Consider the following 115,343-nt stretch of genomic DNA (forward strand, 5'->3'; position numbering starts at 1 on the left):
GCGCGCGGTCTGCTCCGCAGACACGACGCGCCGCCGCTACGCGGCGGAAAGGAAATGCTTCGCATTTCCGAATTCCGGCTCCGCCGGAATTCCCAGCCAACTCCGTTGGCTGGTGCCCGAATTCGCTCCGCGATTCGGGCGGGAGGTGAATTCGCTCCGCGAATTCACCGGCTGGCTACGGGGCGGGGGTGCGCTTCGCAGGTAACCGCTGGTGCTTTTGAGTGACCGTCAGGAAGTAGGGATTTTTGACAGCCATTCGACTCGATCGGGCCTGAATTATAAGCAAGGTGTCAATTCGCTTCGTAAATCCCGAATTTCTGTCTCTTCGCTCTGCCGTCGAAAGCTGAGGCTGTCTCTCTCAGCCCGCTGCGCTGTTCCAGACGGGCCGTCAAGTCCTCCCGGAGCGTCAGGCCGCGAAGCCGATGTTGGTCACGTACTCGTACGCACCGTAGTCACTTCCCAGCTCGATGGCGATGTCGTCGAACCAAGCACGGTCAAGCGCATCATCATCGCCTTCCGACCACGCCCGGATCACGGCATCCCAGTGACGCACGTTCAGCGTCCGGTACGCGACCACCCGTTGATGAGGGCGGCTGACCTGCGACTGGTTGAGCGGATGAAACTCCACCCGCGTCCCGCGCCCCTCACGGTTGAGGCGACCAAGCAGATACCGAGCGACATTCTTCCGACGCACCGCCCGGTAAGCATCCTCGATCCGCACGAGGTTCCGCCGGCTGGGAGCACGCTTGCCATCGAGCCACGCCTTCAACGTACGATCCGTCACCGTCAACCCAGCCTCCCGCGCAGCAGCACGAGCATGATCCGAGCGAGTCAAATAGTGCAGACGGGCCATCAAACCACGACGCGCGGTAACAGGCGTAGCAATAAACCCGGCAAGCTTGTCCATCTGCCGCGCAACCGCCTCATGGCCTCTGATCCCCCGGGCACCGAACTTACCGAACTCAATATTCCTATCCGGCACCAGACACCCCTTCATCCCTCGATATCGCTCCCTACATACTACGTCAATGAGCGGACGGCATGCATTATGGCTCGAACATTCCGCACATCTCTTGGGGATTTCGTTCCACCGATGCCTAACACCGAAAGTCCCTTCCCTGAAGCGACCATGCTGCGAATGCGACCTCGGTAATCGGCAGCTCACGTCCGTAGCAGGACGGCGCGTAGCAACTCGGGCTCGGCGCGGTGTGGTGGGGATGGAGCGGGAGGCACGGCAGCACAAGGTCGAGCTGGGTGGCGCCGGCGATGCGTTACAGGCCGCGCTGCCAAGCGGGCGGGCTCGGGCCAGGCCGCGCGCTCCGCCCGTCACCGCCGACCGTCTGCGCAGCGCCGCTGGGTGGGCAACTCAGGGCCAGCAGCTGGTTGTAGGTCCGTATGGGCGGCGGTGGGCTTGGGAAGAGCAAACGGGGTTTGTGCGTCGGGAGGGGCTATGGCGTGGTCGTCATCGTGGGTCGATCGGTGCGGCGGACGTGGGGCATCAGAGCGTTAACTGGCCTTTGTTGATGGTTAGTTGATGTTGGTGAAGTAGTCGTTCACGCCTGTGGGAAGCTGTTGACGAGCGTCGGCTGCGTAGGGGAAATTTCGCTTTCTCTTCGCACCGGTAAAGGCCACCAAGGGGGCAGCATGGCCGGTGGTTTCACCTTTGACGACGGCGGGGGGCTCGTCCTCAGTCTGTATTTCACTGCGAAGGAAGGCCAGAAGGTCGCGGTCCTGATCTCGCAGGGCTTCACCGAGCTGGGGAAGAGGGTTCTCGTGGGGCTGGCCCAGGATGACCCGATCAATGACAACGTGATCGGCAGCGGTACTGCTCCCGGGGATTACGGCAGCATCGTGGGGTTCCAGGGATTCCGTTACGGGTCAGCGCTGGATCGATGTCGGCGCTGAGAACGCCTCCATGTCGGGCACTGTCACCTTCAGCACGGTCGACTCGTGAGGTTGGTGCCCGCGAGGGTGGTGGCCTGGTCCCGGCGTCGTCCGGAACATCTCTGCTCGGTGGGCTGATGCACATCAACAACGCAGCCGGGCAATCACGCTCTCGACCCGATCAGGAGGTGGGCTGACCGCCCGGTAGGTGGGCCGGCCGAAGGGAAATGCACGCTTGCTTGGGGCTTTCCTGGTGGAGGGCTGGTCAGCGTCCTTGGTAGTCCGTCGTGTGTTCCGGGCCGTCCGTCAGGAATGCGGTGACGGCGCGGCGGTGGTCGTTGGTGTCAGCCGTGTTCGCGGCGAGGGCGGGCAGGGCCGCGTCGGCTGCGGGGATGCCGCCGTCCAGGCAGCGGCGGACGATCTCTTTGGTGGCCCGGTGCGCCTGTGTGGGTCCGGTGGCGAGATGCATTGCGTAGGTGTGCGCGTCGGTGTCGAACGTCTGGGGTGGGAAGAGGGCATTGATCACGCCCCAGTCGGCCAGCGCGGACCCGCGGTACAGGTCGCCGGTCATGACGAGTTCGCGGGCCCGGGCCGGGCCGGCGCGCTCGGTCAGCCGCTGGGTGCCGCCCATGGCCGGGGTGAAGGCGATCTTTCGCTCGACCAGGCCGAACCGGGCTTGCGGGGTGGCGACCAGGAGGTCGCAGGCCAGGGCCAGTTCGAAGGCGGCGGTGAGGGTCAGTGAGTGTGCGGCGAACACGGTGGGGCAGGGCAGTGCCTCCAGGGCCTGGGTGATACCCAGTCGGGCCTGCCAGAACGCCTCGGTGTCCTTCGGGGCGAGCTCGGCGAAAACCCGCACATCGACACCGGCACTGACAACACGCCCCTCCGCCCGCACCAACAGAGCCCGCGGCGGGTGAGCGGTCAGCCAGGCCACCGCGTCCGTCCACGCGGCCCACATCGCCTTGTCGAAGAGGTTCATCGGCGGGCTGTGCAGGGTGAGGACGGCGAGCGGTCCGTCGAAGGTCAGCCGTAGTACGGCGCTCTCGTCCGTGAGGGACGAGGGGGGTGTCATGACACGCTCCGGAAGATGCTGATCGCGTTGTTACCGCCGAAGCCGAAGGCGTTGTTCTGGACGTGCCGCAGGTTCGGCATGGCCCGTGGGCCGCCGGTGACCAGGTTGAGGTCCAGTTCCACGTCGTCGGGGTCGACCGCGGTCGGCGGTACCAGGCGGTGGCGTAGTGCCAGGCAGGCGGCCACGGCGCCGGCTGCTCCGGCCGCGCCCATCAGATGTCCGATGGTGCTCTTGATCGCGGTGACCGCGGCGCGCGGGTACTGCTCGGCGAAGATGCCGCCCTCGATGGTGTCGTTGGCGCGGCTGCCGGTGCCGTGCGCGAAGATCACGTCGATGTCGTCGGCCTTGAGCCCCGCCTCCACGAGCGATCTACGGTGGCAGGCGGCAACGCCTTCACGGTCCGGCGCGGTGGGGTGGCTCGCGTCGTTGCTGACGGCGGTGGCCAGCACTTCGGCGTAGGGGGTGGTGTCCGGGCGGAGGGCGCGCTCGGTCTGCAGGACGAACATGCCTGCGCCCTCCGACGGTGTGACGTAGCGTCGGCTCGTGGTGAAGGGCTTGCAGGGTGTGGGGCCGATGGCCTGCAGGGTGTTGAACCCGATGATGTTCTTCTCCGAGTAGGGGTCGCAGCCGCCGACGACCGCGGTGTCGGCGACGCCTGCGCGCAGCATCTCCAGTGCGCAGGACAGCGCCACGTTCGCGGAGGCGCAGGTGCTCTGCAGCAGATAGGCGGGGCCTGCGGCGCCGACGGTGCGGGCCACGCCCTGGGGGATGGAGTAGCTGGAGAAGCCGCCGGTCTCGGCGATGCTCCGGCGCCCGGCGACCATGTCCTCCAGTGCCTCGGCCTGGCCGTCGCTGCTGCCGACGCAGACGACGGCGTTGCGCAGCGCCGGGTCTCCGGGGGCCAGTCCGGCGTCCTGCAGCGCCTCGAGCGCGGCGAACTCCGCGAACAGTGACGCGTCGCGCGGGCGTTCGCGGGTGACCGGGTCCACCTTCGCCAAGGCGGTCTCGCGGGCTTCCTGCGGGACCCGGCCGCCGAGGATGCCGGGCTTCATGCCGGCGTAGAGCGGGGGGAGTTCCACGAAGCGGCTGCGGCCTGCGCATACATCGTCCCAGAAGGGTGCTGCGCCCGCGCCGGCCGGTGAGATGATGCCGAGGCCGGTGATGAAGATCCGTGCCGCTTCCTGGTTCGCTCTTGCTGCTTTCTGACTCACCGGGACCCCCTGTCCGTGCTGTCCGTGCTGTTCGTGTGTCGCCGGGTCACCGTGACCGTGGCGTGACGGCCGTCCGGGGCGTGGCATTCGAGGACGGCCCGTTCGGCGGGTTCCAGGGTGTGGACGAGGTCCAGGAAGGCGCGGGTGGCGAAGGCGCTGTTGCGCTCCGCGAAGGCGACGGGCGTAGCGCCGCCGGTGTCGGTGCGGTGGGCGACGGCCTTGCAGACGGTGCGTGTCAGGCCCGGCCGCGGGGTGTCTGTGGCACCGAAGTCGAACGCGGCGGTGAGGTCGGTGCCGGTGTGCAGGAACGCGTGGGCGACCCCGTCCCGGCAGGGCGCGGTGGGCGTGTCGAGCTGGGCGTCTGCGACGGCCTCCGGCGCGTAGACGTCGCCGATGAGCAGTCGGCTGGTGTCGGAGCGTCCGCGCTCCAGTGCGGACAGCGCCTGCCACAGGGCGACGACCGGGGTGAGGGCGTCCGCGTTGATCGTCATGTTGCGGCCGGTCGCGCCGATGCGCAGGTTGACGAAGGCCGACGCCGAACTGGACGTGGCGTTGGGGAAGTACTGGGCGGACAGCAGCTTCCCCTTCTCCGCGGCGTGGCGCTGGAGCCGGGCCAGGGCAGCGGTGTTGCCGTACTCCGTGCCGATCACCACGGTGTCGTCGGTGCGCGTACCGCCGTCCGCGGGCGGCCGGGAGGCGTCCGCCGCGCTGAGGACGAGGTACAGGCAGGTCCGGGTGAACGCGTCGCGGAACTGGTCGCCGGCGGTGCCGACCACCTCGTGCCAGTCGGGCGGCAGGCCCTCGCGGTCGTCCGTGCCGTTCGTCGGGCCGGGTGCGCACAGCGCGACCAGGCCCAGGGAGAAATCAAACAACACAACTCTCCATGGCGATGCTTCGGGTGGGCGGGGACGCGCGGACGGTCAGCTGCCGACCTGCTCGCCCACGTGCCGCTGGAGGTCCCCCACCGTGACGAGGTCGCGGGAGAATTCGTCGCCGAGTTCGACATCCAGGACGGCCTCCACCTGGACGACGACATCAATCAGTTTGAGGGAGTCGATGTTCAGGTCGGCCTTGAGGTCCTGATCGGCCGTGATTTCGAAGGATTCCGGGAGTTCCGCGATCTGCTTGAGCACCTCGGAAATACGGCTGTTGACGCTGTCCGACATCTTTCCCCCATTTTTCCAAAAGAGACGCTTGACGGCTACGGAACATAACCAGGTGGCGAACGGCTTGTCAATGAACACAGAGCCAACTTTTCCCTCCTGTTTGCACTGCAAAGCGGAGTGCGTAATACCGCTCCTCTTTGCCCATCCTGCCGCACCGCAAAGCGAAGCGGGATTATCCACGGCAGTGGGCCGGAAATCAGCCGACCTCGCCTACCGGCGGCCACAGAAGTGCCTGTTCATGTCTTTGATTCTGCGGCTATTTTCAGCCACCGCCCACTTTTCGTGATCTGCGTCACTTGCCGAAGTGTGCCGCCCCGCACTAAATTCCGGTGCTCGTTGGTGACATTTGAAACGGGGGGAATTTCGCCATGTCTGTAAACCCTTCGACTCTTTCGCGCGACGGATGGGACAAGTGGCATCTCGGTGCGGAATTGGGAATCGATGAGGCGGACGGCAACTACCAGGCGCTCCGGGCCGCCTACGACGATCTCCCGGAAGACCCGTACGCGGTCGGCTCGGGCCGATACCGGCGCTACGCCCGCGGCGTCTTCCTGCCGTGGTCCAAGAAGTTCTTCTGGATGCCGGCCACGGAAAGCCAGGCCCGGGAGGGCATGAACGGCTACTACCAGGGTGACAACAACCCGGAATACGTGAACGTCACCCGGAACCTGCCGGCCATCGGTGAAGAGGTCTGCAACAACAAGCTCCTGCTGGACATCATCCAGTTCGACTTCTCCCAGACCCGCTGGAGCGAGGACGACGCGGTCTGGCCGCTCTACGTCGGCGTCCACCTGATCAAGCTGCACATCGAAGAGGACGGCGGGGAGGCCGTGTCCTCCCCGAACGAGCTGCACCAGGACGGCGAGCCGTACGTCTTCGCCCACCTGATCTACCGGGACAACGCCGAGGGCGGCGCCAACCTCATCGCCACCCCCGAGTACCGGGGCAAGCAGCCCGAGGACGTCCCGCCCGCGGACCGCCTCGGCGAGTTCCGGATGGAACAGCCCCTGGAGGCGTACGCCATCACCGACCACCTCGTCAGCCACTACGTCGGCCCCATCCGCAAGGGTGACGCCGACCGGCCCGGCGAGCGGGCCATCCTGCTGGCCGACTGGGTTCCCATGCGCCACCGCATCTGAGAGGGCATCCCATGAACGGCGTGCGTTACCGCCATGAGCGCCCGGTGAGCGCCGAGGCCGCCGGCGAACTGCACAAGGCCCTCGCCTTCCACTACCGCGGCGTCACCGTGGAGCTGCTGGACAAGGGCGTAGAGGTCGTCGCGACCGGTCCGAGCGCATCCGAACTCGGCGAGATGGTCCGCCACTTCCTGCGCGGCCACCGCGAGGTGCCGGTGACGGTCGTCGCCGAGCACCCCGGCCGCCCCGGACTGACGTGCACCGTGCCCGACGACCACCGTGTCGCCGTGGCCCGGGGCGCCTACCTCCAGGGCCCGGAATGGACCGCGGCGATGGACGAGGTGCGCCGGCTGTGCCGGGAGCGGCTCGCCGAGCCGTTCGGCGCACCGCTGCTGACCGGAGCGGCGCAGCTCTCCCGCGACGTGCTCGTCCGGGCCGGGTACTACCAGAAGTTCCCGAACCTGGTGAACGCGGTGGCCCGGATCCGTGACCACTACTGGGACGGCGTCACCGTCGCCCAGCTCCGGCCCGGTCAGAGCGAGGCACTGGACTCCTTCTACCGGCCGGCCGAGACCGTCCTCACCCCGGTCACCTGCTACCACGTCTACGCCAACGCGGCAGAACTGAAGGACCGCTACGGCACCGGGCTGTTCGCCATCGAGGGGCCGGTCTTCCGGCACGAGTCGCACAACCACAACGCGACCCGGTTGGGTGAGTTCCGGATGTTCGAGCTCGTCCGGATGGGCAGCACCGAGGAGGTCGCGGACGACTTCGCGTCCATGCTGAAGGCGTTCACGGAGTTCTTCGCCGAACTCGGCGTGCCGCACCGCATCGTCAGCGCCTCCGACGCGTTCTTCGGGGACGCACCGACCATGACCCGCGACGCCCAGCTGCTCAACAAGAGCAAGTTCGAGGTACGGGTCCCGCTCGGCACCGGCGAACTCTCCGTCGCCAGCGTCAACGCGCACGGCGAGGTGTTCGCCGACTCCTTCGCGCTGCGCAGCCTCGGGGCCGACGGGACCTGCTGCGCGGGAATCGGCCTTGACCGGCTCACCTACGCCCTGCTGTCCTACGGCCTACTCGGCACCCCGGCCTGACCGGCCGGCACACCGACACCGGATCCATCGAGGGAATGAATTCCATGGAAGACCTGAAGAAGGTCGTCGGCGACCTGTTGGAGCAGCTCGCCCAGGCACGGGACGTACCGGCCGACGCCGAACCCGCGCAGATCATCACCAGCTCGCTCGACCAGATGCGTTTCCTGGTCGGCCTGGAGGAGCGGCTCGACGTCATGCTCGACGTCGGCGATGTGCTGCCCTTCGACCTGTCCGACCGCGATGCGCTGCTCAAGAGCGTCCACGAGCTGCTCGAGGAATCCGGAGTGACCCTGTGACCGCTGCGTCTGTCGGCGGTGACAGGCGATGAGCACGACTCGCACGCGGCTGCTCGACCTGGGGGCGATGCGCGAGGTCGTTCGCGTCTCCGTGCCTCTGATGTTCGGCATGGTCGGCAATCTGATCCTCATGCTGGTCGACCGGATCTGCCTGGCCCGCTACTCGGAGGACGCCCTCAAGGCGTCCGGGCCCGCCGTCTTCACCGCGACCACGGTGATCATGGTGACCACGGGGGCGGTCGGCATCACCCGCTCCTACGTGGCACAGGCCCACGGCCGCGGTGACGAGCGCGGGACACTGGACGAGGGCGCCAACGGGTTCGTCCTCGGCCTGCTGCTCTGCGTGTTGCAGCTGGCCGCCACCCCGCTGCTGACCTGGGTGCCGCAGCTGAGCGGGCAGCCGGCGCACATCGAGGCGCTGGAGGCACAGTTCCTGGGCCTGTCGACCCTCTACGGCTCCGTCATGACCCTCAACATGGCGCTGTCGTCGTACTTCAACGGGATAGGCCGGACCCGGATCCCGATGACCGTCGGCCTCATCGGGCAGGGCGTCGGCATCGTGATGACCATCGGCCTGGTCTTCGGCCGCTTCGGGCTGCCGGAGCTGGGTATGCGGGGCTCCGCGCTCGGCACGCTGAGTGCCGTGACCGTCATGTGCCTCGGCTACGTCGTGTGCCTGCCCCGTGGCTATGCGGCGGGCTTCGGCCGGCTGCTGCGCCGGGGCGGCAGGCAGGTCGCCCAGGTGCTCTGGCTGCGGCTGCGGCGCGGTGCCCCCGCGGGCGGCTCGCTCAGCCTGGAGGAGCTGGGGCAGACCGCGTTCGTGTGGCTGGCCGGCGTCCTCGGATCGGTGGCGCTGGCCGCCAACAACGTCGCGCTGGCCCTGAACTACGCGGCCGTCATCCCCCTGATCGGCCTGGGCATGGGCTGCAACGTCCTGTGCGGCAAGGCCGTCGGCGCCGGACGGCACCGCGACATCCCGCACCTGATGCGGGTGACCCTGACGATCTCCGGCGTGTACGTGGCCGCGGTCGCGGTCCTCCAGATCGCCACCCCGACCCTGCTGCTGAGCCCGTTCGGTCTCGACGGAGCCGATCCCGCCGTGACCGCGCACGCCGTGGACACCTCGCGGGTGCTGTGGACGTACTCCGCCGCCTTCATGTTCTCCATGGTCGGCTCCGGCGTCCTGGAGTGCCTCGGGCTCGCCCGCTTCGGGTTCCTGGCTCGGATCGTCCTCATGTGGGGTCTGTGCGTCCCCACGATCACCGTGTTCGTGCTGCTCTCCCGGGACGACGCGGACATGTTGCCGATCATGTGGCTGATCTTCTCCGCCTTCGAGGCGGCGATGGCGGCGCTGTGCCTGTGGCGCATCCGGCGCGCCGTCGCCGGCGAGGAGAACAGGCTCCACACCGACGGTCCGGTCCAGCAGACCGCCTGATTCGTCCACCCGACAGAGAGTGTGGCCATTTCCGTGAACGTACTCCTTCTCGGTCGCGAGGAAGACTGCCGCGACTACCTCGACTATGCGGAGCAGCGGGGCTTCACCGTCCGCTTCTTCGACCCGCCGCAACTCGCCGCCGAGGACCGCGAGCACTGGCGGCGCACCGTCACCGACGCCGCGCGCGCCGCCGTCGACCTCGACGGCATCGACGACGTGATCTCCTTCCACGACAGCTACCAGATCCAGCTGGAGCTGCTCCGCGGCGAACTGGGCATGCCGGTACGGGACATCGACACCCTGCTGTGCCTCGCCGACAAGACCCGGTTCAAGGCGCACCCCGCGGTCCGGGACCACATCACCCGCCACATCGAGCTGGACCCGTCGGCGAAGGCGCCCCGGGCGCTCGCCGCCGTCACCGACGCCCTGTCCTTCCCCGTCGTGGTCAAGCCGTCGAACGGCTTCTACAGCGCGGGCGTGGTGAAAGCCGGGACGCCGGAGGAGTTCCCGAAGGCGTTCCTGCAGACCAAGCGCGTCTGCACGGTGCTGCGGGAGGGCAACGGCCGGTCCCGGATGCTGGCGGAGGAGTACCTCGACGGCAATGAGTACGCTGTCGACGGTGTGGTCAGCGACGGCCGGATCATCCCGCTCCAGGTCCATCGCAAGCTGCCGCCCCTGGTCGGCCCGCTCTTCCACGAAGTGGCCTATCTGACGGAGCCGTTCGACGCGGAGCTGGGCCGTGACTTCGCCGCCCTGCTGGCGGACGTGATCCCGGGTGTCGGCCTGGACAACTCCCCCTTCCACGCGGAGTTCCGGTTCGACGGACAGGGCCGGCTGCGCATCCTCGAACTCGCCCCCCGCCTGTGCGGCGGCGGCACCACCAGCTACCAACAGCTGCGCATCTGCACCGGGCTCGACGCCTACGACCTGCTGCACCGGCTGGGCCGCGAGGCCGTCGACCCGAAGCCGCTGCACCGCCGGGTGGCGCTGGAGTACGACGCCCCCATCGAGCGCAGCGGCTTCCTGAAGAACACCGCCCGCGCCGTTGAGGTGTGCCGCAAGAACGGTGTCACCACCGTGCACCTGCACCGCCAGGACGGCCAGTTCGTGCTCGCTCCGCCGCTCAACTTCGAGACGGTCCTGACCGCCTACTTCGCCCGGGACACCCGGGAAGAGGCCGAGGCACTGCTGGATGTCCTGATGACCGACTGCACGATCGAGACGGAAAAGGAAAAGTCGTCATGAGGCCGGAAATCAAGCGCGCCCTGCACACCATCCCGATCGGCGCCAGCTCGCCGCTGCGCGCCTGCCGCAACGTGGCGACCGAACCGCTGGTCGTCGCCGAGGCCCACGGGCAGTACCTCCACGACATCGACGGCACCCGGTACATCGACTTCATGTACGGATTCGGGCCGCTGATCCTCGGCCACGCGCCGCAGGCCGTCAGCTCCGCCATCGCCCGCCAGGCGGCGGACGGCACCTTGTTCGGCACGTACTGCGTGCAGGAGATCGAGCTGGCCGAGCGCATCACCGCGACCGCCGGCCATCTGGAGCAGCTGCGCTTCGTGTGCAGCGGCACCGAGGCCGTGATGTCCACGCTGCGGCTGGCCCGTGCCCACACCGGGCGCACCCGGGTGCTGCGCTTCAACGGCGGCTACCACGGCCACTTCGACCTGGCGCAGAACAAGGACGAGTCCCGCATGCGCGAGGCGGGCCTCGACCCGGTCGCGATGCGGTCCAACGTGTACGCGGAGTACAACGACACCGCGAGTGTCGAGCGGGCCTTCGCCGGGCACCCCGGCGAGATCGCGGCCGTCGTCGTGGAGCCCGTCGCCTGCAACATGTCCCTCGTCCTGCCGGAGGACGGTTTCCTCGCCGACCTGCGCCGCATCTGTGACCGCGAGGGCGCGGTGCTGATCTTCGACGAGGTCATCACCGGCTTCCGGCTCACCTACGGCCCGGCGTCCAACCTGCTCGGCGTCGCCCCCGACCTCACCGCCTTCGGCAAGATCATCGGCGGCGGCACGCCCGTCGGCGCGTTCGGCGGCCGCCGCGACATCATGCGGCTGCTGGACGAGGAGCGGGTCCTGCAGGGCGGCACCCTGTCCGGCAACCCGCTGACCATGGCGGCCGGCCTCGCCACGCTCGACGTGCTGGCGGAGCCCGGCTTCTACGAGGAGCTGGAGCGCAAGGGCACGCTGCTGGAGACCGCGGTGGAGCGCCACCGGGCCGAGCGGGGGCTCGACTTCCACTTCGTCCGTACCGGCAGCATCTTCGCGTTCATCTTCGTCCCGCGCGGCACCCCGGTGCGCCGCAAGGCGGATGTCGCGGCCCAGGCGCACTCGCCGTACACCACGCTGTACGCGGGCATCCGCAAGGACGGCTACCACCTGGCGCCGGACATCGAGGAGCCGATGTACCTCTCCGCCGTGACACCGGACGAGACCATCGAGGACTTCGCGGCCCGCGCCGTCGCACTCCTCGCCGACGACCCGAACACCCCGCGGGTCGCCCCCGCCTGAGGTCGTCGGAGCGGTCGGCCTGGGGCGACCCGGTCTTCCGGGGCCGGGCTCCGCACCGGCCTGCGTCCGCCCGGCATCGCGTCGGGCGGACGCCGCCGGACGCCGTGGTCGCACCGTCCGCACACACGCACCCTCGCGCCGCGGGCGCCACCGAGCCCCACGCGCCTCGCAGCATCCGCGCCGCCCGGACGTCGTCCGCGCCGCCCGGACGTCGGATCGCCCGCCCCCTGCCGACGGGACCAGAGATGAACACTGAGGTCAGGAACCTCCCCCTCCTCCCCACCCAAGAGAGCGTGCTGTTCGCCGAGGCGACGCACGGCCGGCCGGGCACCCACAACCTGGCCCTGGCACTGCGGCTCACCGGTCCGCTCGACCGCGCCGCCCTCGACGGCGCGCTGCGCGCGCTGACCGAGCGGCACGAGGCGCTGCGGGTGAGCATCACCGAGCACGGGGGCGAGCCGCGGCAGACGATCGCGGACGCGGTCACCGTGCCCCTGGAGGAGGTCGGCCTCGGCACCGCGGACCAGGACCCCGGCGGCGCCGTCCTCGACCGGTACTTCGCCGAGGCCCAGGACCGGCCGTTCCGGCTGGACCGGGCGCCGCTGCTGCGGGCCACCCTGTTCCGGCTCGGCGAGCAGCGGCACGTCCTCCTGCTCGTGGCCCACCACAGCATCGCCGACGGTGACTCCCTCGATGTCCTCGCCCGCGAGTTCCCGCAGCTGTACGCGGCCTGCGCCGAGGGACGTCCGAACCCGCTGCCCTCGCCCGCCCCCGGCTACGCCGACCACGTCGCCGCCCGGCTCTCCGGGGCCTTCGACCGGCGCCGGGCCCAGGCCCTGAAGCACTGGCGCGCCGAACTCGACGGCGCACCCGCCACCTTGGATCTGCCCATGGCCAGGCTCGGCGGCACGACGCTCCGGCGCGCGGCCACCCATCGCCGGGATCTGCCGGGGCCGGTGGCGGCCCGGTTGCGCGCGCTCGCCGCCGAACACCGCGCGAGCCTGTTCTCCGTACTCGCCGCGGGTGCCTTCGCGCTGTTCGGCCGCTACACAGGGGAGCGCGACCTCGTGCTCGGCGTGCCGCTGTCCACCCGGCTGGAGCCGGGCTCCGAAGGTCTGGTCGCCCTGACGGTCAACACCATGCCGCTGCGCGTCCGGTTCGACGCCGACCAGGACTTCCTGCCGCTGCTGCGCCAGGTGCAGGGGCGTTCCTTCCAGGCGCTGCGCCATCAGGGCCTGGCCTTCCACGAGTTGGTGCAGGCCGTCAACCCGCCCCGGTCAGCGGGCCGTCAGCCGGTCTTCCAGCTGGCCCTCAACCACGTCCGTACCGGTCCCGCGGCCGAGCCGGCCGCCGGGCTGCTCGCGGAGCCGCTGCCGATCGCCAACGCCACGGCCGCGTTCGAGCTGATGCTGACCTTCGCGGAGTCGGGGGACGACATCTGCTTCTACGCCGAGTACGACACCGAGCGCTTCACCGCCGACGCCGTCCGGTCCCTCGCCGATCACCTCGCCCACCTGCTCACCGGTGTCTGCGCCTCCCCCCGCGCGCCCCTCGCCGACCTCGACCTGATGGGCGAGGAGGAGCGGTGGCGCGTCCTGCACCGCTGGAACGACACCGCTGCTCCCCTGACCGACGACACCGTGCCGACGCTGTTCGCACGGCAGGTCGCCCGGCGCGGCGACGCGACCGCCGTCATCTGCGGCACGGACCGCCTCAGTTACCGTGATCTCGACCGGCGCTCCGCCCGGATGGCCCGGCTGCTCACCGAACGCGGCGTCCGCGAGGGCGACGCCGTGGGGCTGGCGACCCGCCGGTCCACGGCGACCGTCGTCGCCCTGCTGGCGGTGCTGCGCGCCGGCGCCGCCTATGTGCCGCTCGATCCGGTCTATCCGCAGGAGCGGCTGGCGTTCATGGTGCAGGACGCCGCCCCCGCCGTGGTGATCAGCGAGACCTCCGCCGTCGGCGGTCTGCCGGCCGGTCCCGGCGCGCCCCCGGTCCTGCTGCTGGACGATCCGCAGGTGACGGCCCGTCTCACGGCGCCCGGCGAGGACCGGTTCGTCTCCGCGGTGACCGCCGACCGCACCGCCTACGTCATCTACACCTCCGGCTCGACCGGTCGGCCGAAGGGTGTCGCGGTCACGCACCGCAACATAGCCAACCTCGTCGCCTGGGCGGCCGACGCCTTCGGCGACGGGCTGGGACGGGTGCTGGCCGCGACCTCCCTCAGCTTCGACGTCTCCGTGTTCGAGGTCCTCGGGCCGCTGCTCAACGGCGGCAGCATCGAAGTCGTCCGTGACCTGCTGGAGATCGGCGAACGCGGCGGCTGGCGGGGCACGCTCGTCAGCGGGGTCCCCTCCGTGCTGGACCGGCTGATCGCCGAGGGCGCCCCCGATCTGCGCGCCGACCACCTCGTCCTCGCGGGCGAGGCGCTGTCCCCGCAGGTCGCCGCCCGGCTACGGGCGGCCGTGCCGGGCGCCCAGCTGGTCAACGCGTACGGCCCCACCGAGGCAACGGTGTACGCCAGCGCGTCCGCCGCCGGGGACACCGGCGCGGACGGGGCCGCGCCGGAGGCACCGCCGATCGGCCGGCCGCTGCGCAACACCCGCCTGTACGTTCTCGACGACCGGATGCGGCCCCTGCCCGTGGGCGTGCCCGGCGAGCTGTACATCGCCGGCGCCGGCGTCACCAGCGGTTATCTGCACCGGCCCGACCTCACCGAGGCCCGCTTCGTCCCCGACCCCTTCGGGGAGCCCGGCGCGCGGATGTACCGCTCCGGCGACCTCGTGCTGCGCCGGCCCGACGGGCAGCTCCAGTACGTCGGGCGCGCCGACGACCAGGTCAAGCTCCGTGGTTTCCGGGTCGAGTTGAGCGAGGTGGAGGCGGTCCTCGCGGAACGGCCCGAGGTGGCCCAGGCCGTCGTCGTCGTGCGTGAGGACTCCCGGGGCGAACGGCGGCTGGTCGGTTACGTCACCCCGGCACCGGGCGCCGTACCGGACCCGGACCGGCTGCGCACCGCGTTGGCCCGGCTGCTGCCCGCGTACATGGTCCCGGCCGCCGTGGTACCGCTCGACGCGCTGCCACTGTCGCCCGCCGGCAAGCTGGACCGCGGTCGGCTGCCCGACCCGGGTTTCGGTGCCCGCACCGGCCGTCCGCCCCGTACCGAGGACGAGATCGCCCTCGCCGCGCTGTTCGCCGAGGCGCTCGGCCTGCCCGAGGTGTCGGCGACCGACAGCTTCTTCGACCTCGGTGGGCACTCGCTGCTGGCGGTCCGGCTGGTACGCCGCATCTGCGCGCGGCCGGGCACCGAGCTGACCGTGCGTGACCTCTTCGAGACGCCGACCGTGCAGGGTCTGGCCCAGCGGCTGCGCCCGGCCCCCGGCGCGTCCGCGGGCACGCCCGGTGCGAAGGCGGCCCCGGCCGACGACTTCGGGGTGCTGCTGCCGCTCCGCACCCGGGGCAGCAGACCCCCGCTGTTCTGCATCCACCCGGGGTTCGGGCTCAGCTGGAGCTACGCCACGCTGATGCGCAGGCTCGACTGCGAACAGCCGGTGTACGCCCTCCAGGCCCGCGGCATCACCCCCGCCGACGAGATGTCCGGAAGCTACCAGGAACTGCTCGACGACTATCTGAGCCGGATCCGCGCCGTCCGCCCGCGCGGCCCGTACCGGCTGCTCGGCTGGTCCTTCGGCGGCCTCGTCGCCCACTCGTTGGCCGCACGGCTGCAGGCCGAGGGCGAGCGGGTCGAGCTGGTCGCGATGCTGGACACGGTGATGGTCACCGGCGGCGAGCACACCCCGGCGGACCTGTGGGAGCTGATCGAGGCCGAGACGGCCGCGGTACGCCGGGTCGTGCCCGACGAGCAGCGGCTGCTGGCGGTCGTGGAGAACCTGATCCGGGTGCGCGACCAGTTCCGGCCCGAACGGTACCGCGGCGATGTGCTGTTCTTCGTCGCCGACGAGGAACCCGGCCGACCGCCGGCCTTCGGCGAACCGTGGCTGCCGTACGTCGAGGGCCGGCTGCTGGAGCACCGGATCGCCTGCACCCACTTGGAGATGATGAACGCCCGGCCCGCCCGGGAGATCGGCGACGTGGTGGCCAAGGCGCTGGACGCGCTCGACAACACCTGCCCGGAGCGGGACCGCTAACGGCCCCGTACGGCCGGACACGACACGGAGAAGGGCTCGCATCATGCCCCGTACTGCCCTCGTACTCGGCGGGAACCGCGGGATCGGCCTGGCCGTCGCCCGGCATCTCGCCGCCCGCGGCGACCGCGTGGCCGTCAGCCACCGCACCGGTGAACCGCCCGCCGGGCTGTTCGCCGTACGCTGCGACGTCACCGACGCCGAGGCGGTGACCGATGCCTGCGCTCGGGTCAAGGAGGAACTGGGCCCGGTGGAGGTGCTCGTCCACAACGCGGGCATCACCCGGGACCGGCCGCTCGCCGCCATGAGCGCCGAGGACTTCCAGGCGCCGCTGCACACCAATCTGCTCGGCGCGTTCCACGGAATCAAGCCGGTGCTCCGGGGCATGATGCGCGCCCGCTGGGGCCGCATCGTCCTGATGTCCTCCACCGTCGCGCTGTCCGGCGCGGTCGGGCAGACCAACTACGCCGCTTCCAAGGCCGGCCTGATCGGCTTCGCCCGGTCACTGGCGCTGGAGGCGGCCGGCCACGGCATCACCGTCAACGTCGTCGCTCCCGGCTACACGGACACCGACATGGTGGCAGCCATGCCCGAGGAAAAGCGCCAGAGCCTGCTGACGACCGTGCCGATGCGCCGTATGGCCACCCCCGCCGAGGTCGCCGGGGCGGTCGGCTACCTCACCGGTGAGGACGCGGGCTATGTCACCGGCACCGTGCTACGCGTCGACGGAGGGGTCGGCATGGGCCACTGATCCGCACCTCCGTACCCGTCTCCCCCGGCACCGCAGCACGGACGGCCGGACCGACCCATGTGAGGAGAACAGGCAGTGCCCACCCGGCTGCCGCGCCCCCTGGGCCCAGGCCCCACCACGCTCACCCCCCTCTCCCTGGTGCGCGCCACGGCGGACGTCCTCCCGCTGCTGGACACCGTCACACTCGCCCCCTACGAACGGGACCGCGCCGCCCGGCTGCCTGCGGGTGAGCGCCGCAAGGACTACCTGGCCGCGCATGTGCTGGTACGGCTGTGCGCGGCGCGCCTGCTCGGAGTGGACCCCGCCTCCTTGGCTCTCGGTCAGCGGTGTTCCGAGTGCGGCGGCGAGGACCACGGCCGGCCGTTCCTGCGCGACCGGCCCGACGTGGGCGTGAGCCTGTCCCACACGCGGGGCGCCGTCGCCGCCGCCGCCGGCCCGGGCCCGGTCGGCGTGGATGTGGAGGACGCCGCGGACGCGGTGTTCTCCCCGCAGGTGGCCGCCCGCGTACTGGCCCCCGCCGAGCTCGCTGCGGTCCGTGCCGGCCCCGCCCCCGCCCGGGCCTTCCTCCACCTGTGGGTGCGCAAGGAGGCCCTGGTGAAGGTGGGCGTGACGTCCCTCGGCGCACTGCGCGGAGCCGACCTCGTGGCCTCCGGCGCACCGGCCGGCGGGCCGTCCGCCGACGGATGGTCCGCCGACGGGCGCCACCTCGACTGGCGGTTCGCCGGCTGGAGCAGCCCGGACGGCCGCCTGATCGCCGCCGCCGTCGCGCACACCACCCCCGCCCTCGACGGCGGGAGCGACCTCAGTTCCTCTCGTTTCGCCTATCCAGGAGAACACCACACATGACTGCGACCCAGTCCGTGACAGGCAACCGGACCCGGACGGTGACCCCGCGCCGGCTCCTGATGTGTCCCCCGCGCCACTTCGACGTCACCTACTCCATCAATCCGTGGATGCACCCCGGCAAGCCCGTGGACGGCGGGCTGGCGCTGCGCCAGTGGGAGGGGCTGCGTGATCTGTACCGGGAACTCGGGCACACCGTGCTGGAGATCGAGCCGGTCCTCGGCCTGCCCGACATGGTCTTCGCAGCCAATGGCGCGACCGTGGTCGACGGCAAGGTGTTCGGCGCCCGCTTCCGGCACGTCGAGCGCACCGCGGAGGGCCCCCTGTACCTGGAGTGGTTCCGGCGGCAGGGCTTCGACGATCTGTACTGGCCGGAGCACATCAACGAGGGCGAGGGGGACTACCTTGCCGTCGGCCGCCGGTTGCTCGCCGGCACAGGCTTTCGCACCGATCAGCGATCGCACTTCGAGGCGCAGGAGTTCTTCGGGCTGCCCGTCACCGGCCTGCAGTTGGTGAACCCGTCGTACTACCACCTGGACACCGCGCTCGCGGTGCTGTCCGAGGACGAGGTGGCGTACTACCCGAAGGCGTTCAGCGAGGGCAGCCAGGCGGTGCTGCGCTCGATGTTCCCGGATGCCGTCCTCGCGACCGACGAGGACGCGGCGGTGTTCGGGCTGAACATGTTCTCCGACGGCAAGCACGTACTGCTGCCGAAGGCGGCCACCGGACTCGCCGACCGGCTCGCCGAACGCGGCTTCGAGCCGATCGGGGTGGACCTCACCGAAACCCTCAAGGCGGGTGGCAGCGTGAAGTGCTGCACCCTGGAACTGCGGGGCTGACCCCATGGACAGCCACATCATCGAGCGGTACGACGAGACCGCCGTCAACTGCCTCACCGGGAGCTACGCGGTCCTCGCCGGCCTCGCCGGCCGCCCCGTGGCGGAACAGACCGTCTTCGAGCGCGGGGACGGCTATCTGTTCCAGGCGGGCCTGGACGAGTCGGGATACCCCGAGTACATCTTCCCGGTCGAGGAAGCCGGGGCGCTGGGTATGAGCCGGTCGGGGTTCACGGTGCACAAGGAGCCCATCGGTTTCGACACGCCGGGCCCCCAGCTGGAGGCGCTGCTGGCCCGGCACCGGGCGGTGATCGTGTGGGTCAACACGGCCCACCTCAACTACGCCGACGTCTATCGGGACAACAGCCCGTACCTGCACGCGGTCGTGGTCCGGAACATCGCCGCCGACCACAGCCGCGTCGACGTGCACGACAGTCTCGTGGTGGGCCCGCAGCCGTTCAGCTGCCGGGCCGCGGTGGCCTTCGACGACCTCGTCCGGTCGGCGGCCGACCGGATCAAGAGCGACGCGCATGACGCGATGGGCTTCTTCTACGCCGTCTCCGACGACCTCCGCGCGGCCGGCTCCGCAGGCCCTGCCGCGGCCGGCGGCGGCGGGCGCCCGGACGGCGCGGAGCTGAGCGGTGCGCTGATCCGCCAGGCGGAGCGGTTCTTCGCCGAGGAGCGGTTCCGGGAGGCGATCCGCCGCTATCAGGCACTGTGTGAGGAGTGTTTCGCGGGCCCGCCCGAGCGTGCCGCCCACGGCGCCCGTCGGCTCTTCCACCACGCCTCGGTCCTCTACGCGGTGCCCAGCCTGAAGCTGATGGCCCGCTCCCTGCGGGTCGCCGGCGCCTCGGAGCACAGCCTGGCCCTGCACGAGGAGGCCATGCGGCACTGGGAAGCCATGGGCGTGCTCGCCCTGCGCTACGAGGCGACGGCCGCGCCGTCGGTACTGAAGAGGATCACCCGGCGGTTCGAGCAGCTGGACGAGGTGACCGAGAAGCTGTGGGCGTCCGTGGCGGCCGTCTCGGAGGTACACAACCGGTCGTCGTGAACCGTCCCCCGCCACGGGCCGCGGCAACGTGCGGCGGCCCGGGCACCGTCGCCGCGCGTTGCGCGTCGGCGGTGTCGGGCGGGTATGCGTCGGGAGAGGGCGAGCGGACGGACCAGCTCATCGACCGGCGGCGAGCGTCTCGAGGAACGGGGCGGGCGCGTCCATGAAGTCGTAGTGGCCGCCGTCGACGACGCGGATCTCGACCGAGTCGGCGTAGCGGTGCCAGCCCTGGAGATCTGCCAGGCTCACGTCGGTGTCCTGGCTCCAGTGCAGGACGGTGATCGGGCAGTCGATCCGGGCGGGTTCGGTGCGCCGGTAGGCGCCGGCGGCGGCGTGGTCGCGCAGCAGCACGGACATGCCCATGTCGATCATGTCGGGGCGGGGTTCGATGCCCCGGCTGCGCAGGAACGTGACGAGTTCGGCGCGCAGTTCGTCCTCGCCCAGGGTGAGCATCCGGTCGCGGGCGGCCTCGTGCGGGGCGGGCTGACCGGACACGAACAGCCGCCGGGGGGTGGGCAGGCCGGCGGCGGCCAGCCTCAGCACGCTCTCGTAGGCAGGCAGGGCACCCGCGCAGTGCCCGAAGAACGCGAACGGTGTGTCGAGCAGCGGGGTGAGGGCTTCCACGAGCTGGTCGGCGAGGTTCTCGTAGCTGGCGTAGTGGGGGTGGGCGAGGCGGTTCTCGCGGCCGGGGAACTGCACCGGGCAGATCTCGGCGTCGCCGACCGTGGCGGGCCAGGCGCTGAACGCGGAGGCGCCGGAGCCGGAGAAGGGGAAGCAGAACAGGCGGGCGGCGGGCGCGCCGGCGGGGGGCCGGACGAACCACGGCGAGGCGAGGGCGGGTCCGGACGTCATGGTGTGAGCCGTTTCTGGGCGGCGATGGGCAGGTGGGTCATGCCAGCGATGAAGTAGGAGCGCAGGTGCTCCGGTTCGCCGGCGAGGTCGAGGGAGTCGAACCGGTGAAGGAGTTCCTCGAAGAAGACGCGCAGGGTCAGACGGGTCAGCGGGGCGCCGATGCAGAAGTGCGGGCCGAATCCGAAGGCGACGTGCCGCTTGGCGTTGGGGCGGGTGATGTCGAAAATGTGCGGGTCGGCGAACTGGGCGGCGTCCCGGTTGGCCGAGCCGATCCACGCGACGACCGCGGCGCCGGCCGGGATCACGCCGCCCGCGACGGGGACATCGGTCACGGCGTGGCGCATGAAGTTGCAGGCGGCCGAGGTCCAGCGCAGCCCTTCCTCGACCAGGTTGGGGATCAGGGCCGGGTCGGCCCGGGCCTTGCCGAACTGTTCGGGCCGCTCGATGAGGGCCTGCACGGTGCCGGAGACGGTGTGCGGGGTCGTCACGTTGGCGCCCAGCAGGATGCTGTAGCCGTCGAGGGCGATCTCCTGGTCGCTCAGCGGCGCCCCGCCGGGGCGCACGCTCATCAGGTGGTGGAGCAGGCTGTCGTCCTCGGCTCCGGAGCCGCGGCGGTCCTTGACCCACTCGGTGACGTACCTGACGAGTTCGTGGTGGGAGATGGCCAGGGTGGCGGCTTCGCTGCCGAGCTGGAAGTGCGGGTCGGAGGGGGCCGTCACCATGGCGGTGAGCTGGACGAGTTCTTCCCAGTCCTTCTCGGGGATGCCCAGCAGCGGGCCGGTGACGATCGCCGGGAGGAGCAGGGCCTTCTCGGCCAGGTCGAACACCTCGCCGTCCAGGGCCGGCTCCAGGAAGCGGGTCACCGACCGGCGGATGGAGTCCTCCCAGGACGTGACCGCGCGGGCGGTGAGCTTGGAGCCCAGCGGCCTGCGGACCTCGGTGTGCCGGGGCGGGTCGGTGGAGGTGAGCAGCACGCCGGCGGCGACGTCGTCCTGGCCGAGGTGGGTGGGCACGGTGCCGCGTTCGGAGGTGAACTCGCGGTGGTCGCCCAGGACGCGGCACACGTCCTCGTAGCGGGTGACCGACCAGAACTCGCGTCCGTCGGGCAGGACCTGGTGGTGCAGGGGCGCCTTGGCGCGCATGACGTCCCAGACGGGGTGCGGGTCGCCCGTGCCGTAGAGGTCGAGGTCGAACAGGTCGACGGTGTCGAGGTCGATGTCGCGCGCGGGGCCCGGGGTCAGTCTCATGTGCCGGACCTCCCCTGCTCGATCAGCCCGGCGACGCGGGCCGGGGTCTGCGCCAGGTAGAAGTCGCGGACGGAGAGCTGGACGCCGTAGTCGAGCGCCACCCGTTCGATGATCTTGATTCCGGTCAGTGAGTTGCCGCCGAGGGCGAAGAAGTCATCTTCCGCCCCGATCTCGGGGCGGTTGAGGAGTTCCCCCCACAGCGCGGCGATTTCGTCCACCAGCGGCACCGGGCCGCCCGAGGGCGCATCATGGCGTTGCCCGGTCTCGTCCTGTCCCCCTCGCGGGTGGCTCACCTGCGGCGCCGATTCCATGCTGGTTTTCCGGACAGCTTCCCGTTTCACGATTTCTCCCAGAATTCAGATCGAGGAATACTTGAAAAGTCCCGTCCAGCGTTTTTCGGCCGTTCCCCTTCCGCTGTTCCAGGATGATGGGGCGCCCGTCCCGGAATCCACAGACGGAACCATTCACCAAGTTCCCTGGCACCAAAGCGGGGGGTGAACGAAAAACCCACGGGACCTCAACCAATGACAATGCGGACGGATATGGGTGTCCGGATCTCCGCTGCCGCCGAGCTCCAGCGGCGTGTGGGCTGAAGGCGCCCCTCGACGCGCCCGATGTGCAGAGTGACGCCTTCAGCCGTCGGCAGGTGCCGATCTCGACAGCCCGGACGGGGTACGTGTCAGCCTCGGCTCGCCGAAGGCTCCTGGAACATCTCCCGGAGTTTCGCCCGGTCGATCTTCCTGTTCGGCGTGGCGGGGAGCTCCTCCAGTTCAATGAAGTGTCTGGGGACCATGAACCGGGGCAGACGGGAGGCACACGCACGGATCAGGTCGTCCCGATCGACCTCCGCGCCGGTCGCGCGGGTGTAGTACGCCGCCAGCTGTGTGGACGCGGCAACCTTGACCCCGACGACCGCGGCTCGCCGGACACCGGCGACCCCAGCGATCACGGACTCCACCTCGCCCGGCTCGACCCGGTAGCCGTTCACCTTGAGCTGGTCGTCGAGCCTGGAGACGAAGTGGAAGTCGGTGCCGTCGAACGTGACCAGGTCTCCGCTGAAATAGCAGCGACGCATGCTGCCGTCCCGGTGTTCGACCTCCCGGAATCTCTTCGCGGTGAGCGCGTCGTCACCGGCGTACCCGATCCCGACGCAATTCCCGGCTATGACCAGCTCTCGGGTCTCGCCGGCCGTGAACGGGCGCAGCCGTCCGTCCACGTGGCACAGCAGCTCCGCATCGACGACAGCGGTGCCGATGGGCGGCCGGTCGGGCCAGCCGGTGACGTCGCCCGTCAGCCGGTACTGAGTGACCACATGCGTCTCGCTCGGCCCGTACTGGTTCACCAGCGTCAGGTCACCGTCGGCACAGAACTTCCGCACCTCCTCGTTGATCACCAACTGTTCACCCGCCACCGAGATCTCCCGCAGACTCGGTGTCCGCACGCCCGCGACACACGCGGCGGTGGCCAGTCCGTGCAGTCCGACCACCGGCTGGAAGAGCCGGGCGACATCGTGCTCGCGAATGATGTCGAGCAACGTGAAGGGGTCCAGCCTGTCTTGATCGTTCACCACGATCAGGGTCGCACCGGCCAGCCAGGTCGCCACCGTGTCCTCGTACACCATGTCGAACCCGATGGACGACATGTGCAGCGTGTTCGGGGGCCGGTCATGGCTCCACCGCCGGACATGCCAGTTACCCAGATCCGCCAGAACGACCGGCGGCACCGCGACAGCCTTGGGTTCGCCTGTCGACCCGGAGGTGGGGATGACATAACAGAGCGGTCCGGTCGCGACCTCGTCCCGCCTCGTTCCCCGAATCGACCGGAAGGTGTGCTCCGCGACCCCCGCCTCGACCGGTGCGCACTCCTCGGCCCGCAGGATCATGGCGCAGCCGGCGCTGCTCACCAGTTTGCCGGTCCAGGCCGGCGGCATGGCCGGATCGATGGACAGCACGCCGGCTCCGACGCGCCACACACCCAGCACCGCCGCGCAACGGGACCACGAGCGAGTCGCATGCACGTCGACGACGTCACCGGGGCCGATTCCGTGTGCGGCGAGGCCGCCGGCGATTTCGGCCGACACGTCGTCGAGTTCGGCGTAGGTATGGGCGACGCCGTTGTCGATGACCGCGACCGCGTCCCGGTGTCGGGCGAGGGCGTCGACCAGCATCCGGATCAGTGAGACATCGAGGTTGCTCATGCGATCAGCCCGCCGTCGACAAGCTCCAGCGGCCGGTAGTCACGCGAGGCCACGAACTCCGGACGCGGACTGGGCACTTCGCGCAATTCGTTGTCGACACTGTTGTAGCTGACGAACGCCATGGTCCGGTCGGTCGGCGACATGTTCGCACCGGAGCCGTGCGCGATGCAGGGGTGGAAGAACAGCAGGCTTCCAGCACGTCCGACGATGGACCGGATCTCCGACTCCGCGGTCACCTTGGCCATCTGTTCGGCGTCCAGCGCGAACTTCAGCTTCGCCGAAAGGTCGGCCTCCCACGGCGACGTACTCTCGGGCTGGGGACGCCATGGGGCTATCGCGCCGTTTCGATGCGAACCAGGAACGACCAGCAGCGGGCCGTTGTGCTCGGTCGCGTCGTCCAGCAGCAGCGCGACGTTGACCGCCCGCGGCTCCGGCATACCGTCCTTGGCCCCCCAGACGCTGTAGTCCTGGTGCCACTGCCACACCTCTCCGCGCAGCGCCTGCTTGGCGTTGACCTTGCACTGGAACACATGCACCTTGCTGTCCAGCAGTTCCTCCGCCGCGGAAAGCAGCTCGGGCAGCCGCACCAGCCTGGAGAACAGCGCGCCCGTGGTGTGGCAGCCGTGGATGCCCCGCACCGTGGTCCCGTCCTCCTCGAAGATCCGCCCAGGGTGCTCGGTCCCGTAGAGATCGGTCACCTCACGTCGCAGAGCGGCGAGATCGCCGGCATCGAAGACGTCTTCGAGGAGCAGGAACCCTTCGGACCGGTATTCCGCTATCTGGTTTTCGGTGAGCATGATGCGATGGCCTCTCTGACTGATTCTCCGGGGTGATGTAATTCGTTACGCGTGCCTGTCCGGAAAAGAGATAATTCTGTCCGGGCACGGAATACGCCGCTGGTCCGCGACCAGGTAGCGCCACCTGGTCATGGGGGCGTGGCGACCGTTGTTCCCGGCGGGGTTACGGGGCGAGGGCGGCGTGGGAGTCGATGTAGGCGGCGATCGACGCCACGGTCGGGTTGAGGAACATCTGGTCCATGGGGACCTCGGCGCCCAGTTCCTCGATGAATGCGCCCTGAATCCTGGCCATGATCAGGGACTCGCCGCCCAGGGCGAAGAAATCGTCGTCCGGCGTGATGTCGTCACGCTGGAGTTCCCGGCACCAGATGGCGCGGACACGGTCGGCGGTCATCGCGTTCCTCTCGTTCTGTCGTCACGGCCAAGGGCCTGGTCATGCCATGGAATTGCTGTCGGTTCTCTGGACGCGGCGGATGTCCGCCAGGGCGGCGCGGTCCACTTTTCCGTGTGGGCTCAGCGGAATGCGCAGGATGTTCGTGAACCGGGACGGCACCATGTTCCGCGGCAGCGTCCACAGCAGACGGGTGCGCAGGTCGTCCTCGGCGAGGTCCTTGCCCGAGGGGACGACGAACGCGTGCAGTTCGGCTTCGCCGCCGTCGTCGTAGGTGACCACCACGGCCGCCTCGCGGACGCCGGCCAGCCTTCCCAACGCGCGTTCGATGTCGGTGGGGTCGATTCGCATGCCCCGCACCTTGACCTGGGCGTCCATCCGTCCGACGACGACGAGTTCACCGCTGTCGTCGATCCGGCCGCGGTCCCCCGTGCGGTACAGGCGCAGGGGCGTCCCCTCGATGTCGATGGTCGTGAACTTGGCGTTCTCGGGGCCGCCGGCCCCCAGGTAGCCCGCGCCGACGCCGGCCCCGGAGATGCAGATCTCGCCGTACCGGCCCGCCTCGACCTCGCGCAGTTCGGCGTCCAGGAGGTGGATGGTGGTGTTGTGGGCGGGCCGGCCGACCGGGGCGATGTCGTGCTCGCCAGGCCGGTAGTGGGCCAGGTCGTAGGAGGTGGCGACGTCCGTGCACTCGGCGACGCCGTACTGGTGCAGCAGAGTGCAGGTGGTGCCCGGGCGGCGCACGAAGCGGGCGAGGCGTTCGCTCTTCAGCGCCTCCCCACCGAACAGTATGTAGTCGAGCCGGGCGAGGGCGTCGCCGCCGCGTGCGTTCTCCCAGTCGACCAGCAGGTACAGGGTGCTGGAGGCGCAGTGCACGACGCGGATGTCGTACTGGGTGAGCATGCGGTGGGCCAGCATGGCGTCGAAGTTGCGGCTGGCCATCAGGTGCTGGGTGGCGCCGCAGAACAGTGGTGTCATCAGGGCGCGCTGGGACAGGTCGAAGCCGAAGGCGGAGACGACCAGGTTGTGGGAGCCGCGGTGCAGACCGTACTCGAGCTGGAGCCAGTTCATCAGGTTGAACCAGCCCTCATGGCGGACCGCGGTCAGCTTGGGGGTGCCGGTCGAGCCGGAGGTGAACACCGCGTAGCAGAGGTCGTCGCCGGTGACGTGGACGTCGGGGACGGTCGCCGGGAGAGTCGCGAGGTGGCCTGCGAGCTGTTCGAGGTCGATGATCTCGACGCCCGCGGACTCGACCATCGCGGCCGTCGCCGGGGAGGCCACGATCAGGGCGAGGTCGGGCACCTGCCCGAGCAACAGCCGCAGGCGGGCTGCGGGGTAGGTGGGGTCGAAGGGCACGTAGGCCGCGCCGGCCTTCAGGGTGCCGAGGATGGCGACGATCATGTCGGTCGAGTAGTCGAGGCAGACGCCGACCTTCGCGCCGCGGCCGTGGCCGCGTGCGGTGAGCAGGTGCGCGAACCGGTTGGCCCGCGCGTCGAGTTCCGCGTACGTCACTTGCCGGCCGGACCACACGACGGCAACGGCGTCGGGGGTGGCCCGCGCGTGCTCCTCGAAGCGGCGGTGGACGACGGGCGAGGGCGGCAGAGCCACCCGCTTTCCCTGAAGGCTCATCAACTGTCTCCGATGTGCGAGGTGTCCGGTCGGGCGGGCCGCCGCGGCACCTGGGTAGAGGGTTCGTCCCGGGCGCTCCGGGGCGGTGCGCTCTCAGGCGCTCCGGCGTTCGGCGCTCGTCGGCGTCCGGGCCGCCCACTTGTCGACGGGCAGCCCGTGCGCGGCGGCGGCCCGGTCGTTCGCCCGCGCCTGCCGGGAGCAGCCGGCGGGCGGGCCGGCCGGGCGCCGCAGGGACCGGATACGGGCCCCTGCGGACCGGCGGCGCGTCAGTCCGGTGCGGCGGGTCGGCGTTCAGTCCGCCGCGATGGCCTCGCGCACGCTCCGCGGCGCGGGTCGGTCCGGTTCGACCCGGCGTACTCCCGGCACCCGGCGGTCTCAGATGTGCTGCCGCATCGGGGTGAAGTCGACCAGGACCACCGCACGCTCGCCCGTCTCCGGGCCGGCCCCGCGCCTGATGGGGGACACGTAGTGGCTGACCTTCTCGTCGGTGACGCCGTAGGACTCCAGCGGCTTGGTCAGTTCGAACTCGGCCAGAGCCTCGCCGGCGGGCACGTCCTCGGGCAGCTTGCCCCGGTACTTCGGCGGCGCGATCACGTTGGAGCCGCCGACGACGTTGCGGCGGTAGACCAGGTGCGCGAAGACGAACGGCTCGCCGTCCTGATGGAGCTCGTTGGGCGAGGAGATGGCCTCGTGTCCGGGGTCGTCCACCGCCAGCTTGATCAGATGCACCCCGACGTGCAGCGGGAACGCCGCGTCGCTCCGCGACCATCGCGTCTGGGCGAAGTCGAAGGACAGCATCTCGTGGATGATCGGGTTGTTCCGGGCTGTCTCACTCATGGCGGGCAGCTGGCGGACCACGCCGACATAGTCGGGGTTGTGGTCAGCCTGCCAGTAGCCGTTCATCCACCCCTGTTCGCCGAGGTGCGTGTCCGGAATCCAGCTGAACTCTCGCGACCAGGGGAGGTAAATGCCGCGGGCGTAGCGGCGGTTGCGGCCTTCCTCCGTCGCGTAGGGGTCCGGTGGCAGGTCGACGAACTCGGCGCGAAGGTTCTGGAAGGACGCGTCGGATTCGGCTATCCCGAATTCCTCGGCGAGGTCCCAGCGGGCGAATCCGTTCTCGACGAGGGCGGGCGTTTCGGTCAGTGTCTGCATGACTGTCCCCAAGCTGTGGTCGTGAGGGGTGGACTGTGGTGGCTGACGGCTCGGGCGGTCAGGCCGTGGCGAGCCTGTGCGCCGGACGGACGACCACTTGGCGACGGCGTCCGCGCCGGGTGGAGAGCTCCACTCGCGGATCGTCGTCGAAGAGGTCGAGGCGGAGCAGGCGTTCCTCGCTCCAGCCGAGCAACCGGAACTCGCCGGCGCCCAGGTGCAGCAGTTCCACGGGCCCGCGCCCTTCGACGCGCAGGACCAGGCCCTCGTCCTCGGCGGTCACTTCGGCGGCGAGGTCGCTCTCCTGGTCGTCGACCACGGGTTCTCCCCACTCCATGAAGGAGAACGGCACCGCGAAGGTGCAGCTGAACTCGGCGAGTTCGCGCGACGTGAGCGGCAGCACGGGGCGGTAGTAGGCGATGTCGCTGGTAGGCAGCTCCGCTCGGAAGCTGTCCGGGAACAGGGCCAGCAGCTTGTCGTTGGTGGCGCAGTCCGCGACCAGGTGGACCCGGGTGCGGTCGCCGGCGTTCCGCAGGGAATGCGGTCGTTCGAAGTCGGCGTACCAGAGCGTTCCCGGCTGCCAGCGCTGTTCGACCCCGTCCAGCACCAGTACCGCCCCGGGATTGGTGACCAGCGGGATGTGCAGCCGTACGTAGCCGTAGGGGAGTCCGAGCGGGGTGTCCGAGTGCTCTTCGACGGACACACCGGGGGCCAGGGCCATCAAGCGGACGCTGCGCAGTTCGGTGCCCAGTTCGGACAGGATCTGACGGAGGTAGGGCGTCTTCGCCATGAAGGGCGTGTCGGCGAACCCGTCACGTCCCGGGCCACCGGGGTCGGTTCGCCGGAGGTCCCCGCCCGGCGCGCGCAGGGAAAGAACCTTCCAGTCCACATCGGATTCCTCTCCGATGAAGCCGTCCTCGAAGGACCGTTGCAATGCCCAGGATTCGGAACCGCTGAGCTCGGCGAGATCCGCTTTCAGCCGATCGACATCCAGGTCGTCCCGGAGCATCACCGCTGCCGGAAGGTTTTCCAAGGAGCTTATCTCTTGCATGAAGACCTCGCTTCAATAAGCTTTGTTCGCTTTCCTTGTGATCGAGATCTTACTTCTCCATCGCGCCAGGAAAAGCGTCTGACGGCGGGCAGAAGCAGCCAGGACACTTTAGGACATGGCCTTTCCTGTCTCGACCACAAGAATTGCACGATCAGATTCAGGGAAATCGCGCAGCTTTCGTATCGGGCTGCACAGCAGAATGGCCGTTGCCAGTACCTGCAGACCGGTCATCATCCACATCGTTTCCCGGACACCGCACAATTCGCCGAGCGTGCCGCCGAGCAATCCGCCGACGGCGATGGCGCCGAAGCTGATCACGGCCGCGCTGGCACTGATGCGCCCCAGCAGGTCGGGGGGGCAGTACCGTTGGCGGAAGGTGTCGGTGATGATGTTCGCCGCGACCACACCCGCGCCGACGCCGACACCTCCGACGACGAAGAACGCGAGGCCGGCCCCCGGGCCGGTCAGCGGAAAGAGCAAGGTGAAGGGCGCGGCACCCACCAGGCAGAGCACTGCGGCCCGCGCGCTGCCGTATCGTCGGGACACGCGGTGGGACACCAGCGCTCCGAGGACCCCGCCGAGACCGCACAGCGTCAGCACCACGCCGACCACGGCCTCGCCGACCCCGACCGTCCGTACCAGGAACGCCACTTCGATCGAGCTCAGGCCGGTCAACGCGATGTTGGACACGGCGCTGAATACCGCGAGTGTACGCAAAATGGGATCCCGGAACAGGAATCTCAGGCCGTCGCCGACTTCGGTGCGCAGTCGGCGCCGCCGGATCTCCGGAGGCGGCGAGGGCGGCGGTTCGGTGATCCGGATCGCCCGCAGACAGAACCAGGACACCAGGAAACTCAGCGCATTGGCCACCAGTCCGGCGACGGCACCGAAAGCCTGCACCAGCATTCCGGCCAGGCCGGGGCCGATGACCTCGGCTGTCGACTCGCTTCCCTGCAACCGCGCGTTGCCGGCCAAGAGCTCCGTGTCGGAGAGCAGTGTCGGCAGATACGCACGTTGTGCGGTGGTGAAGAAGACATTGGCGCAACCGCAGACGAAGGCGGCCGCGAGCAGGTGCGGAATGGTGAGTACGTCTGCCCAGGCCGCGACCGGAACACTGACGAAAGCGACGAAGGAAACGGCATCGGAGACCAGCATCACCGGGCGGCGGGGAAGGCGGTCCACCCAGGCGCCCGCGGGCAGACCGAGCATCAGCCACGGCAGATAGGCGACGGACGTCAGCAGTCCGACGACGAAGGTGCTCGCGTGCAGGGTGAGGACGGCGACGAACGGCAGCGCCACCACGGCGATCGCGTTGCCGAGCAGACTCGTGGTCTCCCCGAACCAGAACAACCGGAACTCGCGGCCGGTCACCGAGCCTTGGTGGGTCTTGCCGCTCATCGCTCCCCCGCCGTGGGCCGCGGAGTGTCCAGCAGGGCGAGTTTTCCGGCGAGGATGGCGCCGATCCGCGATATCGGCTCCGCCTGGGTGATCTCCCCGTGGGCGCAGTCGATGTCATGCACCTCAAGGCTTCCGGTGACGTGGTCACGCCAGGATTCCGGTGCGGGGGCGTCCTCCGGCTTCCCCTCCGTGGCGGATATGAACACCATGTCCCCCCGGTACGTCCGGGGCCGGAGTTCCTCGTAGATCCGGTCGTTGTCCACGAACACCCGGGCCAGCGCGGCGGCTTCCTCACGCGTCAACCATTCGAGCGTGCTGCCCGGCCGGCGGACCGTCCGCACGTAGTCGTCGAAGCTCAGCGGTTCCTCGCCGCACTCGGAAAGGCCGTACCCCAAGGAGTCGAGGAGTTCGGTGAAGGTCTCCGAAGCGCCGTCTTCGAGTGGCTGGTGGCCGGGTACCGAGTCGGGCGGGTAGCCGTCCAGCAGTGCGAGCAGGTCGACCTGGGCTCCGCGGGCCTGGAGGTCGGTGGCGAGGAGGTGGGCGAGCACGGCACCGAAGGACCATCCGATCAGCCGGTAGGGTCCTTCGGGTTGGACGGACCGGATCTGCTCCACGTGGTCCTTGACCATCTGGCGCCAGGATCCGCCGCATGCCCTCGCGTCGTTGAGGCCCTTGGCTTGCAGGCCGTACACGGGGTGGCCGGCGTCGATGTGGCCGAGCAGGCCCGCGTAACCCCAGCTGATCCCGGCGGCCGGATGCACGCAGAACAGCGCGGGCCGATCGCCTCCTGTCCGCAGGGGGAGCAGGGGCGCCAGCGGGTCGTGCTGCGCCCCCGCGGCCAGCCGGTCCGCCAGGTCGGCGACGGTGGGCGCCTGGAACAGGTCCACGATGGTGAGGTGGCCGCCGAGCACCGCTCGTACCCGGGAGAGCAACCTGACGGCCAGCAGGGAGTGGCCGCCCAGTTCGAAGAAACTCTCCTCGGCTCCGACCCGGCTGAGCCCCAGGACCTGCGCGAACAGGTCGCAGAGAACCTCCTCGTAGGGTCCGCGCGGGCCACGCGACGCCGGACGGTGCGCGAAGTCCGGGGGCGGCAGCGCGTCCCGGTCGAGTTTCCCGTTGGGCGTCATCGGCAGCCGTCCCACCGGCTGGAAGAACGACGGGAGCATGTGGTCGGGCAGGATCGAGGCGAGCCGGTTGCGCAGCTCGCGCGGGTCGAGCGCGTGGTCCGTGGCCGACTGCACGTACGCCACGAGGCGCTTGTCGCCCCTTGCGTCCTCGCGCACGGCCGCGGCGGCCTGCGCCACGCCGGGGCAGCGGGTCAGCGCGGCCTCCACCTCGCCGAGCTCGATCCGGAAGCCCCTCACCTTGACCTGGTCGTCGACGCGGCCCAGATAGTCCAGCCTGCCCTGGCGGTCCCACCGGACCAGGTCACCGGTGCGGTACATGCGGCTGCCGGCCTCCCCTTCCGGGACGTAGGGGCAGGCGACGAACCGTTCGGCGGTCGCGGTCGGGCGGTTCAGATAGCCGCGGGCCACGCCGGGGCCCGTCACGTACAACTCGCCCGGCACACCCGGCGCGACGGGGCGCAGCCGCTCGTCGAGCACGAAGACCCTGGTGTTCCCGATCGGTCTTCCGATCAGCGGGTGCGGGCTGTCCGCGGCGTCCCACCACAGTGCGTCCAGAGTGCATTCCGTGGGGCCGTAGAGGTTGTAACAGAGCGTGCCGGACGCCTCCCGGACGCGGGTCCACAGCGACTGACCGGCGGCTTCTCCACCGAGCAGCAGCACCAGTGGCGCCCGTGGCCCGGACAGCAGGCCCTCGTCGAGCAGGTGCTCCGCGTAGGTGGGGGTGACGTCGAGGACGTCGATCTCGGCGTCCTTGACGTAGGCGGTCAACGCGACGGCGTCGCGCCGGACGTCGTCGCGGATGACATGGAGTTCATGTCCCGCCAGCATCCAGAACAGCGCCTCCCACGAGGTGTCGAACGACAGCGAGGCGGTGACGGCGGACCGCAGCCGCCGGCCCGCCGCGGCCTCGGTGCGCGCGATCAGGCCCGCGCGGTGGAAGGCGTACAGGTTGCTCAAGGCGGAATGCGGCGTCACCACACCCTTGGGACGGCCGGTGGATCCGGAGGTGTAGATGACGTATGCGGCGCTGTCCGGCAGTACCCGGCACTTCAGGTCGGCCACGGGGCCGGACGGCGTCTCGATCCGGTCGGCGAAGACCGCGGGCAACTCACCGAACCCGTGCGCCACCGCGGTCGCGGTGTCCGTGACGACGGCGACCGGTGCGGCGTCGCGCAGCATGTGCTCGATGCGGTCCGGTGGGTATTCGAGGTCGACATGCAGGTAGGCCGCGCCCGTCTTGAGTACCGCCAGCATCGCGACGACGGACTCGGCCGACCGGGGCAGGGCCAGTGCGACCAACCGCTCCGTCCCGGCTCCCTGGACGCGCAGACGGCGTGCGAGCACGTGGGCACGAGCGTTGAGTTCGGCGAAAGTGAGCCTCGTGCTCCCGCACACCACCGCGGTCGCTCGCGGCGTTCGCGCGGCCTGCGCCTCGAACAGCTCCGGCACGGTGGCCGGCGAGGCGGGCCGGGCGGTGTCGTTCCACGCGACGAGGGCCTGGTGCCGGTGCTCGGCGGAGAGAGGGTCGGCGTCGCCGATGGGGCGTTGCGGGGCGGACACGAGTTGCCGCATCAGCCTGGGCAGGGCATCGGCGATGTGGTCGACGGTGGCCCGGTCGAACAGGGCGGTCGCGTACTCGAGGGAACCGTCGATGCCGGCTGCTTCCCCGTCCCGCGTGCGATGCTCCCGGAAGTCGGCGGACAGGTCGAACTTCGCGACCTCCCAGTCCAGCTGCTCCTCGGTACAGGTCAGACCCGGCAACGAGAACGTCGCCTCCTCTCCCCTGGACAGGGTGAGCATGACCTGGAAGAGCGGATGCCGTGCCAGTGACCGTTCCGGGTTCAGGTCCTCGACCAGCCGCTCGAAGGGAACGTCCTGGTGGTCGTAGGCGGCGAGAGCGGCGTCCCGCACCCGGTGCAGCAGCTCGCTGAACGTCGGATCACCGGCCACGTCGCTGCGCAGTACCAAGGTGTTCACGAAGAAACCGACGACGCCTTCCAGCGCATCGTCCAGGCGTCCCGCCACCGCGGTGCCGATGGGGATGTCCGTCCCGGCCCCCAGCCGGGACAGCAGTACCGCAAGTCCGGCCTGGAGCACCATGAAGGTGGTGCACCCGTGGTCGGCGGCGACCGCGAGCAGGCGGCGATGCAGATCGCCGTCGAGCTTCAGCGGCACGCAGTCACCGCGGTGGTCGGCGATCGCGGGGCGCGACCGGTCGAACGGCAGGTCCAGCTCGGCGGGGAGCCCGGCCAACTGCTCCCGCCAGAAGGACAGCTGTGTCGCGAGCAGGCTCGCCGGGTCGTCCTCCTCGCCCAGCAGGTCACGCTGCCATACGGCGTAGTCCCGGTAGCTCACCGGAATCGGCGACCACTGAGGTGACTCGCCCGCGGCCCTGGCGCCGTATGCCGCGGCCAGGTCGGTGAGCAGCGGCTGCCAGGACCCCTCGTCGCAGGCGATGTGGTGGAGCACCAACGCCAGCACGTGTTCCCGCGGTGCCAGCGCGAACACCGTCGCCCGGATGGGGAGATCGGCCGTCAGGTCGAAGCCGCGGTCGACGGTGGCGGACAGCGCGTCGGCGAGGCCGCTCTCCTCGCACGCGACCACGTCCAGCTCGGGCCGTCGGGCAAGTACGCGCTGTACGGGTTCGCCCTCGACACCGGGATAGACCGTGCGCAGCACGTCGTGCCGGTCCGCCAGGTCGGCGAGTGCCGCTGCCAGGGCGGTGCGGTCCAGTTCGCCTCTCATCCGGATGACGAGCGGGCAGTTGTAGACCGCCGACCCGCCGTTCACGCGATTGAGGAACCACAGCCTCCGCTGGGCGTAGGACACGGGGGTCACGGGAAACTCCTCAGGAAACAGAGCTGGTTGCGGCGGAATTGATCGAAGCGATCCGGCTCGGGAGGGTCTGCCAGATCTCCGGGGTGTAGAAGTGACCGCCGCCGAGCACGTCGTGCCGGTACGGGCCGGAGGTCAGGGCGCTCCACCGAGCAGCCGCGTCGGCACTGATCAGCGGGTCGTCGGCACCGAAGAACACCTGGAGCGGCACGCTCACCTCGGCGCCGCCGTAGACGAAGGTGTTGCGGACGTCGATGTCGGCCCGTACCAGCTCCAGCGCCACCTCGGTCAGGCCGGCGTGTTCCCGGACGTGCTGGGGCAACAGGCCGTGAGTGCCGAGCCACTCCAGGAGCCGCTCGTCCGGGTCCTGGGGGGTGGGAAGGAGTTCGCTGTCGGTCAGGCCGCGGTCCGGGGCGTTGCAGGAGGACAGGACGAGCGTTTCGGGCCTTCGCGCCTCGTCACTGTCGAGCCGGGCGGCCACGTCGAAGGCCATCCAGCCGCTCATGCTGTGCCCGAAGAGGATGTACGGGCCGAGATCGGCTTCGCGCAGTGATCGTGTGACATCGGCGGCCAGTTCGTCCCAGTCACGGGCGAAGTCCTCGGCGAACCGCCCCTCCCTGCCGGGGTAGCAGAGCACGACCAGATCCGTGCCTGCGGGCATGTGCGCGGTCCACGGCTGGTACGCGGCCGTGCCGCCGCCGAAGAAACTCAGGCCGACCAGCGTCCGCTCGGCGTGCGGACTGCGGTGCAGGGGCACCACCGTGGTGTCCCGTACGCCGCTCACTGCGACTTCCCGGTGAACGTCGGCCCGGCATCAGCGATCTCGTGCGCTGCCGGCGGTCGGGCCCCGTTCATCGTGGCCGCCAGACTGGCCGGCCGCATGTCCGTCCAGTTCTCCTCGACATGGGCCAGGCACGCGGTCCGCGTTCCCGCTCCGAAGACGGTGGACCAGCCGGCGGGCACATCGATGTCCGCGGGCCACAAGGAGTGCTGTCGTTCCGCATTGACCAGGACGAGATAAGAGCCGTCTTCGTCGTCGAACGGATTGTTCACGGAAGTGTCCTTTCAAGGTGGTCAGGTCATGGCGATCGAGCCGGGCCGTGGAGATCGGCCGAGGCGGGGTGACCTGACGTCAGTGGTAAGTGGGGCGGCCCGTTCGGTGGTCAGAGCCAGCCGCGCCGGGCGGCCTTGACCCCGGCCTCGAAGCGGCTGCGGGCGCCGAGGCGCTCCATCAGCGCCGCCATCATGCGTCGCACGGTCCGGTGCGAAACATGCAGCTGACCTGCGGCGGCCGCATCGGTACACCCCTCGGCGACCAGCCTGAGCAGCGCCAGTTCCTTGCCGTTCAAGGTGTCGTTTGTCGTCGGACGCCCGGCGTCCAGCGGGCGGACAACCTCGGCACGGGGCTCGGCGACCGGCGGAGGCGATTGGCTCATCTCCCGGTACGCCGCTTCCGCCATCGGTTCCGGTCCGAACATGGTGCGCATCAGGTCCGTCTCCCAGGTGTGTCGGTGAACGCCCCACGGTCAGTGGGGGGTGGCAGGCCGCAGCGCCGGCCGGGCGGGCCGGGCCTTCACCAGGTATGCGGCGACCCCGGTGACGGTCGGGGCGCGGAAGAATTCGCGGACCGGCAGCTCCAGCCCCAGGGTCGAACGCACCCGGGAGATCAGCTGGGTCGCCAGCAGCGAATGCCCGCCCAGGGCGAAGAAGTTGTCGTCGATGCCGACCGAGTCCCGGCCGAGCACCTTGGCGAACAGTTCGCTGAGCACCTCCTCGTTCGCCGTACGCGGGCCGGTGGTGGTCGGCGCCGTACCCCGCGACGGAGCCGGGGATTCGGTGACGGCTCCGGACCGCCGGTCCTGGACGGGTGGTACGTCGAGGTCGGCGACCAGCCGTTCCGGGTCCTCGGCCACCTGCGTCAGCAACCTGCGCAGGCCGTCAGCGAGCCGCTCGCCCGTCGAGGCGTCGAACAGTGCGGTCGAGTACGTCAAGGCCCCGACCAGCCCGGCCGGCGCTCCGTCCTGGTCGAGCCGCTCCTCCACATCGATGACCAGGTCGAATTTCGCGGTGGTCGACGGGACCGGCCATTCGGTCGCCCGCAGACCGGGGAATTCCGGACCGGCGGTCGCGTGCTGGAGCTGGACCATGATTTGGAAGAGCGGGTGGCGACTGGGCGAGCGTGGTGGATTCACCTCTTCGACCAGCCGCTCGAACGGGACGTCCTGGTGCTCGTAGGCCGCGAGGTCGGTGGCCCGGACGCGACGGAGCAGCTCCGCGAAGCTCGGGTTCGCCGAGACGTCGGTCCGCAGGACCACCGTGTTGACGAAGAACCCGACGACCTCGTCGGCCGCGTCGTCCGTCCGGCCGGCCACCGGGGTGCCGATCGGAATGTCCGTCCCCGCGCCCAGCCTGCTGAGCAGGGCGGCGAATCCGGCTTGGAGCACCATGAACAGCGTGCAGTGGTGCTCCTTGGCGACCGCGAGCAGGCTTCGATGGAGGTCGGGCCCCCACGCGACGTCCGCCGATCCTCCTGCGTAGTAGTCGCCGGTCTCGGGCCGGGGGCGGTCCGTCGGCAAGGTCAATTCCGCCGGGAGATCGGCCAACTGGGCGCGCCAGTGGCTCAGCTGACGGGACACCACGCTGTCCTGGTCTTCCTCACTGCCCAGCAGATCCCGTTGCCACAGGGCGTAATCGGCGTATTGCACCGGCAGCTCGTCCCACTGTGGGGCGTCGCGCCGCGTGCGGGCGGCGTAGGCGGTGGAAAGGTCGCGCAGGAGCGGTCCGAGCGACCAGCCGTCGCAGATGATGTGGTGGAACACCAGCAGCAGGACGTGGTCCTCCTGGCCCGTCGTGAACAGGTGGGCGACCATGGGAGGCTGTGTGACCAGATCGAACGGATGGTCCGCGGCCACGCGGATCGCCGCCTCGACCTCGGCCTCGGGCACCTCTCGGTGGACCAGTTCCGGCCGGACCGCTCCCGGCGCGAGCACCGACTGCACCGGCCGGCCGTCACGGTCGACGAAAACCGTCCGCAGACTCTCGTGCCGGTCCGTGACATCGGACAACGCCTGTTCGAGAACTCCCCGATCCAGCGGACCGGACAGGCGCAGAGCGACGGGAAGGTTGTAGCTGGTGCCTGTTTCCTCCCACTGGCTCAAGAACCACAGCCGCTGCTGGGCGAAGGACAGCGGCAGCACGTTCGGGCGTTTCCCCGGCCGGAGCGCCGGCCTGCCGGGGAGATTTTCGTCAAGACCGGCCGCCAGCCCGGCCACGGTCGGGGTACTGAACAGCAGACGGGCAGGGAGTTCCACGCCCAGCACGGAGCGCACCCTGCTGCTCAGCCGCACAGCCAGCAGGGAGTGGCCGCCGAGATCGAAGAAGCCGTCGTCGATCCCCACCGCGTCGCGGCCGAGCACTTCCGCGAACAGCCCGCACAGGAGCTCCTCGCGGAGATCGCGCGGCGCGCGCCGGGTGCCGGTGGGGTACGCCGGTTTCGGCAGCGCGGCGCGGTCGAGTTTCCCGTTCGGTGTCAACGGCAGTTCCTCGATCACCACGATCGCGGCGGGCACCATGTAGTCCGGCAGGTTCTGCCGTACGAACTCACGCAGTTGTTTCACGTCGAGTTCGGTGTTCCGCGCGAGCACATATCCGACGAGACGGTTGTCCCCGGGCCGGTCCTCGCCCAGGACCGCCACCGCGTGTACGACGCCCTCGTGGCGGGCCAGTGCCGCCTCGACCTCGCCGAGTTCGACCCGGAAACCGCGGATCTTCACCTGGTCGTCGGCCCGGCCGAGGAATTCCAGCGCGCCGTCGTCGGTCCACCGGACCAGGTCACCCGTGCGGTACATGCGCTGTCCCGGCCGGAACGGGTTCGCCACGAACCGCTCCGCGGTCAGGCCGGGACGGTTCACGTAACCGCGCGCCAACTGGGCGCCCGCGACGTACAGTTCGCCGATCACCTTCGGCGGGACGGGACGCAGCCGCGGGTCGAGCACGAACACGTCCACTCCGGCGATCGGACGGCCGATCAGGGGGCGGTCGCTGTCGTCCGACGTCCAGAAGAGGGAGTCCACCGTGGTCTCGGTCTGTCCGTAGATGTTGTAGACGGTGATCCCCTCGGTTTCCCGGATCCGCGTCCACAGCTTCTCGCCCACCGTTTCCGCACCGGTCATCAGCACCGCCGGCGGCGTTCCGGCCGGATCGAGCATGCCCTGCTGGATCAGCTCTTCGGCGTAGCTGGGCATCACGTCGAGAGCGTCGATGCCGCACCGGTCCATGTACCGGGCCATGGCGGCGGGGTCGCGGCGGGTGTCGTCGCCGATCAGGTGGAGTTCGTGACCGACGGCCTGCCACAGCAGACCGACGACCGAGGTGTCGAAGGAGAGGGAGGCGGTCAGCGCCATCCGGCAGCGCTGCGCACCTCGGGTCCGCTCGGCGGTGGCGATGACCTCCTCACGGTAGAAGGCGAGCAGATTGGCCAGCCCGCCGTGGGTCACCATCACGCCCTTGGGCAGGCCGGTCGACCCCGAGGTGTACACGACGTACGCCGGGTGCTCCGGGGTGATCGCGATGTCGAGTTCTTCCGATGATTCGCCGTCGAGCGCGGGACCGTCGATGAGCACCGGTTCGCGTGCGGGCAGCGACTCGGCGGATTCGCTGTCGGTGACGACCAGGGCGGCGGCGGAGTCCTCCAGCAGGTGGGCGATCCGCCGGGCCGGGTACGCCAGGTCGACGAAGAGGAACGCGGCGCCCGCCTTCAGTACCGCCAGGAGCGCGACCACCAGGCCCATGGACCTGGGCAAGGCCACCGCCACCACCCGGTCCGGGCCCGCGCCCCGGTTCACGAGGTGGCGGGCGAGCCGGGTGGCGCGTGCGTCGAGCTCGGCGTAGGTCAGCGCGGTGTCCTCGAAGACCAGCGCCGTCGCGTCCGGTGTGCGGGCGACCTGCTCCCGGAACGCGTCGGGCAGGAACACAGGTCGCTGCGCGAGCGCGGGCACGGGACGTGCGGCGAGGAAGCGCCGCCGTTCCTCGTCCGAGAGCACGTCGACAGCGCTGATCGGTCGTTCCGGGGCGGCGAGCACCTGTTCCAGCAGCCGTCGCAGGCGCGTCACGAGCTGTTCGGCGGTGGTCCGGTCGAACAGTTCCTCGGCATACTCGAGGTAGCCGGTCAGCCCGGCCGGTGCTCCCGCGGCGTCGCGCTCGTCCACCAGTTCAAGACTGAGGTCGAACTTGGCGACGTCCCAGGTCACCGGGGCTCGTTCGCTCTCCAGTCCGGCGAAGGCCGGGGTGGTGGTCTCGGCGTGCTGCACCTGGAGCATGACTTGGAACAGGGGGTTCCGGGACAGCGACCGCTCGGGCTGCAGGACCTCGACGAGACGCTCGAAGGGGACGTCCTGGTGTCCGAACGCCTCCAGGTCGGTGTCCCGGACCCGTCGCAGCAGTTCCGCGAACCCGGGATCGCCTGCGGTGTCGGTGCGCAGCACCAGGGTGTTGACGAAGAACCCGACCAGGTCGTCGAGCGCGCTGTCCGACCGGCCCGCCACCGGGGTGCCGAAGGGGATGTCGGTGCCCGCGCCCATACGGGTCAGCAGTGCCGCGAAACCCGCCTGCAGCACCATGAACAGCGTGCAGCCGGCGGACCTGGCAAGTTCGAGCAGCCTGCGGTGCAGCTCCGGCTCCCAGTGGACGGCCACGGTCCCGCCGGACTGCGCCGCCACCGCGGGGCGCGGCCGGTCCACCGGCAACGTCAGTTCCGCCGGCAGTGCGGCCAACTGCTGCTGCCAGTAGCTCAACTGACGTGACATCAGGCTGTCCGCGTCCTCGGCGTTGCCGAGCAGCTCTCGCTGCCACAGTGTGTAGTCGGCGTAGCCCACGGGCTGCGCCGGCCAGTCCGGTGCGCTCCCGTCGCATCGGGCGGTGTACGCCAGGCCGAGGTCCCTCAGCAGCGGACGCAGGGACCATCCGTCGGCCGCGATGTGCTGAATGACCAGCAGCAGGACGTGCTGCTCCGGGCCGAGCACGAACAGCGTGGCCCGGACGGGTGCGTGTGCGGTGAGGTCGAACCGGTGGCGGACCCGCTCCGCCGTGGCGTCGGCGAGGTCTGCCGGTGCCACCTCGACGACCTCGATCCCGGGAACCGAGTCCAGAATGACCGGGTGCGGCTCACCACTTTCCTCGGGGAAGATCGTGCGCAGGCTTTCGTGCCGTTCCGCCACGTCGGCGAAGGCCTGTGCCAGAGCGTCCCTGTCCACCGCCCCGGTGAGACGGACCGCGACGGGCACGTTGTACGTTCCTTCGTCGCGCTCCATCCGGTTCAGGAACCACAGACGTCGCTGGGCGAACGACAGCGGTACGGGCTCCGCTCCTGCCCGGGCGGTCAGCGCGGGGCGCGCGGCTCCGGTCAGCCGGGCCAGTCCGGCCACCGTGGGTTCGGCGAACAGGTCCCGGATCTCGAACCCCTCCCCCAGGACCGACCGGATCCGGGAGAGCAGCCGGAGCGCCAGCAGGGAGTGCCCTCCCAGGTCGAAGAAGTGATCGTCGATCCCCACGCGGGGCACCCCGAGCACTTCGGCGAAGAGTTCGCACAGGATCTCCTCACGCGGACTCCGCGGCTCCCGCACGGCGTGCGCGGCCCGGTCCGGCTCCGGCAGCGCGGCCCGGTCGAGCTTCCCGTTCACCGTCGTCGGCATGGTCTCGAGCTCGACCACCGCGGCGGGGACCATGTAGTCGGGCAGGCTGTCCGACGCGAACCGGCGAAGTTCCCGGCCCGTGAGGCCGGCGGACCGGGCCACGACATACGCGACCAGGCGCTGGTCACCCGGCCGGTCCTCCCGGAGGACGACCGCGGCTTGCATCACCTCGGGGTGGCCGGCCAGCACCGCCTCGACCTCGCCGGGCTCCACGCGGAAGCCCCGGATCTTCACCTGGGCGTCCGCGCGGCCGACGTACTCCAGCTCCCCGTCGGCGGTCCACCGGGCCAGGTCACCAGTCCGGTACATGCGCTCCCCCGCCGAGAACGGGCAGGCCACGAACCTCTCGGCGGTCAACGCGGGGCGCCCGGTGTATCCCCTGGCGAGCTGGATCCCGCCCAGGTACAGCTCGCCCACCACCCCCGGCGGCACCGGCCGCAGCCCGCCGTCCAGCACATACGCCGCCACATTGGCCAGCGGCCGGCCGATCGGCACCGAACTTCCCTCATCGCCACGGCGGCACTGCCAGTAGGTCGCGTCGACGGCGGCTTCGGTCGGTCCGTAGAGGTTGTGCAGTTCGGTGGAGCCGAGCGTGCTGAACAGTTCACGTGGTGTTTCCGCGGACAGAGCCTCACCGCTGGAGATGATGTGGCGCAGGCTCGTGCAGCCGGCCGCGCCGGGCTCCCGGAGGAACGCTTGCAACATCGAGGGCACAAAATGTGTGACGGTCACCGATTCACGCTGGATCAGCTCGGCCAGATAGGCGGGGTCACGGTGTCCGCCGGGCTTCGCCACCACCAGGCTCGCCCCGGAGATCAGCGGCCAGAAGAACTCCCACACCGATACGTCGAAACCGGCCGGGGTCTTCTGCAGCACCCGATCGGCGTCGGTGAGCCGGTACTGGGCCTGCATCCACAGCAGACGGTTGACGATGGCCGCGTGCGGGACCACGACCCCCTTGGGCCGCCCGGTGGATCCGGAGGTGAAGATGACATAGGCGGGGTGCGCCGGGCTCGGTCGCACCGGCCGGGCGGGGACCTGCGCGATCGGCTCGTCGAGCAGCAGCTTCGGTGGGGAGCCGGGGAGGGCGCCGGCGCTCTTCGAGTCGGTCAGTACGAGGATCGGCCCGGCATCCGCGACCATCGCGGCGATCCGCCCGGCGGGGTGGTCCAGATCCACCGGAAGGTAGGCCGCGCCCGATTTGACGGTGGCGAGGATCGCGACCACCAGTTCCACCGAACGGGGCAGCGCCACGGCCACGACCCGGTCCGGGCCCGCGCCTCGGTGGGCGAGCTGCGCCGCCAGCCGATCCACTCGTTCGTCCAGCTCGGCGTAGCTCAGTTGCTCGTCGGACGCCACCAGGGCCGTCGCGTCCGGCGTGCGTCGGACCTGCTCCGACCACAGGTCGGCAAGCGTCACCTCGGGCAGCTCGACCGCGGTGTCGTTCCACTGCCGTACGACCCGGTCGTGCTGCTCGGGCGACAGCATGGTCAGCGCGGAGAGCGGCCGGTCCGGATCCTGGGCCACCTGCTCGAACAGCAGCACAAGCCGGTCGGCGATCTCGGCCGCCCGGTCGGCGGTGAACAGGTCCGGGCGGTAGTGCAGGCGCAGCGCGAGCCGCTCGCCCGGTTCGACGGCGAGGGTCAGCGGATAGTGCGCGCTGTCACGGAAGGTGACGCCCACCTCCAGTTCACCGTCGGGCGAGTCGACCTTGTAGTCGTGCATCGGGAAGTTGTCGAAGACCACGTTGGTGTCGAAGAGCGCGGTCGGGGACCCGGTCAGGGCCTGGATCTCCGTCAGGCCGAGGTGGTCGTGGTCGAGCGATGCGGCGCGCCCCGCCTGGATCTGGTCGAACAGCGCGCTCGCCGAGGCCGCCCGGTCCAGCCGCGCCCGTACCGGAACCGTGTTGATGAACATCCCGATCATCGAGTCCGCGCCGGTCAGCTCTGCCGGACGGCCGCTGACCGTCGAGCCGAACACCACATCGTCACGTCCGGTGAGCGAACCGACCAGGAGGGCCCAGACCCCTTGGCACACCGTGTTGAGCATGACGTGGTTCCGGCGGGCGTGCGCGGTCAGCAGCGCCGTCGTCTCCGACGGCAGCAGCACTGCCACCTCCTCCGGCGGCGGGCCGCTCCGGGAATCGGCGGGCGCGACGCACGTGGGCTCGGTGACGCCCTCCAGGGCCGCCGCCCAGTGCCGCTCCGCGCCTGCCCGGTCCTGTTCCGCCAGCCATGCCAGGTAGTCCCGGTACGGACGCACCGACGGCAGGCCGGCGGTACCGCCCGCCTGGGAATACACCGCGAACAGCTCCTGGAACAGCAGGGCGAAGGACCACCCGTCCAGCAGGAGGTGGTGGGCGGTCACCAGCAGCCGGTGGCGGCGGGCGGTGTGCCGGACGAGAGTGAACCGGATCAACGACGATCCGCCGACGTCGATGCCCCGGGCCCAGTCCTGCTCGGTCAGTTCGGCGATCCGCTCCGGTGCGCCTTCCTGACCGATCTCCATCTCCCGCCAGTCCAGCGGGACATCGCGGCGGACCACCCGTATCGGTTCGCCTGTCTTTCGGTACCGGAATCCGGACCGCAATGTGGCGTGGCGCCGTATCACGGTGTCCGCGGCCGCCCTCAGAAGCGCGGAATCCACCGTCCCGTCGAGGTCCACCGCGAATTGCGCGAGGTATGGGCTGTGCTTTTCCCGGTCGAACAGCGCGTGAAAGAGGAGACCTTCCTGCAAGGGCGACAGGGGAAGGATGTCCTCGACTACCGATGGGTTCATCTTCAGTGTCAACTTCCTCAGAGGGCCCGCAGGTCGGATTCGATCTCTTCGAGTTCGTGCTGGCTGAGCGAGCTCAGGGTCAGGTCGGACGGGGTGAGTCCGCCCGCTCCGGGTTCGCGGGCGTGCGCGACCAGGGTCCGGAGCATCCGGAACCACGATTCCGCCAGCTCGCGGGTGTCCGCCTCGGACACGACGCTGTCGGCCCAGGTCCAGGTGGCCCGTAGCACCGGGCCGTCCGCCCGGTCCACCGTGGCCACGTTGACCTCGATGCTGTGGGCCATGGGCATGCCTGATCCCGTGTCGTCCAAGCCGGTCCCGTACTCCGGTACGACCGACCAGTCGTCGTCCGAGACCTCGAAACGACCCAGGTAGTTGAAGACGAACTCCGGCTGGGCCGCCTTCTCCAGCAGCGCACCCGTTTGCGGGTTCAGATAGCGAAGGAGGCTGTACCGGGCTCCCTTGTGGGGGATGCCGCGCACCTGCTCCTTGACCCGCTTCACCGCGTTCCCCATCGCCTCCCCGGCGGCGTGCGCATCCGTCCGGTCCGGTTCGCCCAGGTCGAGCCTGATCGGGAAGAGGCTGGTGAACCAGCCGACGGTCCGGGAGAGATCCATCTCCGCGAGTGCCTCTTCCCTGCCGTGGCCTTCCAGGTGCAGCAGTGCGGTGCCGTCGCCCGCCGTGCCGCGTCCGCGGTGCCAGTCGCCCATCGCCTGCGCGAGACCGGCGAGGAGTACGTCGTTGATACCGGCGTGGAACAGCGACGGCACCGTGGTCAGCAACGCCTCCGTGAACTCGGCCGGCAGGGACTCGGTGAAACTCCGGTCCCGGCTCTCCACGTCCTGACCGGGCACCCTCGCCCGGTCGCCGAACCGGGCGGCGCCGGGCCGCAGCCGTTCGAGCCAGCCGGGGAGTTCCGCGACAGTGGCCTGCGCGTGCGCCTGCTCGCCGAGTACGTCGGCCCAGCGGCGGAACGAGGCCGGCACCGGATCGAGAGTGAGGGCGGCACCCTTCTCGACGGCCTGCCAGGCCGTCGCGAGATCGGCGGCCAGGATGCGCCAGGAAATCGAGTCGATGGCCAGATGATGGACGACCAGGGCGAGCAGGCCCTGGCGATCCGGTCCGGCATCGAACCACACGGCCTGGAGGACGTTGCCCTCCTGGGGGCGCAGCCTGTCGCGCGCCGCGTCCGACTCCTGTCGCACCAGCGCGGCCCACTCCTCCTCGGGGCGCCCCGCCACATCTGTCCGCCGGACGGCCGAGGCCGCGTCGACCGCGCCCACCGGCCGGGTCTCCAGCGCCCAGTCCGCCTCGTCGCCCAGCACGGACAGCCGCAGGCGCAGGATGTCGTGGTGGTCGAGCAGAGCCTGCACCATCGACATCAGACGGGGTTCCGTCAGCCCGGAAGGCGTGCGCAGGACCGCGAACTGGTTGTAGGTGTCGACCACGCCACCGCGTTCCCGGAACCAGTGCATGATCGGAGTGATGGCGACCGGTCCCACCCCGCTGTCCGCGACGGGCGCCGGCTCCTGGGCCGGCGTGGTGGCCGTCTGCGCCAGTGCTGCCATGTCCCGCCGCGTCAGCACATCGCCGACGGTGATCCGCAGACCGGCTTTCCGTGCCCGGCTGACGAGTTGCATGGCGATGATGCTGTCTCCGCCGAGCGCCACGAACCCGTCGTCGATCCCGACGTCGCTCACCCCGAGGACGTCGGCGACCAGCTGGCAAAGGACGCGCTGGTGACGGGTGACCGGAGTTCTCCCGGCCACACTCGAATTCGCTTCTTCGGAAGGGCTGGTCACGTATTCCCTCATTCCGGGGCCGGTCTGGAATCAGGAACGAAGTTAGCGAGCGGCGCTCGCCACCGGCGGCAGTCGGAGCGGCAATTCGTGGGAGCACCGCGAAGGAACGCAGGCGAATTGCCGGTGTGATTGCCGCCGGCCGCGACGGCGCACGCCGACGATGACATGCGCGATGTTCGGACGGAATCACATGGAGAAGAGGTTCAGCGGTGACAATCCAGCAACCGGCCCAGCCGGCGGTCGACCTTGCGATGTTCGGCGGTGGCCGGGCCGTCCCCAGGGAACTCGGGATCAAGCCCTGGCCGATGGTGACCGATCAGGACGAGCGGGCGGTCCATCGGGTACTGAGGTCCGGCCGGTTCACCTCCGCCTCGTCGGGGGAGCAGGAGATCGCGGGCCTGGAGCGGGAGTGGGCGCAGTACGTCGGCACGGAGCGCTGTGTGGCGGTGAGCAACGGAACCGCCGCGCTGTCGGTCGCGCTGAGCGCCGCGGGGGTGGAGCCTGGCGACGAGGTCATCGTGCCCGCCCTGAGCTTCATCGGCAGCGCCACCGCTCCGCTCCATCTCCTGGCCGTACCGGTGTTCGTGGACATCGACCCCGTCACGTTCAATCTGGACCCCGCGGCGCTGGAGGCCGCGATCACCAGCCGGACCAAGGCGATCGTCGTGGTCCATCTGCACGGTCTGCCCGCCGATCTGGACCGGATCACCGAAATCGCCGCCCGGCACGGGGTCACCGTGATCGAGGACGCCGCGCAGGCGCACGGCGCCCGGTACCGGGACCGGCCCGTGGGCTCGATCGGCGCGGTGAACACCTTCAGCCTCAACGTCAGCAAGAACCTCGCCACCTGCGGTGAGGGCGGCCTGATCACCACCGATGACGCGGACGTGGCGACGAGGGCGACCATGCTGCGGCAGTTCGGTGAACTCATTCCGGCAGGCGGCGAGCGCAGCTACGTGGCGCATCTGCTGGGCTGGAACTGCAAACCGAACGCGATACAGGCGGCCTTCACCCGTAGCCGTCTCGCTCAACTCCCCGCCGAAATGGCCGTCCGCGAGGAGAACGTCGGCCGGCTGCTGGGACGGCTGGCCGCGTATCCCGGCTTCCAGGTGCCCGAGGTCCCACAGGACCGCACCCATGCCTGGCACATCCTGCGCATCCGGGTGAGTCCCGCCGCCTTCGGGCTGGCCGACGAGTTCGCGGGCCCGCTGCGCTCCGTCGTGCAGCGGGCCCTGCGTGCCGAAGGGGTGCCCGCCGTGCCCTACCAGCTGCAGCCGTTGCCCGCGCAGCGGGTCTTCACCGGCCGCCGCGGGTTCGGTGCCTACCCGTGGGCGTTGCCCGGCGTCGTGGACCGCCCTTACCGTCCTGAGGACTTCCCGGCCACCCTGCGGGTCCTCGACGACTCCTTCACGATCCAGAAGGCGCACCTGCACCCGGATTCGGGACCGTTGCTCGACCGGTACGCCGACGCGTTCGAGAAGGTCTGGCACCACCGCGAGGCGCTGTCCGCCATCGCCGCGACGACGGACTACACACCGCACTGGGAACGCGCCGCGGAGATCGCGGACACCGAATGGGCCGGAGCGTTCCACGCCCGATGACCTCGACCCACTCCATCCCGTGATCCGATCGGGGATCACGGGGTGGAGTGGGTCGAGGGCCGGTCCGGGCCGCCGGGGTCACTTCGACGCCGGGGGCTCAAGCCAGCAGCCGGCGCACATGCTCGGTCACCGTCGCTCCGGAGATCCCGTTGCGCGCCAGGAGGTGCCGGTGTCCCCCGGTACCGGCGGCGAACCGGTCGGCGACCGCCACCCGCCGTACCGGACAGGCGACACCCAGGTCGGCCACGACCTCGGCCACTGCGGAACCGAGGCCCCCGGCCGCCCAGTGTTCTTCGACGGTGACGATGCCGCGCGTGCGGGTGGCGGCCGCGACGATCGCCTCCTGGTCGAGCGGTTTGACCGTGTGCATGTTGAGCACGGCCACGTCGATCCCGTCGCGGGCCAGTTCGTCGGCGGTCTCGACCGCGGTGAGCACGGGATGCGGTCCGGTGGCGATCAGCGTCACGTCGGATCCCCGGCGCAAGGACTGCGCGACCCCGATCCGCACCGGATCCGCCCCCGGCGCAAGGCTCGGCGTCGCGCCGCGCCCGAGGCGCAGGTACACCGGTCCCGGCAGCTCGGCGCCGGCCCGGACCAGGGTCTCGGTGGCGGGGCCGTCCGCGGGCACCAGCACCGTCATGTTCGGCAGCATCCGCATGACGGCGAGGTCTTCCAGCGCATGGTGGGTGGAGCCGAGGTGGCCGGCGGAGAGCCCCCCGTGGGTGGCGACGATCCGTACCGGCAGGTTGTTCCAGGCGATGTCGAGCTTCACCGCTTCCAGCGCCCGGGTGGCGGCGAAGGTCGCCATGGTGTTGACGAAGGGGATCCGGCCGGACCTGGCCAGTCCCGCCGCCACACCCATCAGGTTCTGTTCCGCGATACCGAGGTTGAGATACCGCCGCGCGCTCTCGCCCCATGAGGTGGCGGAGAACAGGCCGGTGTCGCTGTCCAGGCACACATGGCGTTCGTCCTCGCCGAGCAGATCGACCAGTACGTCCCGGTACACCTCCCGGGCCGCGCGGGCCTCGTCGGACGCGGTGGGTTCGGTTGTCACAACGGACATGTCGTCTCCGTTCAGGGCCGTTCGCCGCGCATCACCGCGGCACGGGCACGCCGGTGCCCGCGCTCGGTCAGCCGGACGTAGTGGCTGCGGGCCTGGCCCTCGACATAGGGCAGTCCTTTGCCCTTGACCGTGCGGGCCAGCAGCACGGTCGGTCTGCCCGGGATGTGCGGGATACGCGACAGGGCCGTCCGCAACTGGTCCGGCTCGTGCCCGTCGACCTCGAGTACCGTCCACCCGAAACTGCGCCAACGGTCCCCGAGTGGCTCAAGGCCCAGGGTCTCTTCCGTGTCACCGCTGATCTGCAGTCCGTTGCGGTCCACGATCGCCACCAGCCGGTCCAGCCCCTGGGCGCCGGCCGCCATCGCGGCCTCCCAGACCGAGCCCTCCTGCAGTTCGCCGTCGCCGAGCACGACAAAGCAACGCCGGTCGCTCCCGTCCAACCGTGCGGCGAGCGCGAAGCCGACACCGAGCGGCAGTCCGTGCCCGAGTGACCCGGTCGGCATCTCGACCCCGGGGACGGCCGGATTCGGGTGTGCGGTGAACATGCTGTCCGGAGCGCCGTAGCTCGCCAGCAGTTCCGCGGGGAAGAAGCCCCGCTCCGCCAGGACCGCGTACAGTCCGATCGCGCCGTGTCCCTTGCTCAGCAGCAGGATGTCCCGGTCCGGCGCCTGCGGCCTCCGCGGGTCGATCCTCAGCACGTGGCGGTAGAGCGTCACCAGGATCTCGACCATGGACATCGATCCGCCGAGGTGGCCGCCCTCCGGGTTGGCGCACATCTGCACAATGAGTTCCCGTGCCGTGCGCGCGTGATCGTCACTCATCGGTTCTCTCCGGTGAAATGCTCATCCAGTTCGGCCAGGGCACGGGTCAGCACCCCGATGCCGAACAGGTAATCGGAAAGTTTGATGTGTTCCCGGTCGGAATGATCCAGACTGCTGTCCCCCGGCCCGTAGGTGGCCATCGGCACCGTCCACTTCTCCGCCAGTGTGTTCATGTCGGAGGTACCGGTCTTCACCTTCGCCCTCGGGCTGCCGCCCTGCGCGCGGATCGCGACCGACAGCGCCCGCACCGCCGGGTCGTTGCGGCCGGTGCGGCAGGCGCGCACCGTGTTGACGACCTGGAGCGTGCCCGGGGCCAGTCGCTCGGACAACACGGCCACCAGGCCCTCGCTGTCGAAACCCGGGGGAGTCCGGATACTGAACTCCGCGGTGGCGGACGTCAGTCCACCGTTGATCGACGTCAAGGTCGGGCCAGGAGTGTCGAACCGGGCGTGGCTCGCCTCCGGGCCGAGCAGGTCCAGCAGCTCCGTCCACGCCCGAGCCGCCAGTTCGGACGCCTTGGGCACGGCGTTGCTGGGATGGGTCGCCTCGCACCGCACGTGGTAGCGGAGGTCGATCTTTCCCTTGTATCCCAGGACGACCGTGTCGCAGCCACTGGGCTCGCCGATGATCAGCGCGTCCGGCGGCTCGTGCGTACGGCGGATCTCCACCGCGCCCCGGGACATCGTGGTCTCCTCCTCCACCGCGCCCACGACCACGACCCGGCCGCGGAACCCGGTGCTGGCGGCGGCCGCGCAGATCATCGTGGCGAGCGGCCCCTTGGCGTCGACCGAACCCCTGCCGTACAGGCGATCGCCGTCCACGCGCACCGGGATGTCCCCCGGCACGGTGTCCATGTGCCCGAGCAGCATCACCGTCGGCCCCGGGCCATGCCGGATCTCCCCGACCGCGTTTCCCGCCTCGTCGATCCACGCGGCGAGACCGGCTCCGCGCATGGCATCCACCACGTGAGCGGCCAGCTCCGACTCGGCGAAGGACGGTGAGGGAATCTTCAGCATGCCGTGGAGCAGTTCGACCGCGGCCGTGTCCGAAAAAATCGTCACTCTTCCTCCAGCAGCACTTCGGTGCACGAGCCCGCCAGGGCCTCCTGGACCGGATGCGGTCGACGGCCGTCCGCGATCAGGACGCGCTGCACACCGGACAGCAGCGCCTCCCGGGCCGCGATCAGCTTGATCCCCATACCTCCGGTGACGACCGGAGGTGTCCCGCGGCGGGGAACCCGGCAGACGGGGAGCACCGACCGTTCGTCGTGCCGGTCGGCCAGCACCCCGTTCGTCCCGGTGAGCAGCACAAGGGTGCTCGCCCGGACGGCGCCCGCGACGGCCGCAGCGGCGCGGTCCGCGTCCGTGTTGACCACCCGGCCGTCCTCGGCCACGGCAGGCGGCGACACCACAGGCAGCAGCCCCGACGCGAGCAGCGTGGACACCAGGTCGCCGTTGACCGCGGTGATCCGTCCACTGTGGTCGTCCCTGACCACGACCCGGCGTCCGTCGACGACTGCCCGGTGCGCCGACTTGCGAGCAGCCACGAGGAGTCCGGCGTCCAAGCCGGTCAGCCCGACCGCGCTCACTCCGCATGCGCGCAGGGCGGCCAGCAGGCGGGGTTTGACGGAGCCGGCCAGCGCCAGCTGCACCACTTCGAGAGTCTGCTCGTCGGTGTACCGGGTCGACACCCCGTCCGGGGCGACGAGCCGACGGGAAGGCACTCCGAGGCGTTCGGCGAGCCTGTCGATGTCCGCCGAACCGCCGTGGGCGAGGATCACCGGCCTGCCGCCGCGATGCACGGCGGCGACATCCGCACAGATCGCCTCCGACCGCACAGCGGCGTTCCCGCCGCATTTGACCACAAGTATGTCCCGCATTCGCTTTATCAGCCTCACGTCAGTTCGGGTGCAGTCCGGGGAATTCCAGCCCTGTCCGCTCCGGCCAGCCGAAGCGGACGTTCAGGCATTGCACCGCGCCGCCCGCGCCGCCCTTGACCAGGTTGTCCAGTGCGCCGATCAGGACCGCGGTGCCGTCGTCCTCGGACACCGCGAACCCGACGTCGCAGAAGTTGGATCCGGTCAGGATCTTCGGCTCCGGGAGGCGGTACAGGCCCTGCCGCTGCGCGATGACCCGGACGAACGGCTCGTTCCCGTACGCCGCGCGGAACGCGGACCGGACGTCTCTCTCCGACACGCCGGACGCCAGTTTCGTGTGGCACAGCACCTGCACGCCGCGGACCGCCTCGACGCCGGTGGCGGTCATCCGCACGGTACGGTCCGTGGCCTGCGCGATCTCGGCCTCGTGCCGATGCCCGGAGGGAGCGAACACGCGGAGGGCACCGCTGCGTTCGGCATGGGCGCCGGCGCGGCCGCTGGAAGCGCCCGATCCGCTGGAACCGGTTCTGGCGTCCACCCGGACCGTGCCCTCGATCAACCCCGCCCCGGCCAGCGGCCGGACCGCGAGAATGCCGGCGGTGGCCATGCAACCGGGGACTGAGATCCGGTCGCTCGTGGCCAGTTGGGCGCGATGCCATTCAGGCAGTCCGGTGGTGAATTCGGGGATCAGATGCGGTGCGGTGTGCGTGGCCCCGTAGTAGGACGCGTAGATTTCGGGGTCTCGTAGGCGGAAATCGCCGGACAGGTCGATGACGGTCCCGGCCAGTTTCAGGAACTCGTCCATCCTTCCCATGGTTTCCCGATGCGGAGCGGCCAGGAAGAGCACATCGACATCGATACTGTCCAACGTGTCGTGGCCGACGAAGCACAGGTCGGTGTGGCCGCGCAGGTTGGGGTGCGGGCCGTCGACCCGGCGCCCGGCCAGGCGGTTCGAGCTGGCGGCCACGACGGTGACCCGTGGATGACCGTGCAGCAGGCGAAGCAGCTCGCCACCGATGTAGCCGGATGCCCCGACGATCGCTACTCGGAGCATGAGCGTGCCGTCTCCAGGAGATGGTCGACGATCCGGTCGGCGACGGACACCGCGTCACCGAGAGCCTGCTGCAGACCGGAGAACTCAACACCGTGGTTGACCTCCAGGACGAGGAGCTCTCCCGTCTCGTCCTCGATCAGATCGACACCGGCGATCTCGGCCTCCACGGCCTGCGCGGCCCTGACCGCGAGTTTCGCGATGTCCGGTGTCAGGGGGCACAGTTCACTCACCGCACCCCGCGCCACGTTGGTCCGCCAGTGCTCACTGCGCCGGTAGGTCGCGGCCAGCGCTTCGCCGCCCACCACGATCACCCGGATGTCCCGCCCCGGTTTGGCTATCCATTCCTGCAGGTAGACGATCCGCGCCTGGGGTGCGGGCAACGCGGCGACATACTCCAGCACGGTTTCCGCGGTCTGCCGGTCCGGCAACGCGGCGACCAGCCGGCCCCACGAACCTTGCAGCGGCTTCACCACAGCCGGATAGCCGATGCTCTCCAGAGCCGTCAGCGCGGCTTCCGGGGTCAGCCCGAGGGCCGTTCGCGGTGTCGGCAGCCCGGCTTCGACGAGTGCCGCGGACGTGCGCCACTTGTCCCCGCACAGCTCGGTCGCCCGCGCGGAATTGACCACCGTCGCACCCGCCGCCTCCAGCGCGTTGGCCGCGTACGTCGCCCTGGCGAGCCCGATCTCCCTGTTCAGCACGGTCGGCTGAGGGCCGCGGTCACCGAGTTGCTGCCACCACTCACGGCTGTCGAGGTACCGATGGGCGATCCCTCTGCGGCGGAGGGCTTCGAGGATCCTTTTCTCGCTGGCCCGCACACGGGACGCGAGGACCGCGAACGGCACGGCGCCGCTCACTCGCCCCAGTCCTCTTCGATCTCCGGCGCGAGCGCGGCCCGTATCGGATCCAGCGTGAGGATCTCCAATTCACTGGCGCATTCACCGCATTCCACTATCTCGCCGATCACCGGAGTTCCGGCGGGAACCACCGAGTTCTCGCATTCCGGGCAGGTGACCATTTCCGATCCTTTCGTCGACCGCCACAAGACACGGGTAAACGTATGGGCCGCGGCGGGCCCCGGTAGGCAGAATCAGCGGCAGTCTCAGCCGGCCCGGGTCACCTCGCCGGAGCTCGGTCCCGCGCGTACAGGAGCCGCACGAGTTGCAGCGCCGTGAACCGCTCCGGCAGGTGGGCGCCCGCCGGCCGCACCAGGCCGTGGACCAGCAGCGCGTGCAGAGCAGCAGCCGGATCCGGCACCAGGTGATCGAGGTCCCCGACCGTCCAGTGCGGACGGTCCGCCACCTCGGCCAGCACATGGCGATAGCACTCGGCCACGGTGTCGACGCTGCGTGCCAGGGAACGCAGCAGATCCTGGCAGCCGCAGCCCGCCGGGGAAGAAAGGAGAGAGGAGTCCCGACCGGCTCGGGCCAGCAGGAGCTCAGGCGGATACACCAGACACCAGCCCGCCGCGTACTCAAGTGCCCTGGGCACACCGTCGAGCCAGCGACACAACCGCACCACCGCGTGCGCGTTGTCCTCCCGAAGCCGGAACCCCGGCCGTGACCGGCGCATGTGGGACAGGAACAACGCCACGGACTCGACCTCGCTCAACCGGGCGTAGTCATAGTCCCGCGCCTCCTCCGGCACGGCCATCGCGGTGAGCGGCAGTACGCGCTCACCCGGCAGATATCGCGGCGTCAGTCCGGTCACCACGACGCGCAGCCCCGGGCAACGCCGAAGCAACTCGCCAACGTCCACCCTGCCGGGGCCCGAAGCGTCGCCGCCATCGATCACCAACAGCTCATGCCTCTCACCGATCGCCCCGACGAGGTCGTCCGTCAGGTCAGCGGCACCCGGCGGCGGCCCGCCGGAACCGGAGCCGGCCGCAGGAATCGCACCGCAGCAAGAGGGGGCCCCGGCCGACGTGTGCCACCCGACCCGCCACCCCTTGGCACGCAGCACTTGGGCCGCCTCAAGCACCAGATGCGTTTTTCCGATGCCGCTGATGCCGACCACGCTCACCAGGCGGTGGCCGTACACGGTCACCTGATCGAGCAGAACCTGTAGCTCCGCTTCCCGGCCCACCAGCGTGCCGGGCGGAGCGGGCAGGACGGGCGGAGCGGACGGCGAGGGCAGTTCGAGCAGTGCGGTCCGCAGGTCCGCCGGGCTTCCACCGGCGGCGTGCAGTTGCAGGCGCTCGGGATCGCCCAGCCGCAACGCGTCGGCGAGCAGCCCCACACTCTCCCGCCGGGGCCGTCGAACCCGTCCGCTCTCCAGGTCCCGGATCGCTCGGACGCTCAACGTCGCGAAGTCTGCCAGTTGTTGCTGGGTCAGCCCGGACCGGCCCCGATGTCTCTTCAGCAGTTCGGCGAAGGAAACCGTTTCGCGGGGCACGTCCGACGGTGTCGGCACCGGCCGCTGCCGCGGGCCGCCCACTGCGCGTTCGCGTATCGAAAGCCCGGTTGCCGCGTTTTTTCCGACGGTATGCGGACTGACGCTCATGCGCCGGTCGATCTCCCCGCGGGTGTCCCCGCGCGCCATGTGTCCGAGTGCTTCTCTTTCCCGGTCACCGATTTCCCGGACAGCTTTCCGTAGTTTATTGCTCACGGGGTCGCGCGCCCTTTCTCTGTCTGATTCCTGCGTTCCGAGACCTGTTGGATCACAGACTCCGGAACTGACCACGGACCGACTCCCCCGTGCGTACTCGCAGATCATCCCGCGACAAGACCCCAACCGCTGTCCTCGCCGGACGCGACGGAGGACGCCGCCAGGATGTCGGCGCTGCCGGTTTCGGCGGCAGCGGTACCGGCGACGGTGCCGATCATCGGCGCGCAGAGAACAGTGACCACGAACGCGCGGGCAGAATTCATATTCTCTCCAAGAATTCAGATCGATGAATGTTTGAAAGGTCCCGTCCGGTGTTTTCCTGCCGTTTCCCTTCTGCTCTTCCAGGATGGTGGGCACCCGTCCCGGAATCCACAGACGGAACCATTCACCAAGTTCTCCGGCACCAAAGCGGGGGGGTGAACGAAACACGCATGCGGTAGCAAATAACGGCAAGACGGATGATCATGGCTGTCCGAAGTCCTACCGCGACGACGCGCGCCGGCAGCGTCTCTCCGGCCGACGGGCCGTCCGCCGGCCGGACGGCGTTGGCCGGTGACCGACGCTGGGCGACATCGTCGAACGCTGCGTGTTTTCGCCGGGCGAATCCAGGACCGGAGTGACCCAACCGGTGTGCTGGAGCAACCAATTCCCCGGCTTACGGCTCTCTAGAGGCAGAGAAACTGGCAGCCCACCGGGGACTCGATCACCGCCATGAGCAGAACCAGCAACTCATAGGAACCTGCTCCCGCGGTCGCCCGTCCCGTACGAAGCGATCCGCAGCACGTGCGGGCAACCGGTGGGCGACCCGTACGCGGCAGCCGGGATACGTTGAGCGCGACGACGGTGCGGCACGTGTCCATGTGGGTATCAGGAGCGGAGGACTGATGGCGGATCAGCAGACCGATGACGATGTTTTCACTGTGGGAGACACACTCAGTGCCGAGGAAGTGGCCGTCTACCGCTCTCTGGCTCTGCACGGTCGGTTGGACCCGGCCCTGATGGCCGAGGAGACGGGGGTCGACGGGACCGCGGTGAACGGTGCGGTGGACCGCCTCGTCCGGATCGGCCTGGTGCACAAAGGTGGGGAGGGCGACGACCGCCTCTGGGCTGCCGACCCGCACCTCGTCGCGGCCGTGGCCACCGCACCGGTGGAGCGGGCCATCGCGGAGCAGCAGACGCAACTGCAGCTCTTCCGCGACCAGTTCGCCCAGTTGGCCGCCGACTACAACGAGGGAAGGCACGGTGCCTCCACGGACCTGGAGATCATTCCCGGGCTCTCCCATGTGCGGGCCGCGCTGAACCGGGCGGCCGAGCAGTGCCGCGAGGACATGGTCACCGTGCAGCCCGGCGGCACCCGCCCACCCGAGGTGCTCCAGGACGCACTGTTCCGGGACAGTCAGATACTCGGTCGGGGGGTGCGGATGCGAACCGTGTACCACCACACCGCCCGGTTCAACGGCCCCAGCCAGGCGTACGTGGCCACGATGAGCGCGCTGGGCGGCGAGTACCGGACCGCCCACCAGCTCGTCGGCCGGATGATCATCTTCGACCGGGAACTCGCGTTCATGACCAACCGCAACGACCGGCTGGGCGCGGTGGTGATCCGGGAGCCGTCGGTCGTGCACTTCCTGTACGAGCTGTTCGAGCAGGTGTGGTCGCAGGCCCAGCCGTTCTCCGACGCGGCCGCCGACGGCCTGGAGGCGGTCGCCAAGGATCTGGACCGCACCATCCTGCGACTGCTGGCGACAGGACTCAAAGACGAGACGATCGCGCGGCGGCTCGGCATGTCCTTACGCACCACCCGCAAACACATAGCCGACATGATGCAAGCTCTCGGTGCCGAGAGCCGTTTCCAGGCCGGCGTCGCGGTGTCCGCCAGAGGGCTGCTGAACGACGACGGCGGGCCGGACGCAGCACCCACGACAGCCCCGACCTGACCCGGTGGCCGCCCGGGGGTGCACGCCGTCAGCCCTGGCCCTCCAGGTGGAGTTCGAGCAGTGTGGTCGGGGCGTGGATCTCCGACAGCCGGTAGGTGTGGTCCTGGGGCATGAAGAGAGTGTCGCCGGAACGCAGCCGCATACCGAGCGGGTGCGCGGGGCCAGGTGCCGGGTTCTCACCCATACGCGACAGGACGCAGCGGCAGGCTCCTTCCAGGACCGTGACCGTGGACTCGGCACCGTTCGTCGCGCTCTCCACGACAGGGGAACCCACCGATAAAAAGCGGAAGAGGGGGCGCACCCGCAGTTGCAGCCTGCGGCCCAGCTCGGCCGCCAGTTCCTCCGTTCCCGGTCCGCCCGGCACGGATAAATCGGCGCCCGGTTCCGGACAGGCCGAGCGGGGCAGCTCCAGCAGGGCCGGCAATGTCATCGGATCCTCGGGCCACAGCAGGGCGGGCACTCGGCCGCCGTTGGCCGCCACGCACAGGACCAGCTCTTCGACGAAGGACTGCATCGGCTGGCTCAGACCTCGCTGACCAGGCACGGTTCTCCGATCTCGTCGCAAGTCCGGGTGGTGCAGGACGGATAAGGCATGTAGGGCACCACGACGCCCGGACACATGAAGAGAAAAGGAGGAGCTTCCGAGCGGCGCTGCGGCCGCGGTGAGGATACTGCCGCTCGGACACCGGTCCCGACAGTCGCGTATGCGCGCGTCATCCGGCGCCCGCGGCGACGACTCGGTACTCGATCCCGAGTTCGATCGGGCCTGGATCCGGTCAGACCTGAGTCATGAGAGAACCCTCGACCGACGTAGCCAACAGCAACAGATACGTTCGGTTCCAGGCTCCGGTTTTCGCGCGTATCCGGCGTATGTAGGTGCCGACGGTATACGGACTGACATCCATGCGCCGGGCGATCTCCCCGTAGGTGGCTCCGCGCACGATATCTCAGGGCACTTCTCTTCCCTGGCCACTGACTTTACGGTCAACTCCCCGTAGGCTATCGATCAAGGAATCGAACGTCCTTTCTCTGCACGGTTCCTGCATTCCGGGATCTGGTGGACCACAGACTCCGGAACTCGCCACGGGCGGCTTCTTCCCACGTACCCACAGGTCACGCCGAGATACGACCCCAACCGCTGTCATTGCCGAGCGCGACGGAGGACGCCGCCAGGACGCCGGCACTGCCGGTCTCGGCGGCAGCGGGGCCGGCGACGGCGCCGATCGTCAGCGCGCAGAGAACAGTGACCACGAACACGCGGGCAGACTTCATGATTTCTCCCAGAATTCAGAGCGATGACTGATGGAAAGGTCCCGTCCGGTGTTGTCCGGCCGTTTCCCTTCCGCTCTTCCAGGATGGTGGGCACCCGTCCCGGAATCCACAGACAGAACCATTCACCAAGTTCTCCGGCACCAAAGCGGGGGGTGAACGAAATACCCATGTGGCGCCAAATGATGGCAATACGGTGATCACGGCTGTCCGGGCCCACACATCGCCATCGACAGCGACCACCACGGCGTCGGCAAACGCACACTGCTGCACCACATCGGCATGGGCCACCAAAGGCGCCGCGCGAAACTGCACGGCATCGACGACATCCGCATCCCGGTGATCTGCGACAACGCCCAGGGCGGCGCCCCGGGCACCCCGGTCACCCCGGCCGACTGATCCGCCGCCCTTGCCACGTTCCTGGGCTGGGACCTCTACCGCTCCGACACCGGCAGTCGACCCGTGCAGCGCATGAAGAACCTCACCGGGCCCGCCGTGCATGTGATGCGCACCAACCACGTAGAGGTGTGCCTGGTCGACGGGATCGACCGGCTGCGCACGCACCGAGGACTTGCAGCCCACCTTCGGCTTCTTCGACCACCTCGCGGACTCACTGAGCCTCACGGTCTTCTGGAGCAACATCGGCTCCAGCGACATCATCCGCGAGGCACGCACCGCCCGCTTCCCCGCCACGCGCCGGACAGGCGACGCCGTACCGCTGCGCCAGCGGCCCGTACCCACCCTGTGGGTCGACCGGCTACCGCCCCGCACAGCCCCGAACACGCCGACGAACGGCCCCGAGCCCTGGCCAGATGCGACGGAAGACTCCAGCTGCGCCACCATCGGCCCGACAGCCTCCTGGAATGGAAGACCGTCGTGAAGACGTCTTCGCCCGACGTGCGGTCAAGGCCGCCAGTCTGGTCAGGTGAGGCACATAGAAGCCCGCGCGCATCCGGCCTCGGTGACCCCACACACAGTGGCAGGTCACCGTGCCTGGCGGAGTTCTCTGTGGCGTCTGGCGGGAACCTCTGGGAGGGCAACGTCTTCGTGCGCAGGTCCGACAGCGAGGTGTCCGTGTACGGCAACACCCAGGCCGGCGCGCTGAGGAGCGAACATCAGATCTCCTCCCGGATACGATCGTTTTATGCGCATGCGTCACGCACTTCCTCTGTCCATCGCCGCTCTGGCCACCCTGATGTCCGGCTGCGCGGACGGACGAGGCGTGGGTGGGGACGCGGGCAGCGGGAGTGGGCCATCGGGAAGCGCCGGTGCCTCGTCACCGACGTCGCAGCCGTCTGCGTCCGCCGTGGGCACCCGCCCCTGGGAGCCAGACGACGCATTGCGGCGTGCGGAGCGCGCGCTGGATGCCGCTGCCGACGACGGCACGGAACCGGAGGCCGTCGACTCCGGCACTGCCCACATCGGTTCGGGACTGGACCAGTCTTTCCCCACGACCGGGAAGAAGCCGTACCGGCTGGAGATCACGTGCGACACGGACGACGTCGAGGAGCTGACCCTCACCCTGTCCCGGGACGAGGAGGAGCAGCCCTACGGGGTGGAGTGCGGGGACCGCGAGGCGGACCACTTCAACCTCCCGGCTGACAAGCCCTTCACGGCTCGCATCAACCCCGATAAACGCGGCACGGGACTCATCGCATGGCGTCTCAACCAGATCACCCCCGGTGACGTGGACGGATGCGACGACGACATCGTCGGGTGCGAGGACTGAGCGGCTCCGCTCCCCCGTCGAGTCGATGGGGCAGCGTTCCTCGGGCAGGGCGGGAAGCGCCGCACGCCGGCTCAGGCAGCGGGGTGGTCCGTGAACTCGCCGCTGCCCGATAGCCAGTAGGCGCTCCCGCTGGATCTCTCTGCGCAGCATGTACAAGATCTCGTACTGCACCTCCCGGTCCGGCGACGGCTCATGGTCCAGGCCCCTTCTCCGGGGAACAACGTGATTTCCGCAAGCATCGGGTGACCTCGACCCGTATCTCTCGGCGGCGGTCGCGAACTGCCCGCTGCCGTCGGCCGCCGAGCACAAGAACACGTTGCTGATCGGCACCGGACGTCGCACGCCGACCGACGCCGAGAGGGCGGCTCTCGGCAATCTCGCCGCAGACCTCCCGCTCGTCCTCGGCTGACGACGTGAAGTCCGGGAGCGTGGCCGAGGGAGCCGGGCCGGATTGCGAACCGGTCCTCGCCGACCGGCGCCAACAGGGACCCACGCTGTGGTCCGGCGCCGTGCGGCCCGGCCGTATGCACGACCGGGCCGCGATTCGCGCCGAGGGCACGGCCGAGCAGCTGCGGCTGCACCCGATGGCGTAAGCCGAGCACCGCACTCGTGCCCGTCAGCACAACGGCCTGCTGAACCGTCGCAGCCGAACGCCCAGGCCGACACGCTCCCCCATCAATCGTGGGGCAGCCCGTCACGCGACTGCGCCCAGTCGTACAAACGGTGGGCGCTGTCGCCGAGGCGCGTGGCGTAGAGCGTCGGGGTCCGCCCGCCCGCGAGTTCCTCGTCGGTGGTGGTGACGCCCACGACGGTGCCGGTGCCGGTGCGGGGGTCGAAGTCGGCCAGGTGCGGGCCGCCGCTCGACCCGGCCGACATGTCGCAGGTCTCGCCCCACAGCAGAGGGGCCTTGGGTCCGGGGTGACTCGTGCCCGCGCAATGGATCATGCGGGATCCGAGGTACTTGTCCTTGGGGTCGTTGAGCCCGTCATTCGGGTATCCGAAGGCGTGGACGAACCCGTCCTCGACGGGTCGGCCGAACCCGATTCGCTGGCTTCCGGTGACGTCCGCGATCGGGCGCCCCCCGTCAGCGGGGTTCGCCACGAGGAGTCCTGTGTCGTAGCCGGCGGCAGCGACGTCCGACGATTCCGTGGTGTCCGGATCCGCGTCCCAGCGGGAAGAAGTGGCCATGGTTGCGACACTGAAACCGCCGAGCGGTTTCGTTCCGTTGCGATAGCCGGGCACGAAGTAGAAGTTGTGGTTCCAGGTGTCGTCGGCGGAGGGCGAGCCGACGCCTCTCAGGCAGTGTGCCGCGGTGATGACGGTACTGCGGTTGGCGCTGGTGACGACCGTCGCGGTGCAACTGCCGTCGTAGCCGTCGGAGAAGGTGAAGAACAGGCGGCCGACGCTCTTCTCCACCGCGCCGCCGTGTGTCCACACCGCCCCGGAATCCGGCTTGTCCGGGGGAAGCGGCCGCGGATCGTCCGGCGTGTTGTCGTCCTTGGGTACAGGGGTGTTCTCAGGGATCAGAGCGCCTGCCAGCTTCATCCGCTCGGGGGTCCAGTAGGCATTGATCCGATGACGCTCTTGTGCGGTCGTGGCGCCGGCGTGGGAGGTGGTGGTATCCGCGCCGGCCGCGCCGCCGCCGGCGGACGACCGGTTGTACGGTGCGGCGTCGGCAACCGCGTTCGGCGCGGCCAGCGCGACAGCGGCCGCCGACGCCGCGACGGCGGCGCCGATCGCGTGCCGGAAGTTCCTGCGGCTGCTGCCCTGATGGCCGCCTGAGCGGCGAGAAGGTGTGTGCATGCGCGCGAAGGTAGCCGCACAATGTCAGGAAACGGTCAGAGGAACGTGCAGAGGGCGTCTGCACGGCAGAGCGCCGGTCCGTGCCGGAATTCGCCCAGCCCGACTCGGACCACAACGGTTGCTACGGCTCGCGCCCCGGTCCACTCATCACCCCTACGCCTCACCCACCTCCTCCTGCCCAGGGGGCCTGCACGGATCGCACGCCGTGAGGGGCGACGCGGTGGAGGGCTGCCCATGTCCGCTGGGCGGTAAGGAAGACGGTCATGTTCCATGCGTAGAGGCGTTCACCGCCGATGTCGCCGACCGCCGTGGGCAGCACGCTCGCGGCCAGGTAGATGTTCACGGCTGCGACGAGTACGCCCCGGCCAACACCACGACGGTGCCGAGATGGCTGCGTAGTTCCCGCCACGACCCGACACTTTGACGATCGTCCATTCCCGAACCTTTTGCATTTTCGGGGTTGATCGTTGTTGGCCCGAGCCGCCCGACGCGTAGCGCCGTACAGGGCGGTTCGGGCACCGCGTGGCACGTTGCGGAGCGCGACTACGCCCACCACCGCGACAGGAGGCAGAGCATGGCCAGGACCGCCGTGGCGGCTCCGGCGATCTGCCATGCCCGCTTCGCCGAGGGCAGAACGAAGACCCGCAGCACACGCCTGTCGGGACAGACGTAGTAGACGCGATACCGGTGTTCGGGCACGACCACCCGGGCCAGCGGCAGATACCGCATGTCGGCCTCGCGTGCGATCTCACAGCGCTGCGGCTTGAGGTAAGGCTTCAAGAGTGCCGTGAAGTCGTCGTCGAGGTCGTCGGGAACCGTGTCGTGGTGAGTGAGGACCACCTCGTGCCATGCGCCGTGCTCGCGTGCGTACCAACGCGCCAGGAAGGGCAGGCCGGTCTCGGGCCACTTGACCTTCTCGGTCCGCGGCTCACGGCTGACGACGCCTTCGGTCCACGTCACAAGATGGCCGGTACCCGCGCATCGCTCATGCTCCTTGGTTCCCTCGCCGTCGCAGTCGGGGCACTGCCGTGTTCCCGCGCCCTGGCAGGTCGTGCAGATGACGTGTCCGCGGCCTCGGCAGGTGGGACATGCCGCGTCGAGCGCCCGGCACTTACTGCAGGTGATGCGTTCGCCCACCACCCGCTGGGCCTCGTCGGGCGACTTCCGGGTTGGGCGGCCTGTGCTGTCGCAGCGCAGGCAGGCGTCGATGCCGCGGCAGTCACCACAGACGGCGGTCGCCTCACAGCGCAGGCTCCCGGGCCCGCCGCAGCGCGAGCAACGTACCTTCCCGTTGCCGCACGGACAGGATTCCTCCTTGACGGTGCCGCGCCGCACCAGTTTCAGCGTTGCGGCGACATCAGCGGATACGGGCGGAGCGAGCGGGTGTTCTTCCAACATGTCGTACTGCGGACGGTCCGAGAGGTCGATATGGCCGCGATGCGTCCGCGAGCCCTCTGAGCGGTTCTCCACGCAGCGCACCACCGTTCCCTCCAGGAGGGAATGCCAGGTGACCTCGCCGGAAGCCGGTAGGCCCATCTTCGGCGCCTGTCCGCGTTCGGCGACATGCCGTCGCACTGCTTGCAAGGCGTCCCGCTCGTCCAACGTTCCTCCCCTGCTCACGCGGCCCTGTCGCCGCGGCCGTGGTGCGCACCGTAGCCACAACGCACGACGAGCAGCACCGGAAACAGACAACCGATACGGCTGCCCGCTCCGCCCAACAGTCGTGCCACTGAGGGTTCATGCGCACAGGCGAGGCGGGGCGGCAGCACGCCCTGCGCTCACACCGCCAAGGCAGCACCGGCCGACGCGCGGTATCCACGATCCGCCATATCCGCCCGCGGGGGCGCCGGCGAGCGCCCGCGCGGCCGTTAGCCGACACGGGGCGGGCCCTCCCGGAACTCCCTGACCTGCGGGTTGCTCTGATAGGGCATAAGGCGGTGGGCAAGCCGGGGCAGCGTGCCGTGGGCGGAGCCCGCCGCCAGCTGACGGTGATAGCGCAGCGCCCGGAAGGCAAGATCCACCGCACCGTCGGTCTCGTCGACGGCGAGCAGGTGTGCGCGATCCGGGCATGCAGCAGGGCACGGTTCATCGGCGAGGAGCAGGCGCGGCGCTCTCGTGTACTGCTTGATCAGCGTCAGAGGGCTAGCGGGCCAGGATCCGGCCTGGCGCATCCAGTCGGGCATGTCGTGGCCGATTCCGACGGTGAGGTTCGTGGTGCTGGCCAGGACGGTGGCGGCCTGTGCGATACCGCCGCGCCAGCCGAGGTCCTCCACCGCCCAGAGCTGGTCGAACCCCCGCTCCTCGGCACGTCGAGCGTAGGGCAGCACGCCGCCGACGGGGAGATCGCGGGGCAGCATGACACCGACACGGCCGTGGGCAGGAAGTGCGTGGGGCTCGGGCATCGGGAGCTCCCTTGCCGACTGAGAGTTTCCCTCCCTAGCTCCTGATGGCCGGGGAGGTAAGGAGGCTTGTGTGGTACGAGGGTCAGGGGCCGTGCCGCACAAGCGGTCAGTGGCTGCCCGCTGCCATCTCACTCTGGCGGATGGGGTCGGATCCGGTGCGCAGGACGCGGGCACCGACAGCGGTGGTCGCGCACAGCAGGGTCAGCAGGACGAACGCGTGGTTGAGGGCGACGAGGCGGGTCAGCCAGCCGATGGCGGCGGGGCCGGCGAGCATGCCGACGTAGCCGAGTCCGGCGACACGGGAGACGTTGGCACCTGCGGCGGAGGGGTCGGCGTGTCCGGCTGCGCTGAACAGCTGCGGTACGCAGCCGGACAGGCCCAGGCCGAACAGCGCCCAGCCGGTGAACGCGGCCCACGTCCATGGGCCGAGGGCCACGAGTGTGCTGCCGACGGCGGCCGTGGCCGCCCCGTAGCGCAGGATCGCCATGGAACCGAACCAGGCGGCGAAGCGGTCGGCGAGCAGTCGTCCGATGGTCATGGCCGCGGCGAAGGTGCCGTACGCGAAGGCCGCCGTGCCGGCGGGCTCACCCAAGACGTTCTTCAGGTGCAGAGCGCTCCAGTCGTTGGCGGCGCCCTCGCAGAGCATGACCATGAGCGCCAGGACGGCCAGCAGCCAGACCCGGCCCGGGGCGCTGCGGCGCTTGACGGCGGGTGACGCCTCGGTCTCCTCCGCGGAGCCGGGGCTCTCGACGGCAGGCGTGGCAGGCAGTAGAGCGCGAGCCGAGGCCAGGGCGATCACGATGCCCGCGGCTCCCATGGCGGCCATGCCCGCGGCTGGGTTCAGGCCGGCGCTCGCAGCGCCTGCTCCGACGAGCGAGGCGAGGACACCGCCGACGGAGAACGTGGCGTGGAAGCCGGACATGACGGGCTGGCCGTACGCCTTCTCCACGTGCACGGCGTGGGCGTTCATGCTCACGTCCAGGCAGCCGTTGCAGAACCCGAAAACCAGCAGCGCGCCGGCCAGCGTCCACGGGTCTCGGGCGAGGCCGGGCAGGACCAGGGCCGCGCAGCACAATATGCCGCCGGCGGGGACCACGATGCGGGCGCCGAGGCGGTCGGTCAGGGGACCGGCCACCTGCATTCCGACGAAGGCCCCGAGCCCGAGCAGCACCAGCAGGCCGCCGAGCGTGGCGTGGCTGATGCCCACGCTTTCCTCGATCGCGGGGATGTGCACCACCCAGGTGCCCATCAAGGTGCCGCACAGGACGAAATAGACGTAGGTCGCCACACGGGCAGCTCGAAGCGAACGTTCCATGCCAGCCACCGTAACGAACGCCACTCATGTTCGAAAGTCATGGCAATGAACGCCTTGTTTGTTCATTTCTTGGTGGTGTTCAATCGCGGTATGAGCAACGCAGACCGGCATGGGCTGATCGCGAAGGCCGTCAGGGACTCCGGAGGTGCCACGGTCCAGGAACTCGCGGAGCTGACCGGCGCCTCGGAGATGACCATTCGGCGCGACCTTGACACTCTCGCCGCCCAGGGCGTCCTCGAACGCGTCCGCGGAGGGGCACGCACCCTGCTGCTCCGGGGAGAGGAGCCCCCCTTCGCGCTGCGCGCCCACGAGTCGGTCGACACCAAACGCCGGATCGCCGCCGGGATCGCCGCACTCATCGCCGACAGCGAGAGCGTCCTGCTGGACAGCGGCACCACCTGTCTGGAGGTCGCCCGCCTCCTGCGCGAGCGGCCCGTCACCGTGATGCCGCTGTCCCTCCAGGCCATCCACCTGCTCGGCGAGACACCCGGCCCGGCCACACTGGTCGTGCCCGGCGGACAGCCCCGGGCCGCGGAAGGAGCCCTCACCGGCCCCCTCACCCTCGCTTCCCTGGCCGCCCTGCGCTTCGACACCGCCGTCATCGGCTGCTGCGGGCTGACCGCGGCCGATGGCCTGACCGCCTACGACCTCGACGACGCCGCGGTGAAGAAGGCGAGCATCGCTTCAGCCCGCCGCGTCATCGTCGCCGCCGATGGCAGCAAACTCGGCCACACCGCCTACGCCCATGTCGGCCCCGCCGCCCTCCTGCACACCCTCGTCACCGACACCACCGCAGCCGCCGACGAAGTCACCGCACTCGAAAGCAGCGGCACCATCGTTCAGACCGTTTGACAGGCCCTTTCGGCGTCGACGTCTTCCTTGCCTGCGCCATCCGCCAGCTCGTCAGAAAGAAGGACGCGTCGTCCGACGCCTCGTACACGGCCAGCACGGCCGCCAGCTCCGGCATCTGCTGATGCGTCCGGTCCTTCGGCCTCTCCTGCGGGTGAGGTGCCGAAGACACGGTCGCTCCGGATCGGTCGGCGCGGGCCCGGTGCACCTCAGTTGCTGCGGCCTGGCGGCGACGCGTGCGTGAGCCTGCTCGATCGGGGCCATCGTCCGGGACCGGCGCGGCGGTAGCTGGGCGAGGCGGTCTCCCAGGTGCGCGGCGGCCGCGGGCTCCGGATCGGAGTCGGCCGGCTCGGGCACCTCGAGTTCGTATGCGGCTGGTGCGGAGAGGACGGCGTCGTCCACGGCGAGCCCACCGGGTCCTGAGCCGCCCTGGACGCCAGCCGACTGACGAAGCACCGCGCGACGGGCACCGCATGCGGTGCCGGGCCTCCCGAGCCGGCAGGCCACACCCCCGTGATCCGGTGAGCAGCCGTTCCACACCGCGAAGACGCAGGTCAGGCCACGCTGCTGGTGGCAGCCGTGCTCAGTACCGGAGCGAGCCGGGAGTGCCAGCCGGCGGCGTGGGCCATGCCGCGCTTCTCGAACATCCGGGCAAGAGCCGCGCCCGGCGCAGTACCGGTCTCTCCGGGCAGAGGCGACACCCACACATCACGGAACGAAGGCAACACCCGCAGCAGACCCGCCAGCTCCACCGCACGACCGACGTTCCCGGCAAGGGCGAGGTTCCATGGGCCGGCGCCCTTCCAGGAACGGATGTGGTCCTCCAGGTCGCCCGGGGTCCGGTAGGTGACGGGGCCGGTGGTGTCGGCTCCTGCGGACGGTGTGAGGTAGGAGAGGCGGACGGCGGATTCCCCGTCGCCCACCATGACGAGGGCGGGCTCGCCGCGGCGGGCGTACGGGCTGGTGGCGTAGGTAGCCGCGAGGTGGGCGGAGAGGCGCCGGAAGCCGCTGAAGGGGTAGGTCCGTCCGGACATCGTGAAGGTTCCGGTGGATGCCGTGGCCAGGACGTGGGTGCGTGTCTGCGCGGGGTCCGGTGCGTCGTCCTCCGGGTCGGTGATGACGTACTCGGCGATGTCCGTGGGCCGGTAGCCGAAGCCGGTCAGGATGTCCGGCAGCAGGTCGGCCTTCAAGTCGGTTCCCGGCGCGGCCGCTTGGTGCAGGGGTGCGTGGAACAGCAGCACATCGCCTTCGAGGAGGGCGGCGGAGCCGCCGGGTGCCAGGTCAAGGCCGCAGATCAGCATGGGGGATCTCCTCGTGTCGGTCCTCGCCCCGCACGGCGTACGGCGGCTGCGCCTTCTCCGTGCGGTGACTCGCCCTGCGGGTGAGTACGGCGAACAGCAGGCAGACGGCGGCGGAGGCCGCGAGGACGAGGGGGATGGGCCCGGCCAGGCCCGAGCCGCCGACCAGCGACTGCACCGCGGCCGGAAGGGCGGCGTTGCCGAGCATGCAGCACAGGGTCAGGGCCGAGGTCGCCCGCTGGGGTACCCGCACCAGACCGGTGAGCCAGGAGATGAGCGTCGGCAGTACCGGCGCCAGGCACAGTCCGGCGAGGGGGTAGGCGACGACGGCTGCGTGCGGGGCGGCGGCCAGCAGGAGCATGGCGGTGCCTCCCGCGAGGTAGAGGGGGATGCTCGTACGGGGGTGGAGGTGCCGGGTGAGGCGGGGTACCACCAGGCGTCCCAGCGCCAGGCCCGCCCAGAATCCGGAGGCCGCGACGGTCGCCGCCGGTACGTCCCAGCCGCTGCGCACCAGTTGGGTGGATTGCCAGGCCCCGATGCTGGTCTCCGTCCCGGCGTAACACAGCCCGACGGCGAGGAAGAGGACCATGGCCAGGCCGAGGGGGTTGCCGGTGGAGGCGGGCCGGCTCTCCTGCTCGGTCGTGCCCGGGGCCGCGTCGAGTACCGCGCCGGCGCGCCACGCCGGTACGCAGACCAGGGTGAGCAGGGCGGCGAAGAGGGCGAGCAGGCGGATGTCGAACCGGCCCACGGCCCCGGCCACCAGCGGGCCGAGCATGGCTCCGATGCCGAAGACCGCGTTGAGGCGGTTGACCATCACCACGCTCCGGTCTCCGAAGCCGCGGGCGAAGGCGGTGTTGAGCAGCAGGGTCAGTCCGCCGTAGCCGACGCCGGCCATCGTGGCGAACGACAGGTACCACGACCAGGCGGGGCTGAGTCCCATGCCGGCCGCGCCGCCGGTCAGGACGGCCAGCAGGACGCCGATGGCCAACGGCACCCGCATCCTGGAGCCGAGGACGCCGATGACGACGGTGGAGGCCAGGGCGCCGATGTTGTAGAAGGTGACGATGGTCCCGGGGTCCTGCGTGGGGGCGAACTGTTCCCTGAGGTAGGGCAGCGAGGCACCGAGGGAGGCCGTGAGGGTGCCGAGGACGAGGAAGACGAGGAAGGCGGCGAGCTCCGCGGAGCGGGGCATCGTCCGTATCGGGACCTGCTCTGCCGTGGCGGCCGCGGTGCCGCGCTGCGGGTGCATGCCGCCGTCAGGCATCGGCGTCCGTTCCTCCGGCCGTGATGCGGATCGGCCGGTCCAGGCCGGTGAGTAACGCGCCTCCGGTGCCGGTTTCCAGGGAGAGGCCGGTGAAGTCGTCGGCGACGGCCACCGCTCCGGCCTCGCGGAGCGGGGCGCCGCCGATGCCCACGCACACCGCGCCCGCCGCCACGGCGGAGGTGACGCCGCTCATCGAGTCCTCGAAGACGAGCGTGCGGGCGGGGGTGCTTCCCAGTTTCTCGCATGCCGTCAGGTAGGGGGCGGGGTGTGGCTTGCCGTGCGTCACGTCGTCCCGGGTGACCTGCGTGCCGAACGGGTGCAGGAGGTCCAGCCGGCCCAGCGCGTTCTCGATCTTGCGGGGCCAGCTGGCGGTCGCCAGCGCGAGGGGGACGCCTTCCTGTGCGAACCGGCGTACCAGGACGTCGGCTCCCGGGACGACCGGGTACGGCGCCTCCTCCTCCAGCTTGTCCACCTCGGCCCATATCGCGGTGCGCTGCTCGTCCGTGTGGTCGGGGAAGAGCAGCCGGACCGTTTCCGCTCCGGTGCGTCCGTGGACGTACTGTTCGATGTCGGCGGAAGCCAGTGTGCGGCCGTGGCGTCGTGCCGCCTCCCGCCAGGCGTTCTCGATGACCGCCCTGGAGTCGATCAGGACTCCGTCCATGTCGAAGACGACGGCTTCGACCTCGTACCACGTACTGGCTTCCGGCAACATCAGGTTCCCTCAGGTGGAATCGGCGGTGGGGTGGCGGTCAGACAGCGCTGGTGCCGCGTTCCTTCCATACCAGGTACGTGTCGTCGATGAGCAGCAGATCGATCACCTCGTCCTGCAGCGGGTCCAGCGCGTCGCGGTGCGAGCCCACGATCGGCTCCTCGTGCTTGTTGAACGAGGTGTTGACCAGCGCGGCCTGGCCGGAGCGCCGGTGCCAGGCGATCAGCAGATCGTGCAGGAAGGCGTCGTCCTCACCGCGGACGATCTGGGGGCGGGCGGTGTTGTCCACGTGGACGACTGCGGGAGAGGTCTTGGCGAAGTTCTCGTGGCAGTTGTAGGTGACGGTCATGAAGCGGGCCGACGGCTGGTCCGGGCTCCAGTCCACGTAGCAGTCCGGCGCCAGTTCCTCCGCGGTGATCGGGGCGAAGGGCATGAACTCGGTGCGGTTGAGCCGCTTGTTGAGCCAGTCGTTCATCGCCGGGTCGTGGGTGCCGTAGATGACGCTGCGGTGGCCCAGCGCCCGCGGCCCGAACTCCATACGCCCGCGGAAGAGTCCGATCACCCGGTCCTTCGCCAGGGCGTCGACCACTTCCTCCAAGAGCCCCTCGGAGACCCGGCGGGCACGCAGCTCCGGGTAGTCCTTGAGGATCTCTTCCAGCTGTCCCTCGGAGACGGTCGCGTCCGGTCCCAGCGCCATGGTGGGCACGCGGTGCCGGCGTCCGCTTTCCCGGTACTCCACCACCGCGGCGGCCTGGAGCGGCAGTCCGCCGTCACCCATCGGGGGCAGAACGTAGAGGTTCTGCACGCCCTTCGTCTCGAAGATGCGCTGGTTGAGTTTCACGTTCGCAAAGACGCCGCCGGACAGGCAGACGTTTCCGCTGGAGACGGTGTCGATGTGCCGTGCGACGACGGCGGTGAGGATGTTTTCGACGTGCTGCTGGGCGGCCGCGGCGACGTCGGCGGCTTCATGCTTCTTGATTTCCGCGAGAAGGACGTCGGAGTATCCGTCGTAGGAGGGCTGGTAGTAGTCTCCGCAGAATGCGCGGATCCGGCCTTCCTCATCGACGTCGATCATCTTCCGCATCAGCGGGAGAAGCTTCTCCGGGTTTCCCCTGGAAGCCAGACCGGTGATTTTCCCCTCGTGCCGGTTGGGCTTGAAGCCGAGGAGCTTGGTGATTCGCCCGTAGAAATAGCCGAGGCTGTCCACCGAGGTCTCCCGCTGCAGCACCTCCTCGCCCTCGCCCGAGCAACGGGTGACGGTGAGGGACTGGAAGTCGCCGCGCCCGTCGCAGGTGACCACGAGCGCCTCGTCGAACGGTGAGCACAGGTAGGCGCCCAGACCGTGGGACTCGTGGTGATCGACGTACACAGCCTTCGCGCGCAGTCCGTGCCGCTCGACGAAGGCGTCGAACTCGCCCCGCTTCTCCTTGTCGTTGCGTATCTCGTCGGAAATACGCTTACGCAGGTGAGGTAACGTCCGGGGGCTGCGCTGCGCCTCCTCCGCCACGCGGTCGACGTACAGCAGGAGGTGCTTGTCGGCATTCAGGCCGGCGCACCATCCGTAGGCGACCCGGTCCACGTCCTCGAGCGACGCGCCCGATTCCCGGAGTACGTAGTCGATGGCCTGTTCCGGCCAGGTCTTGTGGTCTTTGATCCGCGAGAAACGCTCTTCGCTCACCGCGGCGACGATTTCCCCGTCGCGCACCACGCAGGCACCGGAAGAATCGTTATTGGTGATACCCAGAACGAGCATGCGGACCTCCTCACCGGCAACCCGAAAAGGCGCCGTCCGTTAGCTTCTGAAAATCGAACAAGCACCTGGAAGCTAACAGTCCGTTCGCCCCACAGGCAATGAAGCGCCCCTTTGTTCAAGCCAGGCCATTTTTGAACCCCAGGCGTCCAAATCTTTAAGGCGCGGCGCGCACCACGACGCCCCTCCGCAACCCAAACGATTTTGGACATAACGTTTCGCGATCTTTCCCACTGCTACTTGCCCCGATGTCCGACTTGTCGCCCATCAGGGTGCGGCTGCCGGGTGAAAGCCCTTATTTACCTGCCACTGACCGTGACCGACCGGAAACGATCTCTGAGGTATCGACGACGCAACGCCCGCACCTCGGCCACCACCGACACGGACGCCGACGGGACCTGTCCGGCCGCGACGCCTCGCAGCAGGTCAGCCGCACCCGCAACGGACCTTCGACAGCCCCTGCTCGACCACCCGTGCGTGAGCCGGTACGTATGTGGACACGTAGACGGCAGGTAGAGGTGCGCCGCGATGCAGGGAGAGGAAGCGCATGGACAGGGAAATGCTCCGCAGGGACACCCCGGGCACCGGGAACCGGATTCATCTCAACAACGCGGGTGCGGGTCTGCTGTCGCGGCGGACACTGGAGGCGGTGGTCTCCCATCTGGAATTGGAGGCCGCGATCGGCGGATACGAGGCCGCACGGCAGGAGTGGGATCGCATCGACGCCACTTACGGGCACCTTGCCCGGTTGGTGGGTGGCCAACCGGAAGAGGTCGCACTGTTCGACAACTCCACCCATGCCTGGAATGCCGCGTTCTACTCCATGGCGTTCAAGCCGGGCGACCGCATCCTCACCGGACGGGCCGAGTACGGCAGCAACGTCCTTGCCTACCTCCAGACGGCGCAGCGCACCGGAGCGGAGGTGGTGGTCGTCCCCGACGACGAGTACGGGCAGCTCGACACCGTCGCCCTGGCGCATCTGATCGACGAACGCACCAGGCTGGTCGGCGTCACCCATGTCCCCACCAGCGGTGGACTGGTCAATCCGGTCGCCGAGATCGGTCGTATCGCCCGTGACGCCGGCGTTCCCTTCCTCCTTGACGCCACCCAGTCCGTGGGGCAATTTCCCGTGAATGTCGACGAACTGGGCTGCGACATGCTCACCGCCACCGGCCGCAAGTTTCTGCGCGGTCCGCGGGGCACGGGATTTCTGTGGGTGCGGTCCGAGGCGCTCTCCTTCCTGGAGCCGCATGTGGTGGAGGTCGCCGCGGCGACCTGGGACGGGCATCGCGGATTTTCCTGGCACGACGGTGCACGGCGTTTCGGGACGTGGGAGGCGAGTTACGCGAACGTCCTGGGGCTGAGTGCCGCTGCCGAGCAGGCGTGGGACCTGGGGATGGACGAGATCGGCCGACGCGCCTTCGCCCTTGGTGCCCGGCTGCGCGGCGGGCTGGCGGCCGTGCCCGGTGTCACCACCCACGATCTCGGCCGGCAGCGGTGTGCCATCGTCACGTGCAGCGTCGACGGGATGGCCGCGGACGATGCCGCGGACGCGCTGGCCGAGCGCGGTATCAACGTGAGCGTCACCGATCCGGTGCAGACCCAGTTCGACACCGAGGAACGGAACGTCCATCCGCTGGTGCGGCTCTCGCCGCATTACTACAACACCGAGGAGGAGATCGACCGCGCTGTCGAGGTGGTCGCCGAACTCGCCTCGGCCCGCTGATCACTTGTGCCGTCTCCTCCCGGACCGTGCGCGGCGCCGCGGTGTGCCAGGGACAGCCGCGGCTGATCGCCGTGCCCGCGGGCTACGGTCGCCCGGTATGCGCTGACCGGGCGGGCGTCGTCCTGGCCGCCGGCCTGTGGTCCGCTCCCCCGGAGCAACCCGATGTCCCGTCCCCCGGCACAGGTCAAGCATGATGGTGCCCCGCAGCTGTCCCGTCCGGCACCGGAGTGGTTGTCATGAGCCTGTCCAGAGCGGGGAGTTGGCGTGCGAAGAATGACCGGGATCAGAGAGGAACGCCGATGAGCGACGTCCCCGCCAAGGGTGGACACAGTAGTAGGCGCGGTGAGCGGGCGCCGGTGGGGCGCCGGGCGTTCATGGGGTATGTGCTGGCCGGAGCGACGCTTGCCGTTGCCGCCGATCTCCGGCTGGGTACGCCCGCGCAGGCCGCGGTGGTGTCGGCGCCGCAGATTCCGGAGCTGTACGACCTGGAGGATCTGCAGACGGACGCGGCACTGCCGACCTCCGCGTTGATCAAGATCGTGCTGAGCGAGGACGGTACGGCGTCGTTCGAGCTTCCGCGGATGGAGGTCGGGCAGGGGATCACCACGTCGATCGCGATGGTCATCGCCGAGGAGCTCGATCTGCCGGTCGACAAGGTGCGGGTGACATTGGCGCCGGCGCGGCCGGAGCTGTTGCTGAACCAGATGACCGGCGGGTCGAACAGCATGGTCTCGATGTTCACGCCGGTGCGGGTCGCCGCGGCCATCGCGCGGAAGGCGCTGCTGGAGGCGGCGGCGATCGAGCTGGGTGCGGCGGTGACGCGGCTGACGGCGAAGGCCGGGGTGATATCGGCGCCTGACGGTACGTCACTGTCGTACGGTTCACTGGCGTCGAAGGCCGCCAGCCGCAAGGTGAAGGCGGTGAAGACCGAGCTGAAGCCGGCGTCGGGGTACGCGGTGATCGGCAAGCCGCACGGCCGGGACGACGCGCGGCTCGCGGTGACCGGGCAGAAGAAATATGTGATGGACCTTCAGGTTCCGGATGCGCTGCCGACGATGGTGTGCCGGGCGCCGACGCTCAACGGGGCGCCCACGTCGGTCCGGAACAAGGCGGCGGTGCTGGCCATGCCGGGCGTGACGGACGTGGCGCTGGTCGACACCGGGGTCGCGGTGCGTGCGGCCACGTTCGGGCAGTGCATCGATGCGGTGCGGGCGCTGGATGTGGAGTGGGCGGCGGGCTCGGTGGAGGACGAGTCCGACGCCACGGTGCTGGCGCGGCTGCGGAAGGCGGAGCTGCCGTTGGCGGTTCCCAAGATTCCGGCGCCGGCCAAGACGGTCGAGGCAAACTTCACGTTCATGTTCCGCAGCAGTGCGGCGCTGGAGCCGAACTGCGCGATCGCCGATGTGCGGGCGGACCGGGCGACGGTGTGGGCGGGGCTGAAGTCGCCGATCGTCGCGCAGGGGGACATCGCCAAGGCCGTCGGGTTGCCGATGGGCGCGGTGAAGGTGCATGTGGTCACCGGAGGCGGATCGTTCGGGCACAAGCTCTTCGCGGATGCCGCCATCGAGGCGGCCAAGGTGTCCAAGGCGATGGGCAAGCCCGTCAAGCTGATGTGGCACCGCGCGGACGAGCCGCGGCAGGGCCGGGTGCATCCGATGGCGACGTCGCGGATCCGCGCGACCCATCTGGGCGGGCAGGTTTTGTCGTTCGAGCAGCGGCACACGAGTGTGGTCACCGACTTCAGCCACGGGCTCGGAGAGATGATCACCGCGACGGTCGACCGACTGCCCGGCGGGCTGGGCGGTCTGGCGTTCTCCGAGACCATCTTCACCCTCACCCAGGAACTCCCCTACCACTTCGGTCTCGTCACCCAGCTGCTGAGCGAGGCCGACGGGCGGTTCAACACGGGGAGCATGCGCAACATCTACTCACCGGACGTGGCGTGCGCCAATGAACTGGTCATCGATCAGCTCGCGGCCAAGATGGGCAAGGACCCGCTGGAGTTCCGTCTCGCGTTCCTGAAGAAGGAGCGGGTCAAGGCGGCGTTGAAGAAGGTTGCCGAGGTGGGGCGTTGGGGCAGGGCGATGCCCGCCGGGATGGCGCAGGGCATCGCGGTCCACAGCGAGTACAAGGGTGCTACCGCGGTGCTCGTGGAGATCGACTGCCGGCCCGAGACGGTGAACCGGAAGATCCGCGACGCGGTGACCGGTCCGCGGGTGACCAAAGCGGTGATCGCGGTGGACGCCGGGCTGGTGATCAACCCCAAGGGCCTGGAGGCCCAGATGATGGGTGGCGTCTCGGACGGTATCGCCCTCGCCCTCACCAGCAGCCTGCACCTGCGCGACGGGCACTTCCTCGAAGCCAGCTGGGACAACTACTTCTACACCCGCCAGTGGAACACGCCCCCCGCATTCGAGTGCCTCGTGATGCCGTCGGACGCCAAGCAGCCCGGCGGCGCGGGGGAAGCGGGGGTGGCCGCGTCCGTGGCGGCGGTCGCCTGCGCGTACGCCCGCGCGACGGGGACGGTGCCCACGCGGTTCCCCATCAACCACGGCACGGTGTCCTTCGACGTCAAGCCGTTCGTCCCGCCCGTTCCGGCATCGCCGACCGACGGCCTCAGCCACACCTACTGAGGACGCCGCACATGCCCTCCACCCACACCCTCACCCTCCAGGACCGCGTATGAGCACCCACACCTTCATCCTCAACGGCAAGCCCGTCAGCGTCGACGTCGACGACAATGTCCGGCTGCTGTGGGTCCTGCGCGACGTCCTCGGCGTCACCGGCCCGAAATACGGCTGCGGCATCAACGTCTGCAAAGCCTGTACGTCCCATTTCAACGGCAAGGCGTTCAACCCCTGCTCGGTGCAGGTCAAGGACGTGAAGGCGGACGACGAGATCACCACGATCGAGGGCCTGGCCGACACCGTGGACACGGATCTGCATCCCATGCAGGAAGCCTGGATCGAGTACGACGTCGCGCAGTGCGGTTACTGCCAGCCGGGGCAGATCATGGCGGCGGTGGCCAAGGTCAAGCAGGCCCGGGCCGCCGGCCACGAGATCGGCGACGCGGACCTCGACGAGATCCGCAACATCTGCCGCTGCGGTACCTACCACCGCATACGAGAAGCGGTCAAGGCGGGGGCGGCGCATATGTGACCCGCCGCTGATCGTCCGCAGCCCCGTGAGTTCCCCGGATCGCACGGGGCTGCGTGAGGCAGGCCCTCGGAGAGCGCACGGAGGCGCTGCCGCCGGGGTGGCGCGGTAACTGCCTTGCCGGAGAACTCTCCGGTCTGGAAGGCTGTTTCGGCCGAGCAAAAAGGAACGTTCGTCAGAAGGGACGGCCTTGGACTGGCCGGCGTACATGGCCTACGGGGCAGCAGGGGGCGCCATCGTGGAAGCCGTGGTCTTCTACGGCCGGGTCTCCACCTGGCAAGCTGCGCGCCACCGTGTTCTGACCAAGGGCAGGGGGCGGCTGCCCCCGCTGCGACGCTATATCGACCTTCCCTCGGATCTTCTGGCCGCGGCGACCCGCCTGCTCCTCGGGGCGGCGGCCGGATGGCTGTTCCACTCCCAGATCACCGGTGTGTACGCGGCAGTCGCCGTGGGGGCTTCCGCTCCGGCGATGCTGAGGCAGGTCGGCGCCGCGAGGAGTGTCAGGGGCCTCGTCGAGGGCCCCTCGTCGGGCGAGTTGGTCGAACGACGGCAAGCAGGCGGGGGCGTAGCCGGTGACGTGGCGGCGCCGTCGCACGGGACAGCTCTCGGTCTGGAGAGCGCGAACGGGCAGTGGGAGGAGGGCAGCGGATGAAAGCCCCTCTGCTGCATCGGTACCGCGCTTCGCTGCTGGCGACGGACCTCGCCGATCACCGGCCTGCGGCAGAGCGGGCCGACGCGTCCGCCCACCCGCTGTGGCGCCGCTATGTCGCCTCGCTTCTGGACATCCCACTCCCCCCCACGATGCCCGCCACGCCGTCGGACAGCCGCAGCGCTGCGCCCATGGCCGACTCGCGCCGGTCGGCCGAGGCGCGCGCGCGGGAGGCCGAGTTGGCGTCGGTGGTGGTGCGTCCCCCTCTCCCCGTCCCGGGTGCTGCCGCGCGGCGTCTCGTCCTGAGTGCTGCCGCGCGGCGTCCTCGTCGTACCGGAGCGCGCGTACTGGTCGCGGCTGCCGCTCTGTGCGCGGCAGCGGTGGCCACGGTGGTGACGCTGCCGTACACCTCGTCGGCGCCCACGCCTCCGGTCGGCACGGTCGCGCCTTCGGTCTCCTCCACCCCGCACACACCGGACGGATACCGGCGGGTGCACGATCCGGCGGGCTTCACCTTGGACGTTCCACTGGGCTGGAGGCGGGCGCAGAGGGCCGATGGGGTCTTCTACTCGTCCCCCGGAGACAAGAACCTCATCCAGATCTTCCGCATCACCGAACCGGAAACGACGCCCTACGAATCGTTGCGGACCGCCGACGAAGGTGTCTCGGGGAATCCTGGATACAAGCGCATCCACCTCACGAAGATCAGCTCCGGAAGCGCTGCCTCCGCGGAACTCGAATACACCTACGACAGCGCGAAATTCGGCCCACGACGCGTCCTCGACCGCGTCCTCACCGGCGATGACGGCGTTCTGTACGCCGTCCTGCTGGCCGACCCGGCCGACCAACGGCTGGAGCAGCGGCAGCGGCAAGAGGTCGTCCTGGGGTCCTTCTCCCCCACGAGGTGATCGGCTCGGCGAGGCTGCCGGGAGGGGCGAGGCGGTAGCGGAGCAGCCGGGCGGGCGCGTTGCGCGAGGCCGTTCAGGGGTGGAGGGCTTCGTGCAGTGCGCGTACCTGGTCGGTGAGGTTGCGTTCGCTGATGCGGGCCTGGGGGAAGAGGAGGTCGAAGCCGTGGACGGCGCCGGGGACCTGGACGAATTCGGTGGTGACGCCGGCGGCGGACAGCCGGGCGGCGTAGGCGCGGCCTTCGTCGCGGAGCGGGTCGATCTCTGCCACGGCGATGTAGGCGGGCGGCAGTCCGCCGAGGTCGGCGGCGTGGATCGGGGAGGCGTACGGGGCGGTGCGGCTGTCCTTCGCGTAATGCCGCACGGCCAGTTCCAGCGCGTCCCGGTCGAGGACCGGGGTGTCGGTGAACTCCTGTGCCGAGGCGGAGGTCAGGCCCGCGTCGACGCCCGGGTAGGTCAGGGACTGGAAGAGCAGACGCGGGCCTGCCTGGTCGCGGGCGCGCAGTGCGGTGGCGGCGGCGATGTTCCCGCCGGCGCTGCCGCCGGCCACCGCGATGCGTGCCGGGTCGCCGCCGAGTGCGGCGGGGTTGGCGTCGATCCAGGTCAGGGCGGCGTACGCATCGTCGGCTGCGGCCGGATAGGGGTGTTCGGGGGCGAGGCGGTAGTCGACGGAGACGACGACGGCCCGGGCGTCGCGGGCGTAGCGCAGGGAGCGTCCCTCTTCGGCCTCGGGGGACCCGTACGTGTAGGCGCCGCCGTGCACGTAGAGGATCATCGGCAGCTCTTCGGGGGTGTCGGGTCGGTAGACGCGCAGCCGTAGTTGTCCGCCGGGGCCGGGGATGTGCAGGTTCCGTACCGTGACGCGGTCGTCGACGGGGATTGCGGGGTGTGCGCGCAGCAGTGCGTAGCGCTGGGGGTCGGCGAGGACGGCGGCCAGGCCGTGGACGGGGAAGACGCCGGTGTCGGCGGTGTCGAGCAGGGTCTGGATCTCGGGATCGACTGCGGGGACGGGCATGGCTGAGGCCACCTTCCGTTCGGGGACCGGGTGTTGTCCGGTGCCGGTGTGGGGAACCGACCTCAGTCTCTGCTGATCATGGACGGCGCTGAAGTGGCCCGAGGGCCACTGTCTGCAACTATTGGGCCATGACAGTCGCGACACCTCACCACGTGGCCGTTCTCGCCCTCGCCCCGGTGGTGGCCTTCGACCTCAGCATCCCGGCCCAGCTGCTGGCCGGGGTCGAAACCCGCGCGGGACACCCGGCGTACGAGGTACGCACCCTCACCCCGGACGGCTCGCCGGTGCCGACGGTGAACGGGTACGGCATCACTCCCCAGGGCGATCTGTCCCTGTTGGAGCACGCCGACACGGTGATCGTCGCGGGGACCCGCTGCCCGGAGGTGATCGAGGACGGCGTGGTGGACCCGCGGGTCGCGGCGGCGTTGCGGGCCGCCCGCCAGCGCGCCCGGCTGGTGTCCCTGTGCACCGGCTCGTTCGTCCTCGCGGCCGCGGGCCTGCTGGAGGGCGGCCGGGCCGCGACCCACTGGCGCTACGCGCAGCAGTTCAGGCGGCTCTTCCCCACGGTCGACCTCGACACCCACCCGCTGTACGTCGCCGATCGCGGGATCCTGACCTCGGCCGGCGGCGCGGCCGCCCTCGACCTGTGCCTGCACCTGATCCGGGAGGACCACGGCAGTTCCGTGGCGAACCGCGTGGCCCGGTACCACGTGGTCGCGCCGCTGCGGGACGGCGGGCAGGCGCAGTACGTCGAACGCCCGGTCCGGGAGGACGCGGGGACCTCGACGGCCGCCGCGCGGACACTGATGACGGAACACCTGGACCGGCGCCTGTCCCTCAAGGACCTCGCGGCGCACTGCCACATGAGCGTACGGACGTTCACCCGGCGGTTCCGGCAGGAGACCGGCCTCTCCCCCGCCGCCTGGCTCACCTCGGCGCGGCTGGAGCACGCCCGCCACCTGCTGGAGTCGACCGAGCTGCCCGTGGACGACATCGCGGCCAGAACCGGCCTGGGCAGCGGAACGAACCTGCGGCAGCACATGCGGGAGGCCCTGGACACCACCCCGTCCGCCTACCGCAAGACCTTCCGCGCCTCGCCCGCCGCGCGCATGTCGTAGATCCGGGCGAGGCGGGGAGCGGTGCGGCGGCGGCGCGTCGCACACCAGCGGTCGATCCCGGCGGACACACCGGCACTTCGGTCGTGGCACTCGCCACCGTGCGGACCCGTCGCCGCCGTCAGCGGGCTGCTCGGGCGAGCAATCGGCCCCCGTCCCGACCCCAACAGCCGGGACGGGGGCCGCCCGGAACTTACAGAGAGCTCGAATTCCCGTAGTGCCCTGGCGAAGTCGGCCGGTAGTGCAGGGCGAGGCCGGCGTACTTGTCCGGTGCAGTGGCGCCGTGTGTGTCGGTTTCGGTGACTCGGGCGCGACGGCCGTGCAGCAGGAAAGCCGCGATCTTGGCCAGCGGTCCGGAGCGGATCTTCATTGCGTTACCCCCTGTTGGCTGTACATCGACAGTAGCAGCGTGCCTCCCGTCGGCGGAGCCAACGGCTCTGCCTGCCTGACCGTCCCAGGAGGCCCTGGTGTGACCGCGGTCGTCCTGCGCACCGGCTCCTCCAAGAACAGCGCCGACGGCCCGGCCCGGTTCGGCCTGGCAACGCAGGAGGACACGTCCCGCACCTACCGGCAGGGGCACGTCACCGGCACCGGCGAACAGGGCCACTCCCCCGCCGCGGTGTCCGCGACCGGGAACGACGGGCGCCCGTGTCTCGGGCCACCCGTTCACGCGCCGTCGCCCGCGAGACGTAAGTGAAGCGTTGCCGGAACGTCAGCGGGCCCGGAAACAGTGGTGTCCACACCGCGGGAACGACACGGAGAAGTCCCGCAGCCGACCACAGGGGACCTGAAAAATGCGTACTTCCCGCATCCGCGCCACCGTCCTGGCGACCGCCACCGCCGCCCTCGCCCTGAGCCTGACCGCCTGCGGCGGCAACGACGGCGCGAAGAGCGACGACGCCGCCGGGCAGAGCCAGTCCCAGTCCGCGTCGGGTGCGGACGCCAAGGGCTCCTCGGCCAAGACCGACGGCACGGACGGCAAGGGGCAGACGGAGTCGGCGTCGGGCGGTACGGGGGCCTCCGCGGGCGAGGGCGGCGCGGGGGCGGGCGTCGAGGAGTGCGTCGGCGACGAGCTGCTGGTCACCGCCGAGCACCGGCTCGCCGATCAGCAGGGTGACCACCTGCTGCTCACCGCGGTGAACAAGAGCGACAAGCCGTGCCTGATCACCTCGTACCCGTCCGTCAAGATCAACGGTGAGGGCACCACGCTGCCGCTCTCGAAGAAGGCGGAGGGCGGCCACCAGCAGATCGCGATGCGGCCCGGCGGCAAGGTCTACAGCGCGGTCAACCTCTTCGACTACCGCAAGGACAACCGGACCGGCACCGGCCTCTCCGTCGCGCTGCGCGGCCGGAACGGCCAGGAGAAGCCCGCCTACTCCGTCGATGTCAAGGGCGAGAAGCCGCAGTTCACCTACAACGAGGCCGATGTCCTGAACTGGAACGCCAAGAAGCCCTACGACTTCTGACCTCCGGCACCCGGCCTCCGCCGACGGCGGGGGCCGAAACCGCCCTGGCCGGGATCGGCTCGGCCCAGGGCGGCGATCGCAGGCCAGGCGTACTGGCACTGCCGGGCCGATCCCGCTGTGATGGGCGTATGACGGAGCGCTGCGCCCCCTGGTGGGCCGACCTGCCACCGGCGACCGGAGCCGCGGTGATGGCCACCGGCACCCTCTCGGCCGGGCTCCACCTGACCGGATTCACCGTGCTCTCCCTGGTGGCATTCGGCCTGGCCGGCGCCCTGTGGCTGTTCCTCGCGCTGGGGTTCGCGGTGCTGTTCCGGAGGCATCGGGGCCACTGGCGGGGGAAAGCCGGTACGCCGCCCGCACTCACCGCCGTCGCCGCCACGACGGTGCTCGGGGTGCGCTGCGCGCTCCTGGGCGCGGTCCCGCTCGCCGTCGCGTTGCTGCTGCTCGCCGCTGTGCTGTGGCCGGGGCTGCTCGCGTCGGTGCTGCGGCGGCTGCCGCGGCGGGTGCCGGGCGCGATGTTCCTGATCTGCGTCGCCACCCAGGGGCTGGCGGTGCTGGCCGCCGTGCTCACGCCGGCGGTCGGCGGCTGGCTCGCCCGGCCGGCGCTGGCGGCCTTCGCGCTGGGGCTCGTGCTGTACGCGGTGGTGCTGGTCCGCTTCGATCTGCGCCAGGTGGTGACAGGTGCGGGCGACCACTGGATCGCGGGCGGCGCCATGGCGATCTCGGCGCTCGCCGGGTCCCAACTCCTCGCGTCCGGCGCATGGTCGGGCGGCGCGGCGGCGGCGCTGCGAACGACGGACTTCGTCCTGCTCGCGCTCGCCCTGGCCTGGTACGCGGTGCTGCTGTGCGGCGAGCTCGTCCGGCCGCGTCCGGTGTACGACGTCCGCCGCTGGTCCACGGTCTTCCCCCTCGCCATGACCGCGGTGGCCGCCCTCTCCACCGCGACCGCGGCCGCCGTTCCGTGGCTGGGCGCCCTCGGTCACGTCCTGCTGTGGATCGCCGTGGCCGCCTGGCTGCCGACCGCGTACGGCCTGGCCCGCACCCTTCCCCGACCGCGATCACGCGCCGGGCGGCGGTCGCAGCCCCGACATGAGCCGTAGCGGGACGGAGCGGTGGGGCTCACAGGTGTCCGGAGTGAACCGCATCGGTTTTCCGATCGTCCTCGTGGCAGACAGCGGACCTGGCAGCATCGGCGTGTCGGGGCCCGGAGCCCTCGGACACGGCGGGCCGACCGGTCCGCGTACCGACCCGAACGACGTGGGAGTTCTCGTGGTGCACCGTCATGACAGCAGTGAATCGCTGATCGATCCGGCCTACACCGGACGGCTGGGAAGCGTGCAGGTCCCGAAGAACAGGATGCCCGACCAGGAGGCGGCGCCCGAGGCGGTCTACCGGATGATCCATGACGAGCTGCTGCTGGACGGCAGTTCGCGGCTGAACATGGCGACGTTCGTGACGACGTGGATGGACCCCGAGGCCGAGAAGCTGATGGCCGAGACGTTCGACAAGAACATGATCGACAAGGACGAATATCCGCAGACCGCGGAGATCGAGCGGCGCTGCGTCAACATCGTCGCGGAGCTGTTCCACGCGCCCACGCAGGGCGATGCGGTCGGTGTCTCCACCCTCGGCTCCTCCGAGGCGGTCATGCTCGGCGGTCTCGCCATGAAGTGGAAGTGGCGCGCCCGCCGCCGGGCGGCCGGTCTCCCCACGGACCGTCCGAACCTGGTGATGGGCTCCAACGTCCAGGTGGTGTGGGAGAAGTTCTGCCGCTACTGGGACGTCGAGCCCCGCTATGTGCCGGTGGCCACCGACCGGTTCACCGTCGACGCGGACGAGACCATGTCCTTCGTGGACGAGAACACGATCGGTGTGGTGCCGATCCTGGGCACCACCCACACCGGCGAGTTCGAGCCGATCAAGGCCATCCATGACAAGGTCGTGGCCTACAACGCCGAGCACGGCACCGACATCGCCCTCCATGTCGACGCCGCCTCGGGCGGATTCGTCGCGCCGTTCCTCCACCCCGACCTGGAGTGGGACTTCCGCCTCCCGCAGGTGAAGTCGATCAACGTTTCCGGCCACAAGTACGGCCTCACCTACCCGGGCATAGGCTTCGTCGTCTGGCGTGCGGCCGAGGAGCTGCCCGAGGACCTGATCTTCCATGTGAACTACCTGGGCGGTGACATGCCCACCTTCACCCTCAACTTCTCCCGCCCCGGGAACCAGGTCGTCGGCCAGTACTACAACTTCGTCCGCCTCGGGCGGGAGGGCTACACCAAGGTCATGACCGGGCTGCGGAACACCGCGCACTTCCTCGCCGACGGCATCGCGAAACTGGGCGTCTTCGACGTGATCAGTGACGGCACGGACATCCCCGTCGTGTCGTTCAAGCTCAACGACGCGAGCCGGTTCACGGTCTTCCATGTCTCCGACGAACTGCGCCGCCACGGCTGGCAGGTGCCCGCCTACACCATGCCGCCGAACGCCGAGGAGATCTCCGTCCTGCGCATCGTGGTCCGCGAGGGCTTCGGCCGCGACCTCGCGGAGTCCCTCCTGACCGCCCTCGGCGACGCCGTCGACCGGCTCACCACCACCCCGCCCGCCCACGAGGCCGGATCCGGCTTCGCCCACACCTGACCGTCCCGGCTCGCCCCGGGCCGGCCACTTCGGCAGGTCGACGGCCCCGGCCGGTCGGCGCGGTGCGGCCGGCCCGGGGCCTGCGAGGACGGCCTCGCCACAAGCCACGGCGCGCATATGCCGACCGCGGCCACGACGTCGACAAGTGCCGCCGCATGCGGTGGAAGCGCGGCATCAAGTGTGGGGGCGGAGCCGGTCGTCGAGTGCGGCGCCGACGTCGGGGCAGTTCTTCCGGATGGTGTCGAGGAAGGCGCGCAGCACCGGGGAGTGATCGCGGGCCGCGAAGGACAGGACGAGATCGGGCAGGGGCGTGCGCGGGGTCACTTCGCAGAACCGCACTCCCGGACGCGGGACCGCTCTCATGCGGGACGGCCCCAGGCCGACGCCCACACCCGAGGCGGCGAGGCCGATGATCGTGTGCACGTCCCTCGCGACGGTCGCGCCGCCGAGAGCCGATGCGTCCGCACCCAGCAGGGTGCGCAGCCCGGCGACCACAGCGGGCTCGTCCTCGCCGGCCGACACGATCAGCGGCTGTCGCCGCAACTGGTCGGCGCTTACCGAGTGTTGACCCGCGTACGGGTGCGCCGTACTCACCACGGCGATCACGTGGTCGCGTCCTACGGGGACGGACACGAGATGCTCGGCTCCGGCACCCCGTGGCGGGCCGAGGGTGAAGGCCACGTCCAGCTCCCCGGCGACGAGAGCTGGGCTGCTGCGGCTGGTCGCCATCTCGTGCAGTTCCAGTCTCACATCGGGCCGTTCACGGCCGAACCGGCTCAGGACGCCCGGCAGCGGGTCGAGCAGTGCCGAGGCGATGAAGCCGAGGCGCAGACGTCCCGTCTCGCCGCGCGCGGCCCGGCCCGCGTCGACCGTGGCCGCCGCGATCTCGTCGAGCGCCCGGCGTGCCCGCGCGAGGAACGCCTCACCGGCGGCGGTCGGGAACACCCCCTGACGGGTGCGGTCGAACAGCCGGGCCCCGACCTCGCGTTCCAGGTCGGCGATCTGCTTGGACAGCGGCGGCTGCGCGATGCCCAGCGCGCCGGCCGCCCGGCCGAAGTGTTCGTGCTCGGCGAGAGCAACCGCGTACCGCAGGTGTCGCGCTTCCATGACCCGCTCTCCGTCCCATCGATCCCATCGGTAGCCGACAAGACCTCAAAGATATCGCCATGCCACTTACCAGATCTATGTATGGATGGCGCTGTGGTTCCTGTCTGAGATGGAGCCATGAAGAACGTCTCTCTGACCGACACCGTCTTCGTTTTCGTGCACGGCGCCTGGCACAGCTCCGGACAGTGGGCGGCGACGCAGCGCGCGCTGGCCGGAACGGGCGCCGCGAGCGTGGCCGTCGACCTGCCGGGGCACGGCTTCGACGCCCCCCTGCCCACCGGATACCTGCTGCCCGGCCAGCCGGGCCTGCTGACCGAGAAGTCACGGCTCGCCTCCCTGACGATGGACGACTGCGCCGAGGCGGTACTGAGCGTCCTGCGCCGGGTGCGTCACCATCGCACCGTCGTGCTCGTCGCGCACAGCGCGGGCGGCGGTCCCGCGTCCCTGGCCGCGGAGCGGGCGCCCGAGCTGGTGGACCGGATCGTCTACCTGTCCGCGTTCGTGCCGGGCGGGCGGCCGCGGTTCTTCGACTACCTGGGCTCACCCGAGAACGCCACCGCGCTGGGCCAAAACCTGAACCTCGGCGACCCCGAAGCCCTGGGCGCCGTACGGATCAATCCGCTCTCACCGGATCCCGCCTACCTCGACGAACTGCGGGAAACCCACTACCACGACACCCCGCTGGACCGCTTCGACCGGTGGCGGTCCGCGCTGAGCCCCGATCTGCCCCTGGCGATCCCGACGGCTCCGGTCACCCTGACCGCGGCACGGTGGGGACGCATTCCCCGAACGTTCCTGCGCTGCGCCGAGGACCGGGCGCTGGCACCGGCCGCGCAGGACCTGATGATCGCGGAAGCCGACCGGGCCTTCCCCGGCAACCCGTTCACCGTGCTTACCCTGCCCGGCAGCCACAGCCCGTTCGCAGCCCGGCCGGGCGAGCTCGCCGCGGCCCTCGCCTCGTGAGCCGGCATCGGCCCGTGCAGGGTTCCCCGTCCCTGAGCGCGGGACGGCTCGCGGCCGGTGGCGGCGGGCGGCTCGTACTGCCGGTCGTGCTGAGCGCGACATTCGTGCAGCTGCTCAATGTCACCGTCGCGCAGATCGCCGCCCCGGCGATCCGGGCGGATCTGGGTGCCGGATCGGGTGCCGTGCAGCTGATACTGGCCGGGTACACGCTGACCTACGCCTGCTTGCTCATCACGGCCGCGCGCCTCGGCGACCGGTACGGCTACCGCCGGCTGTTCGTGCTGGGCACCGTCGTCTTCATGGCCGGTTCGGTGGCCGCCGCGGGTGCCCCCGATGCCACGTTCCTCATCGCGGCCCGGCTGGTCCAGGGCGCGGGCAGCGGCCTGGTCGCCCCGCAGGTTCTGTCGATCATCCAGATCGCCGTCCCCGCTGACCGGCGCCCACGGGCTCTCGGCCTGTTCGGTGCCACGATGGGAGTGGCGTCGCTGGCCGGGCCGCTGATCGGCGGACTCCTCGTCGGCGCCGACCTCTTCGGGCTCGGCTGGCGCTCGGTGTTCCTGGTCACGGTGCCGGTGGCGCTCGTCTCGCTCGTGGGCGCGACCGTACTGCCTCCCGCGCGGGGCGCGGCCGGACAGCGCGTGGACGGGGTGGGCGTGCTGCTGACCGCCGTGGGCTTCGGTGCGCTGGTGCTGCCGCTCGCGCTGGGAGGGGAATTCGGCTGGCCCTGGTGGACATGGGCCACTCTGGCCGTTTCCGCGGCCGTTCTCGGCTGCTTCGCCCTGACTCTCCCGCACCGGCCGGATCCCCTGGTGCATCCGTCGCTGTTCCGCGACCGGAGGGCGCGTGCGGGGGTGCTGCTGGTGTTCGTGTTCAACTCCGGGGTGCCGTCCTTCACCTATCTGCTGTTCCTGCATCTGCAGTCGGCCATCGGGTATCCCGCCCTCACGGCCGCGCTGACGTCGGCTCCCTTCGCGGCCGCGGCCGTGCTGGGCAGCCGTGGCGCACCCGCGCTGGCCCGCCGACACGGGTCGGCCGTGCTCACGGTCTCGGCGCTGGTATTGGCGGGGACGGCCCTGGCTCTCGCGCCGCTCATCGGCACGGCGGCCGGACGCTGGGCGGCGTTGCCGGTCCTGGCTCTCGGCGGCGCCGCGTTCGGCTCGTTCACCGCCTCGGTGTTCGCTCTGGTGCTGACGAGGGTGGACGGCTCCGCGGCCGGTTCCGTGTCCGGGCTGTTGCCCACGGCTCAGCAGTTGGGCGGGTCGATCGGGGTGGCTGCGGCGGGGCTCGTCTACTTCGCACCCGCCGCCGGCCCGGGCGCCGCGTTTGGGCACGCCATGCTCTACGAGGCCGCCGTCTTCACCGTCACCGCGCTGATCAGCCTTCGGATGCGCGAACGGAACCGGCCGGCCGCGCCACGGGCAGCTGCGGCGCGTACTGCGGGGACGCTCGGAACACCTGGAACATGAGCCCGGCGAAGCGCCGGGATGCGAGGCAGCAGGCTCGTACCCCGACGCCGAGCCGGCCTGCGGCCTCATCTGCCTCCGCCGTCTGCGCACCTCATTCTGGAGTGATTCAGTTAGCCCTGTGGTGTGCGCCGCTGCCGCCGTTCTGCGTCCGGTGGAGCGGTGCTTCTGTTCCGGTGCCCGGTGGGGACAGGGCACGGGGACGGAACCGGTTCACCGGCTGAGGAGGCGGCGTAGCCAGCGGACCCGGGCCTCGCGGGCGTCACGGGCGACGGCGGTGCCGGGTGCGATCTGGTCGAAGCCGTGGAATCCGCCCGACCAGATGTGGAGTTCGGCGTCGCCTCCGGCTTGCCAGATACGGGTGGCGTAGGCGACGGCTTCGTCGCGGTAGGTCTCGGCGGCGCCGGCATCGAGGTAGGCCGGCGGCAGACCGGACAGGTCGGTGGCGCGGGCGGGTGCCGCGTACGGCGGGACCAGGTCGGTGCCGCGGGCCTCGCCGAGCAGCGACTCCCAGCCGACCTGGTTGGCGTGCCGGTCCCACACGCCGTGGCCGGCCATCTGCCGGGCGGAGGGGGTGTTGTTGCGGTCGTCGAGCATGGGACACATGGCCAGTTGGCCGGCGAGGCGCGGTCCGCCCCGGTCACGTGCCATGAGCGCGACGGCCGCGGCCAGCCCGCCGCCCGCGCTGCCGCCCGCCACCACGGTCCGTTCCGGGTCACCGCCGATCTCCGCGGCATGCCGGGCCACCCACACCAGGCCCGCGTAGCAGTCCTCGACGCCCGCCGGGTACGGGTGCTCGGGAGCCGTACGGTAGTCGGCGGAGACCACGACGAGCCCGAGGGGTGCGGCCCACTCGCGCAGGATGCCGGGCAGGCCGGTGCGGCCGGTCCCGCTGATCATGCCGCCGCCGTGCAGGTGGTAGATGACGGGTGCGCCGTCGGGCAGTCCCGCCGGGCGGGCGATCAGCAGCGGGACCTCCGGCGCTCCGGCGGGTCCGGGCACCGCACGCTCCACCACCTCGAACCTCCCGCCGTCGCGCAGTTCCTCCGGTGTGGGATCGGAAGCGGTCTCGGCGAGGTGCGCGCGCCACCGCGGTACGTCCGCGGGTGACGACGGTTCGGCGGCGCGCAGCGCGCCCAGCCCGTCCAGGACGATCGCTGCTTCCGGGTCGAACGGCACAGGATCGGGCCGGTCTTCCTGATCCGCCGGAGCCGCGGGAGTTGCGGGGGTCCGTTGCGGGTCGTCGTCCGGCACGGGGCGAGTGTTCATGGGTTCCTTTCCGGACGGGTACGGGCTGGGGGCCGACAGGTGTCGGGGGCGGGGCGCCACCGAGTTCCAGCTCACCAGGTGACCGGCAGTTCGTGGACGCCGTAGACGATCATGTCGTGTTTGAAGCGGATGTCCTCGTCCGGGAGCGTGGTGCGCAGTCCGGGGAAGCGGCGCAACAGGGCCGGGTAGGCGAGTTGGAGTTCCTTGCGGGCCAGGTTCTGCCCCAGGCACTGATGGACGCCGTAGCCGAACGCGAGGTGCCTGCGGACGTCCGGCCGGTCGATGTCGAACCGGTCGGGGTCGCGGAAGACGGCCGCGTCGCGGTTGCCGGAGGCGTTCGGCACGAGCACGCCCTCGCCCGCGCGGATGAGCCGGCCTGCGATCTCGACGTCTTCCGTCGCGACCCGGGAGAGCCCGTTCTGGGTGAGGGACACGTAGCGCAGCAGTTCCTCGACGGCCGACGCCACCCGGGCGGGATCGTCGCTGTCCCGGACGACGGCAAGTTGGTCGGGGTTGCGCAGCAGCACCAACGTCCCGAGGGCAAGCTGATTGGCGGTGGTCTCGTGCCCCGCGATCAGCAACGTCATCGCGATGTCGACGAGGAGCGCGGGGGTGAGTTCGCCGGTGCGCAGGCGGGTGTCGACGAGGGAGCTGAGCAGGTCGTCGGCCGGGGCGTCGGCCTTGCGGCGGATCAGGTGGCCGAGGAAGTCGGCGAGTTCGGTGCGGGCGGCGGTGAATTCCTGCGCGGTGCTCTCCCGGGAGACCATCGTGCCGGCCGCGCGCTGGAAGAGGGCATGGTCCTGCCGGGGGACGCCGAGCAGTTCGCTGATGACCAGGGAAGGCATGGGCAGTGCGAAGGCTTCGACCAGGTCGGTCGGCGGCCCGGCGGTCTGCATCCGGTCCAGCAGGTCATCGATGATCTGCACCAGACGCGGAGTCATCGCGGTGACCTGTTTGACGGTGAAGCGCCCGATGAGCATGCGGCGTTGACGCGCATGTTCCGGATCGTCCTGCATGCTCAGGGCCTGCGCCTCCCGGTGGCCCCGGGGTGCGAAGCCCTCGGTCGGTGCGGGAAAGCCGGGCCTGCTCGGGTCGGCGCTGAAGCGCGGGTCAGCCAGGACGGCGCGCTGGTCCTCGTAACGGGTGACGAGCCAGGGGGTCTGGCCGTCCCAGATCCGCACCCGGACGAGCGGGGCCTGCGCGCGCAGGGTGGCGAGGTGCGGCGGTGGGTCGAAGGGGCAGCCGGGTGCACGGTCGAAAGGGAAGTCGGGAATCGAGGTCTGTGGCATCGGCGTCTCTCCTCATGATCAAAGCGTGCTGGGGAAGCGGCCCTGGCGGGGCTCGTGGTGGACCGCAGCAGGCGGGCAGGCGGGGCGCCTCCGGAAGCCGGAGCCGACCAGGGCGGGCCCGCACGGGGAGCAACAGGTTCGGAGGCTGAGGCTGCGCGGCGCGGATGGTCCGGTACCGCTCAGCGCGTGGGCCGCCGGTACCCGCGCCCTTCGTCGCCCGGCGCCGGGCACGGAGAGGGTCGGTGCCCAGGGTGCGGAGGGAAGGGAACGGCTTCCACGGGAAGACCGGTGACCACGCTCACGGCCCGGAGAGAGGGACAGTACGGCGCGAAGGCATCCGTGCCTGGAAAACGCGGTACAGCACGCTCACCCCACAGGGTGAACATGTCTCCGGGAACGCCGCCTGCGAAGCGGCTACAGTCTGTCAACCTCGATGATCACGCGGGCATGCTAGCACTGCTCGCGCAGCGCCCATCCGCCGTCGGCGCCGATGGCGATGACGGCCCAGGTCAGCACATCAGGGGGCCGGGTGCGCCGCGACATCCGGTCGGAGGAACCGGAAGAACTTGCGGCACGGATCGGGCTCCGGTTCGTGCGTCGGCCGGCCCCCTCCGCTGCGGCAGTGCGCCGAGATCCGGACCATATCCGGACCGGAACACCGACACCGACTTCATCCTCCGGTATTCGCCGGTCGAGTCCGTGTGAGCGGTGCACCTCCGGCAGATCGGGACCCCGCTCGCGGGCGAAAGCCGGAGCATCCGGTGCGCCGGCCTCCATAGAGCGACATAGTTGCCGAACTCTCTTCATGTGCAGCGGAATTGAAGGGTGTGAGAGCGGCCGGTTGCCGACTTGTGGCGGTGGATTCCTGCGTGGTGGCCTTACCGCTTGCAAGGCAACTGATGCTTGAGGAGGCGAACAAGGCTCATGATCAATCGAATTGTCGCGGTGGCGGCTCTGGTCCCGGCCGTGCTGGGCGCTACGGCCGGGAGCGTTCCGGCGCAGGCCGCACCGGAGACGACGACGGCGGTCGTCACGCTCACCTACGACGCCAGTGGGGCCGGGAAGTGGGCGGATGCGATCAAGAAGGCCGCGGAGAATTGGAATGCCGCGGAGCACAATGTGCATTTGCAGCCCGCGACTTCGGCCGGTTCGGCGGACTTCGTCTACAAGGCGACCAGCGGCTGGCCCCAGTCGACGTTGGGGCCGGTGTTTCCGGGCGGCAGCGGTGAAGTGCAGCTGGGCGAGGAAGCGGTGACCGAGGGCTACGACCTCGCCCGGGTCGCGACGCACGAGACCGGGCACATCCTCGGGCTGCCCGACGACTACGACGGTCCGTGCTCGGAGATCATGTCCGGCCACGGCCCGGGCCCCTCGTGCACCAACGACAAGCCGGATGCCACCGAGGCGGCGCAGGTCGACCAGAACTACGCCCGCGGCGCCTCGGCAGCGCGCCTGAAGGGCCGTCATGTGGTGGTGGACATCTGGCGCGACGCCCCGGCTTTCGCCACCTCGCGCTGATCGGCCACCGCGCAGCGGTGCAGGTGGAGGCGGTGTGCCGGCCGTCCGGGTGGGAGCGCCCCGGACCCGCCGGGCACCGCCCCGCCGGCGGTTCACCGCTACCGGGGCGGAACGGTCGGGCTATCCCCCTCCCCCGCATCCCCTGCGGCTTCCACGGGGGTGCCGGCGGTGTAGACGTCCTTGACCTTGACCTCGGTCACCGCGCGGCCTTCGGGGAAGACACGGCGCCAGTCACCGATGAGGTGGAGTTCGTCGGTGCCCATGGCGCGTACGACGGTCAGGCCCTCCTCGTGGGCCTTGAGCGCTTTCATCCAGAGGTTGGCGAATGCCTGGGAGCGGATGAGGTGCATCCAGTCGGGGCGGTACAGCTCCCGGTTGTAATTCGATTCGCCCATGGTGGAGACGAATTTCGCGTACATCGCCTTGACGTATTCCAAGGTCACCGTGTCATCGGCGGCGAGCGCGTTGTCGCGGGCGTCCTTGAGGACGGTACGGAATTTCTCCAGCAGATTCTCGGTGGCGCCCGAGGTGTAGGACTCATGGATTTCCGGCGGTTCGCACAGTCCGTACCGGGGGCCCGAGAGGCGCTGCAGGAGGCGCAGGGTGGGTTCGGTGACCCACAGCGGTCCGGGTTCGTCGCGCTGGCCCAGCGGGTTGGGCAGGGTGTGCTCGTGGTCCCAGTGCGGCGGGGTGATCAGGTGGACGCCGGCGCGGCGCCGGTCGTGGGCGAAGCCGGTGGAGTGTTCCAGCTGACCGATCGGCAGATGGGTTTTGAGCGCCGAGAGATACGCACCGTTGATGTCGAGTGCGGTGACCTGGTGTTCCCCCGGGGGCAGCTCGCCGCGGGTCCATTTGGGGCGGGCCTCCCAGATGTGGTCGGGGCCGCGGGAGCTCTGCTTCTTGAGGATGTCCGGCATCCAGGGGTGGGCGATGATGTCGTAACGGGCCCCTTTACGTGTTTCGTCCAACAGCGCCATCGCATCCGGGATGGCCCTTCTCACCAGCGCCGCCGTGGCCGCTTCGGTATCCCCGTCGTGGTCGGCGAGGGCGGCCCGGACCGCCTTTCCGATGGCGTCGGGCGGTTCGGACGGGGAGCGGAGGCCACGTCGGGCGGCGGGCTTGCCGGGCTGCGCGGTGGAGTGCCGGGCCCCCGGGGCGCGGCGCGGGCCACCCGCCTTCGGCGGGGTCGCCGGTGCCGGTTCCGGTGTGGGCGGCGGGCTCTGCTCGACCACCGGGACGTCTGGGGCGCCCTGGCAGTCGGCGGCGCTGAGATGCTGCGGAAAGCCGGCGACCCGGTGGACGGCCGGGCGCCCGCACAGTACGCAGGACTCCGGCACGGCCAGGCTTTCGACCTCGTCACCGGCACCGTCATCGCCGTCTTGGCCGACGCCCTCGGTGCGCTGGGCGTCCTCGGGTTCTTCAGAGTTCTCGGTGCGCTCGGCACCCTCGGGCTCTTCGGTGCCGGCTTCGCCGTGGCCACCGGCAGGTGCCGCCGTGACGCCCTCGGCGGGCTCGCCCCTCCGGGCCGGAGCACCCTGCTCGGGGGTGAGCGGGGCGTCCGCCCCGGAGACGGGCGGGGCGTCCGCCTCGGGGGTGAGCTTCGCGGCCAGGCCGTCCAGGAGATAGGCGTACTTCGCACGGGTCTGCCCGGCCGGGTCACGGCCGGACTCCCAGCCGGTGACCGTGGAAGGGCTCACGCCCAGCGCACGGGCCACCTGTGCTTTGGAGAGTCCGGCCTGTTCGCGCAGCGCCCGGCGGGCCTCCGGGTCGGGAAGGTCCGCTTCGGGGACGAGGGATGCCAGCAGGGAGTCGATGGCCTCGAACTCGCTCATCGCTCCACCGCCTCCGCACCGGCGCGCCGGGCGCGGCGCCGTTCGGCCAGCTCCGGGGTGACGACTTCCTTCACCCGCTGCTCGCCCCACCCGGTGATCTGCGCCGCCCGTCCGATCCGGCCGTGGACCGGCCGCCCGGTCACCGGATCCCGGGCAAGATAGCCCCGCAGAGCGGCGGCGACCCGCTCCTCGGCGGTCTTCAGCGCCTCGACCGCCGCAGCAAGCTCACACTCATCCTCAGCAAAATCCGACACACCATTGATGGTGTCAATTCCCGCTACGGCAGTCAAAACATTGACGATCGGCGTTTTGCGGATGAGATGGCTCACGGTCAGCGGCCGGGACCACCGGTGGGCGTCAGTGTGCCGGTGTCGTCCTTGCCGAGGCGTCGGGGGCCTGGCAGGTGACGTCACGGGACGGGAGGCGCCCGGTGGCCAGGTAGGCGTTGATGGTGCGATTGGCGCAGCTCCGGGGATCCGCCGAGTAGACGGCGTGACCTTCACCGCCGGCTATGTAGAGCATGCGCGAGCCCTTCAGGGCGCGGTGCATACCGAGGCCGCTGGCGAGCGGGGTCTGGGAGTCCCACTGGTTCTGAACGGTGAGCACGCCGGTGGTGTTGTTGACGACGGTGGTCTGCTCCGTCGGCTCTGCCCAGAAGGCGCAGGGGGTGATGGTGGAGGTGAAGTCGCCGTAGAGCGGGTACTTCCGCTTGTCGCGGGCCGCGTCGCGCCGGTACTGCGCGGGGTCACGGGGCCAGGCCGTGTCGCCGCAGACGACCGACCAGAAGGCGGCGGTGCTGTTGTCGGCGGGGGCGTCGCCGGTGGGGTTGCCGTCGTCGGTGCCGTCCGCGGGCGTGCCGTCCTCCGCAGCCTTGCCGCGCTGTGCGGGTGCGGCTCCGTCGGCGGCCTTCCGTATGTCGGCGACGGTGTCGGCGGCGTTCTCCGGCGTGACGAACCGGGTCTGCAGCAGGGCGCGGATGCCGTCGCCGTTGAGGGTGTCACCCTCGTGCGGGACCGGGTGGCGGTCGGCCCGGGCGATGAGATCCCAGAAGGACTTCTTCACCGCGGCCGGGGTGGTCCCGAGGCGGTAGGTGCTGTCGTGGCGGGCGGTCCACCGCGTCCAGCGGGTGAAGGCAGGTTCGGCGCCCTCGGCCCACGACTGGAACATGCCGCGCCAGATTCTGGCGGGGTCGACGGCGCTGTCCAGGACGGAGCGGTCGGTGCGCCCGGGGAAGAGCTGCGTGTAGACGGCGCCGAGGTAGGTGCCGTACGAGGTGCCGAAGTAGGACAGCTTCTTCTCACCGAGCACGGTGCGCAGGACGTCCATGTCGCGGGCGGTGTTACGGGTGGTGAAGTGCCGCAGGTCGTCGCCGTGGTGCGCCCGGCACTTCGCGGCGACGGTCCGGGCCCAGGTGACGTCCTGTTGGTAGGTGCCGGGGTGGTAGGGGTGCTTGATGTTCCGTTCCGGTTCGGTCAGACCACAGCTGAGGGGCGTACTGCGGCCCACGCCGCGGGGGTCGAAGCCGATCAGGTCGTACCGTTCGCGGACCTCCTTCGGCATGGTGTGGGCCATCACCAGGGGTATCGCCACTCCCTCCATCCCCGGCCCTCCGGGGTTGAAGAGCATCACACCGTGCCGCTTGCCCGGGATGCTCGTCCTCACCCGGGAGACGGCGAGGTCGATGGCCTTGCCGGTGGGACGGCGGTAGTCGAGCGGCACCCGGAGCGTTGCGCACTGATAGGCGGCGGGCGTCGTGGCGGCGCAGCGGTGCCATGCCGGGCGCTGGTGGTGGAAGCGGTACAGCGGGTCCGCGGCGGATGCCTGCGCGGGCAGCAGGACGGGGTACAGCGTGGCGAGGGCCCCCGCCGCGAGCAGGAGAGCCCAGCGTCGTGTGCGCACCGGTCCGTTCCTTCCGGTCGTCTTCATGATCGCTACGACGATCGCGTACCGGTAGGGGCCGGCGAATCAACCCGTGGACTTCACTACGACGGCCATGACTCAGACTCGGTGCGTACGCCGGGCGCTACCCAGGTATGACATGCGCCTGCATCCCGGCCGCCCGTATCTCCATCTACAGCACAGAACTGCCGAGTTGACGGCCCAGTCACTCCCTCAACTCGGCGTTCCCGTGTCCGCTCCTCAAGCCGTGATGAGCCCCGGGTCGCTGACGCCCGGCTCGCCGTTCTCCACATGGCCGGCGAGGCGGCGCAGGTACGAGGGGTCGGAGTCGGAGCCGACGGACAGGTCGTACCAGCGTTTTCCGGCGCGCAGGTCGGCGGTGTGCCGGAGGGTGCCGCCCGCGGGGACCGTGAGGGTCGCGGTGGTGTCGTCGTAGGCGTTGGTGAGGGTGAGGCGGCAGTCGGCGGTGCCGGGATTGGTGAGGGTCAGGGTGAGGTTGCCGGTGGATGCGTCGTGCCGGGCGGTGACCTCGGGGCCGGTGGTGGTGCCGGTGCCCCGGAAGGTGCGCAGGAAGCCGTTGGGGCCGAAGACCGACAGGTCGTAGACGCCGTGGGAGTAGGCGGTGTTCCAGGTGTCGGAGAGCTGCTTGCCGGCGTGGGTGGTGTAGGTCCACGGGCCGTCGGTGCGGTTGCCCGCGGTGACGGTGAAGCAGGCTCCGGCGTGGTCACCGGCGCTGAACGTCAGGGTGTATTTGCCGGTGTCGGGAGCGGCGGCTCCGTCCACCAGCGGGGCGTACGGCAGCGGACGGGTCGGGCGGGAGCCGGGCTCCTGCGTGGGGAGGGCCCCGGTGGCGGGCGGGTGCGGGACGTAGCTGTCGTGGCGGTCCTTGTCCGGCGGTTCGTAGGCGCCGGTGCCGGGCAGGGCGGCGGGGGCGGTGTCCTGGCGGGTGAAGTCGAAGGCGGAGGTCAGGTCGCCGCAGATGGCGCGCCGCCAGGGTGAGATGTGCGGTTCCTCGACGCCGAAGCGGCGTTCCATGAAGCGGATGACGGAGGTGTGGTCGAAGACCTCGGAGCAGACGTAACCCCCGGTGCTCCACGGGGAGATGACGAGCATGGGGACGCGTTGGCCGAGCCCGTAGGGGCCGGCGGCGTAGGTGGCGTTGCCGGGGAAGTGGTCGAGGGTGGTGTCGACGGTCGAGGCGCCCTGATCGGCGGAGGCCGGCGGGAAGGGCGGCAGGACGTGGTCGAAGTAGCCGTCGTTCTCGTCGTAGGTCAGGAACAGCGCCGTCCGGCTCCACACCTCGGGGTTGGAGGTCAGGGCGTCGAGGACCTGTGAGACGTACCAGGCGCCGTAGTTGGCAGGCCAGTTGGGGTGTTCGCTGAACGCTTCGGGGGCGGCGATCCAGGAGATCTGCGGCAGCTTTCCGGCCTGGACGTCGGCTTTGAGGTGGTCGAAGTAGCCGTCGCCGTTCTTGGCGTCGGTGCCGGTGCGGGCCTTGTCGTGGAACGGGTCGCCCGGCTGGGCGGTGCGGTACCGGTTGAAGTAGAGCAGGGAGTTGTCGCCGTAGTTGCCGCGGTAGGCGTCGTCGATCCAGCCCCAGCCGCCGTCGGCGTTCAGGCCGTCGCCGATGTCCTGGTAGACCTTCCAGGAGATTCCGGCCTGTTCCAGCCGCTCCGGGTAGGTCGTCCAGCCGTATCCGGCCTCCTCGTTGCCGAGGACCGGACCGCCGTCCTTGCCGTCGTTCCCGGCGTGGCCGGAGAAGAGGTAGTAGCGGTTGGGATCGGTGGCTCCGATCATCGAGCAGTGGTAGGAGTCGCAGACGGTGAAGGCGTCGGCGAGGGCGTGGTGGAAGGGGATGTCCTTCCGGGTGAGGTGGGCCATGGTTCCGGTGCCCTTGGCGGCGATCCACCGGTCGTACCGGCCGTCGTTCCATGCCTGGTGGCCGCCCGCCCAGTCGTGGTTGAGGCCCTGGATGAACTGCATGCCGAGGTTCTCGGCGTCCGGGTGGTAGGGCAGCAGGTCGGCGGTGCCGTCGGGCTGGTGCCAGACGGGTTTACCGCTCGGCAGCGTCACCGGGCGCGGGTCGCCGAAGCCGCGGACGCCTCTCAGGGTGCCGAAGTAGTGGTCGAAGGACCTGTTCTCCTGCATCAGCACGACGATGTGCTCGACGTCCTGGAGCGTGCCGGTGCTGCGGCGGGCCGGTATGGACACGGCGCGGGCGATGCTGCCCGACAGTGCGGAGAGCGCCGCGGTCGCGCCGGCTATCTGAAGGAACCTGCGGCGGTTGAGCTCTGGCATGGCCTGGACCTCTTGGTGTGTGGGGGTGCGCCGCGGTCGGGCGGCGTGGTGACAGGCGGTGCGGGACGGGACGGAGAGCCGAGTGTTCCAAGTGGGACGGATGCCGGGAAGAGGGCGAGGTGGCCGGGAGGTGTCCGGGGGCGGCAGGTCCGGAGGAGGCGGGGCCGCGGGGGCGGCGCGGCTGATGCCGGGCCGCACGGGCGGTGGAACGGGCCGACGGCGCTGCCGGGGCACCGGGCGCCCGCGGCGGAGGCGTCGATTCAGCCCGCCTCCACGCCGTCGAGCAGTCGCCCCAGAAACCGGCTGAACGTCGCCTCGGCGTCCAGGGGGCGCCCCGGGGCGGAGAGGGCTTCGGCGAGTTCCGGGTGGGAGCCGTCGGCGGCGACGGCGGCGAGATAGCGGGACTCGGCTGCGGCCCGGGCCGGGGAGTGTGCGAGGGCGGACTGCGCGATCTCGTGGCGCACATGACCGGCCACGAACGCGGTGAGCTGGGCGAAGACCTCCAGCTTGGCCGCGCCGTCCAGAGCGGTGGGGCGCAGCGCGGCAAGTACGTGTTCCAGGAAGGCCAGGGTGCGGGGGCCCGGAGTGCGGCGCGTGGTCAGCGCGGCGGGCAGCCAGGGATGGCGGAGCATATGGGTGCGTTGCCGGTGGGCGAGGGTTTTCAGGTCGGTGCGCCAGTCGCCGGTGGGTGGGTCGGTGACGGTGAGTTCGCCGGCGACGTGATCGACCATCAGCTCCAGCAGCGTCTCCTTGTCGGGTGCGTAGCTGTAGAGGGACATGACGCCTGCGCCGACCTCGGTGGCCACCCGGCGCATGGTGACCGCGTCCAGCCCTTCCGCATCCGCCAGCGCGACGGCCGCCGCGGTGATCGTCTCGCGGCTGAAGGAGGGGCGGCGGCCCCGGCGGGGTGTGGCGGGGCGCAGCCAGAGCTGTTCGGGGTCGGGGCCGGTGGAGCCGGGCGGTGCGCCGTGGGGCACGTCTGAGGTCCTTTTCTGGTGGGTGCTCCTGCGGTGGTCATCCAAGCACTCTTACCTCCTGGAGTTTATTCTCGTACGCTGTACGGAATTGAGATCCGTGGGAACACGGGGAACGGAGGGGGACCATGACGTCGACCGAGCGCGGTGCCGTGGGCGGGGCGGTGTGGGTGCCGCCCGCCGGGAGGCCGCCGCTGTCGTCGCGGCTGCTGAGGGCCACCTGGCGAGGGCTGCCGGCGAGGCGGTACCGGGCCGGGTGGGAGCCGGGGCTGATGGTGCCGGGCGCCGACGGCAGCCCGCTCCGCACCGACCACTACTTCCCGCGTGCGGAAGGCGACTTCCCCACCCTCCTGGTCCGCTCCCCCTACGGCCGGGGCCTGCCCTGGTCACCGCAGTTCGGTCTGCTCTTCGCCGAGCAGGGCTTCCACGTGGTGCTGCAGAGCTGCCGCGGCACCGGCGGCTCGGGCGGCGTCTTCGACCTGTGGCGCAACGAAGCCGCCGACGGCCGGGCGACGGTCGCCTGGCTCCGCGGGCAACCGTGGTTCCACGGCACACTGGGCACCATCGGCCCCAGCTACCTCGGTTACGTCCAGTGGGCCCTCGCCCTCGACCCGCCGCCGGAGCTCAAGGCCATGGTCGTCCAGGTGGGGCTGCACGACCCGCACGCCCTCTTCCACGCGGACGGCGCGCCGCGCCTGGAGAACACCCTCGCCACCGCCGTCGGCATGGCCCATCAGCACCAGGGCGTGGCACCGTTCGCCAGAGCCACCCTGCGGCTGCAGCGCCGTCTGCGCGACATCATCGGCGCCCGCCCCCTGCGCGGGGCCTACGCCGCCGCCCTCGGCGGTGAACCTCCCTGGCTGGACGGCGCGATGTCCCACCCCGACCCCGAGGACCCCTACTGGGACGGCGCCTGCCTGACCGAGGCCGCAGAACGGCCCGGCGTGCCCACGGCCCTGATCACCGGATGGCACGACGCGCTCGCCGACCAGACCTTCGCGCAGTACGCGCGACTGCGCCGGGCGGGCCGCCCCTCGTCCCTCCTGGTCGGCCCCTGGACCCACACCTCCGCCCTGGGCCGGGGCTGGCCCCTTGTCTTCACCGAAAGCCTCGCCTGGCTCCGCGCCCATCTGCACGCCGATTCCGGCGGCCTGCGCCCAACCCCCGTACGCATCCATCTCGGTGGCCGCCGCACCTGGCACGACCTCGCCGCGTGGCCCCCACCGGCCACCCCCACCGCATGGCACCCCGCCCCGGACCGGCGCCTCACCCGGCGGGCCCCCACGGGCTCCGCGCCGCTGGCGTCCTTCCGCTACGACCCCGAGGACCCCACGCCCTCCCTCGGCGGCCCCCTCCTCTCCCGCACCGCGGGCCCCCGGGACAACGGCCCGCTGGAATCCCGCGACGACGTCCTCACCTTCACCGGCCCGCCGCTGACCGAACCCGTCGAGATCCTGGGCCCGGTCACGGCCCGGCTGAGCGTCTCCGCGGACACCGGCCACGCCCACGTCTTCACCCGCCTGTGCGACGTCGACCCGCAAGGCCGCTCCCTCAACGTCTGCGACGGCCTCGGACTGCTCCGGACCACCGGGCACTCCCCCACCCACCTCACCGTCCCGATGAGCTCCACCGCCCACCACTTCGCCGCCGGACACCGCATCCGCTGGCAGCTCAGCGCGGCCGCCCACCCCCGCTTCGCCCGCCACCCCGGCACCGACCACCCCCCTCTCGACGCCACCGCGCTCACCCCCGTCCACCTCACGCTCCACACCGACTCGGCGCTGACGCTCCCCTGCAGCACCCCGCCCCCGCCACTCACCGACCCACCCGCCGGCCACTGACGCCAGGCGTCCCGGGCTCCCCGCGGACCGGGAAATCCCCTGCGGCAGATCCGCCATACTCGATCCGCACGGCCGGACACGGCACGGCGTACGGGAGGGGACTGTCAGATGGATCCGTCGGTCATCGCCACGCGGCTGGGGACGGCCGCACTCCAGCCGCTGGTACGGAAGTTGCTCGTCGCGGACGGGCCCGGCGCGGGTGTGGTGGGGCGGCCGGTACGGATGTCGGGGTGGCTCTCCTTCCGCGGCGAGAAGAAGCGGCTCAGCGAGAAGGATCTGCACAGACTGGCGTCGGAGCTGGTGCGGCGGGCGGTCGAGCCGCTGCCGTCCGGTGACCGGCCCGCCCCGGACGAAGTGGCCGCCACCGCGCACGCCCTCGCCTTCACCCTCCACGCGCTCGGCGACCTGGACATGGACGACGTCCAGGCCGTCGAGCTGGGCGAGGACGGACTGGCGGACCGCCTGAAGGCAGAAGTCCCTCCGTCCGCCTTCCTGTTCCTGTCCGAGGACGCCGTGATCCTTCACGACGCCGTCCTACGCGTGGCCTGCCGCCACATCCTCGACTTCTTCTCCCAGCGGTCCACCTTCGTGGCGCGCACCCTCGTGGAGCAGACCCGGCGGCAGGGCCTCATACGCTCCGACACGTCGACGCTGCTGGACCGCCTCCCCAGCGTCGATTCCCGGGATGCGGAGTTCGAGGCGCGATACGCGCAGCATCTCGTCCGCCGCCACAGCGAGTTGACGATCTACGGACTGGATCTGTGCCACGCCCGCGAATGGCAGCTCGACACCGCGTACATCTCCCTGGAGACCGAGACCCGGCAGGGCCCGGCGGTGCCCGTCCCCACCGAACGCATCCTTGCGGGGCGCGACCGGGTGCTGCTGCGCGGTCTGGCGGGCTCCGGCAAGACGACACTGCTGCAGTGGCTGGCCGTCTCCACCGCTCGCGAGAAACTGCCGGACGAACTGGGGGCGCTGCGCGGCCGGGTCCCGTTCGTCCTGCCGCTGCGGACCCTCGCCCGCGGAAAGCTGCCCCGCCCGGCGGAATTCCTCTCCTCGGTGGGCTTCCCCCTGACCGACCCCGACGGGTGGGCGGAGCGGGTGCTCACCGCCGGCCGCGGGCTGCTGCTCATCGACGGGGTGGACGAGGTCCCCCGCCACATGCGCGAGGCCGCCCGGCAGTGGCTGCACAAACTCATCGCCTCCTTCCCCGAGCGGAATCTCTGGCTGGTGACGACGCGCCCCTCCGCGGTCCATGACGACTGGCTGCAGTCGGACACGTTCGAGGAACTGTCCCTGATGCCCATGACGGAGGAGGACATCACCGCGTTCATCCGGCGGTGGCACACGGCGGCACGCGCCGGGGACGAACAGGCCGAGGCCCTGCTGATGGCCGTCCGCACCAAGCCGTATCTGGGAGAACTGGCCGTCAACCCCCTGATGTGCGGTCTGCTCTGCGCCCTCCACCGCGAGCGCCACGGGTTCCTGCCCGAGGACCGCAAGGAGCTCTACGACGCCGCCCTCGCCATGCTCCTGGAACGCCGTGACCTCGAACGCGGGATGCACCGCCCGGGCGATCTGCGGATCGGGAAAGAACCGCAGATCGCTCTGTTGCAGCGGATCGCCCACTGGATGGTGCGCAACGACCGCTCCGAGATGGTCCGGGACGACGCACACGCCATCCTCGCCGATCATCTGCCGTCGATGACGCACATCGACGCCGATGCGGAGAGCGTGCTGCGGTACCTGCTGGACCGCAGCGGTGTCCTGCGGCAACCCACCACCGACACGGTGGACTTCATCCACCGCACGTTCCAGGACTACCTGGCCGCCAAGGCCATCGTCGAGGCCCGTGACTTCCCGTGGCTGGAGAACAACGCCGAGAACCCCCAGTGGGAGGACGTCATCCGCATGGCCGTGGCCCACGGCCGGCCGGACGAACGGGCCCGTATCCTGCGCGGGATCGTCCCCGTCCTCGACGACACCCGGCCCCCCGAGGGCGCGAGCTCGGGACGGCCCCAACTCCACTTCCAGCGGGCGCGCAAGGCTCCCGCGTCGAAGTCCCTCAAGGGACGACGGCTGCCGCTGCGCCGCGTTCTGCTCGCGCGGTCCTGCCTGGACCACGCCCCCGAGGTCGACTCGATGCTGCAGGCGAACATCATGCTGCTGACCCGCGACCTGCTGCCGCCGGGCTCCCCCGGGGCCGCCCGGCGGTTGGCCGAGTACGGCGGACCGAACATGATCGCGATGCTGCCCGGGCCCGACAACCTCGAAGACAACCAGGCCGAGGCGTGCGTCATCACCGCCACCCGGCTGGCCTCCAACGCCTCCATCGCCTATCTGACCGGCTTCCGGACCCATCCCTCCTTGGCGGTGCGCCGCCAACTGGCCTGGTCATGGCACCGTTTCGACTGTGCCGCCTACGCCGAGGAGATCATCTCCCACCTCCCGGAGGGCGACGAGCTGTACTTCACCGCCGCGAGCACCGAACACCTCAGGGCACTCCGCGCGATGGGCGGCCGCGCCCGGATCCAGATCCTCGGCACCCACCACCCCGGCGACCTCGCCTCCCACCTGTCCCCGGAGCGGCTCACCCATCTGTGGCTGCGGGAGGGCTACACCACCGTCTTCCGCAGCATGAACTGGCTCGCCCGCTTCCCCCACCTGCGCACCCTCGTCCTCCCGGAACCGCCCCACCCGCTCGACGCCCACACCATCCCCGACTCCGTACAGATCGTCTTCGCCCACCGGGACGACCCGGAGCCGCTGGGGCAGTAGAAAGCCGGACGCGTTTCTCCGCCCTCGCCGTCACGGCCCCCTTCAGTCACGCAGCGCGAAGGACTCCCGCAGGTGCCAGGCGGCGCCGTCGTACGCCATGAGGTCGACGGCGGAGACGCGGGAGGTGACGGGGAGTGCGCCGGAGAGGTCCGCCTCGATCTCCGCAGCTCTCGAACCGCAGGTCGAAGGCGGGGTGCCGGCCGAGGACGTCCGACAGGGCCGCGCGGACGCCCCCGTCCATCCGGCTCTCGTCGAGGAACGGGAAGAGCACCGTGATGTGGGCCGAAACCCCTGCCTGCGCCGACGGATCGAACCGCTCACGCCATCCGCGGACGGCCGGCTCCGCGTCCGGCACCCTGACGACGAGCCCCGTCCGACCTCTCCGGAATGCACTTGTGCTGTTGTCCGACATGGCACAGCATCCTTCCAGCCCGCACACCGAGGGCTGCACCGCGGTCGTCAGCGTTGTCGGTCTTTGGGCGGAGGGATGTCCGGCGGCGGCTCGGGAACGGCGACGGTGTCAGAGGTGCTTCTTGTAGAACGGGATCAGACGGTCCAGGGCGATCTTGACCGGCTCGGGACGGTCGTACAGGTCGTAGTGGGAGAAGCCCTCCGCGACGACGAGTTCCTTGTCGTCGGATGCCGCGCGGCGGTAGATCTCCAGGCCGTCCCGGTAGGCGCCGAACGCTCCGGGCTTGTCCCCGACGACGATGCACAGCGGCCGTGTGAGGAGGACCTCGGCGCGGTGGAAGGCGTCCCAGCCGACCGACGACGCCTGCCGGGAGAACAGGGCCTCGGTGCGGCCGCCCGGCGCCCGGCCGCGGGCGGTGCGGTAGTAGTCGGTGGCCTCGGTCAGGTCGAGCTCGGTGAGGCCCTGCTCCGCGGCTGCCTCGGGCGAGGGCGGCAGGTACGGGTCCACCCGGGGTTCGGCCCCGCGTGCCTCGGCCGTGCGCTGCTCGGCGATGGCGTCGAGGGTGGCGAGGGGGTCGTAGCCGCTGAACGCCTCGTGCATGAGGCGTCCGAAGTTCACGCCGGTGACGCTGCCGACGGCCTTGATGCGGCGGTCGGTCATGGCGGCGTTGACGGCGTAGCCGCCGCCTCCGCACACGCCGATGACACCGATGCGGTCGGCGTCGACGTACGGCAGCGTCACGAGGTGGTCGATGGCGTAGCCGATGTCCTGGACGCGGAAGAACGGGTCCTCGATCGACCGCGGGGTTCCGCCGCTCGCGCCCTGGAAGGAGGCGTCGTAGGCGAGGACGACGAACCCTTCGTCGGCCAGTGCCGTCGCGTAGACGCTGCCGGACGTCTGCTCCTTGCACGAGCCGATGGGGTGGACGCTCACGATCGCGGGGTAGGTCCGGGTCTCGTCGAACTCCGGGGGGAGATGGATGTCGGCCGCCAGATCCCAGGCCAGGGCCTTGACGGTGGCGTGCTTGATCGTGTCGGTCATCAGGGGATTCCTCATCTGGAGAGTGGGGGCGGAGGCAGGCGGGCCGCTGCGAAGCGTTGACGTGGCGGCGGCCGGGGCGGAGGTGCGCCCCGCCGCCACCGTCCTGGGACGGTTCAGCGCTCTGGAGCAGGCTCGGCCGTGAGGTGCTCGGTGAAGAACGGGGTGGCCGCGGCGATGGCCTGGTCGACGTACTTCGGGACGTCGTAGAAGTCCATGTGGGTGCCGCCCTCGACGACCCGGAGCTGCTTGGGGCTGCGGACGCGGCCGTGCAGTTCGGTGGACATCCACAGCGAACCGGCCTCGCTGCCGGCCACGATGAGGACGGGCTGGGTGAGCAGGTCCTCGACCATGTGGAAGGCGTCGAAGGTGAAGATGCGCGAAACGCTCCTGGTGAAGAGGAACGTGTTCTTGGCGTTGGGGTGCTGGGCGCGCGGGGTGAGGTAGTAGTCGCCGGCCTCGACCAGGTCGCGCGGGGTGTTCTCGTCCGGCTCGGCCGGGACGTAGGGGAGGTAGGCGGGCTCGGCGCCCCGCGCGGCCTCGGCGGTGCGCTGCTGGGCGAGTGCCTGGAGGGTGGGCACGGCGGCGGCGTCGGAGTCGGTGCCGTACCAGTTGCGGCGGAAGGAGGTGCCGATGTTGACGGCGCTGACGGTGGTCAGGGCCTTGATGCGGTAGTCGGTCAGCGCGGCGTTGACGGTGTAGCCGCCGCCGGCGCAGATGCCGAGGGCGCCGATGCGCTCGGGGTCGACGTAGGGCAGGGACTGCAGGTGGTCGACGGCAGCGCGCACGTCCTCGACGCGGGCGTAGGGGTCCTCCAGGTGGTGCGGTTCGCCGCCGCTGTCGCCCTGGAAGGAGGCGTCGAAGGCGAGGGCCACGAAGCCCTGCTCGGCGAGCTTGCCCGCGTACAGACCGGCGGCCTGCTCCTTCACGCCGCCGCCGGGGTGGACGACGACGATCGCCGGGTGGCTGCCGTTCGGGTCGAAGTTCCCGGGCAGGTGGAGGTTGCCCGCCATGGTGATCTGACCGTTGGGGAAGGTGAGGGATTCCACTGTTCGTTCCTTACGTGGTGCAGGGTTGGGAGGCCAGGGGGCGCAGGTGCGGGAGACCGTCCCGGGTGTGGGCCGGTTCGGTTTCCAGGGCGTGCCTTCACTCTGCGGCCGGAGTAGCCGTTCGGCACCCGGCCGAAAGAGAGCTTCCAAGGGGCGGAAGCGACCTCCAACCGGCGCCGATATCGAGGAAACAGCAGGTCACAGAGGTGGAGAAGGGCCTGCCGTTACAGGTACCGGCAGAACCCCCCACGCTCACGGAAGCCGTTCTAGCCTGGAGACGTGAGTACCGAGAGTGACATTCGCGAGTTCCTGGCCTCCCGCCGCGCCAAGATCAGCCCGCAGCAGGCGGGGCTGCCCGCTTTCGGCGGCAACCGGCGCGTGCCCGGTCTGCGCCGCGAGGAAGTCGCTCTGCTCGCCGGCGTCAGCATCGACTACTACGTCCGTCTGGAGCGCGGTCGGCTGGCCGGCGCGTCCGAGGAGGTCCTCGACGCCGTCGCCGGGGCCCTCCAACTCGACGACGCCGAGCGCGCCCACCTCTACGACCTGGCCCGCGCCGCCGCCAAACGCCCCGCCCGCCGCGCCAAGCGCCCACGCGGACCGCTGCCGGACAGCGTGCTGCGCGTCCTGAACTCCATGACCGGCTGCCCGGCCTTCCTCAGCAACGGACGCCTGGACATCCTCGCGGCCAACCCCCTCTGCCGCGCCCTGTACAGCCCGCTGTACGCCGACGGCGCCCGGGAGCCGGTCAACATCGCCCGTTTCCAGTTCCTCGACCCCGCCGGGCGCGACTTCTTCCCCCGCTGGGAGGAGATGGTGAACACGACCGTCTCCCTGCTGCGCACCGAAGCCGGCCGCGCCCCCGGCGACACCGAGCTGACCGGCCTGATCGGCGAGCTCGTCACCCGCAGCGAGGAATTCCGCACCGCCTGGGCCAAACACAACGTCCGCCTGCACCACACCGGCCGCAAGACCTTCCACCATCCCGCCGTCGGCGAGATCACCCTCGACTTCGACACGCTGGAACTGCCCGCCCAGCCCGGCCTCACCCTCACCGCCCTCAGCGCCCCGCCGCACACCCCCGACCACGACAGGCTCCAGCTCCTCGCCACGTGGTCCGCCACCGAAGAAGCGTCCCCGTCCGCCGACGGCTCCGCCCGCACCGACCGACAGACGTGACGTTCCCGGTGGCGCCGCCTAGGCCGTCCGGTCTCACGGCATCAACTCCCTTTAGGTAAAGGGATGTTGACCGCGAGCACGAAGAGGCGGAGACGCAACAGCTCCGACCGGTCCGGCGGGTCGGATCCGTTCGGACCGGGACCCTCGGCGTTTCGGTCACGGCGCCTTGGTGGGCTCTCCCGGCCCGCCAAGGGTCGTTGTAGGCGGAACGAACATCTTTTCGCTCCCTCGCAGGGTTCTCGCGTCGTCCGAAACACATGTGTTCGAAGTGCTGGGCCTTCTCGTTGGACGCCGTGACAGAACGGCCCCCTTCGAAGGACGCACGATGCACCTCACACCTCGCTTGACATCCCGCCCTCCGCTGTCCGGACAGCGGCTCACCACGGCGCCGCACGACACCGGCACCACCGGCGCTTGCGCATGTCCGGATCGGCGGTGGGCGGCATGAGCGGATCCGGCGATGGCTCAGCCGACAAGATTCCGGGGCCGCGCACCGCCCCACCCGATCCCGGGGCCCCGCCCGCGGCGGAAGGCGGCCCCGGATCGACGATGCGGTACGTGGACGTGACCGGCAGCCGGGAAGCGGCCGGGCGGTCGATCCGGATGCGGGACATGGCCCGGCGCCTGCCGCGGCTGGTGCGCCGGTCGCTGGCGCTCGCCTGGCGCGTCGACCGTGCGGCGACCGTCGGTCTCCTGGTGTGCCAGGCGGTCGCCGGGGTGATGCAGGCGCTGGGCCTGGTCGCCATCAGCGGCACCCTCACCGCCCTGCTGACCAGCGGTGACGTCTACCACCGGCTGCTCGACGCCTGGCCGTCCGTGGCCCTGCTGGCGGGCGCCTCCGGCGTACGCGCCCTCCTGGGGATCACGGTCACCTGGCTCTCCTCGCGGCTGCGGCCGCTGATGTCGCGGGAGGCCGAGCAGATGCTGCTGGCGGCCTGCGCCGAGGTGGAGTTGTGCGCGTACGACGAACCCACCTTCAACCGCGACCGCGAGGCGGCCGACCGCGGAGCGCAGGTCACCGGCGATCTGATCGACGAGGGACAGGACCTGATCGCCTCGTCGGCCTCGTTCCTCGCCGGGGCCGTCGTCCTGGCCGGGGTGCACCCGATGCTCCTCCCACTCCTCGTGGCCGCCAGCCTGCCCCAGGCGTTGGCGCAGGTCAGCGCCGCCCGGGTCCGTTACCTGGCGAACCTGCGGAGCAACGGCGCCAACCGGATGCTCTCCGTGCTGCGTTGGCACATCTTCACGCGGGAGGCCGCCGATCAGATCCGGGCCGGCACCATGGCCGCGTTCCTGTCCGGCCGGTACCGCGACACGGTCGCCCGGATCAACCGCGAGGACCGGACCGCGGCCGACAAGGGCGCCCGGATGTCCCTGGTCGGGGCGGTGTGCGGCGGTGTGGGCTCGGCGGTCGTCTGGGCGGCGGTCGTGTTCCTGCTGGCCACCGGGCGGATCAGCGTCGGGCACGCCGGGACGGCCGTCTTCGCGCTGCAGACGGTGGGGCAGGCGGTCCGGGGCCTGGTGAGCGTCGGCGCCCGCGCCGTACGCACCGGGCTCTACATGGACGACTGGAGCGGCTTCCTCGACCGGGCCGGAGGGTTCCGGATGCGGCGGGGTACCCGGCACCCCGGACCGCCCGAGCGGATCGAGATCGCGTCGGTCACCCACCACTACGCAGGCAAGGACCGGCCCGCGCTGTCGGATGTCTCCCTCACCCTGCGCCGGGGTGAGGTGACCGCGCTGGTGGGCTTCAACGGTTCGGGGAAGTCGACGCTGTCGAAGCTGGTCAGCGGCCTGTACCTGCCGACGTCCGGGCAGGTCCGGTGGGACGGTCTCGCCACCGGTGACGCCGATCCGCAGGCGCTGTGGCGGCAGGTGGCCCTCGTCCCGCAGGAGTACGCGCGGTGGCCGTTGAGCGCACGGGAGAACGTCACGCTCGGGCAGCCTTCGCCGCGTGGTGACTCGGCGGTGCGGGAGGCATGTGCGGCCGCCGGTGCCGACGAGGTCGTCGAGGCGCTCGGTTCGGGGCTGGACACGCTTCTCGCCCGGGAGTGGCTCAACGGGGAGGAGTTGAGCGGCGGTCAGTGGCAGCGCATCGCCCTCGCGCGGGCGTTCTTCCGGGAGGCGGGGCTGCTGGTGCTCGACGAGCCGACGGCCAATCTGGATCCGCTGGCCGAGTTCCGGATCTTCCAGCGGCTGCGGGCCCTCGCCCGGAACCAGGTGGTGCTGCTGGTGACCCACCGGCTCGCCAACCTGGCCGTGGCCGACCGGATCGTCGTCCTCGACGCGGGCCGGATCGTCCAGGAGGGCACCTACGGGCAACTCGCCGAGCAGGAGGGACTGTTCCGGGAGCTGTTGGCCTGCCAGATCACCTCCGACACGGCGCGCGGCGAGGACGACCGGCACGAGGCGCCCGCATGAGATGGCCGGCGGTGCCGGAACCCCGGACCGCCGTGGCCCGCCCGTGGCCTCGCCCGCGGCGGCGTCGCTGACACTCCCGGTACCGGCGGTCCACCCCATGGGCCGCCGGTACCGGACGGCTCCCGCCCCCACACCGCACGGTCATCCGCCTCCTCGGTCCCCGGAGAGGCGTCAGAGGCGGGCGCGCTCCGGCCCCGCGCACAGTTCCTCGTACCAGCCCCGCATGGTGCGGGACCACGGGGACGGCCGGCCGTCCGGGTCGACCTTGACGAGGGTGCGGGTGCCCGTGGCGCGGGGCAGCGGGTCGTCGCCCTGGCGGACGCGGAAGCGCCACGCCATGCTCGTCCGTCCCAGATGTGTCAGCCAGAGGTCGACGGCGAGCCGGTCCGCGCCGTCGACCGGGGCGTGGAACTCGACGGCGAACTGGCGGACGACGTAGCGCAGGTCGGGGTGGCGTTCGGCGGCGCCCCTGGTGTCGTAGCCGGCCCCGGCGAAGGCCGCGGTCGTGGCGCGTTCGACGTACAGGGCGTACCGCGTGTTGTGCAGATGGCCGTTGAGGTCGAGTTCGTCGAAGTGCACCGGCGCGGCGTGGGTGAGATGCGGGACGTCCACGGTGCTCCTCCGGCTCGCCGCTCATTTGCCTGGTGACGGGGGCGTACGGGCAGACGCGCATCGGCGTCCCCGCTCGATCGTTCGATAGCGTAGGGCGATGATCCGGTGAGGCGCAACGGTTTCGCCACCCCGGCTGCCGCTCTCCCGCCTCGCCCACAGGCGCCTCCACATCGGGGTGATCATGCGATGACCAGGGCTTGTTGTGCACCTCTGGGAATCCCCTCGGTGAGAAGTCTTGTCCTGGCCCGCTTCCGGCCCTACGTTGTCGCAAATCAATCGATCGATCGATCGGGCTAGGGAGAGGTCATGACCCGGGACTCCGCAGCACCACGACAGGCACCACCACCCGAGGCCGCACCCCGCCCCCTCGCCACGGAGACGGCCCGCCCGGAAGCCGGAAAACCGACCGCCGACGGAGATCCCGGCACGGCCGCCGGGCAACAGGACGGCGGACTCAAACGCGGCCTGCGGAACCGGCAGATGAGCATGATCGCCATCGGCGGGGTGGTCGGCGCGGGCCTCTTCGTGGGGTCGGGCACGGTCATCCGCAGCACCGGTCCGGCGGCCCTGGTCTCGTACGCCATCGCGGGGCTGCTGGTCATCCTCGTCATGCGGATGCTCGCCGAACTGGCCGTGGCGGACCCGAGCACCGGGTCGTTCGCGCACTACGCCTCGCGGGAGTTCGGCAGCTGGTGCGGGCTCGCGATCGGCTGGCTCTACGCCTACTCGTGGTGGGTGACGGTCGGCCTGGAGGCGGTGATCGGCGGGGAGTTGGCCCATCACCTCGTGCCGGCGGTCCCCGCCTGGGTGGCGTCGCTGGTGCTCCTCGCCGTGCTCACCGCGTCCAATCTGATCCATGTGGGCGCGTTCGGTGAGGCGGAGTACTGGTTCGCCCTGATCAAGGTGGTGGCGATCGTCGCCTTCATCGGGCTGGGCGTACTGGCCGTCGCGGGGCTGCTGCCGGGCACCGACTCCCCCGGCACGGCCAACCTCCTCGGGCACGGCGGCTTCGCCCCGGAGGGCTGGTACGCGGTGCTGCCGAGCGTGCTGACCGTGATCTTCGCGTTCGGCGGCGCCGAGGTCGTCACCATCGCGGCGGGCGAGGCACCGCGCCCGGCGGAGGCCGTACGCAAGGCGATCCGCTCCACCACCGCCCGCATCCTCATCTTCTACATCGGCTCCATCGGGGTCATCGTCACGCTGCTGCCCTACAACCAGGCGAGCGTCACCGCCAGCCCGTACTCGGCGGCGCTCGACGCGCTGGAGGTGCCCCAGGCGGGCCGGATCATGGATCTGATCGTGCTGGTCGCCGTGGCGTCCTGTCTGAACTCCGGGCTCTACACGGCGTCCCGGATGCTCTTCGCGCTGGCCCGGAAGGGCGAGGCGCCGCGCCTCTTCGCGCGGACCAACACGCGCGGTGTCCCCGTACCCGCCGTGCTCGTCGCGGCGCTGGCCGGGCTGCTCACCCTCGCCTCGAAGTACTTCGCCGGGACCGCCACCCTCTTCACCTTTCTGCTGGACTCCACGGGGGCGGTGATCGTCCTCATGTATCTGTGTGTGGCGGCGTGCCAGATCCGCAGCCGGATGCGGGCCGAGCGCCTCGGGCGGACGCCGACGGTACGGATGTGGGCCTACCCCTATCTGTCGTGGACGGTCGTCACCGCCCTGGCAGTGGTCCTCGTGCTGCTGGCCTTCGACGCCACGACCCAGCGCTCGCTGTTCCTGACGCTGGCGGTGACCGTGGCGGCGGCGGGTGTCGGGGCGGTACGGCAACGGCGGGCGCGCAGGGGTGCCGAGGCCGTGCGGTAGCGGTGTCCGGGGCGGCGGACTCCCGTCCCGGGGCCGCCCGCTGCACCCGCACGCCAATCGATCGACCGATAGGGCGCGGTAAACTCGGACCGTCCGTCCAGCGTGCCCGCTCCGAGCGAAGGATCGTCCCCGTGGCCAAGGCCCCCAGCACACGCGCCGGCGCACAGGCACGCCGCCAGGTCTGGGACGCGGCGATCCGGCTGTTCGCCGCGAAGGGCTTCCACGGCGTGGGCATCCGGGAGCTGGCCGAGGGCGCGGGGATGTCGTCCGCGACGCTCTACCACTACATGGGCACCAAGGAGGAGTTGCTCGCCTCCATCATGCGGGCCAGCCTCGACCGGCTGAACGACGCGGCCGACCGGGTCACCGCGGACGCGTCGGACCCGCAGGCGCAGATCGTCCGGCTGGTCCACGTCCATGTCCTCACCCATGCGCTGCGGCCGGAGGAGACCGCCGTGGTCGACAACGAGCTGGAGGCGCTGGGTCCCGAGCGGCGTACGGCGATGGTGGCGCTCCGGGACGCGTACGAGGATCACTGGCGGCGCGCCATCGCCAACGGCTGTGCCTCCGGCCTGTTCACGGTGCCCGACCGGACCTTTGCGCGGATGGCGTTGCTGGAGATGTGTTCCGGGGTGGCCAAGTGGTACTCCCCCGACGGCTCGATCGCCCTCGACGGGGTGGCGACGGCCCACGCGCGTCTGGCGCTGCAGTTGCTCGGTGTCCCGGCGCAGACCATGCCGCGCCCCGATCCCGCCGAGATCCACACGGCGCGGGCGCTGGTGGAGGAGATCTGGCAGGTCAGCCTGGGCGCGAGCGCGCCCGCCCCGGCCTGACCGCCGCTCCTTTCCCCTTCCGCGCCGGCCCTTTCGTACGACACGTCGCGCAACGGCGTGCGGCCGCGCCCACTCTCGCCCGACCTCGCTGCGGACGCCGTGAAGCGGTCCGCTCACCGGGGTGCACTTCCGCACTCGGCACTCTATCGATCGACCGATCGATAGAGTAACGTGCGCGCTGTTCGGCGACTCCCGAGGAGCACCTTGTGGCTACTGACACCATCCCCACCGGTACGGCGGACAGCGCCCGGCCGGCCGACGGCGCCGGGAATCCCCGCGTCACGTACGCGGTCCTCGACCACGGCATCGCACGCATCCGGCTGTCCCGGCCGCACCGGCTGAACGCGGTGACCGAGCAGCTCGTCGGCGATCTGCTGGCGGCGTTGCGCAGGGCGGCCGACGACGGTGTGCGCGCGGTCGTCCTCTGCGGTGCGGGCCGGGCCTTCTGCTCCGGTCACGATCTCAAGGCCGAGCCCGCGCCGACGGACGCCGCGGGCACCCGCGCCCGGCTGGACCGCATCCAGGACGTGACCCGGCTGATCCGGGACGCCCCCTTCCCCGTCGTGGCGGCCGTGCACGGCTACGCACTGGGCGCGGGCTGTGAGTTCGCCCTCTCCTGCGATCTGGTCGTCGCCGCGGAGGACACCCGGTTCGGCTTCCCGGAGGTGGGCGTCGGGCTCAGCGTGACCGGCGGCGTCTCCCGGCTGCTCACCACCGCCGTCGGCACGCTCAAGGCGAAGGAACTCATCCTGCTGGGCGAACACTTCGACGCCCGGGAGGCACAGCGGCTGGGGCTGGTCACCCGGGTCAGCGCGCCGGGGCGGCACGAGGCCGTGGCGACCGAGCTGGCCTCCGTCCTCGCCCAGCGGCCACCGTTCGCGCTCGCGCTCGCCAAGCAACTGATCGACGAGGGGCTGGACGGCACCGTCGACCAGGCCCTGGCGCGTGAGGTGGCGGCGGCCCAGATCACCGGGGAGAGCGGCGAACACGAGCGCCCCCGGCAGGCGTTCGCCCAGTCGCCCGCGCCGGTCGGGGAGGACGGGCGATGAGCGCGTACGACGCCTCGGAGGGTGCGGGTCTGCCGCCGGAGTCGGTGCCCGAGCTGGCGACGCTCGTGGAGCGGGCGGCGACCCGGTGGCCCGACCGGGTCGCCTGGACGTTCGACGAGTACGGGCGGGACTTCACCTTCGCAGAGGTCGCGCGCGGCGTCCGGCGGACGGCGGCGGAACTGAGCGCGGCCGGTGTCGGACGGGACGGCCGGGTCGCCGTGCTGCTCCGCAACCGCCCGGAGTTCCCGCTCACCTGGCTGGCCCTGGCGGCGCTCGGCGCCGCGATGGTGCCGGTCAACACGGCCTACCGCAGCCACGACGCGGAGCATGTACTGCGCGACTCCGGCGCCCAGCTCCTCGTGACGTGTGAGGAGTTCCGGCCGATGGCGGAGGAGCTGCTGGCGTCCGTGCCGACGCTGGGCGCCGTGCGGTACGTCGACGGGACGGCGCCGCCCGCCGTCCCGGCTCCCGTGTCGCCCGGCGGTGCGTCCGGGCCCGGTGAACTCGTCAACATCCAGTACACCTCGGGCACCACCGGCAGCCCCAAGGGCTGTCTGCTGCCGCACCGGTACTGGCTGGAGCTGGCGGGCAGTCTGGTCACCGAGTTCCCGCATCTGGGGCCGGAGGACACGCTGCTCACCTGTCAGCCGTTCCACTACATCGACCCGCAGTGGAACGTCGCCGCGGCCCTTCTCGCGGGCAGCCGTCTCGTCGTGCTGGACCGGTTCCACCCGACCACCTTCTGGCAGAAGGTCAGGGAGCACGGCGTCACGTACTTCTACTGTCTGGGGCTGATGCCCACGCTGCTGCTGCGGATGCCGGAGCACCCCGAGGACCGTGACCACCGCGTCCGCGCCGTCCAGTGTTCCGCCATACCGCCCGCGCTCCACGCCCGGCTGGAGGAGCGCTGGGACGTCCCGTGGTACGAGGCGTTCGGGATGACGGAGACCGGTGCGGATCTGCGCGTCGGGCCCGCGGACCACGATGCGGCCGTGGGCAGCGGCTGCATCGGACGGCCGTTGCGCCACCGTGCCGTCCGGATCGCCGGGCCGGACGGCACCGCGCTCCCGGCCCACACGGTCGGCGAGATCCAGCTGCGCGGCCCCGGCATGATGGCGGGCTATCTCGGCCGCCCGGACGAGACGGCGGCGGCGTTCGCGGACGGCTGGTTCCACACCGGGGACCTCGGCCATCTGGACGAGGAGGGCCGGGTCCACTTCCGGGGCCGGCTCAAGGACATGATCCGGCGCAGTGGTGAGAACGTCGCGGCGGCGGAGCTGGAGGAGGTGCTCACCGCGCATCCGCGGGTCCGGTTGGCCGCCGTCGTCCCGGTCGCCGACGAGCTGCGCGGCGAGGAGATCAAGGCGTACGTCGTACCGGACGGCGACGGTCCGGCGCCCGGTCCGGACGAGCTGGCCGCCCACTGCGGCGAGCGGCTGGCCGCCTTCAAGGTGCCCCGCTACTGGGAGTTGCGCGACCGGCTCCCCATGACCCCGTCGGAGCGCGTCGCCAAGGGCGAACTCCGCAAGCGCCCCGCGCCCGCGGGGCGGACGTACGACCGTCAGGACAAGGTGTGGCGGTGAGGAGAGGAAACCCCGTGCTGCTCGATCTGCTGGTGCGCAATGCGCGCATCCTGACCCTCGACGACCGGCGGCCCACGGCCCGCACGCTGGGCGTGCTGCACGGTCGCGTCGTCGGACTCGACGAGGAGGTGGCGCACCTGGACGCGGTCCGGGTGCTGGACGCGGGCGGTGCGACCGTCGTCCCGGGCTTCCACGATGCGCACTGCCACACCGCCTGGTTCGGCCTGACGCTGAGTCAGCTCGATCTGTCCGGGGTGCACGGTCCGGACGAGGTGTGCGCGGCGGTCGCGGCGCACGCGGCGCAGCTGCCCGCCGGGGCGTGGGTCGTCGGCGCGGGCCTGGATCCGGGTGGCCGCCGGCCTCACCGGGAGGCGCTGGACAAGGCGGCGGGCGGGCGGCCCGTCTGGCTCAAGCACGCCTCGGGGCACGGGTGCCTCGTCAACTCGCCGGTGCTGCGGGCGGCCGGTGCCCTGGAGCCGGGGTTCGCCGACCCGCCCGGCGGGGTGGTGGCGCGGGACGCGGACGGCCGGCCGGACGGGCTCCTGGAGGAGACCGCGCAGCGTCTCGTCCAGGATCAGGTGCTGCCGTACTCCGTGGAGACGGTCGCCGCGGCGGTCGACCGCGCCACCGGCCACTACCTCACCGAGGGCATCACCAGCTTCACGGAGGCCGGGATCGGCGGTGGCTGGATCGGCCACACCCCCGTGGAACTCGCCGCCTACCAGCACGCCCG

94 protein-coding genes and 1 pseudogene (1 of these 95 running past the window's edge) are annotated in these 115,343 nt (G+C 70.5%); 41 read left to right on the forward strand and 54 right to left on the reverse strand.

Translation table 11 applies throughout. From position 1 onward, the window contains the following. Window positions 1-406: 406 nt before the first annotated feature. The gene (locus ACZ4U4_RS14355) at window positions 407-982 is read right to left on the reverse strand and encodes a transcriptional regulator (RefSeq protein ID WP_467873157.1); all 576 of its coding nucleotides are present in this window, start codon (window positions 980-982) and stop codon (window positions 407-409) included. A gap of 662 nt (window positions 983-1,644) precedes the next feature. Between ACZ4U4_RS14355 and ACZ4U4_RS14360 the strand changes: the two genes are divergently transcribed. Beyond that, window positions 1,645-1,905 (forward strand): hypothetical protein, encoded by a 261-nt coding sequence (locus ACZ4U4_RS14360; protein WP_467873160.1) that lies wholly within the window; start codon window positions 1,645-1,647, stop codon window positions 1,903-1,905. 244 nt (window positions 1,906-2,149) lie between these two features. Here the strand turns inward: ACZ4U4_RS14360 and ACZ4U4_RS14365 are convergent, their stop codons facing one another. From ACZ4U4_RS14365 to ACZ4U4_RS14380, 4 genes are read right to left on the reverse strand one after another with little or no spacing between them, the layout of a single operon-like run. Then, window positions 2,150-2,956 (reverse strand): enoyl-CoA hydratase/isomerase family protein, encoded by an 807-nt coding sequence (locus ACZ4U4_RS14365; RefSeq protein ID WP_467873163.1) that lies wholly within the window; start codon window positions 2,954-2,956, stop codon window positions 2,150-2,152. Further along, window positions 2,953-4,167: a beta-ketoacyl synthase N-terminal-like domain-containing protein gene (locus tag ACZ4U4_RS14370; protein ID WP_467873166.1), complete on the reverse strand. Its 1,215-nt coding sequence runs from the start codon at window positions 4,165-4,167 to the stop codon at window positions 2,953-2,955. Before ACZ4U4_RS14370 ends, ACZ4U4_RS14365 begins: the two co-directional genes overlap by 4 nt. After that, window positions 4,164-5,039 (reverse strand): hypothetical protein, encoded by an 876-nt coding sequence (locus ACZ4U4_RS14375; RefSeq protein WP_467873168.1) that lies wholly within the window; start codon window positions 5,037-5,039, stop codon window positions 4,164-4,166. The genes ACZ4U4_RS14370 and ACZ4U4_RS14375 overlap by 4 nt, the downstream gene beginning before the upstream one ends. Before the next feature lie 48 nt (window positions 5,040-5,087). Beyond that, the gene (locus ACZ4U4_RS14380) at window positions 5,088-5,333 is read right to left on the reverse strand and encodes an acyl carrier protein (protein ID WP_467873171.1); all 246 of its coding nucleotides are present in this window, start codon (window positions 5,331-5,333) and stop codon (window positions 5,088-5,090) included. Window positions 5,334-5,701: 368 nt separating this feature from the next. On the opposite strand from ACZ4U4_RS14380, the gene ACZ4U4_RS14385 reads away from it, so the two are divergent. The 11 genes from ACZ4U4_RS14385 (at window position 5,702) to ACZ4U4_RS14435 (ending at window position 19,442) form a co-directional block, all read left to right on the forward strand. Further along, the gene (locus ACZ4U4_RS14385; protein WP_467873174.1) at window positions 5,702-6,472 is read left to right on the forward strand and encodes a 2OG-Fe dioxygenase family protein; all 771 of its coding nucleotides are present in this window, start codon (window positions 5,702-5,704) and stop codon (window positions 6,470-6,472) included. Window positions 6,473-6,483: 11 nt separating this feature from the next. Next, the gene (locus tag ACZ4U4_RS14390) at window positions 6,484-7,566 is read left to right on the forward strand and encodes an aminoacyl--tRNA ligase-related protein (protein ID WP_467873177.1); all 1,083 of its coding nucleotides are present in this window, start codon (window positions 6,484-6,486) and stop codon (window positions 7,564-7,566) included. A 44-nt stretch (window positions 7,567-7,610) separates the two neighbouring features. Continuing rightward, window positions 7,611-7,862: a hypothetical protein gene (locus tag ACZ4U4_RS14395; protein WP_467873179.1), complete on the forward strand. Its 252-nt coding sequence runs from the start codon at window positions 7,611-7,613 to the stop codon at window positions 7,860-7,862. Between the two features lie 28 nt (window positions 7,863-7,890). Further along, a complete protein-coding gene (locus ACZ4U4_RS14400; protein WP_467873182.1) occupies window positions 7,891-9,297 on the forward strand; it encodes an MATE family efflux transporter in 1,407 nt (468 codons plus the stop codon). Window positions 9,298-9,330: 33 nt separating this feature from the next. Next, the gene (locus ACZ4U4_RS14405) at window positions 9,331-10,542 is read left to right on the forward strand and encodes an ATP-grasp domain-containing protein (RefSeq protein ID WP_467873184.1); all 1,212 of its coding nucleotides are present in this window, start codon (window positions 9,331-9,333) and stop codon (window positions 10,540-10,542) included. Then, entirely contained in the window at window positions 10,539-11,819 is a 1,281-nt protein-coding gene (locus tag ACZ4U4_RS14410) for an aspartate aminotransferase family protein (protein ID WP_467873187.1), read from the forward strand. The genes ACZ4U4_RS14405 and ACZ4U4_RS14410 overlap by 4 nt, the downstream gene beginning before the upstream one ends. 245 nt (window positions 11,820-12,064) lie before the next feature. Next, the gene (locus ACZ4U4_RS14415) at window positions 12,065-15,964 is read left to right on the forward strand and encodes a non-ribosomal peptide synthetase (RefSeq protein WP_467873189.1); all 3,900 of its coding nucleotides are present in this window, start codon (window positions 12,065-12,067) and stop codon (window positions 15,962-15,964) included. A 43-nt stretch (window positions 15,965-16,007) separates the two neighbouring features. Next, window positions 16,008-16,712, forward strand: coding sequence for a 3-oxoacyl-ACP reductase FabG (fabG, locus tag ACZ4U4_RS14420; RefSeq protein WP_467873192.1), 705 nt, complete (start codon window positions 16,008-16,010; stop codon window positions 16,710-16,712). Window positions 16,713-16,787: 75 nt separating this feature from the next. Then, on the forward strand, window positions 16,788-17,558 hold the full coding sequence (locus ACZ4U4_RS14425; RefSeq protein WP_467873194.1) for a 4'-phosphopantetheinyl transferase superfamily protein: 771 nt from the start codon (window positions 16,788-16,790) through the stop codon (window positions 17,556-17,558). Beyond that, window positions 17,555-18,394 carry a dimethylargininase gene (ddaH, locus tag ACZ4U4_RS14430; protein ID WP_467873197.1) on the forward strand — a complete coding sequence of 280 codons (840 nt, stop codon included), beginning with the start codon at window positions 17,555-17,557 and terminating at the stop codon, window positions 18,392-18,394. The genes ACZ4U4_RS14425 and ddaH overlap by 4 nt, the downstream gene beginning before the upstream one ends. Window positions 18,395-18,398: 4 nt before the next feature. After that, window positions 18,399-19,442, forward strand: a complete 1,044-nt coding sequence (locus ACZ4U4_RS14435) for a hypothetical protein (RefSeq protein WP_467873200.1) — start codon at window positions 18,399-18,401, stop codon at window positions 19,440-19,442. A 117-nt stretch (window positions 19,443-19,559) separates the two neighbouring features. On the opposite strand, the gene ACZ4U4_RS14440 is transcribed toward ACZ4U4_RS14435, so the two are convergent. The 16 genes from ACZ4U4_RS14440 to ACZ4U4_RS14515 all read right to left on the reverse strand — a co-directional run bounded on the left by ACZ4U4_RS14440 (window position 19,560) and on the right by ACZ4U4_RS14515 (window position 45,381). Further along, window positions 19,560-20,294 (reverse strand): thioesterase II family protein, encoded by a 735-nt coding sequence (locus ACZ4U4_RS14440; protein WP_467873202.1) that lies wholly within the window; start codon window positions 20,292-20,294, stop codon window positions 19,560-19,562. Beyond that, entirely contained in the window at window positions 20,291-21,541 is a 1,251-nt protein-coding gene (locus ACZ4U4_RS14445; protein ID WP_467873205.1) for a cytochrome P450, read from the reverse strand. The genes ACZ4U4_RS14440 and ACZ4U4_RS14445 overlap by 4 nt, the downstream gene beginning before the upstream one ends. Beyond that, complete coding sequence (locus tag ACZ4U4_RS14450; protein WP_467873208.1) at window positions 21,538-21,834, reverse strand: phosphopantetheine-binding protein; 297 nt, start codon at window positions 21,832-21,834, stop codon at window positions 21,538-21,540. Before ACZ4U4_RS14450 ends, ACZ4U4_RS14445 begins: the two co-directional genes overlap by 4 nt. A gap of 386 nt (window positions 21,835-22,220) precedes the next feature. Then, window positions 22,221-23,738: an AMP-binding protein gene (locus ACZ4U4_RS14455; RefSeq protein ID WP_467873210.1), complete on the reverse strand. Its 1,518-nt coding sequence runs from the start codon at window positions 23,736-23,738 to the stop codon at window positions 22,221-22,223. Next, the gene (locus ACZ4U4_RS14460; protein WP_467873213.1) at window positions 23,735-24,535 is read right to left on the reverse strand and encodes a phytanoyl-CoA dioxygenase family protein; all 801 of its coding nucleotides are present in this window, start codon (window positions 24,533-24,535) and stop codon (window positions 23,735-23,737) included. Before ACZ4U4_RS14460 ends, ACZ4U4_RS14455 begins: the two co-directional genes overlap by 4 nt. A 163-nt stretch (window positions 24,536-24,698) precedes the next feature. After that, the gene (locus ACZ4U4_RS14465; protein WP_467873216.1) at window positions 24,699-24,929 is read right to left on the reverse strand and encodes an acyl carrier protein; all 231 of its coding nucleotides are present in this window, start codon (window positions 24,927-24,929) and stop codon (window positions 24,699-24,701) included. A 39-nt stretch (window positions 24,930-24,968) separates the two neighbouring features. Further along, complete coding sequence (locus ACZ4U4_RS14470; RefSeq protein ID WP_467873219.1) at window positions 24,969-26,555, reverse strand: amino acid adenylation domain-containing protein; 1,587 nt, start codon at window positions 26,553-26,555, stop codon at window positions 24,969-24,971. A 375-nt stretch (window positions 26,556-26,930) separates the two neighbouring features. After that, a complete protein-coding gene (locus tag ACZ4U4_RS14475) occupies window positions 26,931-27,707 on the reverse strand; it encodes a 2OG-Fe dioxygenase family protein (protein WP_467873221.1) in 777 nt (258 codons plus the stop codon). A gap of 58 nt (window positions 27,708-27,765) precedes the next feature. Continuing rightward, window positions 27,766-28,755, reverse strand: a complete 990-nt coding sequence (locus ACZ4U4_RS14480; protein WP_467873224.1) for an aspartyl/asparaginyl beta-hydroxylase domain-containing protein — start codon at window positions 28,753-28,755, stop codon at window positions 27,766-27,768. A 108-nt stretch (window positions 28,756-28,863) separates the two neighbouring features. Then, window positions 28,864-30,153 (reverse strand): MFS transporter, encoded by a 1,290-nt coding sequence (locus ACZ4U4_RS14485; RefSeq protein ID WP_467873227.1) that lies wholly within the window; start codon window positions 30,151-30,153, stop codon window positions 28,864-28,866. Beyond that, window positions 30,150-34,118 carry a non-ribosomal peptide synthetase gene (locus ACZ4U4_RS14490; protein WP_467873230.1) on the reverse strand — a complete coding sequence of 1,323 codons (3,969 nt, stop codon included), beginning with the start codon at window positions 34,116-34,118 and terminating at the stop codon, window positions 30,150-30,152. The genes ACZ4U4_RS14485 and ACZ4U4_RS14490 overlap by 4 nt, the downstream gene beginning before the upstream one ends. A 10-nt stretch (window positions 34,119-34,128) precedes the next feature. Then, entirely contained in the window at window positions 34,129-34,899 is a 771-nt protein-coding gene (locus ACZ4U4_RS14495) for a thioesterase II family protein (protein ID WP_467873232.1), read from the reverse strand. Continuing rightward, window positions 34,896-35,168 (reverse strand): MbtH family protein, encoded by a 273-nt coding sequence (locus ACZ4U4_RS14500; RefSeq protein WP_467873235.1) that lies wholly within the window; start codon window positions 35,166-35,168, stop codon window positions 34,896-34,898. The genes ACZ4U4_RS14495 and ACZ4U4_RS14500 overlap by 4 nt, the downstream gene beginning before the upstream one ends. A 110-nt stretch (window positions 35,169-35,278) precedes the next feature. After that, entirely contained in the window at window positions 35,279-35,602 is a 324-nt protein-coding gene (locus ACZ4U4_RS14505; RefSeq protein ID WP_467873237.1) for a response regulator transcription factor, read from the reverse strand. A gap of 39 nt (window positions 35,603-35,641) precedes the next feature. After that, window positions 35,642-43,582, reverse strand: coding sequence for an amino acid adenylation domain-containing protein (locus ACZ4U4_RS14510; protein ID WP_467873239.1), 7,941 nt, complete (start codon window positions 43,580-43,582; stop codon window positions 35,642-35,644). 17 nt (window positions 43,583-43,599) lie between these two features. Beyond that, complete coding sequence (locus ACZ4U4_RS14515; RefSeq protein ID WP_467873242.1) at window positions 43,600-45,381, reverse strand: condensation domain-containing protein; 1,782 nt, start codon at window positions 45,379-45,381, stop codon at window positions 43,600-43,602. A gap of 209 nt (window positions 45,382-45,590) precedes the next feature. On the opposite strand from ACZ4U4_RS14515, the gene ACZ4U4_RS14520 reads away from it, so the two are divergent. Beyond that, the gene (locus ACZ4U4_RS14520) at window positions 45,591-46,982 is read left to right on the forward strand and encodes a DegT/DnrJ/EryC1/StrS family aminotransferase (RefSeq protein WP_467873244.1); all 1,392 of its coding nucleotides are present in this window, start codon (window positions 45,591-45,593) and stop codon (window positions 46,980-46,982) included. A 97-nt stretch (window positions 46,983-47,079) separates the two neighbouring features. Here the strand turns inward: ACZ4U4_RS14520 and ACZ4U4_RS14525 are convergent, their stop codons facing one another. From ACZ4U4_RS14525 to ACZ4U4_RS14565, 9 genes are all read right to left on the reverse strand, one after another. Beyond that, window positions 47,080-48,045 carry a transketolase family protein gene (locus ACZ4U4_RS14525; protein ID WP_467873247.1) on the reverse strand — a complete coding sequence of 322 codons (966 nt, stop codon included), beginning with the start codon at window positions 48,043-48,045 and terminating at the stop codon, window positions 47,080-47,082. An 11-nt stretch (window positions 48,046-48,056) separates the two neighbouring features. After that, the gene (locus ACZ4U4_RS14530; protein WP_467873249.1) at window positions 48,057-48,866 is read right to left on the reverse strand and encodes a transketolase; all 810 of its coding nucleotides are present in this window, start codon (window positions 48,864-48,866) and stop codon (window positions 48,057-48,059) included. Then, complete coding sequence (locus ACZ4U4_RS14535; RefSeq protein ID WP_467873252.1) at window positions 48,863-49,927, reverse strand: M20/M25/M40 family metallo-hydrolase; 1,065 nt, start codon at window positions 49,925-49,927, stop codon at window positions 48,863-48,865. The genes ACZ4U4_RS14530 and ACZ4U4_RS14535 overlap by 4 nt, the downstream gene beginning before the upstream one ends. Next, the gene (locus ACZ4U4_RS14540) at window positions 49,924-50,745 is read right to left on the reverse strand and encodes a [LysW]-aminoadipate kinase (protein ID WP_467873255.1); all 822 of its coding nucleotides are present in this window, start codon (window positions 50,743-50,745) and stop codon (window positions 49,924-49,926) included. Before ACZ4U4_RS14540 ends, ACZ4U4_RS14535 begins: the two co-directional genes overlap by 4 nt. 19 nt (window positions 50,746-50,764) lie before the next feature. After that, the gene (gene argC, locus ACZ4U4_RS14545; RefSeq protein WP_467873258.1) at window positions 50,765-51,796 is read right to left on the reverse strand and encodes an N-acetyl-gamma-glutamyl-phosphate reductase; all 1,032 of its coding nucleotides are present in this window, start codon (window positions 51,794-51,796) and stop codon (window positions 50,765-50,767) included. Continuing rightward, window positions 51,784-52,650, reverse strand: coding sequence for a RimK family alpha-L-glutamate ligase (locus tag ACZ4U4_RS14550; RefSeq protein WP_467873260.1), 867 nt, complete (start codon window positions 52,648-52,650; stop codon window positions 51,784-51,786). The genes argC and ACZ4U4_RS14550 overlap by 13 nt, the downstream gene beginning before the upstream one ends. Further along, complete coding sequence (locus ACZ4U4_RS14555; protein ID WP_073720752.1) at window positions 52,647-52,811, reverse strand: lysine biosynthesis protein LysW; 165 nt, start codon at window positions 52,809-52,811, stop codon at window positions 52,647-52,649. The genes ACZ4U4_RS14550 and ACZ4U4_RS14555 overlap by 4 nt, the downstream gene beginning before the upstream one ends. A gap of 98 nt (window positions 52,812-52,909) precedes the next feature. Next, window positions 52,910-54,334: a helix-turn-helix domain-containing protein gene (locus ACZ4U4_RS14560; RefSeq protein ID WP_467873263.1), complete on the reverse strand. Its 1,425-nt coding sequence runs from the start codon at window positions 54,332-54,334 to the stop codon at window positions 52,910-52,912. 170 nt (window positions 54,335-54,504) lie between these two features. After that, on the reverse strand, window positions 54,505-54,663 hold the full coding sequence (locus ACZ4U4_RS14565; RefSeq protein WP_467873266.1) for a hypothetical protein: 159 nt from the start codon (window positions 54,661-54,663) through the stop codon (window positions 54,505-54,507). Window positions 54,664-55,320: 657 nt separating this feature from the next. On the opposite strand from ACZ4U4_RS14565, the gene ACZ4U4_RS14570 reads away from it, so the two are divergent. Then, window positions 55,321-56,337: a helix-turn-helix transcriptional regulator gene (locus tag ACZ4U4_RS14570; RefSeq protein ID WP_467873268.1), complete on the forward strand. Its 1,017-nt coding sequence runs from the start codon at window positions 55,321-55,323 to the stop codon at window positions 56,335-56,337. Between the two features lie 28 nt (window positions 56,338-56,365). Here the strand turns inward: ACZ4U4_RS14570 and ACZ4U4_RS14575 are convergent, their stop codons facing one another. From ACZ4U4_RS14575 to ACZ4U4_RS14585, 3 genes are all read right to left on the reverse strand, one after another. Continuing rightward, a complete protein-coding gene (locus ACZ4U4_RS14575) occupies window positions 56,366-56,881 on the reverse strand; it encodes a hypothetical protein (protein WP_467873271.1) in 516 nt (171 codons plus the stop codon). Between the two features lie 232 nt (window positions 56,882-57,113). Continuing rightward, a complete protein-coding gene (locus ACZ4U4_RS14580; protein ID WP_467873274.1) occupies window positions 57,114-57,278 on the reverse strand; it encodes a LuxR C-terminal-related transcriptional regulator in 165 nt (54 codons plus the stop codon). 172 nt (window positions 57,279-57,450) lie between these two features. Continuing rightward, window positions 57,451-57,609 (reverse strand): hypothetical protein, encoded by a 159-nt coding sequence (locus ACZ4U4_RS14585; protein ID WP_467873277.1) that lies wholly within the window; start codon window positions 57,607-57,609, stop codon window positions 57,451-57,453. 568 nt (window positions 57,610-58,177) lie between these two features. On the opposite strand from ACZ4U4_RS14585, the gene ACZ4U4_RS14590 reads away from it, so the two are divergent. The 3 genes from ACZ4U4_RS14590 (at window position 58,178) to ACZ4U4_RS14600 (ending at window position 59,928) form a co-directional block, all read left to right on the forward strand. Then, window positions 58,178-58,486 carry a hypothetical protein gene (locus ACZ4U4_RS14590; protein WP_467873279.1) on the forward strand — a complete coding sequence of 103 codons (309 nt, stop codon included), beginning with the start codon at window positions 58,178-58,180 and terminating at the stop codon, window positions 58,484-58,486. Between the two features lie 459 nt (window positions 58,487-58,945). After that, window positions 58,946-59,335: a hypothetical protein gene (locus ACZ4U4_RS14595; RefSeq protein WP_467873281.1), complete on the forward strand. Its 390-nt coding sequence runs from the start codon at window positions 58,946-58,948 to the stop codon at window positions 59,333-59,335. A 413-nt stretch (window positions 59,336-59,748) separates the two neighbouring features. Next, a complete protein-coding gene (locus tag ACZ4U4_RS14600) occupies window positions 59,749-59,928 on the forward strand; it encodes a hypothetical protein (RefSeq protein WP_467873284.1) in 180 nt (59 codons plus the stop codon). Between the two features lie 82 nt (window positions 59,929-60,010). Here ACZ4U4_RS14600 and ACZ4U4_RS14605 read toward each other — a convergent pair whose 3' ends face one another. The 4 genes and pseudogenes from ACZ4U4_RS14605 to ACZ4U4_RS14620 all read right to left on the reverse strand — a co-directional run bounded on the left by ACZ4U4_RS14605 (window position 60,011) and on the right by ACZ4U4_RS14620 (window position 64,855). Further along, entirely contained in the window at window positions 60,011-61,138 is a 1,128-nt protein-coding gene (locus ACZ4U4_RS14605; RefSeq protein WP_467873286.1) for a trypsin-like serine peptidase, read from the reverse strand. A gap of 543 nt (window positions 61,139-61,681) precedes the next feature. Continuing rightward, entirely contained in the window at window positions 61,682-62,740 is a 1,059-nt protein-coding gene (locus ACZ4U4_RS14610) for a hypothetical protein (RefSeq protein ID WP_467873289.1), read from the reverse strand. A 473-nt stretch (window positions 62,741-63,213) separates the two neighbouring features. After that, window positions 63,214-63,540, reverse strand: a pseudogene (locus ACZ4U4_RS14615) (LLM class flavin-dependent oxidoreductase); the annotation flags it as partial. A 106-nt stretch (window positions 63,541-63,646) separates the two neighbouring features. Continuing rightward, window positions 63,647-64,855, reverse strand: a complete 1,209-nt coding sequence (locus tag ACZ4U4_RS14620; protein WP_467873292.1) for an MFS transporter — start codon at window positions 64,853-64,855, stop codon at window positions 63,647-63,649. 90 nt (window positions 64,856-64,945) lie between these two features. Between ACZ4U4_RS14620 and ACZ4U4_RS14625 the strand changes: the two genes are divergently transcribed. Both ACZ4U4_RS14625 and ACZ4U4_RS14630 read left to right on the forward strand, forming a co-directional pair. Beyond that, a complete protein-coding gene (locus ACZ4U4_RS14625; RefSeq protein ID WP_467873294.1) occupies window positions 64,946-65,707 on the forward strand; it encodes a DeoR/GlpR family DNA-binding transcription regulator in 762 nt (253 codons plus the stop codon). Further along, on the forward strand, window positions 65,704-65,829 hold the full coding sequence (locus ACZ4U4_RS14630) for a hypothetical protein (protein WP_467873296.1): 126 nt from the start codon (window positions 65,704-65,706) through the stop codon (window positions 65,827-65,829). The genes ACZ4U4_RS14625 and ACZ4U4_RS14630 overlap by 4 nt, the downstream gene beginning before the upstream one ends. Window positions 65,830-66,258: 429 nt before the next feature. Here the strand turns inward: ACZ4U4_RS14630 and ACZ4U4_RS14635 are convergent, their stop codons facing one another. Genes ACZ4U4_RS14635 through ACZ4U4_RS14650 form a run of 4 tightly spaced genes read right to left on the reverse strand, consistent with a single transcriptional unit; the run spans window position 66,259 to window position 70,728 of the window. Further along, entirely contained in the window at window positions 66,259-67,005 is a 747-nt protein-coding gene (locus tag ACZ4U4_RS14635; protein ID WP_467873298.1) for a carbamoyltransferase N-terminal domain-containing protein, read from the reverse strand. Beyond that, complete coding sequence (locus tag ACZ4U4_RS14640) at window positions 66,986-68,266, reverse strand: MFS transporter (RefSeq protein WP_467873300.1); 1,281 nt, start codon at window positions 68,264-68,266, stop codon at window positions 66,986-66,988. Before ACZ4U4_RS14640 ends, ACZ4U4_RS14635 begins: the two co-directional genes overlap by 20 nt. Further along, window positions 68,259-68,978 carry an HAD family hydrolase gene (locus ACZ4U4_RS14645; RefSeq protein WP_467873302.1) on the reverse strand — a complete coding sequence of 240 codons (720 nt, stop codon included), beginning with the start codon at window positions 68,976-68,978 and terminating at the stop codon, window positions 68,259-68,261. The genes ACZ4U4_RS14640 and ACZ4U4_RS14645 overlap by 8 nt, the downstream gene beginning before the upstream one ends. A 37-nt stretch (window positions 68,979-69,015) precedes the next feature. Next, the gene (locus ACZ4U4_RS14650) at window positions 69,016-70,728 is read right to left on the reverse strand and encodes a carbamoyltransferase family protein (protein ID WP_467873304.1); all 1,713 of its coding nucleotides are present in this window, start codon (window positions 70,726-70,728) and stop codon (window positions 69,016-69,018) included. A 544-nt stretch (window positions 70,729-71,272) separates the two neighbouring features. Here ACZ4U4_RS14650 and ACZ4U4_RS14655 point away from each other — a divergent pair. From ACZ4U4_RS14655 to ACZ4U4_RS14675, 5 genes are all read left to right on the forward strand, one after another. Beyond that, the gene (locus tag ACZ4U4_RS14655) at window positions 71,273-72,451 is read left to right on the forward strand and encodes an aminotransferase class V-fold PLP-dependent enzyme (RefSeq protein WP_467873307.1); all 1,179 of its coding nucleotides are present in this window, start codon (window positions 71,273-71,275) and stop codon (window positions 72,449-72,451) included. 299 nt (window positions 72,452-72,750) lie between these two features. After that, window positions 72,751-75,084 carry a molybdopterin cofactor-binding domain-containing protein gene (locus tag ACZ4U4_RS14660; protein WP_467873310.1) on the forward strand — a complete coding sequence of 778 codons (2,334 nt, stop codon included), beginning with the start codon at window positions 72,751-72,753 and terminating at the stop codon, window positions 75,082-75,084. Between the two features lie 49 nt (window positions 75,085-75,133). Next, the gene (locus ACZ4U4_RS14665; RefSeq protein WP_467873312.1) at window positions 75,134-75,610 is read left to right on the forward strand and encodes a (2Fe-2S)-binding protein; all 477 of its coding nucleotides are present in this window, start codon (window positions 75,134-75,136) and stop codon (window positions 75,608-75,610) included. Between the two features lie 235 nt (window positions 75,611-75,845). Continuing rightward, window positions 75,846-76,259, forward strand: coding sequence for a hypothetical protein (locus tag ACZ4U4_RS14670; RefSeq protein ID WP_467873315.1), 414 nt, complete (start codon window positions 75,846-75,848; stop codon window positions 76,257-76,259). Then, window positions 76,256-77,164, forward strand: coding sequence for a hypothetical protein (locus tag ACZ4U4_RS14675; protein WP_467873317.1), 909 nt, complete (start codon window positions 76,256-76,258; stop codon window positions 77,162-77,164). Before ACZ4U4_RS14670 ends, ACZ4U4_RS14675 begins: the two co-directional genes overlap by 4 nt. 73 nt (window positions 77,165-77,237) lie before the next feature. Here ACZ4U4_RS14675 and ACZ4U4_RS14680 read toward each other — a convergent pair whose 3' ends face one another. Then, window positions 77,238-78,176: an alpha/beta hydrolase gene (locus ACZ4U4_RS14680; protein ID WP_467873319.1), complete on the reverse strand. Its 939-nt coding sequence runs from the start codon at window positions 78,174-78,176 to the stop codon at window positions 77,238-77,240. A 128-nt stretch (window positions 78,177-78,304) separates the two neighbouring features. Between ACZ4U4_RS14680 and ACZ4U4_RS14685 the strand changes: the two genes are divergently transcribed. The 5 genes from ACZ4U4_RS14685 (at window position 78,305) to ACZ4U4_RS14705 (ending at window position 83,397) form a co-directional block, all read left to right on the forward strand. After that, window positions 78,305-79,294 carry a GlxA family transcriptional regulator gene (locus tag ACZ4U4_RS14685; protein ID WP_467873322.1) on the forward strand — a complete coding sequence of 330 codons (990 nt, stop codon included), beginning with the start codon at window positions 78,305-78,307 and terminating at the stop codon, window positions 79,292-79,294. A gap of 466 nt (window positions 79,295-79,760) precedes the next feature. Beyond that, a complete protein-coding gene (locus ACZ4U4_RS14690) occupies window positions 79,761-79,988 on the forward strand; it encodes a hypothetical protein (protein WP_467873325.1) in 228 nt (75 codons plus the stop codon). 97 nt (window positions 79,989-80,085) lie between these two features. Then, window positions 80,086-80,757: a DUF4232 domain-containing protein gene (locus ACZ4U4_RS14695; RefSeq protein ID WP_467873328.1), complete on the forward strand. Its 672-nt coding sequence runs from the start codon at window positions 80,086-80,088 to the stop codon at window positions 80,755-80,757. A gap of 128 nt (window positions 80,758-80,885) precedes the next feature. Next, window positions 80,886-81,857, forward strand: a complete 972-nt coding sequence (locus tag ACZ4U4_RS14700; protein ID WP_467873331.1) for a tellurite resistance/C4-dicarboxylate transporter family protein — start codon at window positions 80,886-80,888, stop codon at window positions 81,855-81,857. A 169-nt stretch (window positions 81,858-82,026) separates the two neighbouring features. After that, the gene (locus ACZ4U4_RS14705) at window positions 82,027-83,397 is read left to right on the forward strand and encodes a glutamate decarboxylase (RefSeq protein WP_467873334.1); all 1,371 of its coding nucleotides are present in this window, start codon (window positions 82,027-82,029) and stop codon (window positions 83,395-83,397) included. A 174-nt stretch (window positions 83,398-83,571) separates the two neighbouring features. Here ACZ4U4_RS14705 and ACZ4U4_RS14710 read toward each other — a convergent pair whose 3' ends face one another. After that, window positions 83,572-84,504, reverse strand: coding sequence for a LysR family transcriptional regulator (locus ACZ4U4_RS14710; protein ID WP_467873337.1), 933 nt, complete (start codon window positions 84,502-84,504; stop codon window positions 83,572-83,574). A 117-nt stretch (window positions 84,505-84,621) separates the two neighbouring features. On the opposite strand from ACZ4U4_RS14710, the gene ACZ4U4_RS14715 reads away from it, so the two are divergent. Both ACZ4U4_RS14715 and ACZ4U4_RS14720 read left to right on the forward strand, forming a co-directional pair. Then, complete coding sequence (locus tag ACZ4U4_RS14715) at window positions 84,622-85,467, forward strand: alpha/beta hydrolase (protein WP_467873340.1); 846 nt, start codon at window positions 84,622-84,624, stop codon at window positions 85,465-85,467. Between the two features lie 14 nt (window positions 85,468-85,481). Then, window positions 85,482-86,933, forward strand: a complete 1,452-nt coding sequence (locus ACZ4U4_RS14720; RefSeq protein ID WP_467873343.1) for an MFS transporter — start codon at window positions 85,482-85,484, stop codon at window positions 86,931-86,933. A 210-nt stretch (window positions 86,934-87,143) separates the two neighbouring features. Here ACZ4U4_RS14720 and ACZ4U4_RS14725 read toward each other — a convergent pair whose 3' ends face one another. Together ACZ4U4_RS14725 and ACZ4U4_RS14730 are read right to left on the reverse strand one after the other, a co-directional pair. Further along, window positions 87,144-88,109, reverse strand: coding sequence for an alpha/beta hydrolase (locus tag ACZ4U4_RS14725; RefSeq protein WP_467873849.1), 966 nt, complete (start codon window positions 88,107-88,109; stop codon window positions 87,144-87,146). Between the two features lie 161 nt (window positions 88,110-88,270). Next, window positions 88,271-89,488, reverse strand: a complete 1,218-nt coding sequence (locus tag ACZ4U4_RS14730; RefSeq protein WP_467873346.1) for a cytochrome P450 — start codon at window positions 89,486-89,488, stop codon at window positions 88,271-88,273. 924 nt (window positions 89,489-90,412) lie between these two features. Here ACZ4U4_RS14730 and ACZ4U4_RS14735 point away from each other — a divergent pair. Then, window positions 90,413-91,006: a snapalysin family zinc-dependent metalloprotease gene (locus ACZ4U4_RS14735; protein ID WP_467873349.1), complete on the forward strand. Its 594-nt coding sequence runs from the start codon at window positions 90,413-90,415 to the stop codon at window positions 91,004-91,006. A 98-nt stretch (window positions 91,007-91,104) separates the two neighbouring features. Here the strand turns inward: ACZ4U4_RS14735 and ACZ4U4_RS14740 are convergent, their stop codons facing one another. The 5 genes from ACZ4U4_RS14740 to ACZ4U4_RS14760 form a co-directional block, all read right to left on the reverse strand. Continuing rightward, a complete protein-coding gene (locus ACZ4U4_RS14740; RefSeq protein ID WP_467873353.1) occupies window positions 91,105-92,838 on the reverse strand; it encodes a helix-turn-helix domain-containing protein in 1,734 nt (577 codons plus the stop codon). After that, window positions 92,835-93,167, reverse strand: a complete 333-nt coding sequence (locus ACZ4U4_RS14745; RefSeq protein ID WP_467873356.1) for a hypothetical protein — start codon at window positions 93,165-93,167, stop codon at window positions 92,835-92,837. The genes ACZ4U4_RS14740 and ACZ4U4_RS14745 overlap by 4 nt, the downstream gene beginning before the upstream one ends. Before the next feature lie 28 nt (window positions 93,168-93,195). Beyond that, window positions 93,196-94,737: an alpha/beta fold hydrolase gene (locus tag ACZ4U4_RS14750; protein ID WP_467873359.1), complete on the reverse strand. Its 1,542-nt coding sequence runs from the start codon at window positions 94,735-94,737 to the stop codon at window positions 93,196-93,198. 240 nt (window positions 94,738-94,977) lie between these two features. After that, the gene (locus ACZ4U4_RS14755; RefSeq protein ID WP_467873362.1) at window positions 94,978-97,035 is read right to left on the reverse strand and encodes a phosphocholine-specific phospholipase C; all 2,058 of its coding nucleotides are present in this window, start codon (window positions 97,033-97,035) and stop codon (window positions 94,978-94,980) included. Between the two features lie 260 nt (window positions 97,036-97,295). Then, on the reverse strand, window positions 97,296-98,012 hold the full coding sequence (locus ACZ4U4_RS14760) for a TetR/AcrR family transcriptional regulator C-terminal domain-containing protein (RefSeq protein WP_467873365.1): 717 nt from the start codon (window positions 98,010-98,012) through the stop codon (window positions 97,296-97,298). Between the two features lie 125 nt (window positions 98,013-98,137). On the opposite strand from ACZ4U4_RS14760, the gene ACZ4U4_RS14765 reads away from it, so the two are divergent. Together ACZ4U4_RS14765 and ACZ4U4_RS14770 are read left to right on the forward strand one after the other, a co-directional pair. Continuing rightward, window positions 98,138-99,850, forward strand: a complete 1,713-nt coding sequence (locus ACZ4U4_RS14765; RefSeq protein WP_467873368.1) for a CocE/NonD family hydrolase — start codon at window positions 98,138-98,140, stop codon at window positions 99,848-99,850. A 108-nt stretch (window positions 99,851-99,958) separates the two neighbouring features. Then, window positions 99,959-102,628 carry an NACHT domain-containing protein gene (locus ACZ4U4_RS14770; protein ID WP_467873370.1) on the forward strand — a complete coding sequence of 890 codons (2,670 nt, stop codon included), beginning with the start codon at window positions 99,959-99,961 and terminating at the stop codon, window positions 102,626-102,628. Between the two features lie 46 nt (window positions 102,629-102,674). Here the strand turns inward: ACZ4U4_RS14770 and ACZ4U4_RS14775 are convergent, their stop codons facing one another. From ACZ4U4_RS14775 to ACZ4U4_RS14785, 3 genes are all read right to left on the reverse strand, one after another. Further along, complete coding sequence (locus ACZ4U4_RS14775) at window positions 102,675-103,040, reverse strand: 2'-5' RNA ligase family protein (protein ID WP_467873373.1); 366 nt, start codon at window positions 103,038-103,040, stop codon at window positions 102,675-102,677. 108 nt (window positions 103,041-103,148) lie between these two features. Continuing rightward, window positions 103,149-104,081: an alpha/beta hydrolase gene (locus tag ACZ4U4_RS14780; RefSeq protein ID WP_467873376.1), complete on the reverse strand. Its 933-nt coding sequence runs from the start codon at window positions 104,079-104,081 to the stop codon at window positions 103,149-103,151. 113 nt (window positions 104,082-104,194) lie between these two features. Further along, window positions 104,195-105,127, reverse strand: coding sequence for an alpha/beta hydrolase (locus tag ACZ4U4_RS14785; RefSeq protein ID WP_467873378.1), 933 nt, complete (start codon window positions 105,125-105,127; stop codon window positions 104,195-104,197). A gap of 279 nt (window positions 105,128-105,406) precedes the next feature. Between ACZ4U4_RS14785 and ACZ4U4_RS14790 the strand changes: the two genes are divergently transcribed. After that, a complete protein-coding gene (locus tag ACZ4U4_RS14790; protein WP_467873381.1) occupies window positions 105,407-106,303 on the forward strand; it encodes a helix-turn-helix transcriptional regulator in 897 nt (298 codons plus the stop codon). A gap of 549 nt (window positions 106,304-106,852) precedes the next feature. Continuing rightward, window positions 106,853-108,724 carry an ABC transporter ATP-binding protein gene (locus tag ACZ4U4_RS14795; RefSeq protein WP_467873384.1) on the forward strand — a complete coding sequence of 624 codons (1,872 nt, stop codon included), beginning with the start codon at window positions 106,853-106,855 and terminating at the stop codon, window positions 108,722-108,724. Window positions 108,725-108,895: 171 nt separating this feature from the next. On the opposite strand, the gene ACZ4U4_RS14800 is transcribed toward ACZ4U4_RS14795, so the two are convergent. Beyond that, on the reverse strand, window positions 108,896-109,336 hold the full coding sequence (locus tag ACZ4U4_RS14800) for an acyl-CoA thioesterase (protein WP_467873387.1): 441 nt from the start codon (window positions 109,334-109,336) through the stop codon (window positions 108,896-108,898). A gap of 306 nt (window positions 109,337-109,642) precedes the next feature. Between ACZ4U4_RS14800 and ACZ4U4_RS14805 the strand changes: the two genes are divergently transcribed. The 5 genes from ACZ4U4_RS14805 to ACZ4U4_RS14825 all read left to right on the forward strand — a co-directional run. Continuing rightward, window positions 109,643-111,145, forward strand: a complete 1,503-nt coding sequence (locus ACZ4U4_RS14805; protein ID WP_467873389.1) for an amino acid permease — start codon at window positions 109,643-109,645, stop codon at window positions 111,143-111,145. 131 nt (window positions 111,146-111,276) lie between these two features. Continuing rightward, on the forward strand, window positions 111,277-111,978 hold the full coding sequence (locus tag ACZ4U4_RS14810) for a TetR/AcrR family transcriptional regulator (RefSeq protein ID WP_467873392.1): 702 nt from the start codon (window positions 111,277-111,279) through the stop codon (window positions 111,976-111,978). A gap of 206 nt (window positions 111,979-112,184) precedes the next feature. Further along, window positions 112,185-113,027, forward strand: coding sequence for an enoyl-CoA hydratase/isomerase family protein (locus ACZ4U4_RS14815; protein ID WP_467873394.1), 843 nt, complete (start codon window positions 112,185-112,187; stop codon window positions 113,025-113,027). Further along, complete coding sequence (locus ACZ4U4_RS14820) at window positions 113,024-114,610, forward strand: AMP-binding protein (protein WP_467873397.1); 1,587 nt, start codon at window positions 113,024-113,026, stop codon at window positions 114,608-114,610. Before ACZ4U4_RS14815 ends, ACZ4U4_RS14820 begins: the two co-directional genes overlap by 4 nt. A 14-nt stretch (window positions 114,611-114,624) precedes the next feature. Then, window positions 114,625-115,343 carry the 5' end (the start) of an amidohydrolase gene (locus ACZ4U4_RS14825; protein WP_467873399.1) on the forward strand. The gene runs 925 nt beyond the window's last position, so the window shows 719 of its 1,644 coding nt (coding positions 1-719); the start codon lies at window positions 114,625-114,627; the stop codon falls past the right edge of the window.

Source organism: Streptomyces sp. NPDC029159 (assembly GCF_055564055.1).

Bases quoted from the DNA above. Each gene is read 5' to 3' on its own strand.
- ACZ4U4_RS14365 (WP_467873163.1), bottom strand. From the start codon at position 2,956: ATGACACCCCCCTCGTCCCTCACGGACGAGAGCGCCGTACTACGGCTG.
- ACZ4U4_RS14805 (WP_467873389.1), top strand. From the start codon at position 109,643: ATGACCCGGGACTCCGCAGCACCACGACAGGCACCACCACCCGAGGCC.
- ACZ4U4_RS14465 (WP_467873216.1), bottom strand. From the start codon at position 24,929: ATGACCGCCGACCGTGTCCGCGCCATCTGGTGCCGGGAACTCCAGCGT.
- ACZ4U4_RS14665 (WP_467873312.1), top strand. From the start codon at position 75,134: ATGAGCACCCACACCTTCATCCTCAACGGCAAGCCCGTCAGCGTCGAC.
- ACZ4U4_RS14475 (WP_467873221.1), bottom strand. From the start codon at position 27,707: ATGCAGACACTGACCGAAACGCCCGCCCTCGTCGAGAACGGATTCGCC.
- ACZ4U4_RS14445 (WP_467873205.1), bottom strand. From the start codon at position 21,541: ATGAGACTGACCCCGGGCCCCGCGCGCGACATCGACCTCGACACCGTC.
- ACZ4U4_RS14510 (WP_467873239.1), bottom strand. From the start codon at position 43,582: ATGAACCCATCGGTAGTCGAGGACATCCTTCCCCTGTCGCCCTTGCAG.
- ACZ4U4_RS14755 (WP_467873362.1), bottom strand. From the start codon at position 97,035: ATGCCAGAGCTCAACCGCCGCAGGTTCCTTCAGATAGCCGGCGCGACC.
- ACZ4U4_RS14675 (WP_467873317.1), top strand. From the start codon at position 76,256: ATGAAAGCCCCTCTGCTGCATCGGTACCGCGCTTCGCTGCTGGCGACG.
- ACZ4U4_RS14710 (WP_467873337.1), bottom strand. From the start codon at position 84,504: ATGGAAGCGCGACACCTGCGGTACGCGGTTGCTCTCGCCGAGCACGAA.
- ACZ4U4_RS14650 (WP_467873304.1), bottom strand. From the start codon at position 70,728: ATGCTCGTTCTGGGTATCACCAATAACGATTCTTCCGGTGCCTGCGTG.
- ACZ4U4_RS14525 (WP_467873247.1), bottom strand. From the start codon at position 48,045: ATGTCCGTTGTGACAACCGAACCCACCGCGTCCGACGAGGCCCGCGCG.
- ACZ4U4_RS14635 (WP_467873298.1), bottom strand. From the start codon at position 67,005: ATGCTGATCTGCGGCCTTGACCTGGCACCCGGCGGCTCCGCCGCCCTC.
- ACZ4U4_RS14700 (WP_467873331.1), top strand. From the start codon at position 80,886: ATGACGGAGCGCTGCGCCCCCTGGTGGGCCGACCTGCCACCGGCGACC.
- ACZ4U4_RS14695 (WP_467873328.1), top strand. From the start codon at position 80,086: ATGCGTACTTCCCGCATCCGCGCCACCGTCCTGGCGACCGCCACCGCC.
- ddaH (WP_467873197.1), top strand. From the start codon at position 17,555: ATGACTGCGACCCAGTCCGTGACAGGCAACCGGACCCGGACGGTGACC.
- ACZ4U4_RS14395 (WP_467873179.1), top strand. From the start codon at position 7,611: ATGGAAGACCTGAAGAAGGTCGTCGGCGACCTGTTGGAGCAGCTCGCC.
- ACZ4U4_RS14400 (WP_467873182.1), top strand. From the start codon at position 7,891: ATGAGCACGACTCGCACGCGGCTGCTCGACCTGGGGGCGATGCGCGAG.
- ACZ4U4_RS14585 (WP_467873277.1), bottom strand. From the start codon at position 57,609: ATGAAGTCTGCCCGCGTGTTCGTGGTCACTGTTCTCTGCGCGCTGACG.
- fabG (WP_467873192.1), top strand. From the start codon at position 16,008: ATGCCCCGTACTGCCCTCGTACTCGGCGGGAACCGCGGGATCGGCCTG.
- ACZ4U4_RS14540 (WP_467873255.1), bottom strand. From the start codon at position 50,745: ATGCGGGACATACTTGTGGTCAAATGCGGCGGGAACGCCGCTGTGCGG.
- ACZ4U4_RS14560 (WP_467873263.1), bottom strand. From the start codon at position 54,334: ATGGCGCGCGGGGACACCCGCGGGGAGATCGACCGGCGCATGAGCGTC.
- ACZ4U4_RS14440 (WP_467873202.1), bottom strand. From the start codon at position 20,294: ATGACGTCCGGACCCGCCCTCGCCTCGCCGTGGTTCGTCCGGCCCCCC.
- ACZ4U4_RS14680 (WP_467873319.1), bottom strand. From the start codon at position 78,176: ATGCCCGTCCCCGCAGTCGATCCCGAGATCCAGACCCTGCTCGACACC.
- ACZ4U4_RS14780 (WP_467873376.1), bottom strand. From the start codon at position 104,081: ATGACCGACACGATCAAGCACGCCACCGTCAAGGCCCTGGCCTGGGAT.
- ACZ4U4_RS14775 (WP_467873373.1), bottom strand. From the start codon at position 103,040: ATGTCGGACAACAGCACAAGTGCATTCCGGAGAGGTCGGACGGGGCTC.
- ACZ4U4_RS14410 (WP_467873187.1), top strand. From the start codon at position 10,539: ATGAGGCCGGAAATCAAGCGCGCCCTGCACACCATCCCGATCGGCGCC.
- ACZ4U4_RS14685 (WP_467873322.1), top strand. From the start codon at position 78,305: ATGACAGTCGCGACACCTCACCACGTGGCCGTTCTCGCCCTCGCCCCG.
- ACZ4U4_RS14565 (WP_467873266.1), bottom strand. From the start codon at position 54,663: ATGAATTCTGCCCGCGCGTTCGTGGTCACTGTTCTCTGCGCGCCGATG.
- ACZ4U4_RS14380 (WP_467873171.1), bottom strand. From the start codon at position 5,333: ATGTCGGACAGCGTCAACAGCCGTATTTCCGAGGTGCTCAAGCAGATC.
- ACZ4U4_RS14740 (WP_467873353.1), bottom strand. From the start codon at position 92,838: ATGAGCGAGTTCGAGGCCATCGACTCCCTGCTGGCATCCCTCGTCCCC.
- ACZ4U4_RS14505 (WP_467873237.1), bottom strand. From the start codon at position 35,602: ATGCGCACCATGTTCGGACCGGAACCGATGGCGGAAGCGGCGTACCGG.
- ACZ4U4_RS14655 (WP_467873307.1), top strand. From the start codon at position 71,273: ATGGACAGGGAAATGCTCCGCAGGGACACCCCGGGCACCGGGAACCGG.
- argC (WP_467873258.1), bottom strand. From the start codon at position 51,796: ATGCTCCGAGTAGCGATCGTCGGGGCATCCGGCTACATCGGTGGCGAG.
- ACZ4U4_RS14620 (WP_467873292.1), bottom strand. From the start codon at position 64,855: ATGGAACGTTCGCTTCGAGCTGCCCGTGTGGCGACCTACGTCTATTTC.
- ACZ4U4_RS14460 (WP_467873213.1), bottom strand. From the start codon at position 24,535: ATGCTCACCGAAAACCAGATAGCGGAATACCGGTCCGAAGGGTTCCTG.
- ACZ4U4_RS14605 (WP_467873286.1), bottom strand. From the start codon at position 61,138: ATGCACACACCTTCTCGCCGCTCAGGCGGCCATCAGGGCAGCAGCCGC.
- ACZ4U4_RS14715 (WP_467873340.1), top strand. From the start codon at position 84,622: ATGAAGAACGTCTCTCTGACCGACACCGTCTTCGTTTTCGTGCACGGC.
- ACZ4U4_RS14470 (WP_467873219.1), bottom strand. From the start codon at position 26,555: ATGAGCCTTCAGGGAAAGCGGGTGGCTCTGCCGCCCTCGCCCGTCGTC.
- ACZ4U4_RS14770 (WP_467873370.1), top strand. From the start codon at position 99,959: ATGGATCCGTCGGTCATCGCCACGCGGCTGGGGACGGCCGCACTCCAG.
- ACZ4U4_RS14765 (WP_467873368.1), top strand. From the start codon at position 98,138: ATGACGTCGACCGAGCGCGGTGCCGTGGGCGGGGCGGTGTGGGTGCCG.
- ACZ4U4_RS14730 (WP_467873346.1), bottom strand. From the start codon at position 89,488: ATGCCACAGACCTCGATTCCCGACTTCCCTTTCGACCGTGCACCCGGC.
- ACZ4U4_RS14820 (WP_467873397.1), top strand. From the start codon at position 113,024: ATGAGCGCGTACGACGCCTCGGAGGGTGCGGGTCTGCCGCCGGAGTCG.
- ACZ4U4_RS14390 (WP_467873177.1), top strand. From the start codon at position 6,484: ATGAACGGCGTGCGTTACCGCCATGAGCGCCCGGTGAGCGCCGAGGCC.
- ACZ4U4_RS14480 (WP_467873224.1), bottom strand. From the start codon at position 28,755: ATGCAAGAGATAAGCTCCTTGGAAAACCTTCCGGCAGCGGTGATGCTC.
- ACZ4U4_RS14385 (WP_467873174.1), top strand. From the start codon at position 5,702: ATGTCTGTAAACCCTTCGACTCTTTCGCGCGACGGATGGGACAAGTGG.
- ACZ4U4_RS14640 (WP_467873300.1), bottom strand. From the start codon at position 68,266: ATGCCTGACGGCGGCATGCACCCGCAGCGCGGCACCGCGGCCGCCACG.
- ACZ4U4_RS14660 (WP_467873310.1), top strand. From the start codon at position 72,751: ATGAGCGACGTCCCCGCCAAGGGTGGACACAGTAGTAGGCGCGGTGAG.
- ACZ4U4_RS14625 (WP_467873294.1), top strand. From the start codon at position 64,946: ATGAGCAACGCAGACCGGCATGGGCTGATCGCGAAGGCCGTCAGGGAC.
- ACZ4U4_RS14645 (WP_467873302.1), bottom strand. From the start codon at position 68,978: ATGTTGCCGGAAGCCAGTACGTGGTACGAGGTCGAAGCCGTCGTCTTC.
- ACZ4U4_RS14555 (WP_073720752.1), bottom strand. From the start codon at position 52,811: ATGGTCACCTGCCCGGAATGCGAGAACTCGGTGGTTCCCGCCGGAACT.
- ACZ4U4_RS14360 (WP_467873160.1), top strand. From the start codon at position 1,645: ATGGCCGGTGGTTTCACCTTTGACGACGGCGGGGGGCTCGTCCTCAGT.
- ACZ4U4_RS14795 (WP_467873384.1), top strand. From the start codon at position 106,853: ATGCGGTACGTGGACGTGACCGGCAGCCGGGAAGCGGCCGGGCGGTCG.
- ACZ4U4_RS14435 (WP_467873200.1), top strand. From the start codon at position 18,399: ATGGACAGCCACATCATCGAGCGGTACGACGAGACCGCCGTCAACTGC.
- ACZ4U4_RS14735 (WP_467873349.1), top strand. From the start codon at position 90,413: ATGATCAATCGAATTGTCGCGGTGGCGGCTCTGGTCCCGGCCGTGCTG.
- ACZ4U4_RS14415 (WP_467873189.1), top strand. From the start codon at position 12,065: ATGAACACTGAGGTCAGGAACCTCCCCCTCCTCCCCACCCAAGAGAGC.
- ACZ4U4_RS14530 (WP_467873249.1), bottom strand. From the start codon at position 48,866: ATGAGTGACGATCACGCGCGCACGGCACGGGAACTCATTGTGCAGATG.
- ACZ4U4_RS14455 (WP_467873210.1), bottom strand. From the start codon at position 23,738: ATGAGCAACCTCGATGTCTCACTGATCCGGATGCTGGTCGACGCCCTC.
- ACZ4U4_RS14485 (WP_467873227.1), bottom strand. From the start codon at position 30,153: ATGAGCGGCAAGACCCACCAAGGCTCGGTGACCGGCCGCGAGTTCCGG.